Raw genomic sequence first — 115,343 nt, 5'->3', positions numbered from 1 at the left:
AGAAAAATGGCAACCATACAAATGAATAGAAGCAGATTGTTTAGGATGTTGCTCCCAAGTACAATCACAGGGAGTGTTATCCGAGGGAAACTCATCTTCTTCATCAAATTACCGTTTTCTATGAACAAATTAAGGCATTTACCAACAATTTCAGAAAAAAGAGTCCAAGACAAAAGACCTGCCATCAAATATATTGCATACGCATATTTGTTGTCGATGCCCGGCAATTTTGTCGCTAGTACATTTGACAAAATTAATGCGTAGATTGCTACTTGAGCAAGTGGATTTATTATAAGCCAAAACCCACCAAGTTTGCTGCTCACAAAACGGTTGACTAACTCATTGCGGACAGAATTGAAAATAAATCCACGATATTGCCATAAATTCTTTAGCATATATATTTTCCTAAATTAATCATGACACGGTTTTGACTTATTGACGACCGTAAATATCTTCCAAGCGCACAATATCATCTTCACCGAGGTAATCGCCGACTTGAACTTCAATTAGAACCATCTCCTCTTCACCCCAATTAGTAAGCCTATGCCTCGCACCGAGCGGAATATATTTATGTTCACCAGGACCAAGGTCAAATTCCACTCCATCAACTTCGACAGTCGCTTTCCCCTTCACAACGGTCCAATGTTCGGCTCTGTGGTGATGATACTGAAGACTGAGACGCTGACCAGGAGAGACAGTTATCCTCTTCACCTGATATCCGGGTTCCTCCTTCTTCAGCGACGTATATGTGCCCCAAGGGCGCTGCACAGTCTGTGGCAGTATGGCTGTCTGGCCTACCAAAGAATTCGGATCTTTTTGCGCGACTAAACCAACTATTTCTTTTATTTTCTGGCTCGATTTTTTTTCACATATGAGTATGGCATCTGGCGTATGCACAATCGCTAAATTCTCAATACCAATGGTCGCGACGACAGCTTTTGCACCCTGCGTTTCTACATGCAGATGCGTATTTTTCGTGTCGATGGATAGCCATTCAATCGGCTGATTTGAATTTGTCGTGTTACCATTGCTGTCAGGCGTGTGCGCTTCAGAAATAGAGTTCCAAGTACCCACATCGCTCCAGCCAAATCTCGCTGGCACAACCATCACAGCATCTGAACGCTCCATAACTGCGTAGTCTACGCTTATGTCGGGTACATTCAAAAAATTTGTCTGATTTATTCGCAACACATTCGCTCGGCCACGATTGCCGCCGTCTTGTGATGCCGATTTAAATGCGAGCTCAGCTGCATCATAGACTTCTGGACTGCATTTTTTAAGCTCGGAAAGAAAAGTGCCAGCAGAAAAACAAAACATGCCACTATTCCAGTAATATTGCCCAGAGGACAGATATTCCAACGCTTCGAACTCATTTGGTTTTTCAGTGAATTTCAAAACTTTTTGAGGGCGATTATCTTTGTTTTCAACTTTTATATACCCATAACCCGTTTCTGGGGATGTTGGCACGATCCCAAAAACTACGATCTCTCCCTTTTCTGCTTGGTGTTTAGCCTCAATCACGTCTGACGTGAATGCAGGCGTATTTGGTATCAAATGGTCGGCAGAGAGAACGAGCATTATTGTATCTCCGCCGTGCTGTTCCATTACACTAAATGCCGCCAGTGCAATCGCGGGTGCAGTATTACGACCCTCTGGCTCAAGAATGTATGATGGCTTACAGCACATTTTAGCTTTTTCACAGAGGAAGAAATGATCCTGATTACAGACAACGATGTGGTCACTGGCACCGCATGCGACACCTCTTGAGATTGCCTGTTCAAAAAGTGTACTTCCTCCAATTTTCATAAATGGCTTTGGCATAGACTTACGGGAAACTGGCCACAATCGCGAACCAGATCCACCGGCTAAAACTACCGAAACAAGCTTCATATTAATACCTCATTACTATTTTCTATCGCCTTCATGGTATCTTCGTTTAATGTCAAGGCAGGTCTTATTTTAAAACCTTAGCCCTTGATATATCTGATTGTATGTTTTGCACATCTGCGATGCAGTAAATAGTTTTTGATACCTGGCAACTGCGTTTTTGCCAAATCTTTCACAATCTTTATCACTGGCTGCGAGCAGCCGCATTGCGTTTACAAGATGTGGTACATTTTTAGGGGTTATGACATATCCTGTCTGATTTTGGAGATTAACAAAACTAGTTCCAGTTCCAATCTCGCATGAAATCATGGGGCGACCCGCGCGCGCAGCTTCTAATAGGGCAACGCCAAAGGCCTCTGATCGAAGGTGGGAAGGGAAAACGAATGCGCGACAAAGAGATAATAGACATTCCTTGTCGTCATCGGAAACTTCGCCAACATATTTAACATTTTTCGGTAAATTTATTTCAGGTAGCGAGCCACGCCCTGCTATAACAACTGGAAGCCCCGTTTCGCGCGCGGCATCAATAAGAAATGATAGTCCCTTGTAGTAACGCAGAGACCCCACGAAGAGAAAAAAACCCGTTCCGACGCGGGATTGCCACTTCTCAAAGTTTTCTGAATTAGGCATCGTACGATCTGGCAATCCGATTGGTATAACTGAAACTTTATCCTTGAATTTCATAAGGTTTTTACTCGACAGACTGTAGTTCGGAGAAGTCGATACTATTTTATTGACACTCCCCAAGAATAACGCCTCGATTGGAGAATAAAGTTTGCGTAAAAATTTTTGTTTAACAATATCTGAATGATATGTTATCAAGCTTGGTTTTTTTCGACCAAACACAAGATGGAGGACGTCACCCACAGGCCATGGGTAGTGATAGTGAATGATATCATATTTATCTATCAGTTTTCTAAATTTAAAAAATACATCCAAAGACAGACTAGCTGACGCCAACGTGACGTCTCGTCGTGCGTAATGAACCAAGTGATTTCCGAACCTGATAGAATTTCTTGGCGGGACATTAGTTAAACACAGAACCTCGCTTTCTACACCAAAGTCGCCCATGCCTTCACATAGATCCCAGATCACTCGCGGAATGCCTGTAAAGTCATCTGGCAGATAGACTTGATATACGTGCAGGATCCTCATTTTAAAGTTGATCACCCAAATTCATTCGTGATTAAGCATACTTGAAATTTTTGTAACTCGACTTTTTATGACGTCCGCACCGCCCCGGCTCTCGACGTTAAGGCGCACCAAAGGTTCGGTATTTGACTTCCTTAAGTTAAAGCGCCAATCTTTGAACGATAGACTTACTCCGTCCATGGCATCTACTGTCGCATCTGCCTTGTAACAATCCAAGACCCGCGCGATTGCCATATCCGCATCGGGAACGGTAAAATTAATTTCACCACTAGACGGAAATTTTTCAAACCGGTCAGTGACCCACTCACTAAGTGTTTTGTCCGAGCTCGAAATCAGTTCCGCGATAAGAACCCAAGGGATCATACCGCTATCGCAATAGGCGAAATCCCGAAAATAGTGATGGGCGGACATCTCGCCACCATAGATGGCACGTTCATTTCTCATTGCTTGCTTAATAAAGGCGTGCCCCGTCTTGGACTGAACCGGCTGGCCACCGAGTGATCCCACGATATCGATTGTATTCCATATGACGCGAGGGTCATGGACAATCTTGGCACCCGGCTCTTTCTTCAGGAACATAGCCGCCAACAAGCCCACAACATATTCACCCGGTACAAATTTACCTTCATCATCAAAAAAGAAACAGCGGTCGAAATCACCATCAAATGCAACGCCAAAATCCGCATAGTGCAACCGCACGACATCGCCGGTTGCGGCATGATTTTCAGGGAGAAGTGGGTTGGGGATGCCATTGGGAAAGGTTGCATCGGGGTCATGATGAACTCGGATAAATTCTAGAGGCGCCCCCAAGTGAGTAAGGCGATCGGCTATGGCGTCGAAGGTCGGACCGGCAGCGCCATTTCCCGAGTTTATAACGATGCGCAGCGGTTTGAGCTGCCCAACATCTACAAACTCAAGCACCCTTCCAACAAACTTTTCACGCGCATCACGGGAAATATCTCGGATCTCCCCACGCGAACCCACGTCACTCCAACTCTGTTCACTGGCAATTTTTCGAATAAGCTGAAAATCTGCGACGTCATCCAGCGGTCGGGAGCCGGATTTAACGATTTTCATACCATTATAGTTAATGGGGTTGTGCGAGGCAGTCACCTCAATGCCCGCACATGCTTCAAATTCCGTAACGGCCCAATACATCTCCTCGGTGCCACAGAGGCCTAGGCTCAAGACGTCACCCCCAGCTTCGCACACCCCACGCGCCACTGCTCCCGCAAAGTCTGGAGATGTCTCGCGCGCATCAAACCCAACAACGACACGCTTCGCCTTAAAATGCTGGGCAACGGCTCGACCAATCCGATATGCAATGTCCTGGTCAATATTTACGCCAATTTCGCCTCGAATATCATAGGCCTTGAAACAAGAGAGTAGATTAGTCGTCATTACGCACCGTCAAATTGATTAAATTTCCGCAAATGCCCGATAACACCGGCTAGCGATCCACAGGCAGAGAAGACCTGGCGCCATCCAGACCCGCCTCGCGCTCCAATGCCGCAATCTCGAGCCTCAGAGCCTCATATTCCGCAGCCTTCCGCTCCAGGAATCGCAGCGTCAGAACGGCCTTCTCGCGAATGCCTCGCGGCGTCAGGACGTAGGCATATTGCCCCTTACGCGGATTGTTCTTGAAATTCTCCAGCTTCACGAAACCCTTTTCAACCAGAGCCGTGACACAGTAGTAGGCCGCGCCCGTCGAGATCCCCACTTCCTTGGCGATTTCGCGGGTGGTCAGCTCAGGGTTTTGGGCCACGAGGCGCATCACCTGAAACTGCGCCTCCTCGCGGCGCGCCTCTCTCAGGCTTGCCACTTTATACCACCGCCACGGCTACCGCACTGGAGCCCGCGAGGGTCCAGGGGCGGAGATGGCTGACATGTGGCGCGGTGCGTTTCATGCGTTCACTTTTGAATAAACCACTCGCCCCCTTCGCAGCAAACAAAAAATGTCTCACAGAGAGACATTTACGAAAATTTTCACGCAACACAAATTGTTGATAAAAAATAATTTTTTGGAAATTTGGCAGACATTATGACTGTTTTGTAACAATACAAATCCCAAACCTATACAGATGCGCCATTGTACCACGTCTTCACGGCACGCCATTTTGCTCAAAGATGAACCCCCGGAGGGATGACATGGAAGACGCGAATTGGTATCTCCTCCAACTCAAACCAAATGCACACAAGACCGCCGTGAGAAACCTCAAGCGACAGAGCTTCGACACGTTTCTGCCACTCATGAAGGTGACACAACGGCGAGGCACACGCTTCATCGACAGCAGTCGTCCACTGTTTCCGGGTTATATGTTTGTCAAAGTTGCGGAGGGCCATACCCCCTGGCGATCCCTGAATGCGACACTTGGTGTCGCGCGCTTGGTCTACATTGGCGCAAAACCCCGTCCCCTGCCCGCCGCCCTGATGACAGAACTCCGAGGCGCATGTGACGAGGACGGCCTTTTAGCGCCACAAACCCTTAAACCCGGAGATTTGGTTCAAATAAAAACCGGACCCTTCTCAAATTTTATAGCAACGGTCGAGGAACTTACCTCCACAGACCGCATTAAACTGCTGCTGGAGATCATGGGGCAGGAGAGCAGGCTCGCCGTTGCCGCCCACCACGTGACACGGGTCTGAGGCTCAGTCCGACAGGCGATAGAGACCCGACCGCTCTGACCCGACACGAACCAGGCGCCTGAGTTCGACCAACCCCGAAAGCGCCCGAAAATAGGTCGCGCGAGGCACGCCCGCAGTCAATTCATGTGTCTGCAGCCTTGCGAGTGAGACCTCGCAACTCTCCTCAGCAATCAGGCGGCAGGCGTACAACATGTCGCGCTGGACCTCGGTGAGATCACTCAGGCGCAAGTCCTGCTCCATCGACTTAAGAAGCGATCGTAATTTAGCGGCAGAACTGAGAGACATGGCCTACCTTTTTGAATTGGGCTGGATTAAATTTTTAACAGACCTCACCCCTCCTCAGCAAGCGCCAAATTGAGCTTGGGTATGGACAGACAAGTCTCATTGCGATATCTAAAATTCTATTACAAGCACTGCCCTTTCGGGCAAATTTTTGAAGTCTCATCCCACCCAGGTCCGTGAGTGAATTGCCTGGGTGGGATTTTTATTTGTCACACGATTAGTCTGATGACATAGCGTGGCCCTAACACTGGCTTAGAGACCCCCTAATGTCGCAGCAGCACTCTTCCGATCGCCGTCTGTTAACCGCCCTTCAGGAGATGGGACTGGTCATGGGCGTCTACGTCGCTAGTTTTGCCGTGGTCGAATTCCTCTTCAAACCGGCACAGGACATGGCGCTTGAGCTGACACTTGTCGGAAGCCTCCTCTACCTTCCCCATGGCGTGCGCGTTTTGGCGACCTGGCTGTTTCACGCAAAGTCGATCCTCCCCCTGACCTTAGCGGAAATTTTCTGCACCCTCTACCTGTGGTCGCCAGATTTTGAGTTGGAGTACCTCATCCTAGCCTCCCTCATCGGAGGTGCGAGCTGCTTCATTGCCTATGAACTCTTCAAACTTTCTGGGATTGATCTCGACTTCTCGACCCTCTCGCGCCCGAACTGGAAGGCGCTCATACTCGTCGCTGCCCTCGGATCAGTCATCAGCTCCTACGGGCACGCCTTCGCCTATGCCGCCTCCTTCAATCCCCAACTCGTCTTGGTTGAAACTCTTACGTTTCTAGTGGGTGACGTGCTCGGAACACTGGCCCTGATTTTCCTAGCCCTTGCCGCGCACATCGGTCTGCGCAAGGTCGACTTGTAGTAAAGAGCCTAAAAGCATGGCAATTTCAGGGGTAGGGTATTCCTTACCAAGTGCTTCACGTACTGCCCTCCCATCGGCCGGAGTAGGCACTGCACTCAAAATCCCTACTTGAGACTTCCCATTACTATAATGGCTACCCACAGGTCTTGGCGCGCTCGGCCCCAAAACTCCCCAAGCGCAATTCAATGGACAACTCAGTCGTCGCATCGAGACCCGTCGTTGCATTCTGAACGCGCGTGACACCGGCCAGAAACTCTACACATTCATTGCTATATTCAAGCCCAACCCCAAGCCGGTTGGTCGTGTCGAAGTCATCTGAGTGGACGGCGTATAGGTCTCCACCCCAGTCCATACGCCTACGGATTTCCGCATCTACTTGGTCATATCGCTCGAGATCCCGATCATATCGCCCACTGATCGACGCGCGCCAGACCGATCCATCATCGTAATTCAACGACCCCATCGCAAATGAATCATCGGTTGCTAGCGCATTGAACGTCGTACCTATCGAAGCATTCAGATGCGAGGTCAGTGGCGCCGCAATATCAAGCGACCAACGCTCCACAGCCAGGGCATTTGCAAATGCCGGATCTACATCCTGCCTTAGATAGGCCCCCGACACCGTGAACCGCTCAATTGGCACAGAAAATGAGGCCGCGTCATAGATGCGATCGGCATCTTGATTAAACTTGGAGGTCAGCGCGTAGGTCAGACCGCTTCCCTCCCTCCCAAGGTCGAAGGAGTAGATGCGGCTGTCGTCAAGCGTCACATCACTCGACGACAGGACAAAGTCCTGGTTGATGCCGGCACCAAAATAAGCGCCACCGACGAAACGGTATCGATAGGTGAGATCGGCCTCCACTGTCGTGACATCATACGCCACGTTCTGGTCTCGATTAAGACGCCGAAAGCGATCGAGGTTCGAGTAATTATATGGATCGAGGAGATCAATGGTCGACCCGTCGACGGTCGGCAAGCTCAAACCGCCAGACTTAAAGGTCATAAATTGCAGGCTCGGCACCAAGGAGGCCACGCCCCAGTCAGACCCCTCAAATGCAATGGGCCGCGCCAATTTGGTGGCCGCAAGATAAGCCGCACCAGACTGTGTGGCATCCCAAGATACGTCATCATAAACGCGGTAGCCGTCGAGAAATACCCCAACATCCGAGTATAGCTTCAGATGATCACCGACATCCCGACTGTCGCGCCACGAGAGATTGACTGAGCCTCGCGCGATATCGACCTGACGCGCATTCGTGGACCCAAAGTCATTGGCATCAACTTGACCAACAACACTCAAACGCACTGTCCCCGGAAGCTCGCCAAAATTCAATTCCCGCATCCACTGCGAGTTCACCACTCGGTTAGGGCCGTCATAGAGATACGCCGGATCGCGGAGCGGCGTAAAACCAGCATAACTGAATTCGATGACTTCACCGTCACGGTGACGCGAAATCGTCACATTATCTCGGAGCCGGTCATCTTCGAAGATGATTTCGTCTCCCCGAAATGTCTTACGGTCACGCGCAAAGAAATCGTATGTGCCGATGTATGTCCGGTCGCTTGCGGTCTGCGACTGAAACTTGAGATCGATACCGCTCTCAAACAGAAAATGGCCATTTGTGAAAAGGAACGCCCTCAAGCCGTCGTCAGTCAGTTCATCTGAACTGACCGCGCCATTTAACTCAATGTAGCCATTGTGAAAAAACTGCCTATATCGACCCTCGACCGTCTGTGACGCGCTGCCGCCAATGGCAATGTTTGGGGCAACTGTCACATCGGCATAATCCCCAAGGGTTTTAAAATATGGCAGACCAATCCTGCTCCCGAGCCTCGAATTCACCGTCAATGTTGGGGGAAGGAAGCCATCGGCACGCGTGACCGAGGGGTCAGGCATTCTCAGCCACGGCGTATAGGCTACCGGAATATCCCGAATTCTGAGCTGAGCGTGCCGGTATGTGACAGTCTTGGTCTCCTCATCGTGTACCGCCGCCTCGGCCCTCACTTCCCATATGGGGATATCGGACCCGGAACAAATCCGGCACGAAGACGCGCGGACGCGGCTAAATTCGGTCAATCGGCCACCACTCCGGGTGACCTGCTGCGCCGCGACCTGGAGGTTCTCCTCAATAACCTGACGCACCGCGTAAATCACACCCTCGGCAAGATCTGGGGAGAGTTCGGCAAATTCACCGTAGGTGACGGAGGTGCCGCTCGCGTCGGACAAGACAAACGGACCATCGATGCTAAACCTATCCCCACCCTGGTCATAGGTCACACTCGGCGCCGTCAGTTTCGCGCCATCGAAATATACTTCCACGTTGCCGGTTGCTGTAAAAACCTGCCGCTCCGGATCCACCGTTAAGCTGTCGGAAATGAGGAGCGGTGCGGACTGAGGTGACGCCGCCTGAGACAAAAGGGACAGCCACAGCGCCGCAGAAAATATCCGAAGAAAAGATGTTCGCGATACCATGCGCCTTACCCGCTCCCATTCTATGGTTGGAGCGACACTACCTGTACTTGCCAAGCGGGGCCAGTGTGTCGCGAAGCAAAAATGAAACTCACAAAAAATGGGCAGGAACCGGCTTAGATTTTTAGTGCCCCAGGAGACGGCCCAAGCTGATGTCGTAGAGACCCCTCAATATGGCCCCTACATTGGCCCTCAATTTACGACGCCTGAGGACATATATTGCGCCAACGTACGAGCCCCAGAAAGCAAAGCCGGACGCAAAAAACACAGCTGCACCGACGGCCACGCTCTCAGCATACATGGCACCCAAGACGATAGTCGGCAAAGTCAGCGGCCAAATTGTAACAGTGGCGAGCGGATTAGAAACGGATCGATGCATCTTGCCCCGCGACACCAACTCCCACGCCCGCATGACCAACTGGTGGAAGTGAAGATGATCTGGCTTGTCCGCGGCACGACCAGCCCGCAGGCGCCTCACGATCGTGAAAACGGTATCGAAAATGGGCCAGGAAATAATACACAGGAGCGACCACGCCGAGATGTCGGCGTGCCGCTCATTCAGCAGGATCACCATCCAGGCCAATATAAAGCCAAGAGAATAGGCGCCCGCGTCGCCCATGAATATTTTCCCAAAGGGGAAATTTACGACAAAGACGCCAAACGTGGCCGCCGCAATGACAAGTGCCGCCTGAAAGAGGGCGACGTCGCCGTGTCTAAACGCCACAACAGAAAGAGCTGAAAATGAAAAAATCACCTTTGAGGATGCCAGTCCATTCACGCCATCGATGAGATTGACGCCATTCGTGAGCCCGACCACCGCGAACACCGTGAAGGTCACCGCAAAGCCACTAAGCTCGAAGAGATGATCGATCCCGATGACATCAATCGAGGTCAGCATCACACCCGTCTGACCCACAACGAGCAGGCAAGACAGGGACATGACGGCCAGTCGATAAAGTGGCCTCAAATTGAAACCCAAATCCTCGCAAAGACCGATGAGGAACACGGGGACAATCCCAACCATCAACCACGGACTGGTGTCCCGGTACCCCATCAAAATTGCGACGAGCACACCCACTAAGATGGCTACCCCGCCCAACCGGGAAGTTGGGACCAAATGCGACGACTGCAACGCTAAAATTGAATTATTCAGGCTGTTTCTAAAAGAAATGCGAAGGTTACTGAGCAACAAGGCACTTACCGCGCCGCCAAAGGCCGCAACACTCAACCAGCCAAACTGCGCCAACAAGGCTTCTAGGTATATCATATTCTCGGCAAACTCACGTGTAATCTCAAAAAAGTTATGTCGTACACTAATTTATGTCGTACACTTATGATACCAAACCACACATCGGCGGGAACCAGTCAACTCTAAACTACATTCAAACAGATTTTCCCAGCGACTACTCACCTCAAAAACATAATTTTGAAATTCCAGAGGCAGAGACTTTGAAGAAAAGTCGAAAAGATCGTGACCCTTACAGCTTTCGAATACATCTAATTAAGGTGTTGATTTTAATCACCATCTTCACAATCTTAGTCGCCTCATTTTTTATTGCAGGCACACATCTGAGCGTTAGGTTCACGACGCAATCCACGATAGCAGCACTATATAAAAGTGGCACTTTATCACAACCAAACTCCAGCGGCCTGATGGATAACGGCTCATCATACAACTTGACTGCATCCGTCGCGCGTGACGACATAGCCGTGGATAATTTTGACCGACTATTTGAGAACTTTCACCTTAATCTTGACACAAGAGATGGGCTAGTAACAGACGTGATTTCCGATATTGCCTACCAAAATTCTAATAATGACACTATACTGATCGTTGGGAACGCAAACATTCAAAATTCACGCAACGAAACATTTCACACCAGCGAGATGCTAATCAAATTCAATACGCGCCAGGCCAATAGTCTAGGATCAGTCCGAGTAACAACCAAAAACTTAACAATAGAGGCTGGACACTTCTCAATAGACAAATTCAATACCAGCGAAGAAATGATTAGGTTTTCAAATGGCGTGAAATTACTATATCACAATGTAGAATAAAATTCCTAAGATGAAAACACAACAAAAAATTACTTTTAATTATATTGATTAAAATTATTAATCTCACCGTCACTTTTAAATTCAATAAGCAGAGAAAAAACCAGACAGCACGCCCAAAACGTTGAATGCATATAATGTCCAAAAATTGCCGTTGTCATTCCATTTCCAAATAATGACGCAGCCACAATTAGTGAGACAAAAATTTCATCGCTGTTTTTTTGAGGTAATCTAATTTTTGTGTAAAGTGGAAATAGTACAAGAAAAATTAATATGACTACTCCCCAAACCCCAGCAGATAGAAGATGATTGAGAATGACATTATTTGAGTGGCCATTCTCATTTGAATACGTGTCGATATGAGGCTCAAGCGCATTCCATCGATTGGACATGCCATAACCTCGAAGAGGCGCCTCCCAGATAGCGTCCAGCGCCGCCTCGTAAGTGACAACTCGAGCGTACGCCGAACCATCAATTTCGATTGAAGTATCGAAATTAAGGACTTGGCGATAGGCACCCTGGAAGCGTTCTAGCTTTTCGACAGGCATAAGAGTAACAGTAAAGTATACAATCGCCACCAAAAAACTACAGAATGCTAGATATGCATTGCGGGCCCCTAAAGCCTCTCGTCGCCTTAGATATTCAAAGGCAATAGGCGACATCAGGATAAACGCCAACGCACCACCCCTACTATCTAGCTCAAAAACTAAAACAAAAAACCCTACAATATAACCCAGTATGCCTAATAATTTTCTCAGAAACGTTCCCGAATTAAGAAGGCTTAAATGGGAGATGACCAAAATCATCGATGCGACCATCAACGAATTTCGACTTAGAAAGCGCAGAGCTGGTGCCGCACAATTTTGCTTTTGAAAAATGGTACTGTGCAGAGAAAATGACGATAAAAATTCACAATTATATATGAGTATGAACCCAAATGAGGAAATAGTAGCGATTGCAATACCTGACCACGCGCCGATGTCACTGCTCTTGATAGGTCGGGATGGCAAAATTAGAAGAAGTGCCGAGGCCACCATCATTCCAGCATTCCAAGACAAGACAACTAGAGGATCCCTCTGATTGAAATTATATTCATAAAGCACAAAACCCAGAGAGTACGCCGCCATTATCACAAAGTATTTTTTGCGATATTTTTTCAGCTCTAGATACGTAAAAAGTCTGAAATATAGACTGAAAATAAAGATTAAAAAAAGTAATAAAATTGAGAGGTTGGCCCAAAGCGGAAATAATAATATAGTCAAAAACAGTAAAACAACTGAATTTTGTTTCCACCAATGTAACATCTTGCCTCGACGTGATTAAATTACCTAGGGGTGCGCCCACACACTCATGTTGCACGGAAAGTGTTTAAGTCATACACCAAATATGACAAAGCTACCAAATTGACACTTAATATACAACTGGACAGGCCTAAGGTGATGCACACCGTGAGAGAAAAATTTGTTTGCCTCGACCCAAAGAAAAAAAAGCACGCGGTGGTTGAGACTTCCCTCTCCCAAATTGGGTCGATTGACTGGCTAAAATTTGTCCCGATGGCTCTAAAAGATTTTCCCGAAACCGCCGAAAGGGCAGATGTTGCGCTGAGGTCGGCCACCAAGGTCCCAAGAAATTCCATAGCAATGTCGCTCAAAAAATTTCTGCTCAGCAAGCAATACAACTGGTCTCGACGTTATTTTGAAGAGAACAATACAACTGTTGCCGTAGTGTGGAACGGCCTGAATGGATCGAGACGGGTCTTCATGGATGGCGCACGTGACGCTGGCGCTCGGACTCTATTTTTTGAACTATCGCCACTCAAAAACCGGGTAACCATTGACCCAAATGGGGTAAATTTCATGAACTACCTCTCCCGAAACGCACAAGCATACGTGGATTGGGGGGCTAATAGAGGCTCCGACGCATGGCGGCAGATTAGGTCCACTATTACCGCTCGATCAGGATCCAAGACCTTCGGCGGTCCAAACACCGCAAAATCATTGAGTGAGCCATTCATATTCCTGCCCCTGCAAGTGCCAGGCGATAGCCAAATGCGGCTTTTTGGAGGCAGACACCGAACTCTTGATCAGGTAATCGATGCGGTCGTAGCCGCTTCCCATTTTCTCCCAGAAAATTGGTACATTCGGGTTAAGGAACATCCATCTGCTGAAATTTCCTATGCCGAGCAAATCAGAGCACTCAACAACCCTCGTATTATTCTTGATAATAGCACGGACACATTTTCCCAAGTGGAAGCGAGCATGGCCGTGTTAACAGTAAATTCATCTGTCGGGCTTGAGGCGATGTTTTTTGATAAGCCTGTTATTGCAATGGGGGACTGCTTCTGGGCACTTCCCGGCGTAGCTGAACACTGCCCAACACACGAAAAATTAGTAGCTTTGTTCTCGAGCGTGGAAACTCTTCAGTTTGATCAACGGGCACGTCATGGCTTCCTTGGCTATCTGGTTGATGAATATTATCCGAGGCTCGATCACTACAATGAGAGCGGATTGCTGCACCACGATGAGGTGGCCAAAATAAAGTCTCGCTTAGGAGCTGTCGAGAGGGTGCCGACCGCTAAAATCTTGGAGCCACTAAATTGAATTTTAGAAAATTCTTCCTTGGAAAGCGCAAACGCGCAACAAAAATGATACCTCAAGCACCAGCGCCCGACCCCAATCGTGGCGGCATTGCAATTGTGGCAATTATGAAAAATGAAGCCTCACATATCGAGGACTGGCTACGTTTTCACTCGTTAGCCGGTGTAAAGGCATTCTTCTTGTACGACGATGGCTCCACAGACAGAACCGTAGAACTCGCCAAAGCTTTTGGTGGGGCCAGGGTAAGTATTTTACCTTGGACATTACGAACAAGATTCAAAAGTCCAGACGTGAGTTTCGATAGGCAGGTCCTCGCATACTGTCACGCCATAGAAAATTTTGGGTCGGCATTTAAGTGGATGGCCTTTATCGATATCGACGAATACTTGGTGCCTCTTCGCGATAACTCGCTGATCGATGCCCTTAACGGACTAAATGATGGGAACATTTCACTCCCCTGGACGATGTTTGGACCTTCAGGTCACGAAAATCCTCCAGCCCTTTCCTCCCCATATGCTTACACCTTTAGGGCACGACATCGTCGGGGACCATTGCTAAATTTTAAATGCATCGTAGACCCCTGTGATGTAACGGAGGCTCATGTTCATCGCTTCAAGACAAGATCGATGGGCAATGTCTCGTCGAATGACGTTGGATTCCGGGCAGATAACAAGCTTCGATTTAGCCACACTTTCGTCTCGGCAGAGTGCATCCAACTCAATCACTATTACACACGCTCAAAACACGAACTTTACGAAAAAATCGAGAAGGGTGACCCACCAGATTCGGATAAATTAAGACGCCGTGATAAAATTCTGGAAAAGCTTTCACTTATAGAAGACGACCAAGTTGTGGACACATCGGCCGGCGATTTTTTGAGGCGCATCGGCGTATTCACAAATGCCGAGTTTTGCTCCACCGTACTTTAGAAAAGGATCTAAGTCGATGCAGCGGGGCAGTGCAGTATCAGGCGCGTTTAGGAATTGAACGTAGGCTCAGATTAGCTGAACTCACTGACGATGGATCGAACGCGTAACGATTTTCAAAAACGTTACTGGCTTGATCACTTATCCATTATGCAGCATCTAATACATCGATGAGCATACCCAGTTCGGCTATTTCTCTTATGGAGTTGCAAAGGTTACGCGGCAGTCGGTTCTCCCCATGGTCACCAAAGAACACAAAATCCATGCCCGAATTCAGCGCAAATTGAAAATCGAAGATCATGTCTCCAACATAGAGGACTTCCGCGGGCTTGACGTCGAAAGTCTTGAAAATGTCTCGTCCAGCGATTGGATCGGGTTTGCCACGGATGTAGTCATCTCCGCAGACGAGCAAATCATAATCGAACCCCATTTGTTCTACCACAAGCTCCGCATTCATGCGCGGCTTGGATGTGATGATCGAAAGGGAATATCCGCGGCTTTTAAGGGTCGAGAGCAGATCACTGGCCCCGTCAATCATAGATACTTCATGTCGAAGTGCTTTGGTCGTCGCAAAGTAAAGATCGGACAGATCACGCTCGTATGCCTCTAACCCAAGCTGCTCTATAATCTTTGGAAACGGTAAACCCACGTATTTCTTGTAATTTGAGAAGCCACATTTGATGGACAGCTCGGCCGTGGCGTGCTCCCACGCTTTCTTCATCACGGGGAACGAGTTGATGAGCGTGCCGTCGAGGTCGAATGAAACGTGCTTAATTTGGTGCATCACAGGACATTCGGCTTAATGAGTTCGAGAAACACCTTGTCACGCTCCATCATGCGGCAGGCTAGGGTGTAATCTTCTTGGGTATCAACCGACAGGCTGACGCCATCTTGCCTGAAGGTTCCGATTGCCACGCCCAGTTCAATGAGACGCATCAATTCGACGCGCTCGATGTTCTCAAGCGGTGTAGGCTCAGATGCCACGAACTTCTTGAGCCCCGACAGTCGGAAACCAATGATGCTGAGGTGTTTCTTCATCGGCTGCCTGATATCCCCGAAATAGCAGGGAATATCGCTGCGAGAGAAGTAGATCACCCGATCGCCGTGAGACACCATCTTAACGCGATTAAGATTTCCGTATTCGTCAATCATTTGGTGCGGAACGACACACTCATAGTCAGTGTTGCGGGTAAAATCGGCAACCTCCTGAATGTACTCAGGCAGCACAAAGGCCTCGTCGCCCTGGACGTCGATGATGATATCATCATCCTGCAGGCACATGACATCTGCAGCCTCTGCAATCCGTTCAGTCCCATTGCGATGGGTAGACTTTGTCATGCAGACATCTACGCCAAACTTTTCGCACACCATCAAAATTTCTGGCGAGTCCGTGCAGACCACAACGCGGTCCACACCCGTTGCCAGCTGTGAACGTTTTGCCACGTGCACAATCATTGGCAGGCCTGCAATTTTCTTAAGCGGCTTATCGGGAAGGCGGGTGCTCTCCATGCGAGCAGGAATGAGTACGACAGTCTGAGTAGACATTGATTGTGTGCCTTTTCCAAAATATGTTACCTGAGAGCGGTTATCTGAGCCAGTTCACTGACTGTTCTCGCAAATAGGTACCTCAATGAATGACATAATCGCAATCGATCAACGATCCAAGGATGACTATGTCAAAGCGACATTGCGACAGGTCCCTCTAGCGCAGCGCATCCTGCTTGGCGTCTATTTAACAATTACGCGCCTACTTCCGACAAGCTTGATTTTATACTTGGTTCGCCGCGCCTCAAAAAAGAACCCCGAAGAGAGCCTCGACCGCGCAAACGAGCGCGTCGCCATGAACTTACATGACCGCCCCGCTGGAAAACTCTATTGGATGAACTCCATCGGGCCGGGTGATTCAACGGCGAACCAGGCTCTACTTGCTAAACTCCTCGTCGAAGACCCAACTGCCATCCTCCTTGTCACGACCCGCACAGTCTCAGCACAAGGGATTTTCTCTCGATGGAAGGATAATCCTCGGGTTATTAGACAACTCGCACCGCATGATGGTCTCTACATCACTAGGCGGTTTCTCGATCACTGGAAGCCATCGGTCGCGATCTTTTGTGAACGGGATTTATGGCCAAACATGTTGACCGAATTGCGACAGCGCAGGATCCCAACTGCAGTCGTCAACGGTCAACTGGACGGCCGACTAATGAGAGATTTCGGAAAGCTGCAAAAACTAGGCAGGTGGTTCTTGGCTCACATCGACTACATTCATTATGTAACTGAAGCCTCCGCAAAGATCGCTGACGATATAATGAATCCCAATGCAGAGAAATTTTACGGAAAAAACCTAAAGCTAGATTGTGAACCCCTCCCCGCAAAGGACCAACTCTTCACTCAGCTGAAAACTGTATGGGAAAATTTCCAAATATTCACCGCAGCATCAGTAGCGACCAGTGAAGTCAATATTATTTTGGACGCCTTTTTACAGGCGCACATTCAAGATCCAAAATTGCGAATGGTGTTAGTGCCGCGATGGAAGGAACAGTCCGAAGATTTCCTAGCAGCCGCAAAAGAATTTGGACTGACAACACCGCGACGATCAATTGAGGGCATGCCAAAACGAGAGGATCCCATCTTTATCGCTGACAGCTACGGCGAACTGGGCACATGGTACGAGGCCTCATATGCGGCATTTATAGGTAATACCTTTTATCAGGGAGCCGGCCATAATGCTTATGAGGCGATCTTGAAGGGCATACCAATCGTCGCTGGCGGGATTGGGTGGCTATTCAAAGATGACTTTGAAGACTTGGTTTCGGCGGGTGTAGGAATGATAACACCCGACAAAGTCAAGTTAAGGGACGCCATCCTCCAGCTCACATCTGAGCCTCTAAGGCATGAAGTTGAGGCTTACCTATCAAACCAAGGCACGACAGATAAAGTCACACAAGCCTTAATCGGCTTGGCACGCAACGCTATCTAAATGCCCGATAACACCCACCCCCGGCCACCCAATACATCGCGTGACCCGTCGCAAAGCGATCAATCGATGGAGCCAAAATCAAAGCCTCACTATGAGAATGACGCAGCCAGCGCGACAACGCCCAGGTTACGTCTGATCAGCTCGCGTTAACCGCTTAACCTCGGACTTCGCGCCGAGGATCAGGCCAACCCGCTGGTGGTGATCTTCGGGCTGTAGGTCGAGGATATCGCTCACGCCATTCGTCGCGGCAGCACCCGCTTGCTCCATGATCATGGCCATCGGGTTTGCCTCATACATCAGGCGCAACCGACCTCCCTTGTCTCGTAGCTTTGAGTCAACGGGATACATGAACACGCCACCGCGCATCAGGATACGATGAACCTCGGCCACTAGGGACGCGATCCAGCGCATGTTGAAGTCCTTGCCACGAGGGCCTTCTTTACCAGCCAAGCACGCCTCGACATACTCCCGCACCGGCGCGTCCCAGAACCGCATCCGTGACATGTTCACCGCAAATTCAGCCGTTTCCTCGGCCACGCGGATATCACCATGGGTTAATCGGAAGTCTCCGGTCCCGTGCCGTGCAGAGAACCCGTGAACCCCCTGCCCCATCGTCAGCACCAACATGGTTGACGGGCCATAGATTGCATAACCCGCCACGATCTGATCGCGCCCTTTGCGTAGAACCGTTCGGTCCCCATCAGCCTGCACCTGCATGACCGAAAAGATCGACCCGACAGTCATGTTCACATCCAGATTGGACGATCCATCCAACGGATCGAAATAGAGGATGTAGTCCCCCGCCTGCGGCTCCTTCAACCACTGAACTTCATCCATCTCCTCGGACACGAGCGCAGCCACGCGGCCACCGTTGCAAGTCTCAAGGAAAATATCGTTCGCCACGATATCAAGCGGCTTTTGCGTCTCGCCTTGTACGTTTGTCTCGTCCGTCTGCCCAAGGTTCCCTTCGAACGCCATGTCGCGCACATGGCTGGCAATACGGGCACAACTAGCCGCAATGTCTTCGATCAGAAAAATGAGCGACGGATCCGTGTCCGAGGCTGTGAGGAAATGACGCAAACTCTGCATGACGGAACCTTTCAAATGCAGGGCAGATGTACCGCCCTGCAAAGATGGTCACAAGCGACGATCAGTCGTCGTCGCGGTCCGAACCGTGATCATCATCATGATCCGAACCATGATCGTCATCGTGATCGGAACCGTGATCATCATCGTGATCGGAACCGTGATCATCATCGCGATCCGACCCATGGTCGTCATCATGATCGTCAGTGCCGCTCGAATGATCGCTGTCATAGCTGCGGTCATCATAGCCATTGTCGTCAGAGCCGTAGTGATCATCCGATCCACCAACGTGGTCGTTATCATTGTCGGAGCTAAGATCATTTGCTTCGACATAAACTGTCTCACCGGTCGCTGTAGTTACAGCCGTATATACGTCATCGCTACCAGTGCGCGGCGCGCTGCGCAGTTCACCCGCTTCGACCGTGATGACTTCACCCGTTGCAGTCGTAACTTCAACCAGAACGTCGTCAGAGCCACGAACTTCACCGAGGTGCTTCTGTTCAATCTCTTGGATGGTGCCAGCAACGGTCGCTGCGTCATTGGTTTCAACACGCTGGCTCACGACTTCACCGGTCGAGTTATCTACAACGACTGTGGTCTCCAGACCGGTGGGCGAATAGGCCTCGACCGAAGAGTTCAGAACGCCACGACGAACCGAAAAGTGTGTATAGCCCTGTGCGAACAGGCTATCGATCTGAGCTTGCACAAAGTCCTGCGCAGAAGCGGCAGTGACCGAAAGTGCGAGCGCGATGGCGGCAATCGATAGTGTTTTCATATCTAGTCTCCAAATGTTCGACGCAACGTTGTCTCCTGCGCCTTCGATGAGACTGGTATGACCACCAACACCCTCATCCCAAATATGCCTAAGGTGTATTTTGCCTTGTTTTAGGCGCCTATACCTTCGGTTTATGGTGTTTACGCATCCCCTTAACTTATGGTCGGTCCATATAAAAAAGGGCGATCCGATGTACTCCACCACCAGACTTGAAAACGCAACGTTTGCCACAATCATTTTCTGGGGCATGGGGATATCGGGACTTTTCTTTGCCCAAGACGTCATTGTGGACCTTCGCGAACACATCAGCGAAGGCCGCGGCTACGTGCTTGGCGACCTCTCGCACCTCATTTTCGAGATCATCGCCGTCGTTGTCCTCGGATTCGGCATGGTACTTTTGTCCGTATACATCACCGAACTAAAGACAAAGAACGCCCGCCAGCGCGAAACTCTGCATTCCCTTCGGAACGACTTTGACAGCCATGTTCACGCTCAGTTTGAACAGTGGTCACTGACCCCATCGGAATCCGACATCGCACTTTTGCTGATGCGTGGATTAGCCTCCAAAGACATCGCCGAATTGCGAAATTGCACCGTCGGCACAGTGAAGGTTCATTCCCACAACGTCTTTCGCAAGGCGGGCGTTACGTCCCGTGTCGAACTCATGTCGCTCTTTCTGGACGAATTTATGGATGTGGGCATGCAATCCGCACCAAACCCAACCAGCTAATCAGCCCGCCAAAAACGCGATCAGCGCGTCGCTATCCAGCGGCTTTGCCATCACTAAATCGGCGCCAGCATCCCTGAAGCGCTCCATATCGTTACCGACCGCCGCCGCGGTCAGACCGATCATCACATAATCATGGTCCAATTTTTTCAGAGCGCGGATCAACTGATCGCCCTCCATCTTGGGCATGAACAGATCGGTGATAAGCAGATCAGGCTGATTTTCCTGCGCCATCGTCAACGCGTCCTCGCCGTTCCGCGCAAGTGTCACGTTTGCGAAAATCTTATTCAACCGTGACTGAGTGACCTCGGCGACCAACGGGTTATCTTCGACCAACAACACATGCAGCATCGACAGATCAATAGCCTCAACATCCGCTGGCTCTACCAGCTCATCACCAGTGGCGAGGTCCTCGGGCAGTCTGATTTGATAACAGGCGCCACGTGCCCGTTCGATATAGGTGATAGACCCACCCAACAGCTCTACCGCCGTTTTCGCGATATAGAGGCCGAGCCCGCTACCATCTGCCTGATTTCGGGGATCTTTTCCGCCGCGCTCGAATGGCTCAAACAAGCGATCGACCTCATCCGGCGGGATCCCTATCCCATCGTCGCGCACGGTCCAAACCGACCACATTTGCCAGTTATCATCCTTCTGCGCCTCATAGATGATCTCGACCGTTCGGCCTCGCGAATGCAACAACGCATTGCGGACGAGGTTTCCAACCAACTGTTTGGTCCGCAACTGATCGCCAATCCGCCGAACATCCGCGCCTGCCCCTAGCTTGAGCTTTATGTTCATATGGGTCTTTTTGGCCTGCGCTTGATACGTATTGCGCACCGTCTCTGCCAGTTCTGCAGGAACATAGGCTGACTTTACCACGGCGAGGTTTTCCTCGGGGTTCACCGCCTGCCGCATATCGCTCAACACGCCCAACAACTGATGCGACGCCTCAGCCAGCTTTGGCTTCATCGCTTCGGTCTGAGACGGCTCCAAATCTTCGATCAACATCGCCATAACGGACGCTGGCGTACGGATCTCATGCGAGATGATCGAGAACATCCGCCGCTGCTTTTCATCCCTCGCCTCAAGATCGGTCAACGCATGGCGCAACGCGGCCTCATTCGCCTGTTCGTCAGTAATATCGAGCACGAGGCCGTAGGCCAGTTTGGCGCCATTTTCGGCATATTGCGCCCAAATGAAAACGCGGATCACGCACTCATCGTCACGACCCCGAATAACCCGCAATACATGCTTGTACGTCTGCCCGGGTTCAACAATCCCCATCTCGAGCATCCGCTGACGCGACTCTGGCGCGAAACGGGCGAATATGTCCTTAACCGGTGTATATTCAGTATCAACACCCATCACCCGCATGCTCGTCGGGTCCAGCTGCACGATACCAAGCTTTTGATTGACCTGAAAAATACCAACGCCCGCAAAATCCCGCGCCGCATCAAGCCGCTCAATACTATCCCGCGCCAGCTGCAGCCGGCGATCGATGTATCCTCTTAAAGCGAGGATATAGGTCCCTAGGTTCAACAACGCGGTGCCATAGTAATCCATCGCATTGTCATGCGATGTTTCCGGCACCAAATCGTTCAGGAACGTGCCCGTCAGCACCGCATAAAACCCCACCCCGATCACAAGGCTCAGCGGCGCGATGGCTTGCGGCATCAAAAGCGCCATCACCATAATGAGGAGGCCCGCTTCCATCTGGTTGCTTTGACCAAAACCGGACGCATGGAAAACGCCGAGCGTAGAAAAAACGAAAACCGAAGGTAGCAGATAGAGCAGCTCTAATTTCTGCGGCCGATGCAGGAACACCATCAAAAAGACCAAAATCACTGCACAGCCGCGCAAAACCCGTTTCAGCGCGAGGTCGATATAGTTTTCATCGTAACCGACCAATCCCTGAATATCCGCAGGAAGGCTTTTCATCATGCTCACAAAAATCGCGATCATGATGAGGTTTACGATCAAAAACACGACCTGCGCCAAAAGCGCGAGCAACAGATCAGCCGTGTAGGGCCATAGCTTGTGTCGGAAAATCCCGATTGTCTCTTTCGCGACTTCACCAACGATCAAGGCCCCAATCAGGTTCACAACGATAAACGCAATGACCACATGCGGCGCACGTAACGACAGCTCATGCCAGATCGACATGTCGACAAAAGGCAGGAAAATCGGCGCGCAAAGTACGGACAAGAACACCAGCGCGGGAATCCACAGCAAACGGGTTGGATAAATCATCACACCCAGCGCGAGAACATAGAACGAAATCGAAGGCGAATATTGAACCGCAAAAGCGTTCTCGCCAAAGATCGCCGCCCCATATGACATCGGGTAGGTCCAGAGCAGGATAACGGGCAGGAAATACAGCAAAAACCCAAGCGGTTTTCGGCGCACGAACCGACGCATGCGGTAAAGCTGCGAAACCGCAAATCCATCGTGTAACGGTTCTGACCCAGCGGGACCGCCACCGAGATTGGTGCGCAAACTATTTAGAATCCCAAACAATCCTTGATCTGTAGCATTCCCCTAGGACAAGCCTATGCTGACAGGCGCAGAAATCAAGCCGATCTCGCGCCCGTGGGGGTCATAAGCCTTGATTGTTCAGTAAGCTAGGCCCTTTACCCTAGTTCGGCAGCGCCCCACAGAATCCACCTTCCGCCGACAACCCCGACCCAATGGCGAGAATGGGTGGCGCCGCATAGGGGTTCGGTGGGCTCGCCTTGAGATCCCACCCCACGAGCCCCGCAACCGCGATCACCGCGAGACTTGCTGTAAATCGTCTGGTCATGACCGTGCCTCCAATCCCAAAATGGGACGCAGTTTAATTCCGTAGATCGACCCGACAAAGGCGGCGGCGAACCAGACCCAGCCATGCAGGCTCCCCGTGGAAATTCCTGAAAAGAACGCACCCACATTACAGCCAAACGCCAAACGTGACGAATACCCCAACAGGAACCCCGCAACGATCGTCCCGACCCAAGCACGCGCAGGCAAGGACGGCAATTTGGCCGACAGGCCCCCTACCCTCCAACTCGCGACAAAGAACGCGCCAAAGATGATGCCAATATCGGTCAAGGACGTGTAATCGGTCAGCACAGAACTCGTGACCCGCTCAGCCGTGGCTGGCGCGGACCAAAACGCAGAACCGGACAGGTCCACACCCGCAGCGACCGCGCCCTTAGCGACCCAAAGGCCCAATCCGTAGACCACGCCCCAAGGCTGGCCAGAAATCAACAGGTTCGCCAACGCCAACCCAGCAATCACGACCGCAGCAATCACCAAACGACGCGGCAATACACGGGTCTGCGGGGTTGCAAACTTCCACGCAACCATTGCGACCGAAAACAGCAGGCCAACGGTGATAAAAACGCCGCTCCACCCTTCAAAATTCATGATCGGAAGCGCGCCCAATCCCGTCCACCAGAACAAATGGTACGCACCGGCAAAGCTCCCGATGGCAAAGAATGGCAGCGCGACCAGCGACACAGGGTTCCCTGATCCCGCGTTTACCAACGTGCCCGATCCACAGCCCAAAACGACCTGCATCGCGACGCCGAATACAAACGCACCCGCTACCATGGCAAAGCCAATCGGGGCCTGCGCACCGTTCAATTCTCCGCCATGACTTGCAATCAACGGCAGCGCAAAGACCGTCACAATCGCAATCGCCAGCAGTTGCGCCCACAGCCCCGACGGATCACGCCGTAGGATCATCGCGCGCCATGGCCCCGCAAATCCGAACCGCAATCCTTCGAGAGCGAGGCCAAAGCCCAAGCCAACCGCCAACATCAGCCCATATCGGGCACCAGCCAGTGCAGCCACGGCCAAAACAACAAACACGGCCGCCACAATCAGGCCGCCGCGTTTGACGAATGGACGGGGGGCCAAAGCCCCCTCAATCACATGTGTAGACATCTTAGAAACCAATCTGGTTCAACAGGTTACGGAACAGGCCCGGTGTGTTCTCCATCGGGAGGCCTGCGTTCGAATACTCCACCATCGAACCTGCGTAGAGTTTGACGTTCTCCAACTCAGCAAGTTCCGACAGGGCAAACCAGTTGGTCGCGGCCCAATGGCCAGTGTTGCAGAAGGACACGATGTCTTTGCCCTCTTCGACACCCAACGCGGCTTTCAGTTCTTCGACGTTAGACGCCCCACGGATCGCCGCGGCACCATCGTCAAAGAACGATGTGTAAACATAGTTGATCGCACCCGGCAGCGTGCCTGGACGGTCAGCCGCATCATGACCTTTGCGACCCATGTAGAAATCTTCGGGACGCGCATCGACGAGGATCGCCTGAGCCTCACCCTTGGTCACAGCTTCCACGTCAGACGTTTCCGCCAGCCAATCATGGCTAAAGGTCAGATCCAGTTCGGACGGAATGCTCGATTCAACACTTGCATTGATCGGCAAACCCGCCGCAGCCCATGCCGCCTGACCACCGTTCAGGATCGACAGATCGGTAAAGCCCGTCGATTTCAGAGTCCAATACACACGTGCAGCCGCACCGAAATCAGTGTCTGTCTTGCCCTCAGTGATGATTACGATCGGCAAGTCAAATTCAAGGCCCAGTTGCTCGAGGTTCCCCTCAAGAGCAGTCAGATCAACCAGACCACCCGGATTTTTCGCAGGCCCACGGAACATCCGGTACGGCGCCCAAAGCGCACCATCGACATGCGCCTCGGCATATCCATCGTTCCGAATATCAACGAGGATCGGTTGCACGTCTTCAATCGACGCAGCCAGTTCAGCAGGCGTCACCAGCGCTCCATAGGTCTTTGCCTCAACAGCAGAGCCAAAGCTAAGAGCAGCTACAAAAGCAGGAGCAAGGAATTTCATTTCGACACCTTCAAATCTTGTTCGAAGCCGCAGGTAGTAGGAATATTTTCCCCGATCAAGTCCAGCAAAGCCCACATATACAGAACATTATTCCGACAAAACACATGCAGATGTACTTAAATTCAGAAATTACCTCAAAAACAGAAAAAGCCGCCCAGCAGTGCCAGACGACTCACAACTCTGATCTTATTTCACGACAATCAAAGAAAAATGGCGGGTCAAAACCCGCCAATTCTTCAATTACTCTTTGTTGCCCATAGCACTTATCCGCGGAATGCTGCCCAACGTTGCTGCGAAACGAGGTGCATATAGACCACAGGCAGCGCGCCTGTCTTGCGCATCGCAAGGAAATCACCGTCAGAAAGGGCGGTCAGTTTCGACTCGTTCACGACGCGGAAACCACCAATACGAGACTTCACCCCATTGGCCAGAGTAACGTCGATCTGACGCTCCTCAAGAAGGTCGAGCGCCTCTAGCTGACGAATGATCGTCGCAGTGCGTTCCATGTCCAAGACAAAGGATTTGCTCAGTTCCAGCATCCGCTCGGTCGCTTTGGATGGCTGGTCGCCATCAAACAGCGGATCACCGATTTTCGCATGGATCATCTCGGATTCAGGATCAATCGCGAGGTTAAAGGTCGTGCCATCCTGCGACTTGATCAACATGAACGGATAGCGGCGCACATAGGCAGGAATATACGCGCCCTTTTTCCACACTCCGTCCTTAGACACGAACATGTTCTCGCCCGTCTTGCGACCTGTCACGGCAAAGGCGGTCGGTTCTGCACCCTTACCGCTGAACACGATGGGATAGTCATGGCTCGCCGCTGCAAATTCGGACCCAGCCAAAACAATCGAATTGGCCTTCGCGGCAAAGTTCATCGTTTTCGCAGGACGCAAACGCAGTTCGCCGTGGGCCGTTTTATTCAGCACCGCGAGAGATTTGTAGAAGATGGGCAGCTGCGGTGCTGCGGTCTCTGCTTTGGGGGTGTCGGTCGCCATGTTCGTCCTCAGTTCAAAATGCGTTACAGGCCCCAGCGGCCCGCGTTGCGCATAGTTTTAACCGAAACGACAGAAGCCTAAAGCCGAAAATCAGGTGGTCAGCTCCGCTTCGATCAAATCAATGATCTGACGACTGTTCGGTTTGGTCGTGCTGCCCCATGTGCCCTTCACCAAACCATCCGCACCAATCAGCACCTTGTTGAAATTCCACTGCGGGACAAAGCCGTGATCCGCAGCGAGCCATTGATAGAACGGGTGCGCTTCAGGCCCTTTCACGTGGGTGATGTCCGTCATCGGTAGTGTGAGGTTAAAGTTCAGCTCGCAGAACTCTTTGACCTCATCAATCGATGACAGCTCTTGGCGGAAGTCATCAGACGGAACGGCGAGGACGATCAGGCCCCGATCGGCATAGGCATCATAGACCGCCTGCATCGCGTCATATTGCGGCGTAAATCCACAACGACTGGCCGAGTTGATGACCAGCACAGGGTGCCCCGCCCAATCCGCGCTGTCATGCATCCCGCCATCCGCATTCACAAAGCTCACCCGCGGCAGAGGGCTATTCCCACCCGCAGAGGCCGTAAACGCGGCAGCAGCGCAAAGAGAGCCAAGAATGAAACGACGCGACAGGGTCATGGTGTCCTCCGATTGAGGTTTGCAACCTTAGATAACAATGGATGTAGCACGCTCTGCGGCGTCGGCAACTCTAGTCCGGTGGAACGGGTTGCGCTATGGATTGGTCATGTCTGTTGCCACCGCCCCCCTGCGCCTTGCGCCATCGCCAACCGCTCGATTGCTGTGCAACGGGGTTGAGGTGCCGCGTCCTTATGTGGCCCGCGCAACGGGCGGCCCTGTCGATGTGATCGCACCGTCACCATTGGCGACCACCCTACCCCGCCTCCTTATCGCGCTGCACAGCGGTCAGAGCTTCTGCATTTCGCCCCGCCCGTTCGAGGCCGATGACGAGCCAGAGTATATACACACGCTCACCTCAGGATCGACGGGCGCGCCTAAACGCATCCGACGCAGCTATGCCAGTTGGGTCAACAGTTTCGCGGTGAACCGTGACCTCTTTGGCATCACGCCTGATGACCGTTCTGCGATCCTCGGCAGCTTGGACCAGTCACTCGCGCTCTACGCGCTCTGCGAAGGTTTGTGGCAGGGCATCACGGTCGATGTGCTGAGTGACCTCCGCCCCGACCGTCAGACCGTCGCGATGGAGCAGACGACGATCCTCTACGCAACACCCACCCAACTGCGCAGCGCTCTGATCCGCCCCCTACCCGCGTTACGGCTCATCCTCGTCGGTGGTGGTCATCTCGATGCGGCGACCAAAGCCCGCGCGGCAGAGATGGCACCGAATGCACGGCTGCATGAATTCTACGGCGCTGCGGAAACAAGTTTTATCACCCTGTCGGACGCAACAACGCCAGAGGGGTCCGTCGGCGCGCCCTACCCCGATGTTGAGATCGACATCCGCGACGGCCTCGTTTGGGTGCGTTCGCCCTACCTCTTTGACCACTACGCCGAAGGGTCCAGCACCACGACGCAGCGCTCTCGTGGCTGGGTCACTGTCGGCGAGATGGGAGAGATGCGCGACGGCTATCTCTTTCTCACGGGGCGCGCGGATCGCATGTTCACTGTCGCGGATCGCAACTACCATCCCGAAGCCGTAGAGGGCGCCCTGTCCCAAATCGACGGCGTGCATGGGGTCGCTGTTCTGCCAATGCTCGACGCGATGCGGGGCGCCGTTCCTGTGGCGCTCTATCATGGGATGATCACGCCCGAAGACCTCCAGACCGCAGCCCGTTCCGCTGGCATCCAGATCCGCCGCGCCTATCGTTTGTCGGACTGGCCCGCCCTACCCGCTGGCAAACCTGACCTCACCGCACTCGCCGCACTGCTGAGGAACCTCACATGACCCCCCGCATCATCGCCGCCCGCCGCACCATCGTCGCACCGAAAGGTGGCGCATTGTCGGGATATGCGCTCCACGAACTTGCTGCGCCCGTGATGCTGGCCTGCCTTGCGGACGCAGGTTTACGCCCCGACGACGTGGATGAAGTCATCCTGTCCAACGCCATTGGCGGCGGCGGCAATCCCGCCCGTGTCGCCGCGCTCGCCGCTGGACTACCCGACCGTGTCGCAGGACTATCGATTGATCGGCAATGTGCCGGCGGCCTCGATGCGATTGGGATCGCGATGGCCTTAGTCCGTTCTGGTCAGGCCAAGGTTGTTTTGGCGGGCGGCGCAGAGTCCCACTCGAGACGCCCCATCCGCATGGCGCAAACGCCAGACGGTCCCGTTGCATATGACCGCCCCGCATTTACCCCCTGGCATGATCGCGACCCCGACCTCGCCGAAGCCGCAAATGCGCTGAACATACCGCGCGAACGGCAGGACGCTTGGGCGATGGACAGCCATGAAAAGGCCCTCTCTGCCCGCACCGCACTCCGGTTTGAAATCGTACCGTTGGGCGACGAACTGGACGATCCGTTCACCCGCCGCCTCGCCCCGCGTTTGGTTGCCCGCGCCCCCGTGGTCACCGGAGAGTTGACAGCTGTCAACACCGCCGTGGCTGCCGATGCTGCCGCGTTCTGCCTCGTCGTCGCAGAGGACGTTCTGCCCGACCGCAACGCGCTGATGCTCAACAACTACGCTTGCGTTGGCGGCGATCCGATGAACCCTGCGCTCGCTCCGATTTCTGCGATTAAGGCCGTCACTAATACCGTCGTCGATCAAGTCGAGATGATGGAGGCTTACGCGGCCCAAGCCATCGCTTGCGTTGAGGGCGCAGGGATTGACCCGCGCACCGTGAACCTCAAAGGTGGCGCGTTGGCTCGTGGTCATCCGATAGGGGCCTCTGGCACGATCCTCATGGTCCGTCTTTATCACGACCTTGCAGGGACAAATCGAACAGGATTGGCCGCAATCGCAGCAGCAGGCGGGATCGGATCGGCGATCAAAGTGCAGGGTTTTGGAAAAAGTTGACAGCTATCAACTTTCGGATCGGCTGGCAAAGTTGACAGCTGTCAACTTTCAAACCCACGGAAGGTCGCAAAGACATCCAACGGGTCACGTTCTGTCCTGAAATCGTTCACTGGGTGGTCCGCCGCATAGCCAATCGCAACCCCTGCGACGACCATTTCGTCGGCGTCTAGCCCCAGATGGTCATGGATCAGATCACCGTAATTCGCCATCGCACCAATCCCACAAGCCGCCAAACCCGCGTCATGCACGGCGAGCAACATCGTCTGGATCGCCATCCCGAGGTCCATAAAGCACCCCGCGCCCATATCGCGATGGATCGTAACGATCATACCGACGGGCGCTCCAAAGAAACGGTAATTGTGCTGAAACTGCGCCTTTCGCCCTTCGAGGTCGCGCTTTTCGATACCCAAAGCATCATACAGCGCGAACCCAGCCGCTCTCTGACGGGCTTTAAGATCGGCGGGCATGGGGCGGGGGAAGTAGCTGTATTCACTGACCTGAGGCCGACCTGCGGCAATCCCGTCGAGGAGGGCATCAGATAAGGACTTCAGCGCCGCACCCGTCAGGGCATGGAACCGACCAGGCTGAAGGTTCGCACCAGAAGGCGCACAGCGGGCCAAGGTCAAAATCGTCTCTAATATAGCGCGATCCACGGGTTTATCCGTGAACGCACGCACCGATCGACGATCCTCTATGGCCCGCCGCGTTTCCATTACTGACGCGACAAAAGGCTCTGCGGACGGGCCTTAACCAAGGCACCAATCACGATGGCCGTCAGGACAACTTTGACCAAATCACCGGGGATATAGGTCGCCATAATGGTGATAGACGCCATCAAACCCTTGTCCGTGAGCATCCAAAAGCCGCCGATGCCCATAGCATAGAGCACCACAATCCCGCCGATCAGCGATGCGATGCCAGATGAAACCATCGCATCAATGCGCAGCGACTGCATTACGAGGCCCGTTACAAAGGCAGCCACCGGAAAACCAACGACAAAACCTGCAGTCGGCGAAACAAACACACCCAAACCGCCGCGTCCACCAGCGAGCAATGGAAGCCCCAAAGCGACGAGGCCAATGAACAACAGCATCGACAAACCACCGCGTTTTGCGCCCAAAACGGCACCAGCGAGCATCACGCCGAGGCTCTGCGCTGTCACAGGAATGCCCCACGGCATCGGAATCGCAGGCAAAAGGCCTAAAACAGCAACGAGCGCAGCAAAAAGTGCGATCATCACGAGGTCGTTTTCTTTGGTTTGCATGATCTGTCCCCCTATTTGCGGGCTGACATATCAGGGTTTGAACGCCCCATCTAGTCCACCACGTGCCCGCAGAGCGAGTGCCACATGGTCCGCATCCTCCAGAACACTGATGATCAGCGGTAGAATGATGTAAAACGTCGGCCGTTTGGTCGAACGCGCACGGAAGGCATCCGACATATGATTGGCCCGTTCCAACAGGACAGGGACGAACCGCACGACCAACGCGATAGAGAGCGCCAGAGGCTTGGGTGACACGCCGACAAAGCGGGCAGGGGAGGCGAGCCAGATGACTAGGTCAATCAGATCGTCCAAACGGGTCGAAAGCGTCACTAAATTGGCCAAACTCACAGCAGTTGCCAACCGCAACACAATCGCAAATCCTGTCACGGGATCACCCAAAACGACCTGCCAGAGCAGGATAAACCCAAGGAAAAACCTTAGCGGCTTTAGCATCCTCAGCCCACGGGCAGCAAATTTGGTCCCAAATGCGAGGTAGAGTAGGGCAGTTAGACCCGCGGCGCCGGCTAATAAAATAGGCGAATTCAGCAGGAATAGGGTCACAATTGCGATAGATAGTAGGCTTAGTTTGTTGCCCGCGCGCCAGTCATGCAGCGGTGTACGAATTTCAGAGGTGAGCGTCAGCATCCTCAGCCTCCATCACACGCAAATAGTCAGGCAAAACCGTTTCTGGAGTACCATCAGCGATGACTTTACCCGCTTCGATCCAGATCACACGATCATAATCAGCAATAACTGAAGGATCATGAGTGATATGAATCAGTGTCTGATCTAGCTGATTTAGTCTCTTTTGGAGCGCCCTCGTGGTCGGAATATCCAACCCACTGAATGGTTCATCTAGAATGATCACAGCTGGGGCCATGGCGAGGACGGACATAAGGCACACAAGGTGGCGTTGCCCCTGACTTAGGGTCGAAACAGGCCGCTTTGCCCAATCCGATTTGCCAAAATTAGCCAGAAGATTGGACGTTTCTTCTGCCGCGTCCGATTTCGAACGGCCGAGCTGTCGCAGTCCGAAGGATATTTCTTCTTCAACGGTCGGGAAAATGATCTGATGATCTGGATTCTGGAACAAAATGCCCACAGCGGACAGCACTGCTTTTCGATCCTTCAGAACATCAACACCATTTATCAAAATTCGACCCTGTTCTGGACGAATTAGACCCGAAATTGCCTTTGCCAGAGTCGATTTTCCCGATCCATTGCGTCCTACAACAGCCACCCGCGCCTCGGATAGTTCGAGGGATACCGTGTCGAGCACAGCTTTGTCGCCGTAGTGGCATGAGAGGGATTGAATTTGGATCATATGGCTAAGGGGTCATAGCTGGTTAACGATGTAAAGAGGCGAGAGTTGACAGCTGTCAACTTTGTCGGCGAGCGAGGGCAATCATCATGGGCATTGGTGAAAATCCGCCTTCTTCGGCCTTTTGAGTTAATCGGCGAAGATAACCACCAGGGGATTTTATTTCCCCCATGCGCTGTAGAATACCCGCACAGACCACAGAGGTGTTTTTAGGTCCCATGATTTTCATGGCATGTTCCCACGTTTCTGCAGAGATACCCATCATGGCTTTGATGACTGACATTGCCGAAATGAAATCGTGCCAACTGCGGAGCGGTCTATTGGCAAAATAGGCCACGTCTGGACAAGCAGTTAGAACCATAGGCAATGGTACGCTGCTTTGTTCAGATTCAATGGAAGTGTTATTTGAATTAGATTGGTGGCGTTCATTTTGGCTGTCGGTGCCGCTCATTTCTGTTGTTTTACCAACAGCCATTCCCAGCAATTGATGCAGGTTTTCCACAAGAGCATGGAGTCGTGTTTTAAGCGAAGTTAGTGTCGAAATGTCCAATTTTCGGCGAAGCATTTTACCCAGTTCGATTAGGGCTTCACGAGGTTTCGTCCAGCGTTCGTCGGCGTGATCTTCCATGCCGAAGCTGATCAATTTGTCAGCGTCGCGTTTTAGGATGACGACGGTATCGCGCAGTTCTTTTTTTTGTGCGTCTTCTTCACGAATCTTGGTGGCTGTTTCGATGATTTCGTCTGCGCGCACCAAAAGAGGTCGGAGATCAAAGCCGTAGGCTCGTAGAACGCCCGTTCTGCTTTTTACGGCGTAGCGTTTACCATTCGGGCTGTCGTTGCGTAGAATGATACCGGCCTCGACCAGTGCTGCTATATGACGGCGCAATGTGCTCTCTGGCATTCCATGAGCACGGGAAGACAGCGTTTCGTTGGACGGAAACACAATCAATTGTTCAGATGCGGAAAGGTCATCACCGCGGTGAAAGGTTAACAGAGCGTTAAAGACCGTCAGATCGCGGTCAGAGAGCCCAAATGCCTTACGTGCGGTGCACAGTTCGCGGAAGAGTTCCCATTTATTGGCTGTCGGAAGGGCAGGGGCCTGTTGGCGAAGGGCGGCGCGTTCAATCAAACCAGCCGTCACGGGTCGCCGCCCAAAAGGCGTCGTTGCGTAAATGTCCATAGTTTATCACGGAGCAAAACTTTTTTGCCCGCCAGATTCGACGCCTGTTGACAGCTGTCAACTTTAGCCTGATATTCGGAAGTGCTAAAACACGAATAGGGCTCTCTGAGGTATCTGCTTTGGGGGGCCTTTTTCTTTGGGTTTTGCTGGGTCGTGCCTCCTAAGTTGTTGTTACTGCTCTATTATTCAGACGTTCGATTGTTTCCAATCGCGGTGAATTTCTTCCAGATGCTCTACCAACCAATCATCAAAGCCGTCTTTGGGGAGGGTGAGCACTGTTTTATTCGGTTTACGCGCAACCTGCGCGATCTCTGTACCGTTGGCGGTGATCCGGTTCGGTTTGGCTGCGGGCGTTTTGGGCAAGGTTAGAGACTTAAAGACGGCCTCGAACCGTTCATCTGATCCTTCGCCAACCGCGTTGACGGTGAGATCCCGACCGTTGAGCTGGTCGGCAAGTTTGCTCCACCGATCGCGGCCGATAGAGGGCGCTGCACCGATGGCTTCGATCAGGGACAGGGGGATCGAGTCGACGATCGACAGCATTCGCGAAATCACGGTTTTATCGACGTTGAGCGCGTCGCAGATCACCTTGCGTTCGTAACCAGCGTCCCGCATCTGACGGGCAAAGTTGGCGCGTTCAATGAACGACAGATCGCGACGGGCAGAGTTTTCCTGACCCTGAGCAATCACCAGTTCGCGGTCGTTTAAGACCCTAATCATGGCCGAAATGGGTTGTTTGAGCAGCTTCAGCGCCGCAACACGCCGCCGACCATAGACCACCTGATAGCGTTCTGGGTCATTCGGGTTCGGGCGCAGCAGTACTGGAACTTGTTGCCCGTAAAGTTTGATACTTTCCGCGAGGGCAGGGATATCATCTGTTTCCAGACGGTCCTGCATCCCCGCATCGTCGATCATCCGCGGGTCAACCTGAATGATTGATCGGGATTTGAGTTCGGCGATGGATTGGCTGACCGCGCCGATAGCGCCTTTGCCGTATCGGGGTTTGGACGGATCAACGCGGGTTTCAGTCGCGGGTGCGGCAGTGTTGTCCATTAAGCCGGTCAGAATACCTTTACGCGCCATTGGTCCGCCCCCATGCCTCTTGAACAAGTGTCTCTATTTCACCGCAAACGGCTGAAATACTCTCAATTGCACGGTCATAGGTCGACCGCGTGAACTGGGCCTTTTCGATCTCCCACAAGGTTTGTTTTGTCAGGCCAGCGTCCGAAATCGCGGTCGATTTCAGCATGGTGTGATTCAAAACATGTTCTCCGAACATGGAGCGCATGAACGACACCATTTGGTTTTGCGGACCATCGCCCGGTTCATAGCGGGTCACCACGTAACGCAACCAGTCGTAGGACATGTCACCGCCTGCTTCGGCGACAACGCCAAGGAGGTTTGATGTCATCAATAGGAACTGACACATCGACATAACGTCGAGCATCTGCGGGTGAACCGTCACTAATACGGCGGTAGCGGCCGATAGGGCCGACATTGTTAAGAACCCCAACTGGGGCGGGCAGTCTACGATAACCACGTCATAATCCTCTTCCACATCAGCGAGCGCGTCGCCCACTCTAGTGAAAAAAAGGTTACCATCCCGTTGGGCCAGCGCGCGGGGGGTATCGTGCTCGAACTCCATGAGGTCGAGGTTGCCCGGAATAATGTCCAGATTTCGGAAGTAAGTCTTTTGAATCACGTTACGAATTGGAACGGGGTTATCATAGCGGATCGCGTCATAGAGCGTTCCACCGTCCAGAAGGTCGAATTCTGGCTGGAACCCGTGCAACGCCGAGAATGACGCCTGAGGGTCGATGTCGATCGCCAAAACACGGTAACCGTCCAGCGCCATCTTCTGTGCGAGGTGGGCGGAGGTCGTTGTTTTGCCAGAGCCACCTTTGAAGTTGATGACCGAAATCACCTGCAGGTGATCGCCATCGCGGCGACCGGGCATATAGGTGCCGGGAGCCTTAGCGCCTTTTTCGAGGTATTCACGAAGAGCGACGATATCGTCTGGCGAATAATAGCGGCGTCCGTTGCCGCGGATCTCAGGCTCAGGTCCTTTGGAATCGAGACTAAGCTTGCGCAAATAGGCATCTTTGACGCCAAGAAGGTCGGCGACTTCACCACTGGTGAACTTGCGCAGCTCTTTGGTCGCGTTCGGCGGGAAAAGCTGGGCACGGTGTGCTTGCAACCGCTCTGACAGCATCGCGGCGTGTTGACCAACGATGGTATCAATACGTAGGTTTGTCTTGGGTTCTTGACCCATCTGACCCTCTCTTCTCGCCTCTGTGGCCACCGTTTGTTACGGTTTTTGCCGTTTTTTTCGTATTTTGCGTATATTACTGCGACAGGATTTGGATTCTGGCAAGAGTTTTCCACAGATTTTGTGCAAACTTCTTTTTAGGTTGAGTGGTTGCACTTCGCCCAAAGTTGAGACCAAAGTCGCGACGTTGCTCGATATGACTATATGTTAAGGCTTTTGCGACATGACTCGTAGTTCACATATCGACCGCGTGATGCAGTCCCTTTCGTCCGGTTCGGCGGCGGCACGGTCCCGTTTGGCAGCGTCATGGCTACGGTCGGCAAAGAACTACGGACTCGACCCTGCGATGCGCGAAATGCGCGACTCGCTCGATTCGACGTCGTTAAAGGATCGTTGCACCGCGATGGAGCGGGTGTTGCACGTGGCGGCACTGAAATTGGACAACCTTTTTGGTTTGATCGGGCATTCTGGTTGCGGCGTTCTACTGACGGACGCGGATGGCATCGTTTTGGAAAAACGCTGTTCCGATGGCGACTCTGAAGTGTTTAAGGAATGGGGCCTCTGGCCTGGTCACGATTGGAGCGAGGCGGCCGAAGGCACAAACGGCATCGGCACCTGTTTGGCAGAGCAACGTCAGATCACAATTCACCGCACAGATCATTTCATGGCGAAGAATATCGCGATGAGCTGCATGGATGCGCCGATTTTCGGACCTGACGGAGCGTTGATTGCCGCGCTTGATGTGTCGTCGGCGCGGGCGGATCAGACCGAAGGTTACAACCGTTTGATCGGTGCGATGGTGGTTCAGACCGCCCAGCAGATCGAGGCAGAGGTGTTTAGGTCGTCGTTTGCCGGAAAACGTATCCTCGTCGCCGAAGGTGACGCGACGGGTGCGGCGCTTTTGGCGGTGGATGGCGACGATATTGTCGTCGGTGCAACGCGTGCGGCACGTAAGGCCTTTGGTCTGAACGCGATGGGTCATCTTGCGCCACGTCCTGCGGTCGACCTTTTGGGGCGTGACGGGAAGGAAAGAGGCTTTGATCGCGGCGAAAAGGCTGCGGTGAAACGCGCGCTCGTCCGTGCGGACGGCAATATGTCCGCTGCCGCGCGTGCCTTGGGCATTGGGCGCGCCACGATGTATCGCCGTATGAAACGCCTCGGCCTCAGCGAAAGTGGCGCTGACCTGTCTCAGTAGTGAGACAGGTGGGGCAGGGCGGCTGAGACACCCCCCTGCACAAGGCCCAGTGATTCCATTCATCTCTTTTGCATACCGCGGCACACGCGGTTCTTAGGAGGAGAAATCACATGAACCATATGACCCAAGTCGTCGACTATTTCGTTAACCCATTTAAAGACCGCTACGACAACTTTATCGGCGGCAAATGGGTAGCCCCTGTTTCCGGCAAATACTTTGACAACATCACCCCGATCACTGGTGAGGTCGTGTGTCAGGTTGCCCGTTCTGACGCTGCAGACATTGAACTCGCATTGGACGCTGCACACGCTGCAAAAGACGCATGGGGCAAAACATCCCCTGCAGAGCGTTCGAACATCCTGCTGAAAATCGCGGATCGTCTCGAAGAAAACCTGCACCAGCTGGCATCCGCTGAAACCTGGGACAACGGTAAGCCGATCCGTGAAACCGTAAACGCTGACATTCCGCTGTCGGTTGACCACTTCCGTTACTTTGCCGGCGTTCTGCGCGCCCAAGAAGGCAACATGTCGGAAATCAACCACGACACCGTTGCGTATCACTTCCACGAGCCGCTCGGCGTTGTTGGTCAGATCATTCCGTGGAACTTCTCGGTTCTGATGGCGGCATGGAAACTGGCACCTGCGCTGGCTGCAGGTAACTGCATCGTCCTGAAACCAGCAGAGCAAACCCCTGCTGCGATCATGGTTCTGATCGACATCATCGCAGACCTTCTGCCCGCTGGCGTCTTGAACATTGTGAACGGCATGGGCGCAGAAGTTGGCGCACCGCTGGCACGTTCGCCGCGCATCGCAAAAATCGCCTTCACAGGTTCGACCGAAACTGGCCGCAAAATCATGCAGGCAGCGACCGAAAACCTGATCCCTGTGACTCTGGAACTTGGCGGTAAATCCCCGAACATCTTCTTCTCGGACGTTATGGCCGAAGACGATGCATTCCTCGACAAAGCCGTCGAAGGTTTCGTTCTGTTTGCCTTTAACCAAGGCGAAGTTTGCACCTGCCCATCGCGCGCACTGATCCAAGAAGACATCTATGATCGCTTCATCGAGAAGTGCATCGAGCGTGTAAAAGCGATCAAACAGGGCGACCCGCGCGACATGAACACAATGGTTGGTGCGCAGGCCTCCCAAGAGCAGCAGGACAAAATCATGTCCTACCTGCAAATCGGTCGTGACGAAGGTGCAGAAGTTCTGGTTGGCGGCGATGCGGCTCGTTTCAACGGCGACATCGCGAACGGTTTCTACGTTCAGCCGACCGTTCTGAAAGGCCACAACAAGATGCGCGTGTTCCAAGAAGAAATCTTTGGACCCGTTGTGTCTGTCACCACCTTCAAAGACGAAGCAGAAGCGCTGCAGATCGCAAACGATACCATGTACGGCCTTGGCGCTGGTGTATGGACCCGTGATGCGACCCGTTGCTATCGCTTTGGCCGCGCCATCGAGGCTGGCCGCGTCTGGGTGAACAACTACCACGCATACCCTGCACACGCTGCATTCGGTGGCTACAAACAGTCGGGTATTGGTCGTGAAACTCACAAGATGATGCTGGACCACTACCAGCAAACCAAAAACATCCTGATGAGCTACAACCCGAACAAGCTGGGCTTCTTCTAAGCCTTGCTTCCTCCAGCTGCGGACCCTTAGCCGGGGTCCGCAGTCCCTGTTATCTCAAGCGTTCGTTGGGAATGTTATTGAAATAGCGATTGATCACGTCCTCGGTGATCACCGACCGTTCCACCAGAATATCGAGCGCATAGAGCGTTACATCGAACAATCCCATGATCGCATCGCCGATGATGGCGAGCTTTTTGAGCTGTTCGTCGGTATATCTGTCCACGCGCCTCAGATCCCGAACAAAGAATGCGTCACCGTCCACCGCTTGCGCAAAGTCGTGGCGGCGGATGCGACCGCGATGACGACGGGCGAGGCTGACGTGTTTCATTGAAGCAAAGCGCAAGAATTCGAACCCTTGCGTGACGATTTCAGCCTCTAGCTCTCCGTATCGGGGCTCGTCGCGGTAGAGCGGGAACATGCGCACTTCGGTTTGGAGTGCGATGGCGGTAGAGAGCTTCTTTTTCCCATGTTCGAGGATTGTTTTCTCGCTGCCGTGGACATCGATTTTTAGAAAATCGACCGCGGGGATTTCTTTGAGGCTATCCATTTTCCGCGTTTTGATTTTGATAGCGTCTTTTTCGGTCATACCCTTTTCGAAGCCAAGGTAGCGGGCGCTGTCCTCATTGGCTGGAAAAATCGATGTAAAGCCGCCTTGTTGAAATAGGTGTAAAGTTTTTTCCTTTCCGTCGCCGAGCGCGTGCGGAAGGTAGGTTTCATTGTCTGATTTGCAGTCGTTCAACGCCGCGAGGGCGTCTTCTTGGGGTTCAAAACCAAACACCTTGGCATGTCCGTGATCGAGGAGCGGTTTGTAGGAAACATCCCCTTCGATCAGGGGGTTTGCGCCGATATCGAGGACACGCAGGCGTTCACTAGGTCCCAGATCCGCGATGAGCGTGTTCATGCGACGAATATCGGCAGGTTTCATGGAATTGTCCGTTTCCTCAGTCGTGAACAGGGTGACCCGTTCAGGCTGTGAGTTCAACAGTTACTTCCGGCCTAATCCTGCCTCAACCGCGCTGGCGTGTTTGCGGAAGTGACGGTCGATAAGGCGTGCGGCGTCATCGGCTTTGCGCGCTATGACGGCGTCAAAGATGTCTTGGTGTTCGGCGCGGCTGTCGATGGGCATTTTGCGCCACGGGGCCGCGATCTGGATGTAACGCATCCAGTGGGTCTGATGCAGATCGCGCATATCGGCCAGCCAACGGTTGCCATGTGCGGCGACAGTCGCATCGTGGAAATCACGGTTGGCTTGTTCCCAGTGTTTTGCGCGTTCGGCGGGGATCGACTCTTCAACACGGGCGAGGCGGTGGTGTGCGACCACCAGTCCGCTTTCCCAATCTTGGTCACCGCGTTCGATAGACAGGCGGACGCCCTGCACTTCGATCATGCAGCGCATATCAACCAATTCGCGGAAGTCGGACAGGGACACAGGCGCGGCCTTGAACCCCCGTTGACCTTCGGTCGTGACGAGGTTTTCAACGAGCAGCCGCGATAGCGCCTCGCGCACAGTGGAAGAGCCAACGCCATAGCGCGCGCGAAGCTCTTCAACTCGCATTTTGGCCGACGGCGCGATGGCCCCCGTGAGAAGGGAGTCGCGCAGGTCAGCGTAGACGCTTTCGATGGCGGTCTTGAAACCGTCTATGTCGCGTTGAAAAGCCACTGGCCCGTTTTTCCCGTTCTTTGGTCGTATGTGCGTATATCGGTTGTCCGGTCGCGTCTGTCAAAGGTCTGAAAGTGCCGTTGCGTCAAACTGCCGAAAAACAAAGGAAAAATCGCCGATTTGCAAAACGGTTTACTGATTTTCAAGTTTGTTGGTAAAAGATTTTACAAAAAAATACTGTTAGCGCTTATGTTTATGAGGCCGTTGACAGAAAAATGGTGTATGACCACAGTCAAGTAAGCTTGGGGAGAGGAGCCCCGAGCCGAGATTTACAAAATGCTCGGGAGGAATTTCATGACTGACAAGATGTATCCGCCGTCCGAAGAGGTGGTGAAGCGCGCTCATATTGATGCCGCTAAATACAAAGAGATGTATGCGGCTTCGGTGAACGATCCCGTCGCATTCTGGGGTGAGCACGGTAAGCGTCTGGACTGGATGCAGCCTTACTCTCAGGTAAAGAACACATCGTTCGAACACGGCAAGGTCGACATCAAGTGGTTCGAAGATGGCGTTATCAACGCAGCATATAACTGTGTAGATCGTCACCTCGCGACCCGTGGCGATCAGACCGCGATCATTTTCGAGCCTGACTCGCCAGATGAGCCTGCACAGCACATCACCTACAATGAGCTGTCCGAGAAGGTGAACCGTTTTGCGAACGTCCTGCTGAGCCAAGGCGTGATGCGCGGCGACCGCGTTGTGATCTATCTTCCGATGATCCCAGAAGCAGCTTACGCCATGCTCGCTTGTGCGCGTATCGGTGCTGTTCACTCGATCGTTTTTGCGGGCTTCTCGCCTGACGCGCTGGCAAACCGCATCAACGACTCTGGTGCGAAAGTGGTTATCACGGCTGACACAGCACCGCGTGGCGGTCGTCGTACAGCCCTGAAGTCCAACTGTGATGCCGCGCTGTTGCACTGCTCTGACAAGGTGCGTTGCCTCGTTGTGAAACACACGGGTGATCAGACCACTTGGATCGATGGTCGTGACGTTGACGTTAAATACCTCATGTCCCACGCATCGCCAGAGTGCCCTGCACGTCCGATGAACGCAGAAGACCCGCTGTTCATTCTCTACACCTCGGGTTCCACTGGTAAACCGAAGGGCGTCGTCCATTCGACCGGTGGTTATCTGGTCTACGCAGCGATGACCCACGAATACACCTTCGACTACCATGAAGGCGACATATACTGGTGTACCGCTGACGTGGGTTGGGTGACTGGTCACTCTTACATCGTCTACGGTCCGCTCGCTAATGGCGGCACCACCCTGATGTTCGAAGGCGTGCCGACCTATCCAGACGCTGGCCGTTTCTGGGCTGTTTGTGAAAAGCACAAAGTGACCCAGTTCTACACTGCGCCGACTGCGATCCGTTCGCTGATGGGCATGGGTAAAGAGTTCGTGGAAAAATACGACCTGTCGTCGATCCGCATCCTCGGCACCGTAGGTGAGCCGATCAACCCAGAAGCCTGGAACTGGTACAACGATGTTGTCGGTAAAGGGAATTGCCCGATCGTCGATACATGGTGGCAGACTGAAACGGGTGGTCACATGCTGACACCTCTTCCGGGTGCGACGCCGACCAAGCCGGGCTCGGCAACCACGCCGTTCTTTGGTGTGCAGCCGGTTCTGCTTGATGCGACGACTGGTAAAGAGATCGACGAAGTTGAAGCAGAAGGCGTTCTGTGTATCAAAGACTCTTGGCCGGGTCAGATGCGCACCGTTTACGGTGACCACGAACGCTTTATGCAGACCTACTTCTCTGACTTCAAAGGCTACTACTTCACTGGTGACGGCTGCCGCCGTGACGCTGACGGTTACTACTGGATCACTGGCCGCGTCGATGACGTGATCAACGTATCGGGTCACCGTATGGGCACCGCCGAAGTGGAATCCGCGCTGGTGGCACACGCTGCTGTCGCTGAAGCTGCCGTGGTAGGCTACCCACATGACATCAAAGGTCAGGGCATTTACTGCTACGTCACCTTGATGAACGGTGTTGAGCCGACCGCGGAACTTCAGAAAGAGCTCGAAGTTTGGGTTCGCACAGAGATCGGTCCGATTGCAAAGCCGGACGTGATCCAGTGGGCACCTGGTCTGCCTAAGACCCGTTCGGGTAAAATCATGCGCCGCATCCTGCGCAAGATCGCAGAAAACGACACCGGAAGCCTTGGCGATACTTCTACGCTTGCAGATCCGTCAGTTGTAGACGATCTTATTAAGAATTCGGTTCACAATAAGGGCTGAACCGTATGAACGCGGGAACTTCACCCGCGTTCTACTTAAACCCCGAAAGGGGGGAGGGAGCAGGGCGTACGCGCCCTGTTATATTACCCTTCGGTTGAGGGACCGAAGGTGGGGTAACTTGGAGGAAATTCAATGGCTAACAATGGCGACAACAACGCCTACTGGGCAGCCAACAAGCGGATCATCGGCATCAGCCTCGTGATCTGGTTTGTTGTTTCGTTCGGTTTTGGCATCCTGCTGCGTCCGGTGCTTTCTGGCATCGCAATCGGTGGCACCGATCTGGGCTTCTGGTTCGCACAACAAGGTTCGATCCTTGTCTTTCTTGTTCTTATCTTTGTCTACGCTGCAAAGATGAACAAGCTCGACAAAGAGCACGGCGTGGACGAGTAAGGAGCATTACCAATGGATCAGTTTACGCTTAACCTGCTTGTTGTAGGTGCGACTTTCGCGCTCTACATCGGCATCGCGATCTGGGCACGCGCCGGATCTACATCTGAATTCTATGCTGCAGGCCGTGGTGTTCACCCGGTTCTGAACGGTATGGCAACCGGCGCTGACTGGATGTCGGCAGCATCGTTCATCTCGATGGCTGGTATCATCGCATTCGGCGGCTACGACACCTCGGCTTACCTCATGGGTTGGACCGGTGGTTACGTTCTGCTCGCAATGCTTCTGGCACCTTACCTGCGCAAGTTCGGTAAGTTCACTGTGCCGGAATTCATCGGCGACCGTTTCTACAGCCAAACTGCACGTACCGTTGCAGTTATCTGTCTGATCATCGCGTCGGTCACCTACGTTATCGGTCAGATGACCGGCGTTGGCGTTGCGTTCTCGCGCTTCCTCGAAGTGTCGAACTCGACCGGCCTGTTTATCGGTGCGGCTATCGTATTCATGTACGCTGTTCTCGGCGGCATGAAAGGCATTACCTACACTCAGGTTGCTCAGTACGTTGTTCTGATCATCGCATACACCATTCCGGCTGTGTTCATCTCGCTCCAGCTGACTGGTAACCCGATCCCGGGTCTGGGTCTGTTCTCTGACTCTGTTGCGACTGGCCAGCCGATCCTTCAGGACCTCGAAGGTCTGCTGAGCGATCTCGGCTTCAAGTCCTACCTTGAGCAGTCTGACACCACCCTGAACATGTTCCTGTTCACCGTATCGCTCATGATCGGTACCGCAGGTCTGCCGCACGTTATCGTTCGCTTCTTCACCGTTCCGACCGTTAAGGACGCACGTTCGTCGGCTGGTTGGGCACTGGTGTTCATCGCGCTGCTGTACCTGACCGCTCCGGCTGTTGGTGCAATGGCTCGTCTGAACCTGATCAACACCTTCTACCCGAACGGCACTTCGGAAGCTGCGCTTTCGCTGGCTGAAATCGAAGCTGGTGTAGACGCACAGGGCAACGACGTGAACTGGGTGAACAACTGGGCTAAAACCGGTCTGTTGTCCTTCGACGACAAAAACGGCGACGGCGCTATCACCTACGCAAATGGCGACGCGAACGAGCTGACCGTTAACCGTGACATCATGGTTCTGGCTAACCCAGAAATCGCACAGCTTCCGGGCTGGGTGATCGCGCTGGTTGCTGCCGGTGGTCTTGCTGCTGCGCTTTCGACCGCTGCGGGCCTTCTGATGGCTATCGCATCGGCTGTTTCGCACGACCTGATCAAGTCTCAGATCAACCCGAACATCTCGGAAAAAGGCGAACTGATGGCAGCACGTATTGCAATGGCTGTTGCTATTGCAGTTGCAACCTGGCTGGGCCTTAACCCTCCGGGCTTCGCTGCACAAACCGTTGCTCTCGCATTCGGTCTGGCTGCTGCGTCGATCTTCCCTGCGATCCTGATGGGCATCTTCTCGAAGCGCATCAACAACAAGGGCGCAGTGGCTGGTATGCTCGCTGGTCTGATCACAACCATCATCTACATCTTCCTGCACAAAGGTTGGTTCTTCGTCGCATCGACTGCGTCCTTCTCGGATGCTGACCCGCTGCTTCTGTCGATCAAATCCACCTCGTTCGGTGCTGTAGGTGCTATGATCAACTTCATCGTAGCTTACATCGTGTCCAACGCGACCGACGAAGTTCCGGCTGACGTTCAAGAGCTGGTTGAAAGCATCCGCATTCCGCGCGGTGCAGGTTCGGCTGTTGACCACTAAGGTTGACGTAGGTCAGTGCAAAACCTGACGCGTGACAATATGATCGGGCGCGGGAGTATATCCCGCGCCCTTTTTTGATCACGAGGCTCCTTTGGAACACGCAGATATAATCCGGTTTCTCGCAACCACTCACCCTTATGACGGATTAGAGCGGCACGACCTCAAAACGGTCGGAGCCGGGCTGATCCGGCGTAATGTGGTGACGGGCGAAACGATCTACAGTCATGATGATCCACTCGACGGGGTCTATCTGATTGAGGACGGTACGGTTGAGATCACGGATGCCTCTGGAGCATTGGTGTCAATTTTGGGCGCACGGAACCATTTCGGTGAACGTGGGCTTTTGCGTGACGGGAAGGCCGCAACCAATGCCCGCGCAGCGAGCGACTGTGTGCTCCATCTCTTCCCTGCCGAAGCGTTCCTGAATGCAGTTAAACACTTCGCCACCTTTAACCGATATTTCACCCGCGGCGGTGCCCGTGGCATCACCCAAGGCGGGATTTTAACGCTGCATGTCGCCGACATGCTGGCTCATGAACCGATCACTTGCGCGCCCGATCTTTCGATCAAGGATGCTGCGCGACTGATGCGGGATGAACGTATCTCATCGCTCGGGATCGAGGAAAACGACCAGTTGATCGGTATCCTCACGGTGCGCGATATGAACAATAAAGTGCTGGCAGAGGGTCTAAATCCTGACCTGCCAGTGTACACCATCATGACCCGCAATCCTGTGACGCTGGACCCGTCCGCGTTGGGGTCGGACGTGATGCACATGATGATAGACCACCGCATCGGTCACTTGCCCATCGTTGAAAACGGCAAATTCCGTGGGATGATCACCCAAACTGACCTGACACGGTTCCTCGCGACGTCGCAGGCACATATGATCGCCGACTTGGGGCGGGTAACTAGTGTCGAGGAAATGGCAGAGGTGACCAAACGCCTACCTGATTTCCTGATGCAGTTGGTCGGTAGCCACCTCGCCCATGATGTTGTCACTCGCAAAGTGACGGATGTGGCCGATATCGTGACCCGTCGATTGCTCAAGATGGCTGAGGTGAAATTTGGTCCTGCGCCCGTTCCCTATTGCTGGGCGGCCTGTGGTAGCCAAGGTCGTCGGGAACAAACGGGTGTGTCGGATCAGGACAACTGTCTGATTATCCATGACAGCGCAACCGATGACGATATGCGTTATTTTGCGCAGCTTGCGACCTTTGTCTGCGATGGGTTGAACGCCTGCGGTTACGTCTATTGCCCCGGTGATATGATGGCGACGGCGGATCGTTGGCGGCAGCGTCTATCGGTCTGGCAGAGCTATTTCCGTATGTGGATCGCAAAGCCGAACGAAGAGGCGCAAATGCTTGCCTCTGTCATGTTTGATTTACGACCGATCGCGGGGGACGAAACGCTATTTACGGAACTTCAGGGTGATACTCTGGCGATGGCGGTCAAGGACTCGATCTTTGTCGCGCATATGGCCTCGAACTCGTTGAAACACGTTCCCCCGCTGTCGCTGTTCCGTGGGTTTGCGACGATCAAATCGGGTGAACACCGCAATACGCTCGACATGAAACATAACGGCGTGGTCCCGATTGTTGACCTTGGGCGGATCTATGCACTCAAGGGTCAGATCGGCGCGGTGAACACGCGGGCACGGATCGACAGCGCGATTGAGGCGGGTATCGTGTCCGAGGCAGGGGGCGCGGACCTTTTGGCTGCATACGATACCATCGCCAGCGTGCGCCTCAACCATCAAGCGGCACAGGTACGTGCAGGGCAAAAGCCCGACAACTACCTGACGCCATCATCGTTACCAGCATTCGAACGGTCGCACCTTCGCGATGCGTTCGTCATCGTAAGAACCATGCAAAGCGCTCTGTCGTCATCGGCAGCGCGTTAAGGGAGGACGCATGTTATATGAATTAGTCGCGGTCGTGATCGCGGGCGTGGGTATGGCAGGGATTGGTTTTGGTCTGCGAAAATTGACCGGCAATCGCGCGCCCCAGTGGATCGTGCCTGTGATGGCTGGCCTCGGTATGTTGGGGCTGAGCATCTACAATGAATACGCGTGGTATGATGTGACTTCGGGCGGTCTGCCTGAGGGTGCAGAAGTGATCGATACCGCCGAGGTAAAGGCGTTTTACAAACCTTGGACCTATGCATGGCCTCAAGTCGAAGGGTTCTTGGCCGTTGCTGACGTCACTGACATTGCGACGACAGGCGAACGCGAGGCGGACCTCTATCGTATGATGCGTTGGCAACCGGCGCAGATCATCTCTGTTCGGTTCAAGTGTGAAACTTCGGAAATTGCGCGGGTTTTGACGGATGGAAGTGCAGAGCCTTTTGCACCCCTTGATCCCCAAGACCCAATGATGCGGGCGGTTTGTTCCCGCTCTTAATAGTGTGTGGAGAGTACAATGGGTGAGAAGAAAGTCCTCTTGGTCGAAGATGAACGGCCAATAACCAAGGCAATCGCAACGATGTTGGGTGCGGATGGTTTGGTGGTCGACATTGCATCGACAGCGGAAACTGCGCTCACCTATATTGCCTCTCACAGGTATGACCTTCTGATCATTGATGCGAGCTTGCCCGACCAATCGGGCTTTGCCCTCTGTCAAACCATGCGCCTGCGCGACGATTTCGACGAATTGCCGATCATCCTGATGACCATTCGCGATACCGACATTGAGGCCCGCAAGGCCAAGGCGGTGGGTGCGACCGCGACCCTGACCAAACCCTTTGGGCCTGCAGAATTGCGCGCCACACTGGCGCCATTTGTGGAGTTGGAGAGCCTGTAATGAAGCTAGACCGCCTACATCTGCGTCTTAGGATTTTGCTGTTCTTCGTGCTTATGACCCTCGGGGGTCTTGGGGTTTTTGGCGTTGGGCTCTGGCTTGGCAGTCAGCGTGAACAGGACGGTTTCCTTTTTGCAGAGATCATCGGCGGTTTTGGTTTTCTGGGGCTGATGACGTGGATTTGGTATCTGTTCGATGAAAACCTCGCCAAGCCGATGCAATGGTTGGCTGGCGCATTGACCGCCCGGGCACATGCGGACATCGAAGAGGAATTAGACCCGAAAACGGCGCGATATCTGGGCGATCTTGCCCCTGCCGCACGTGAGGTCACACGGCACCTTGCGCAAACGCGCAACGCCTTGGCCGAGACGGTCGCGCAGGAAACCACGCGTTTGATCACCGAAAAACAGCAGCTTGTTGCGATGGCCGCCGACGTGCCGTTTGGTGTGGTGCTCTGTTCTGGCACGCATAAAATTGCGTTCTACAACAGTGTCGCGGCAGAGATGCTGGACGAAGACCATCATCATCCTGGCTTGGACCATTCTCTGTTCGATTTCCTTGAGCCTGAACCAATTTTGGATGCTTACAATCGTCTTTGTGCATACGGGCAGGGGCCCGATATGGTCATTCCGACCTTAGTCACCACGGTATTGGGTCATCGAACGTTGAGCGCACGCATGCGTTTGACCCACGCCGCCGACGAAAGCGATGTGACACCCAGTTATGTGATGTCGATTGATGATGTGACCCATGATTTGGCCGTGGTCGGACAATCGACGACCCTTCTCACGCGCGTTTTTGCTGATTTACGTCCGCATATGGCGTCACTTCGTACGGCAATTGAGTTCCGCAAACGGGACACCGCCCTTGCCGATGATCCTGACATGACCGACGGCCTGATCGACGGGCTTGAGATTATGTTGAACCGCATTGGCACACATTTCGCGGAGTATGACAGCAGTCGCGGATCGCTCTGGCCGATGGAGGATGTTTCTGCGCGTCAGATCGTGAATGCGGTGAAATCGCGGCTTGATGACACTGATCTAACGGTTGAGGGGCCAGATGCCACCCGCCTGCATGTCGCCGCATTGCCGATGATTGTTTTGCTGGCTCATTTGTGTGACCGGATCGTTAAACAACATGGCGGTCGGGTGCCGTCGTTGATAGTCGCGGACGAAGAAGATTGCCCGATGATCGCCTTGGGTTGGAGCGGTGAACCGCTGCCGTTTGATACCATGTCCCATTGGTTGTCAGAGCCGCTCGATTTTGGTGTGCCGGGAGTGTCTGGTCATTCTGTTCTGCGTCTACACGCGACCGATTGCTGGCCAGAGTTCGGGCGCTTTGGGCGGTCCGTGCTGAAAATTCCGTTGCCGCAACAGTCGGGTCGCATATTGCCGGCGCTGCAGCGGGGGGTCGAATATGACTTTGACCTCATGCAGAAAACACCGCCGGCGCAACTGACCAAGGCGCGGCTGTCCGATCTGACCTTTGTTGTGTTTGATACTGAAACTACGGGTCTTTTGCCGTCCCAAGGTGACGAGATTTGTCAGATTGCAGCGCTACGCGTTGTGAACGGTCGCATTGTCGAAGGTGAACAGATCAATCGGCTTGTGAACCCTGAACGTCCGATCTCTGCGCGGTCTACGGATGTGCATGGGATCACGGACGAAATGGTGGCGAACGCGCCCAATATTGATGTGGTCGGTTCGCAGTTTCACAGCTTTGCCCGTGGTTCCGTATTGGTCGCGCATAACGCACCCTTTGATCTGGAGTTCCTGCGCCGTCATGAGGCAGGCATCGGAAAGGCTTTTACGAACCCCGTATTAGACACTGTTTTGCTTTCTGCGATTGTCTTTGGTCAGGACGCTGAACACACGTTGGATGCGATATGTCAGCGGTTGGGGATCGTGATCCCGCCTGAACAACGTCACACCGCAATGGGCGACACAATCGCGACCGCCCATGCCTTTATCAAAATGACGGCAATTTGCGAGGCACGTGGAATTGAAACCTTTGGTGATGTGATCGCAGAGGGCCGCAAGCACAAACGGCTCATTCCGGATTTGAATACCGACCTAGAGGTCTAGCACTGATAGGCCCAGATGGCGTCGTTTACGTTGTCGAACCAAATCAGTTTCCCGTCCCGCAGCACCATCCCTGCGCTGCAGAGATTGCGCAGTTGGTCCATGTTGTGACTGACCATGATTGCGCCCGCGTTTTCCATCCGCGATTTGAAGGCAATCGCACTTTTTGCGCGGAATTTCGTATCGCCCACAGCGGTCACTTCGTCCACGAGGTAGAGGTCGAATGGCAGCCCCATCGACAGGGCAAAGGCCAAACGCGCGCGCATCCCTGATGAATACCCGCGCACTGGGTCATTGGCCGTAGGTCAGCGTGAGGCCCTCGTTCGTTTCGGTATAGCCGATTTGGGACAGGTTGCGGATGAGGCCCCAACTGCTGATGTCGATGCGGTCTTCTCCGATCGTGAAATCCGTGATTGTGTCGGGGCTGTTGTCGGGGACAAAGATGAACACATCTGCGCCCGCGCTACCCGTCAGGATGTCGATCCCGCCCCCGTCGAGGATCAGGTCATCGCCATCGGTGCCCAATAGCATTTGCGCTGAATTAGTGCCTGATATCGTCGCGCCGTTCGGGTCAAACGTCAGATGCGTGATGCCTGTTTCGCTCGCTGAACCAACGTAAATGTCGATCACTCCATCGGTGCTGCCCAGTTCCAGGGTCGATACATCCGCAAGCCCCGCGGTGACAGTGTCGGCCATATGAGCGACGGGTTCCAACATCCCGTTTGGCAAGAGAGCAAAAACGCTTACCCCATCATCCGATCCGCCCGCGGCGACCCAAGTTTCCCCGTCTATTTGGATCGTGGCCAATGCGGTGACGCCGGCAAAGCGTGTGTCGAGGTCGTCGATCACGTGGTCGATCACGGACATCGCACCAGTTGCGTCCAAGGTGACGACTGACAATGATCCGCTGCCTGCTGCGGCGACAATCATGTAGGTTTGTGCGTCGATCACGACGGTTTCGATTACTGTCGGCGCTGAGATCCAAAGTCCATCGGACGCATCGACTGTATCTTCGGCCCATAGATTGCCGTTGTCCGCGACCGACCACAGGGTGAGGCCGTTCATTTCTTGGGCCACGGTCACGATATACTGAGTTGCGTCAAATGTTGCCGTGGTCATCGCGGTGATCCCTGTTGCAAAGGACTGCGCCGTGTCAGGCGTATAACCCGTGCCGAGGAGTGTGCCGTTTCCAGAGAGTTGGAGCCTTGCGATGCCTGCCTCACCCCAGAAGCCACCGTAAAAACCGATACGCCCAGAGGCGAGGGTTACTGCCGCGCTGCTGGTAATGTCAGAGGGCCACGAAAATTCGCCATAGTCGATCACTGCCGAAAGGGTGCCATCTGTCACACTGATCAATTGCAGGCTGCCGTTCGCGCCACCCCCCGTCAGTAGGGCAGGGCCGTCGGAAAAGTTGACAACTGTCAACTCTGCCTCGCCTCCTGCGGTATCGCCACGGGTGTGGGCGAGGCTGTCGATTGGGGTGAGGTCGCTGGTCCAGCTTTCAATCGCGCCGCCATAGCGGGAGGTGCCAATCAGCTCGTCATCAATCATTACCAGATCGGTATAGAGCGCCGCCCCCGCGCGGCCTGCGTATTCGATGTTCATCATCATCCCCCGTGTTTCACCAATCAAAGGGTCTGACGATGGAGGGTCAGGGCTAGGGGCGAAAATGGGGCGGAATGGCGACCTTTGGTTCGGCTTTATTCCAAAGATTAATCGAGTTTTAAATTCTCTAACCGTGCAACAATCTTGCTGTCGGTGTCGTCGCTGTCAGCCGAGAGGGCCAGCCCGACCAATGCCGTCGCATTACCTCCAAAGGCTCTTTCATAGTCGGCGGCCAGATCGACTGTTTCCGTGTAGGTGCCTGTGCCCGCTGCCCTGCGTATGATCATGCGCCCTCGATCGCCGAGGTAGGGCGACGGGAGGACATCGCCGATCTGATGGTCGCCGCCAAAGACATACATCAGCACCCGCGCCTCTTCGACCGAGAGGAGCGTCCGGATCGAAGCGGATTGGTTTTGCTGGGCGATTTCTTCGGGCATGAACACGAAATAGAGCGATAGGTTGCGATCATCGCCGCCCTTTTGTGTCAGGTCGGTTGGTGGCACGCTCGTAGCGACGGACCAATCCCAACTTGCTCGACGGGTTGACCAGTCAGATGGGTCCAGCGCGGTCCACAACATCGACACTGTTCCTGCGCTTTGCACATCAACTGCGTTGGCAGTGGCCGTGTAGCCATTCGACGAAAACAGCGCAAATTTCTGCTCTGTCCAGTTCGGAAAGGGATTGGCCGCAGCGCTGGTGGCAGCGAGGGTCAGCAAGGTAGCGATTAGGTTGCGCATAGGTGTCCTCCGTCACGTTATAGGTAACGGGTGGGGGCAATCTGTAAACGCCCCTCTAGCGAACGTGATAGGCTGTCACAAAATCCGGTCGTGGTTTGCGCGGAGTAGGATCAATCCTAGCACCAGTGCGATCAGGCCAAAGCTGTAGCCATAACCGAGCGATGCGTAGGTGGCGTCATAGGTTGGATAGAAGCCCGCCCGAACAAGCCCGACGCCGTGGATCAAAGGGTTCCACCAGAGCCAACTTCGCAACGGCTCTGTCACATTATCGAGGAGGAAAAATACGCCCGACGCAAAGAAGATCGGGCGCGATGCCACGGCCCAGATCCGCCCCCAAAATTCGAACCGACCTGTCAGATAGCAGTTGAGCGTTCCAATGCCCGCGCCGATGAGGGCGACCATCCCGACCCCTTGAGCGATAGGGATCGGGTCAATGTCCGCTCTCGCCGTAGTCAAAACGATGATCCCACCGATCACGAGGATTAACACCACGATCCCCGTCAAAAGATGCAGTGCCACCCGCGCTAGGATTGCGTCGATCCAGAGGACTCTTGGATAGGCCAAGAGCATCCGCGAATAGCGCAGCGTGTTCATCACCTTGGTCGAGAGTTCACCGTAAATATGGATCGGCAAAAATCCTGTTGCATAAAACAGCATGAAATTGCTGCCCAAGGACGGTTTGTGGATCATCAGCGAAAAGCCGAACGCCATAATAGCGATGGCAGCGAGTGGTTCTAACACGGCCCAAAGATAGCCACCGGGCGACCGACCGTATGTCGATGCCATTTCGCGTAGGATCAAGGCCATGATCGAACGGAGCGTGATAAATCTGGGGCGCGATAGGGCTGCGGTCATCGGGCTGCTTTGGTTCGTTTGGGTCGACTATAGACAGCGATAGCGGCTTTGTCTTTCGGATCGGTAAAACAGTGGCGCGGGGTTGCTTGTGGAGGGTGTGATGCGGGGCTAAGAAGGATGTCCAGATCGCATTCGGAGGCCCCTTTGGACACTATAACCCGCATTGCAGCGACCATCGCGCAGGACATTAACGCCACCCCAAAACAGGTCACTTCTGCTGTTGCGTTGTTGGACGAAGGGGCAACAGTTCCCTTTATTGCGCGTTACCGCAAAGAGGTGACCGGTGGTTTGGACGATACGCAATTGCGGACCTTGGCCGAACGACTGACCTATCTGCGGGAATTGGAACAGCGCCGCGCGGCCATCGCGAAAGAGATCACATCTCAGGGTAAGATGACGGACGATTTGGCCCTGTCGATCCACAAGGCCGCGACCAAAGCCGAACTGGAAGACATTTATCTGCCCTACAAACCCAAGCGCCGTACCAAAGCGATGATCGCCCGTGAAAACGGGCTGGAGCCGCTGGTGGATTTGATCTTAGCCGATCGGGCGACCGATCCCGAGGTTCACGCGACTGGCTTTATCACTGAGGCTGTTCCCACGACAAAAGACGCGCTGAACGGTGCCCGTGACATTCTGGTCGAAGGGCTGGCGGAGAATGCAGGGCTGCTGCGGGAATTGCGCGAATTTATGAAGCGCGAGGCGGTGATCTCGGCGCGTGTCATTGAAGGCAAAGAAGCAGAAGGTGCGAAATTCGCCGACTATTTTGCCCATAGCGAAAAATGGGCGAACGTGCCGTCCCACCGCGCGTTGGCAATGCTGCGCGGTGCGAATGAGGGTTTCCTCACCATCGACATCGCCCCTGACGAAGAGGGCGCCGCGCGAGCTGTGTCGCTGATCGCCTCTGAATTGGGTGTTCGTGCAGGGACTGCGGGTGACAAATGGCTGGCAGGTGTTGCGGGTTGGACGTGGCGCGTAAAGCTGTCGATGACCATGATGCTCGATCTTTTGGGCGATATGCGGGGCACTGCACACGAGGAAGCGATCACCGTTTTTGCACGTAACCTCAAGGACTTGTTGCTAGCCGCACCCGCAGGGGCAAAGGCGACAATCGGGCTTGATCCGGGGATCCGCACAGGGGTGAAGGTCGCTGCGGTGGATGCGACGGGTAAAGTTCTGGACACCGCGACCATCTACCCGTTCCAGCCGCGACTAGATGTGCAGGGATCGCAGGCGGTGATCCTTGCTCTCATCGCTAAATACAACGTTGATCTGATCGCGATTGGTAATGGCACGGCGAGCCGCGAGACCGAACGATTGGTCGCGGACACCTTGAAACGCCTGCCATCGTCGGTGAAAGCTCCGACTAAGGTTGTTGTCTCTGAGGCGGGCGCGTCGGTCTATTCGGCCTCGGAATTGGCAGCGCGGGAATTTCCCGACCTCGACGTATCTTTGCGCGGTGCCGTGTCGATTGCTCGGCGTTTGCAAGACCCATTGGCCGAATTGGTCAAGATTGAGCCCAAGGCCATCGGCGTCGGTCAGTATCAGCACGACGTGGACCAGCACAAGTTGGCCAAATCGCTCGAAGCGGTGGTCGAGGATGCGGTGAACGCCGTAGGTGTGGATTTGAATACGGCGTCGGCTCCTCTCTTGGCGCATGTCTCCGGTTTAGGCCCTGTTTTGGCGGAAAGCATCGTGGCGCATCGCGATAGCAACGGTGCGTTCACATCTCGCAAAGACCTACTGAAAGTCGCGCGTCTGGGTCCGAAAGCCTATGAACAATGCGCGGGCTTCTTGCGGATTACGAATGGGAAAGAGCCTCTGGATGCGTCCTCTGTTCACCCCGAAGCCTATGGCGTTGCCCGCAAAATCGTTGCGGCCTGTGGGCGCAATGTCCGGTCGCTGATGGGCGATGCGCAGGCCCTTCGAGGGCTACGCGCTGAGGATTTTGTCGACGAAACATTCGGTCTGCCGACCGTTCGCGATATTTTAGCCGAATTGGAAAAGCCCGGACGCGATCCGCGCCCGACTTTTAAAACCGCGAGTTTTGCCGATGGCGTCGAGGAAATCACGGACCTGAAACCGGGTATGGTTCTTGAGGGAACAGTCACTAACGTGGCTGCATTCGGTGCATTTGTCGATATCGGTGTGCATCAGGATGGATTGGTTCACGTCAGCCAATTGGCCGATAAATTCGTCAAAGATCCGCATGAGATTGTCAAAGCAGGGGATGTGGTGCGCGTCACGGTGACCGAGGTGGACGTTCCCCGCAAACGCATCGGGTTAACTATGCGCAAAGACGGTGGGGCCAGTGCGAAAGAGACTCGCAACGAACGGGGTCAGGATCGACCGCGTGGTCATAATGGGTCGAAACCGCGGACCCAAGCCAGCCCGCCAAAACAGGCGGAAACGGGTGGTCTGGGGGCGGCTCTTCTTGAAGCGATGCGCAAAAAATGACGGATGTTCGAATTTAGGACTGCGGTTGCGCCGAACCCTTTGGGTGCGGCGCTCTGCTTTGAAAAAGCAGGTCGAAATTTCTGAAATTTCGCCGCTTAATTTAGCCAAAGGTGGATCAAGGCCGCCTCTGGTGTCTCCAATCCGCCGTTTTCTACGCCCGCCGCCCACAATGCCGATCCAGCGGCATAGGCGCCTGGCTCTAACCCGCCTGTGGTGCTTTGGCTGACGGCGCGAATGCGTTTTCCGTCCGCAATTGCGGCTCTGAGGACGTTGTAGAGTGCAGGATTGTTCATCGCCGTGCCTGCGCCAAACACCCGCAACACCGCACCATCTAATTCAGAGAGCATCGCGGCGAGTGCTGCGACCGGAAAATCGGGCGTGAGGGTGAGAACGGCTAGGCGTTTGGGGGAGAAGTGGCGGCGGGTTGGTGGTGTTAGCGGAGCCTGCAGAATATGGCGGAAAGCATCGTCCGCGTGGCTGTCGTATTTGGTGAGGCCATCAGCGGGTAACAGTTTGCCTGCAAAGGATAAATACACGCCCGCATCACTATGATTTAGTGCGGCATCGAGTGCGAGATCGAGGTTGCCTTCGGCATCTCCACCCGTATTCAGTGGCTGCATTGACCCACATAAAATGACGCGACGGTTCAGACTCGCGAGCGCTTGCGATAGCGCCGCGCCCGTAAAGGACATCGTGTCGGTGCCGTGCGTTACAATCGTCGGCATGTCAGGGTGGCTGGCGAGCACCGATAGAATTTCATTCCAGTGGACTGGGCCGACATCGGCGGAGTCCAACAGTGGGTCGAAGACATGCTGATGCAAGGTCACGCCCGCGGATAAACGCGCAGAGATCGCGCCTTCGACCACGCCGTTTTGGGGGGCGAGGCCATTGGGCGTTGGCACCATGCCGATGGTGCCGCCAGTGTGTATCAAAAGTAGGTCCATATGCATCACTAGCCTGATCCTGCGCGGCTCGGCAATCCGTCAAAAGAGGTCGTACCACTGGTTGCCATCATAACATCGGAGCGTCGTCGTCGTGCCGTCGAAGTACAGCATGCCCGCGGTGGGCGATGTTGGGGTGGGCGCGGGTGTTAAGGTTAATGCCTGTGCCAAGTTGACATTGCCGTTGGTTGCATCTACCGATAAAGCCGCCGTCCACGTGTTGCCATCTGCGCTGATTTTCACCGCGAAATCGTCAGTCCCAGACAGGCCCATCTCGGCTCGGCCTGACCAATTCGATTGGAAGAGGAGGCTGGCGGTGTCGGCTGTTGAGGCCTTGTTCACCTTCACCTGATGACCCGCACCTGCATGGTTCAATAGCACTGCGTCCGAGGAAATCGACAGACGATTGGTGCTATCTGCCGTCGCGTTGATTCCCAGTTCGGGTAGGTTTTGGAGAGCAGTTTGGTTGCGCGCATCGACCCACGTACCGCCGGAATAGAGTCTGATATCGCCTGTATCCGTGGTCGCAAGCCAACCGTTTTTCGGGCTGATATAGACCCAGCCGCCATTTTGAAAAACCGTAAGGAGTCCAGCGTTGCCGACCCATTCGCCCGTCGGAGTTTGACCAATCGCGTAGCACTCGCCTTCGGTTGGGCTGGTGGGGGGATTGGTTGCGTCGAACGCAGTGACGACGAGTTGCACAACCAGGTCTAAGCGGTCGAGCGCATCGTTATGTGTGACGTGTCTTTGCGCCTGTGCGGGCATCAAATAGGGGAGCGAAAGGGTGGCAGATGTATCGGACATTGGGACCTCAGACGATGAAATTTCCACCGACTTTACGGTTAAAATCCTTAGGTCTGGCTAAGGCTGCGGTCGCATTGGTAAGGGCATGTTAACCTTGATTGTCTTCCTATGGTGCCTGTGGTCGGGTAGGGATTAATCATGACGAAAGCGCCAGAAAAATTGCCCTATGACTACCTGCTGGCTGCTGGCTATCGGGTGGCGCCGTTTGTTGTGGAGCGTTTGCTCTATATGCGGGAACGCTTGTTCTCTCGTCAGATTCACGGCCATCAATGGAGCGTTCTGAACGGCGTTCTAATGGGTGATCGAACGAGGCCAAATCATGCAAAACAGCCTGCGATCCTCATTGGGATGCATTGGTTTGCCGTCGGCGGGGCCGAAGCGCTCGCACGGGATTGTATCAACTGGGCGCAGGAATTGGGGCTGCGTGTGTTTGTTGTTGCGGAACGTGCAGGTGGTGTTCCGCCCGAGGGTGTGACGGTTTTGGATTGGCATCATCGACCGCGGTGCGAATGGGGCACACTCATCCAAGAGCTTGTTTGCAAAGAAAATATCGTAGCGGTTCACATTCATCACTGCGTCCCGCTCTATGCTGCATTGCTTGTGATACGACAGAATTTTCCGTGGGTTTGGACCTATGACAGCACGCATATTGTGGAGCATATGGACGGGGGCTTTGTCCGGATTTCGGGGGTTTGGAGTAAGCACATTGATCGAACACATGTGATCAGTCGTGGTTTGGTCGAATTTTATCGCCAGCGTTTCAATCGCGCCGTTGATCTGGGTCGGATGATTGCCGACCGAGAGGTTTCGCCTGTTCGGTTGCGATCACAGCAGAGTACCCTACGTGTCGCGTTCGTCGGGCGAATGGCCTATCAAAAGCGACCGGTGACGGCACTTTGGACGATGGTTCGACTGGTGCGTTGGGGTCGAAAGACTGGCGTTGATCTGCGGTTTGATATCGTGGGCGAGGGGCCGTTTTTGCGGTTTGTTCAACAGATTGCGGCGGCTCAGGGCATCGCTGACCGGATCACATTTCATCCCAGCGGCGCAGATGTTCGGGCTGTGTTGCGTCGGGCTGATATTCTCATCCTTCCGTCATCGAACGAGGGTCTTGCGCTGGTCGCTATCGAAGCAATCGAAGAAGGGGTGATCCCGATCGGCACGGATGTAGGCGCGATGAAAGAGGTGTTACCGCAAGAGTTGTTGGTGCAGAGTTATCCAGCGCAAACTGTTCGAGGTATTGTGCGCATTATGGATCGGCTTTGGCGAGATAGTGCGTTTCTAGCAAAACAGGCTCTAACATTGCGGAAAAACCATGAAACACTGGTGTCAGAACCTTCGGCAAAGGACGTGATTACGAGGTATTACCGCGAGGCATTGGAGGTGAAATGACCAAGCTTGCCGCTGTGATTGTGACCCATAATCGAGCCGATAAACTGGCGAAGGTTTTGCAGGCTCTGCGCAGTCAGACGCGTGTTCCTGACCTGATTTATGTGATCGACAATGCGTCTACCGATCACACGGCTGAGGTTGTGGTCGGGGTGGAATATCTTCGTTTGCCTGAAAATATTGGTGGGGCAGGCGGGTTTAATCTGGGGATGAAACGCGCCTATGCCCATGGGGCCGACTTGGTTTGGGTCAGTGACGACGATGCCTATCCAGAGCCAATGGCTATCGGCCAACTAGAACAGGCTCTCGATCGCTTTGAAACGGATACGGGGCGGAGGGCGCCTTTTGCCTGTTCATGGGTGAAATGGACGGACGGAGGGCATTGCGAAATGAATACGCCCGCGCCTGTTTGGGATTGGCCGCGGTTTTATTCCTCTGATGCGCCTGTTTTCCTCGTGTCGTCCTGTTCTTTTGTGTCGTGCTTGATCCCGCGTTGGGCGATTGAGGCGCATGGGTTACCGATTGCGGACTATTTCATTTGGTATGATGACGCCGAGTATACTCAGCGGTTGGCCCAGTCACATCCCGGACTCTTCGTGCCCGACAGTGTGGTTGTGCATGACCTACCTGTTAACCAAGGGGTGAATTACGGGTTGATCACAGAGCAGTCGCTTTGGAAATTCAGGTGCGGGGCGCGGAACGAAACCTCTGCACGCCTGCGTATGATGGGTTGGGCTGGTGTGGCGGAGTTTTGGTTGCGTGCTCATCGACAGATGAGAGGCACACCTTGGCGGTTCCGTCGGGCAATTTACATGGCGTTTTGGAGGGGGCTATGGTTTCGGTCTGAGATCGAGAGGATCGAATGAGCCATCGTTTTGATACAGCCTATCCCAATCTGAAAGGTTGCATATTTATCGTTACCTACGGACGGAGTGGGTCGACGTTGTTGCAGAATTTGTTGATGACGATTGAGGGCGCGACCATCCGCGGCGAAAATCACAATGCGATGGAGTGTATATGGGCTGCGGCGCGTCGTGTTCGGATGACGCGTTTTTCGTGGGGTGAAGAACCCCGTGGTCCGGAACATCCATGGTATGGTGCGGATCAAATGCGGCCCGTTAAATTTGGGGCCGCGCTTGTTGATGCGTTTGTCGAAAACGTTCTTGCGCCACCCAATGATGCGCGGTGGTTTGGGTTTAAAGAAATTCGCTACAATGCGTTGGGTGATGATTTCCCAATGGTTATGGATTTCATGCATCATCATTTCAAAAATGCTCGGTTCATTTTCAACACGCGCAACGCTGATGATGTAACACGGTCTGGGTGGTGGAAGGATTGGGATCGAGACGATGTGGTTCGCCTCGTTGAATGGATGGATGCACGGTTTGCCGATTACGCAGCGCAGTATCCGGATCGTGCAACCCTCGTGAATTACGCGGATTTTTGTGATGATCCTTTTGGATTAGAGCCTGTTTTTGACTGGCTGGGCGAACCAATTGATCCGTTGAAAACGGTTGCGGTTTTGGCGCGTCGTCTGGAGCATTAGTGATAAGAAAAACTAATCACAGCAATCATAATATTAAATTTTTAATTATTCTAAACTCTCGTTAGGCTCACTCTAGATTGGTGCGGATCATCCTGCGCCCTTGCTTATGATGGAGAGTGTTATGGACGGAAATACTGGCGGTAAATGCCCTGTTATTCATGGCGCGATGCCGAATGTGCGGAATGACCGCCGCGGGAATCGTGATTGGTGGCCAAACCAGCTGAACCTGAAGGTGCTTCATCAGAACCAGCCTGCGGGCAATCCGATGGACCCCGATTTCAATTATGCTGAGGCGTTCAAATCGCTCGACCTGGATGCGGTCAAAGCAGACCTGACTGCGCTGATGACCGATAGCCAAGATTGGTGGCCTGCGGACTACGGACACTACGGTCCGTTCTTTATCCGTATGGCGTGGCACTCGGCCGGTACATACCGCACCGCGGACGGTCGCGGCGGGTCGCGTTCCGGTACACAGCGTTTTGCACCGCTGAACTCGTGGCCTGATAACGTCAACCTCGACAAGGCCCGCCGTCTGCTGTGGCCGATCAAACAGAAATACGGCAACGCGCTGAGCTGGGCGGATTTGATGATCCTCGCTGGCAACGTCGCGATTGAATCGATGGGCCTGAAGCCGTTTGGCTTTGGCGGCGGTCGTGAAGACATTTGGGAACCTGAGGAAGATATTTACTGGGGGCCTGAAGGCGAATGGCTGGCGACGTCGGACACCGACAACAGCCGCTATTCCGGTGAACGCGATCTAGAGAACCCGCTGGCCGCTGTGCAGATGGGCTTGATCTATGTGAACCCCGAAGGGCCTGATGGCACGCCTGATCCGGTCGCTTCCGGTCGCGACGTGCGCGAGACATTTGCGCGCATGGCGATGAACGACGAAGAGACCGTTGCGCTGGTCGCTGGTGGTCACACATTCGGTAAATCGCATGGTGCTGGTGATGCAGCCTTGGTCGGTCCAGAGCCCGAAGCTGCCCCGATCGAGATGATGGGTCTGGGCTGGGCATCTTCGCATGGCACCGGTATGGGTGGCGACACCATCGGTTCGGGTATCGAAGGCGCATGGAAACCAAAGCCGACGACTTGGGACATGGGTTACCTCAAGGTTCTGTTCAAATACGATTGGGAACTGTGCAAATCGCCAGCAGGTGCGCATCAGTGGCACCCGATTGATTGTGAAGACGAAGACATGGTCGTTGACGCGCATGATCCGTCGAAAAAGCATCGCCCGATGATGACCACTGCGGATATGTCGATGAAAATGGACCCGATCTATGGTCCGATTTCAAAGCGTTTCCTTGAAAACCCTGATGAGTTTGCAGACGCCTTTGCACGTGCTTGGTTCAAGCTGACCCACCGCGATATGGGGCCGAAAGCCTGCTATTATGGCGCGGATGTTCCAGCCGAAGACCTGATCTGGCAGGACCCGATCCCGGCCTGTGATCATGAGGTCGTCAACGCGGCTGAAATTGCTGATCTGAAGACAAAGATCTTGGGCTCTGGTCTGTCGACTCGTGAACTGGTTCTTGCGGCTTGGGCTTCGGCATCAACCTTCCGTGGGTCTGACCTGCGTGGTGGTGCAAACGGTGCTCGCGTTCGTCTGGCGCCGCAAGCGGGATGGGATGCAAACGAACCTGATCAACTTGCGAAGGTTCTTGGCGTTCTTGAAGGCATCAAGGCCGACTTTGAGGCTGGCGGTAAGAAAGTATCGCTGGCGGACCTCATCGTCTTGGCAGGTTCGGCTGCAGTTGAACAGGCTGCGAAAGCCGCTGGTCATGACATCGAGGTGCCTTTCACCCCAGGTCGGATGGATGCGAGCGAAGAGCAAACCGACGCAGAGTCGTTTGATCCGCTAGAGCCGCTGACCGATGGTTTCCGAAACTATCAACAGCGTCAGTTCAGTGCATCGGCTGAAGAGCTGCTTGTCGATAAGGCGCAGCTTCTGACACTTACGGCGCCGGAGATGACCGTTTTGGTCGGTGGTATGCGTGCATTGGGCGCGAACCATGGCGGCACAAAGCATGGTGTTTTGACAAATCGCGAAGGTCAGTTGACCAACGATTTCTTTGTCAACCTGCTCAGCATGGATACTGCTTGGGTTCCTGTTGATGGTGACCAGTTGTTCGAAGGCCGTGACCGTAAAACGGGCACAGCGAAGTGGACCGCGACCCGTGTTGATCTGGTCTTTGGTTCGAACTCGCAATTGCGGGCACTTTCCGAGGTCTACGCACAGGACGACAACGCTGGCAAATTCGTTGCCGACTTTGTCAAAGCGTGGACCAAGGTCATGGAACTAGATCGGTTCGATCTGAAGTAATCGTGAGAAGGCCGGTGGAAACACCGGCCTTTTTCAAAATAGGTAGATGTCGTCGATAATGTCGTTGGCATCTTCCCAGTCGTCGAGGGTCAGGGTGTTCCCTCCGCCAAAATCCCAGAAGAGAGCGGTGTCGAGTTGGGTCGCCATCGCGGCGATTTCTTGGGCCGTAAGACCGTCGAGCCCCAATGCAGCACTGTTTAACGAAAGGCGGTCGACGTCGTTCAGGAAATCCCCAATCCGGTCCTTACCTGCATCGTAAACAAATGTATCCGCGCCTTCGCCGCCGCGCATGAGATCATCGCCCGCCCCACCAGAAAGGGTATCGTTGCCCGTTGCCCCGTAGAGCTGGTCGTTGCCGTCCATGCCGTAAAGCGTGTCGTTTCCTTCGTTTCCAGCAAGGAAATCACTACCATCACCCCCACGCAGCAGGTCATTCCCGTCCCAGCCGTGCAGAGAGTCATCGCCTGTAAAGCCGTAGAGTTCGTCGTCGCCGGAAACGCCGATCAGGATATCGTTGCCTTCTTCACCTGCGATGAAATCGTTGTCGGCGCCGCCGTGGATGTAGTCGTCCCCTTGGCCGCCGTTAAGGATATCGCGGCCGCGGTCGCCAAAGATGCTGTCATTTCCAGCCTCACCGTAAATACGGTCGTGGCCGATGTAGCCGTACAGCTGGTCATCGCCATCGCCACCATAGACGGTATCGTTGCCCCATCCTGCACGCACATCGTCAGCCCCGTTCCCCGCGATGATCACGTCATGGTTCAGGTTGCCAAAGAGGAGATCGTTGCCATCTCCGCCATCAATCGTGTCATTTCCTGACAGCCCGCGGATGGTATTGGCGTATTCGTTGCCATTTATCGTGTCTGCTGCTGTTCAGCCGATCCCGTTTTCGATCACCGCGCCATAGGCAATCGAAACGTTGCCATCATATCCGCCGATGTTTGAAAATGCGCCGTCGTTGAGGTCAAGGAGTTGGCCCGTCGTGAACCCTGACAGGTCAATGGTGTCGGAACCGTCACCGTCCCAAATGCTAAGCAAAGGTTTGTCATTCGTCGAGAAATCAAACACCCCGCCGACGTTTGTATTAAAGCCGTAAACGGAGTCTCCAGAGTTTGCAGACGTGTTCACGCCGTAGAGCAATTGCAGCGCATAGATGTCATAGAGCATGTAGGTCTGAGGATAGAGACCCATGTTCTGCATGGTGTTCGCTTCGTCGAAATAGCTCATCACCGAATATTGGTGGCTGTCTGAAATTAACTGCGCGTTGGTCCCATAGGCGATGGTCGTGCCTGCTGCCGCGTCATAGTCCCCAGGGTGCGACAGGCCGATGGCATGGCCGAATTCGTGTAGAAACACAAAGTAAGAATAGCCACCCACGGGAAGCGCACTGGTCGATACCCACCGGTTATTCACCCATAGGTCACCTGCAGTGTTCGACGTTGCTGTGCTTCCTGGGAAATAGGCATAGGCGCCCGCGCCGTCGGTGGTCGATGTGTAACCGGCCATGAGGATCGTGGCAGAGTTGGTCGTTCCCCCCGTTGCAACTTGTGTCAGGGTGAGGTTGGACAGGCTCGACGCGTATGTTGCAACCTCTGTTGCGGCGTCCATCTGAGCGGTGGTCAGTTGCGCAAATGCGGTCGTTTTTCCGTCCGCGTCTAACGCGGTGCCGCTATCCCTAAATCCCCAAGTTATGGTTGCCCCAGTTGCCGGAGCGCTGGACCATGTGTAGCCCGATCGGATCAGCGCCGAGGATCCCATCGCGAGGTCATAGTCGGCTTTGGTTCCAACAGCCAAAGACACGGCATAATCCCCGCTGCTGCCGCCATTATAGCTGCCTGCTGAGACGTAATAGGTGTCGGTGGTTGTCGGGGTAAAGGTCAGATTGGAATAGAGCCCCGGACCGCTGTCGTCGTCGATTGAAATGCTGGTGCCAGACGACGAATATAGTGTCAGATAGGGATCTGATACAGCGCTGGACTGCGTCCCTAATCCTGCCATTGCAGCGGTATAAGTGGTCCCAGCGGTTAAGGTGACTTCAATCCAGTCTTGGTTATTTTTATCGAGGTAGCCGACAAAATAGTCACCCACAGAGATCGCGTAGGGCGTCTGTGTCGATGCGGGGGCATCGTTGGTTTCGGTGACATAGACCATTGGCAACCGCGACTGGATTTTACGTATGCTCCAGTATCTTATACGGCTCTTTGTTAACGACTGCCAAACTCAGAAGCGTAAACTGCGGGTTATTTGGCAAATTCTGGCGCAATGGGGCGTCTATTCCTGATTGGCATAATACTTGCGCTTTGACATCTTGCCCAAGCCCGGATTGAGGCTGTTCGTTGGGTCGATGGATTTGTAAAAATTGGCAAGGTCCGGTTTGGCCGCATAAAGGTGGCCGACATTATGCTCTGCGGGGTATTCGGCGCCGCGTTCATCGATCAGTTTGAGCATCTCAGTTTTGATTGCTTTGACGTTTGCACCTGCTTTGACCACGTAGTCCTGATGCATCACGTGGCACATGAAATGACCGTAATAGAGGCTGTATGTCAGGTGCTGCGTGATTTCGGGTGGGAGCCGTTCAAGGAAGTCATCATCATTTCGGCGCAACGCGATATCGAGGGCGATGATGTCCTCGACTTCTGCGGCGTGGATTGCCTTATAGCGTATGGCAGCTCCTGCAGCGGCAAAGCGCAGGAGGCCGGCCATTTTGGCTTCGCGCGGGTTGCATTCAAAGAATGATAGGCGGTCTTGGCCTGCCATTGTGTCGAGGAGCGCCCGCGCCTCTGCGATGCCATCATCGCGCATTTTTAGGATCAAGTGATGTTCATGTTTTGCCCGCATATTGCGGAGGGATTTGGGCAAAATGTCGGGCCAAAGGCGCGACAGGGTTTGCATGAACTGATCGGTAAAGCGGCCCATGAAGGGTACCTTTGCCAATCGAGCATCAACCCATCCTTTGATCGCAAAGAACATCGGCAAACGGTCGGTGCCCAACTTGTCGATCATCACCATGGTGTCTTTGCCGTAGCGGTCCGAGATGTCGAAAACATCGGCGTGCATGTATTCAGCGCTGACGGGGAGAGTGGTGAAATCCGACAGGATCGTACGGCGCAAATCAGTTAGCGCGGCGGTATGATCGGCGCCGATGTAAAAGGTCCGCTCTGACGCGTTCTTTTCAAAGGTATCTAGTCGCACTGCAAAAACGGCGAGCTTGCCCGCGCAGCCCGCGGCCTCGTAAAGGCGACGTTTATCGGCATTAAAGCGGGCAGGGGTGTCAGCGGTGACATCGCGGACGCGGGTGACGTAGTCAGTATCAGACCCTTTGCGGTTCGTGTCGTCAATGTCGGCCTCGGTAAAAGAACCGGATTCCAGACGGGTCAGGATGTCTTGGGCTGTGTTGCCCAAGTCGATCCCGAGGTGGTTCACGAGTTCGAGCGTCCCATCTGCTGTGATCTGCGCGTAGAGCGCCATTTCAGTATAGGACGGTCCGCGTTCGACCAGTGAGCCGCCAGAGTTATTGCAGACGCCTCCAACAACGGATGCGCCGATGCAGGACGAGCCAATCACCGAATGGGGCTGGCGGTTTAGCGGGTCGAGAAGTTTTTCGAGCGCAAAGAGTGTCGCACCCGGGAAGCTGATCACCTGTTTGCCGTCACGGATTAGACGCAGGCCATCCATGCGGCGGGTATTCACCAATACGACATCGCGATCATAGGTGCCGTTCGGGGTGGACCCTTCGGTCAGGCCTGTATTCGCTGCCTGCATGATAACGATTTTATCGGCAGCCACACAGGCTTTGAGAATGTTCCATTGTTCAAGGAGCGTAGCGGGCTGGACCACGGCTAGAACCTCGCCTTCACCAGACCGAAACCCTTTGCGGAACCGCTGGGTTGCGCGGGGAGAGGTGAAAATATACCGACGTCCAACGATCTGTCGTAGTTCAGCGAGAAGCGCGTGGTTGTCCATTTTCAACTCCGGTTAGCGGAACCGTAGGTTTTCGCGGGAAAGTTGGCCGACCGAGGTCACGCCCATCAGTTTCATCCCGCGTTCGATTTCGGCTTTCATAAGGCCAAGCGCGCGTTCGACACCTGCCTGTCCAGCTGCGGCCAGAGGGTACAGGTAGAACCGTCCGCCGCCAACAGCCTTGGCGCCAAGTGACAACGCCTTGAGCACATGGGTGCCGCGTTGGATGCCGCTGTCCATGATAACGTCGATTTCGTCACCGACCTCGTCCACGATTTCCTTGAGCTGGTCGAAGGGCGTGCGCGATCCATCAAGCTGGCGGCCACCGTGGTTCGACAGGACGATGCCAGTGCAACCGATGTCCACTGCACGGCGGGCATCCTTGGCGGTCATGATGCCCTTGAGGCAGAACTGACCGTCCCATTCCTGAACCATTTCCGCGACATCATCCCAGTCCATCGACGGGTCAAGCATATTCGAGAAGTAGTTGCCGATCGACGAGGCGCCGCCGCCCATGTTCACGAATTTATCCAGCTGCGGCATCGCGAATTTTTCGTGGGTAACATAGTTGATGCCCCACATAGGCTTCATTGCGAATTGCATCATCCCGCCAAGTGTCAGGCGGAAGGGGATGGAAAATCCAGTGCGCAAGTCGCGTTCTCGGTTGCCGCCGGTTATGCTGTCTACGGTCAGCATCATAACGTTCACGCCGCTTTCCTTGGCGCTTTGCATCATGGCGCGGTTCAGACCGCGGTCTTTGTGGAAATAGAACTGGTAGCACTGCGGGTTTTTGTGTTTGGCCCGCATTTCTTCGATGCTGACGGTGCCCAGAGAGGATACGCCGAACATCGTGCCGTATTTCTCTGCCGCCGCTGCAACCGCGCGTTCCCCGTCGTGGTGGAATAAACGCTGAAGCGCGGTGGGCGAACAGTAAATCGGCAGGTCGAGCTTCTGGCCCATCACCGTGACAGACATATCCACGTCCTGCACACCGGTTAGAACCGAAGGCAGCAGGTCACAGCGGTCAAAGGCGGCCGTGTTCTGGCGATAGGTCACCTCGTCATCGGCAGCCCCGTCGATATAGTTGAAGATCGGACCGGGCAAACGACGGCGTGCAAGTTCGCGGAAGTCGTGGAAATTGTGGCAATGGGCCAGACGCATTTTCAAGCTCCGTTAATAGGCGACAGAGGGCAGCCACGTTGCAAGCTGCGGCCAGAGGTAGACCAGCATCAGACCAGTGAGCTGTAGCAGTACAAAGGGAATGATGCCTTTGTAGATGTCGATCAGACGGATTTCTGGCGGGCAAACACCCTTGAGATAGAAGAGCGCAAAGCCAACGGGCGGGGTGAGGAAGCTGGTCTGCAAAGTCACAGCCACCATAATGACAAACCAGAGAAGCGCAGGTTCGTCGATTTCGCCAAAGCCCGGAATGTCGAGCCCGAGGCCATTCACGATCGGGCGCATCAGTGGCAGAACGATCAAGGTAATCTCGATCCAGTCGAGCACGAAGCCCAAGAGGAAGACGAGGAACAGGATCATAAAGATAGTGCCTTCGGGGCCAAAGCCTGCACCACGAATGATACCTTCGATCAGCTCGTCGCCACCCAGTTCACGAAGAACATAGGAGAATACTGTCGCACCGAGGAAGATCGCAAAAATGTAGGCGGTGGTGTTGAAGGTGGATTTCAGCACGTTGATCAGTTTGCGAAGTGTGAGCTTGCGATAGAGCACCGCCAAAAGGGTCGCACCCAATGCACCCACGCCTGAGGCTTCGGTCGGGGTTGTGAGGCCCGCAAAGATCGAACCGAGGACCGAGAGGATCAGAAGAAGCGTTGGAATAACGGCGATCATCACGTCTTTTACAGCGGCCCAATCAGGGCGAACGGCGCCTTCGGGAACAGGGGCAAGGTCGCGATTGATCAGAGCAACGACAAAAATGTACAGGAGGTAAAGACCACCGATAATCACGCCGGGAAAGACCGCCGCCATAAAGAGGTCACCCACCGAAAGTGCCATTTGGTCAGCCATGATCACCAGCATGATCGATGGCGGGATCAGAATACCCAGCGTGCCAGAGGCAGAGACAACACCAGCGGCCAATTGTGGGCTATATTTCTGTTCCATCATCGTGGGTAGGGACAGGACGCCCAAGAGGACGACCGACGCGCCGATGATGCCCGTTGATGCGGCAAGGATAATGCCGATTAGCGTCACAGTGATCGCCAAGCCACCGCGCACGGTGCCAAACAAACGCTGCATGGATCGCATGAGTTTCTCGGCAACGCCGCTTTCATCCAGCATGAGACCCATGAAGATGAACATCGGCAGTGCGACGAGGATCGGGTTCGACATCGTGGAATACACGCGGTTCACAGTCGCGCCCAAAGTCAGGTAGTCGAGCCCTGTTAGTGTGCGCTTTAGACCTGTCCACGCCATGAAATTGTTGTCGAACAGATAGGCGATGCCACAATACATCACGCCGACACCTGCCAGCGTCCACGCAACGGGGAAGCCCGTGAACAAAAGCATGATGAAGGTCAGGAACATCGCGATGACCAGCTTTTCCTCGGTATATTTAACGAGGAATGTCAGCGCGAGAGTAACTGCGATAAAGATAACAAGGGTGACGAGGATCGTGCGGAGGCTGCCGCCTTCGCGTTCTTCGGCATAGTTCATCCAGAGCGCGTGAACGTCGTGGATCAAACGAGCGACGGCAGCGAGGGCCAGAAGGCAGAAGCTGATAGGGATGATTGCTTTGAACGCCCAACGGTATGGCAAGCCCAAGGGACTAGAGGACCGTTCGTTGACGCGGAAGCTTTCGTAGAAATAGTCATACCCTTGGTCGATCATGAGATAGATGAAAGGGAACAGAAGGCACAGGATGCCGATAACTTCGATGACGCGCTGCCCACGACGGGATACTTGCATGTGGAGCACATCAACACGCACGTGGCTGTCGGTGACGAGGGCAAAAGAAATGCCGATCATCGTTACCAACCCATAGAAATGCCATTGGATTTCATCGAGTTGCGGAAAGTTCTGGTTCAGCGCGTAGCGGAACGCAACTTGCGTTACGATCGCAAGGACGAGCAAGACGTTGGCCCACATGACGACCAGACCAACGCTTTTGACAACGCTGTCTAGTGCGTTGGCAACAGGTTGAATGTCGCGGTCGGGGTGTTCTTGGAGCGCTTCATAGACTTCGACGGGATCATCGGACGAATGGATATTATTCGACATGGTTCCTCCTCCTTGGAAACGTGCGGAAAAGGGTCAGTGACCCCGTAAATTTTCGGAAATGTGGTTGCGGGAGGGCCTCCTCGACCCTCCCGCAGGGATAGCTTACCGCGGCAAGAACGCGTTCTCTTTCCAGATCTGGTAGCCTTCGCGGAACTCGTTCAGGTCAGCGAGGACAGTTGCAAAGAATTCGTCGTTTGCAGCTTGTTCCGCAGCGACTTCTTCCCAACCCGCTTTGAAGGTGTCGAGCATCTCTTGGTTCCACTGACGGATTTCGACGCCGTTGTTTTCGACGTTATCCATCATGACCGAGAACTGCATTGCTTCGCCTTCAGCGAAAGAGTCAGCCATCGATGCCTTACATGCGCTTTCGATGATTGCGCGCTGGCTGTCGGAAGCTTCGTTCCATGTGTCACCGTTGATCAGCAATTCAAAGATGGTCGCCTGCTGGTGCCAGCCCGGGAAGTAGTTGAACTTGACCAGTTTGTAGAAGCCAAGACGGGTGTCCACTGCAGGCAGCGAGAATTCGGTTGCGTCGATCGCACCGTTTTCGAGTGCGGAGAAGATTTCACCACCCGGCAGGAGCGATGTCGCAACGCCGAGTTTCTGCATGACTTCACCGCCGAGGCCAAAGAAGCGCATTTTCAGACCCTGTAGGTCCTCAGGCGAATTCACTTCGTTTGCGAACCAGCCCGACGTTTCTGGAGCGGTGATCGCACAAGGCAGAACGTGAACGTTGTAGCCAGCATCATCGTACATCTGCTGATACAGGGTCATCCCGTTGCCGTAGTAGAGCCACGCCATGTATTCGCCAGCCTCAGGGCCGAACGGAACGGCCGAGAACAGCGGAGCAGCAGGGATCGAACCGGCCCAGTAACCAGCGGTGGTGTAGCCAGAGTTGATTTTACCTGTCGAGACAGCTTCGAGGATTTCGAACGGCGGAACCAGCTCACCCGGCTCATAGACGCGCATGCGCAGGCTACCGCCCGACATGAGTTCGAGTTGCTCAGCAACGCGTGGGATCGGCGAACCGAGACCCGGTAGGGCAGTGTTAAACGCAACTGGTGTTTTGAGCAGGATTGGATCGTCTTCTGCCATGGCGGCGGGTGCTGCCAGTACCAATGCGGATACTGCAAGAGCGGTAAATTTATTCATTGTCTCTCCTCCATTTTAACTTTCGACATTCGGGGTTAGGGCCCGAATGGGATGGAGTGGTAAAAACAATGTACCTCTACATTCAGTCAACAATAAAATTTACCACTGTTATTATTTGGGGCGATGTTTGTGCCGCAAAATCGTGCAATGGGTGTGTATCACTGGGGTGCGTTGTGGCTATGAAGCCGCTTTTTTCTCGCGAAATTTCAATGCCAAAGCGTAGATCTTGGCATGTAATTAGGCGGTAGCTTGAATTTAGGTCTGGAAAAATTAACTTACCTCTCTACTCTAGACATCCAGCCGAGGAGGGGCCGTCCAATGGTGAAGCAAAGCGCATTATTCGAACCGATTTCTCACGATTCGGTTGCGGACGCGGTGGTTCATCAGATCGAAACGATGATCGTGAACGGCATCCTAAAAGAGGGAGCGCGTTTACCGTCCGAACGTGAAATGGCCGAACGGCTCGAGGTGTCGCGTCCCAAATTACGTGAGGCTCTCAAGCAGCTCGAAGACGAAGGGTTGTTGATCGTTCGTCATGGCGAAGGGTCGTTTATCGCGCAGTTAACCGGGACGGCGATGACGCCTGCGTTCCTTGATCTCTATGCGCGGCATCCTGCAGCTTTTTATGATTATTTAGAGTATCGCCGCGAACAAGAGGCCTTTGCCGCACGGCTTGCTGCACAGCGCGCAACCAAGACCGATAAGGACATCATTGCGTCGATCTTGGATCGGATGGTTAAGGCGCATGAGGATCAAGACCTAGAAGCATCAAAAGTCGCTGACATCAGTTTTCACGCGGCGGTAGCGGATGCGAGCAACAACTCCACGCTCATTCACATGATGGCGTCGATCTATGATCTCACCCGTAGAGGGGTGTTCTACAACCGCAATTTCCTGCGCACGATTGATACGGCGGGAGATCAATTGCTGGAGCAACACAAAGCCATCGCCGAGGCGATTTTTGCGAGCGACCCCGTTGCCGCTGAAACCGCAGCACGCGCCCATATCGACTTTGTCGAGGCATCGTTTCGGATGGGGCATGATCGGGAACAGCGTGAACGTATGGCAGAGAAGCGTAAGTTGCTTTGGGAAAAGCGTTGATGGTGTTTCGAATAATTAACGGGACAAATTCTAAATTTGCCTTAGGTTGACGCCTGTGCGGTCACCCCGCCGTCATGGGGCCAGAATAGAACCAGTTGGAAGGGAGGCTAACTGTCGTTCGTATGGAGTTCGTAGAGTTTTCTCATAACCTTTGGCTGATAGTGGCATCCTTTGCGGTGGCGCTCATGGCGGGCTTTACAGGCCTCAGCCTTACAAATGGGTTGTCTACCTATTCATATACACGGCGCAAAATCGCGATTTCGTTCGCGGCGATTGCACTGGGTGGCGGCATTTGGTCGATGCATTTTGTGGCTATGCTAGGGCTGCAGTTGCCGTTTGTGTTCTACTACGATGCGGCTGTAACACTGACCTCAGCGCTCGTTGCGATCCTTGTCGTTGGTACGGCGCTTTTGATTTTGCACTTTGGCAAACGTACGCGGGCCAAACTGTTGCTCGCCGGTGTGATCGTCGGGGTTGGGATCGGCGCGATGCATTATATTGGCATGGCCGCTCTCGAATTGTGTCGCGCGGTTTATACGCCGCTCGGTATTGTGATCTCGATCATCGCATCCTGTGTGCTCAGCGTGGTTGCGTTTGGTATCGCATACGGTCGGCGCAATCGGCGGAACATTTTGCTGGGAACCATTGTGTTTGGCGTGGCGGTCTGTGGTGTGCATTTCGTTGCCATTGCGGGGACTAACTTTGTCCAGATGATGGTGCCGTCGCAGGTCGGTCCGATGATTGGGAACGAGACTTTGGCGATTGGAGTCGTATTGTCGAGCTTTGCGCTGTGCGGGGCGTTTTTGCTTTCGACGACCACCTTTTTGCCGACTGAGACTGCCATTGCGACTAAGGCGACCGAAGCGCCACTTGTCGAAGAGGTCCCAGTAGCGCCACCGGTAGCGACGCGTCAGATTCCCTATGAAAGAGATGGACGCACGCAGTTTGTCGATGCCTCTGATGTGGCAGCGATCCGTGCAGAAGGCCACTACACCTATATCTACACCAAATCCGGTCAGTTCTTCTGTGCGTGGTCGATTGCCGATGCCACGAAGCGTCTTGCGACTTCGAATTTTATAAAGACCCACCGCAGCTATCTGGTGAACCCGTCGATGGTCACTGGCTTTGAACGGTTGAAGGATACGGGCGTCTGTTACTTTAATCTTAGCGAACTTCCGAAGGTTCCGGTGAGCCGTTCGCAACTCAAACCCGTGCGTGACGTTTTGGGCGTTTAACGCATTCGCATTTCGTGTGGGCCTATTCGCATTTCGTGAAATTTCCCTCGTTTTTCGCTGACGAAACGCTGACGGCGGTGTGCTTCGGTATGCAGTCTCCTCCCATCCGATCATTACCGGCAGGGAGGGCCACTAATGATTCCAGCCTCATTCGATTACCATCGACCATCCGACATGGACGGGGTCATCGCGCTCTTGAAAGAGCATGGTGACGACGCACGTGTGTTGGCCGGTGGGCACAGCCTCATCCCGATGATGAAGCTCCGCATGGCCGAGGTTCCGCACCTCATCGACCTTCAAGCTGTCGACAGCCTACGCGGGATTTCCATCAACGGATCGCGTGTCACCATCGGCGCGATGGTCACACAGCACGACATCATCAATCACGCTGAACTTGCGAAAGTTGCGCCGATAATGCGCGAGACTTCGCTGCAGATTGCGGACCCTCAGGTGCGTTACATGGGCACCGTCGGTGGCAATGTCGCGAACGGCGATCCGGGGAATGACATGCCCGGCCTCATGCAGTGTCTCGATGCGACGCTGCATCTTGTCGGTCCGGATGGAACCCGCGAGGTTGCTGCGCGTGACTACTACGAAGCGGCCTATGTCACTGCACGCGAAGAGGACGAAGTGCTCACCGCGATCAGCTTTGACGCACCGTCGGGTGGGTATTCCTATGAAAAGCAAAAGCGCAAGATTGGTGACTACGCCACTGCTGCTGCTGCCGTAACCATCCAAACATCGGGCGGCAAGGTGTCTAGCGCATCCATCGCGATGACAAACCTTAGCGACGTCCCTGTGTGGTCCGAAGCTGCCGCCAACGCGATCATCGGAACGGCATGTGATGCAGATGCGGTGAAGGCCGCTGTCAACGCCATGCTCGATGACATTGATCCAACCGAAGACAACCGCGGGCCAGTTGCGTTCAAACGCCATGTGGCCGGCATCATCCTCACTCGCGCGATCACCCGCGCTTGGGACCGCGCGTAAGGAGAGACCCATGTCAAACAAGATGCACATCAAACTCAACGTGAACGGCGAGGGCCATGAATTTTTGGCCGAACCGCGCGAATTGCTGATCTACACGCTGCGCGAACGTCTCAATATCACGGGCCCACACATTGGCTGCGAAACATCCCACTGTGGCGCTTGCACTGTGACCATCAACGGTAAGTCGGTCAAAGCTTGCACCATGTTCGTGGCCCAAGCCGACGGCGCAGACATTACGACCATCGAAGGTCTGGGCGGCCCCGACAACATGCACGTCCTGCAAGAAGCGTTTCGTGAACATCACGGGCTTCAGTGCGGGTATTGCACGCCGGGCATGATCACTCGGGCGTCGAAGTTGCTCGAAGAGAACCCGAACCCGACCGAAGAAGAGGTTCGCTTTGGCATGGCAGGGAATATCTGCCGCTGCACGGGCTATCAGAACATTGTGAAATCCATCCTTGCCGCTGCAAGCGAGCTGAACGCCGCGAAGGAGGCCGCAGAATGAAAGACCTTACCGAAGATCAAGTAGAGCGTTCCGCCAATCTCAAGGGGATGGGCTGCTCGCGCAAGCGGGTTGAGGACGCGCGTTTCACCCAAGGCAAAGGCAACTACGTCGATGACGTGAAGCTGCCCGGTATGTTGCACGGTGATTTCGTCCGTTCGCCCTATGCCCACGCACGGATCAAGTCCATTGATACGTCCAAAGCGATGGCACTGGACGGCGTTATTGCGGTTCTCACCGCCGCTGACCTCGCGCCACTCAATCTGCATTGGATGCCGACCCTTGCGGGCGATAAACAGATGGTTCTGGCTGACGGTAAAGTTCTGTTCCAAGGCCAAGAAGTTGCTTTCGTCGTTGCGAAAGACCGCTTTATCGCTGCGGATGCGGTTGAGCTGGTTGAGGTTGATTACGAAGAACTGCCCGTGATCGTGAACCCGTTCGAGGCGTTGGAATCCGATGTGGTTCTGCGCGAGGACATCGCCGACCAAAAGGAAGGCGCACACGGTCCGCGTAAGCATCACAACCACATCTTTACTTGGGAAGCAGGTGAAGAGGCCGCAACAAACGACGTGATCGACAACGCCGAAGTCGTGGCAACGGAAACCATGTACTACCACCGCACGCACCCGTGCCCGCTGGAAACTTGTGGTTCGGTTGCGTCGATGGACAAGGTGAATGGCAAGCTGACCGTTTGGGGCACATTCCAAGCACCACACGTTGTGCGCACCGTCGCCTCCCTTCTGTCTGGGATCGAAGAGCACAATATCCGTGTCATTTCCCCTGACATTGGTGGCGGCTTTGGTAACAAAGTGGGCGTTTACCCAGGTTACGTTTGCTCTATCGTGGCGTCTATCGTCACTGGTAAGCCGGTGAAGTGGATTGAGGACCGTATGGAAAACCTCATGTCCACTGCCTTTGCTCGCGACTACTGGATGACCGGTAAGATCGCTGCGACCAAAGACGGCAAAATCACCGGCCTGCATTGCCATGTAACCGCTGACCACGGCGCGTTCGACGCTTGTGCGGACCCGACCAAGTTCCCTGCGGGTTTCATGAACATCTGCACAGGGTCTTATGATATCCCAACCGCTTACCTCGCGGTTGATGGTGTCTACACAAACAAAGCACCGGGTGGCGTGTCCTACCGTTGTTCGTTCCGTGTGACGGAAGCTGTCTATTTCATCGAACGGATGATTGAGGTTCTCGCGATCGAGTTGAACATGGACGCTGCAGAGCTGCGTCGGATCAACTTTATCAAGAAAGACCAGTTCCCGTATCAATCGGCTCTTGGCTGGGAATATGACTCGGGTGACTATCACACGGCATGGGACAAGGCGCTCAAAGCGGTCGACTACGAAGGACTCCGCAAAGAGCAGGCCGAGCGTGTCGAAGCGTTCAAGCGTGGCGAGACCCGTTCGATCATGGGCATTGGTTTGACGTTCTTTACCGAGATCGTCGGTGCTGGCCCTGTGAAGAACTGCGATATCCTCGGTATGGGGATGTTCGATAGCTGTGAAATCCGCATTCACCCGACAGGGTCGGCGATTGCGCGTCTTGGCACGATTTCACAGGGGCAGGGTCATGCGACAACCTTTGCGCAGATCCTCGCCTCCGAGATTGGTCTGCCAGCGGATAGCATCACCATCGAAGAAGGTGACACCGATACCGCCCCCTATGGTCTAGGGACCTACGGGTCACGTTCGACCCCAGTGGCTGGTGCGGCGACGGCTCTTGCGGGTCGTAAAATCCGTGCGAAAGCGCAGATGATCGCGGCTTACCTTCTCGAAGTGCATGACGACGACCTTGAATGGGACATCGACCGCTTTGTCGTGAAAGGCGCGCCTGAACGGTTCAAGACCATGAAGGAAATCGCCTATGCGGCTTACAATCAGGCCATTCCGGGTGTTGAACCGGGTCTAGAGGCGGTCAGCTATTACGATCCGCCAAACATGACTTACCCGTTCGGGGCTTACGTCTGTGTCATGGATATTGACGTAGATACCGGTGTTCAAACCATCCGTCGTTTCTACGCTCTGGATGACTGTGGTACCCGTATCAACCCGATGATCATTGAGGGTCAGATACATGGTGGTTTGACCGAAGCTCTCGCAGTCGCACTGGGTCAAGAAATTGCCTACGACGACATGGGCAACGTAAAAACGGGGACGTTGATGGACTTCTTCCTGCCGACCGCATGGGAAGTGCCAAACTACGAAACCGATCACACCGTTACCCCGTCTCCGCACCACCCAATCGGTGCAAAGGGCGTGGGCGAAAGCCCGCACGTCGGTGGTGTCCCGTGCTTCTCTAACGCTGTGAATGACGCGTTCCGCGCATTCGGCAACCGTCACACCCACATGCCGCACGATCATTGGCGGATTTGGCAGACGGCGAACAAGCTCGGCCTGCACAGCTAAATCGGAACGGGCTGCCCTGTCACGGGGCGGCCCACCTTTGATGGGTTGAAGTCATGGATTGCACTGCACTCAAAACCGCTATGGCGGAACAGGGATACGTTGCCTCTGATGATCTGGCTATGGCTGTTCATCTGGCGCTTGCCCTTGGCCGTCCGCTGCTGCTCGAAGGGGCGGCAGGTGTTGGGAAGACAGAGATTGCGCGTGTTTTGGCATCAGTTCAGGACACAAAGCTGATCCGCCTTCAGTGCTATGAGGGTTTGGACGCGTCGCAATCCATCTATGAATGGAACTACCAAAAGCAGCTCCTTTCGATCCGCGCCGCCGCAGAAGGTGGCACCGCGAAAGAGGTTGAGGCGCGGATTTTTTCCGAAGATTTTCTTCTAGAGCGTCCGCTGTTGGCCGCGATCCGTCAGGACAAGGCGCCTGTTTTGCTGGTCGATGAGATTGACCGTGCGGATGAAGAATTCGAAGCCTATCTCCTCGAAATTCTATCAGATTTCCAAATTACGATCCCTGAACTAGGCACTATTCCAGCCAAATCGCGCCCTATTGTGATCCTGACCGCCAATGGGACCCGTGACTTGTCCGATGCGTTGCGGCGGCGCTGCCTTTATGCGCATGTGGGCTATCCTGACCGACATACAGAGCTATCGATCCTCAAGGCACGTTGTCCTGATGTAGAGGCGCATCTTGCCAATCAGATCATCGGTTTTGTGCAAAGCTTGCGCAAAGAACAGTTGGAAAAGACGCCGGGCATTGCCGAGATGCTCGATTTCGCAGCGGCGTTGATGGGCCTTGGCGTCAATGATCTGACCCACGATCCTGTGATCTTGCAGGCGACGATGGCGACGCTTTTGAAAACGGAGAGTGACCGTTTCAATATCACGACTGAGATCACCCAACGGATCGCGGGGAAAGCGGCATGACGCGGGTCACGAAATTCTCGGGCCGTGATGCTGGTCCTTCTGCGCGTATGGCAGGATTTATGGCGCATTTGCGGGACAACGGATTGCGCGTTGGGGTAAGCGAGGCTGACGCTGCACTTTCTGCCCTTACTAAGGTCGATGCATACGACCCAACCCAATCGCGCTGTGCGCTCAAGGCGGTCCTGACGGGGTGTGCCGAAGAAAACGCGCGTTTTGACGACCTTTTTGACAGTTTCTGGATGAACGGAGGCAAGGTGAAAGAGCGGGTCATGCCATCGCTCAACAGCTTGTCGGACAGCGTTCATTCTTCGCGCTCCGCAGAGGGCGAACAGGCGGGCGGTGGAGCGGGAGAAGCCACCGCCCCCGACGGATCAGACGGCGAGGCGGATGCCGACGGTGAAGGCAAACTCGTCGCCACGACCCTACGCCAAAAGATGAAGCGGGACCTGCGGGATGTGGTCCAAACGGATGACATCCGCGAAGCCGAAGAGATTGCGCGTCGGCTGGGGATTGCCTTGCGGCACCGTCGGTCACGGCGTCGCAAAGCGGCGCAAAAGGGTGATCGTATCCATTTTAGAAAACTCATCCGGCAGAGTCTCCAGACGGGGGGCGAACCCATTCGGTTGCCCAAGAAATCGCGCCCTGATCGGCCGCAAAAAATTGTGGCAATCTGCGACGTGTCGGGGTCGATGACGCTCTATGCGCAGGTCTTTCTGGCTTTTATCGCAGGGTTGATGCGGTCGGATGATACGGCGGATGCCTATCTGTTTCACACCCGACTTGTTCGTATTGCAGAAGCGTTGCGTGATCGCGATCCGCTGCGGGCTTTGGGTCGTTTGTCAGTTCTAGCTGATGGATTTGGCGGGGGATCAAAGATCGGCGAGTCCCTTATGCAGTTTTCACGAACCTATGCCCGTAAATTTGTAGATGGTCGGACAGTCGTGATGATCCTTTCAGACGGGTATGACACTGGATCGGCCAGTGAATTGGGCGAGGCGATGCGCCTTTTGAAAAAACGTGGCTGCAAAGTGATTTGGCTTAACCCTCTGAAAGGGTGGGACGACTACGATCCCGTTGCCGCCGGAATGGCTGCCGCACTCCCTTACATTGATCTCTTCCGTCCTGCCAATCGGCTGGCTGATCTTGCCGCCCTCGAACCGGAGTTAATGCGCCTATGATGACCGCTAAATTCTCTGACACGACGTTACAAGACCTCGCTCAAACGCTGTCCGAGCGGGGGGAACCCTATGCGATTGCGACTGTCATTCGAACGGTTGGCCTGACGGCGGCCAAACCAGGGGCAAAGGCGATCCTCAACCATGAAGGCCAGATCATCGAAGGTTGGATCGGCGGTGGGTGTGTTCGCTCCGCGCTGACCAAGGCGGCGTTAAAAGCTCTGGAGGCGGGAGAACCTCAACTGATCTCTTTGGCTCCGGCAGAGGTGTTGGCCGATTTGGCGGTTGAGGCGGGAACAGAGGTGAATGGCGTCCGTTACGCCCGCAATGGCTGCCCGTCGAAGGGATCGCTGGACATTTTTGTGGAGCCCGTTTTGCCGATGCCTGAATTGTTCATCTACGGTGTCTCTCCTGTGGCCCGTGCCCTTGCCAGTCTCGCGCCACGTTTTCAGTGGTCGGTTGAAACCGTGTCTACAGAGGATGGCGCAAAGCCGCTGCCTCAGGGTGCCCGCCGAATGATTATCGTTGCGACCCAAGGCAAGGATGACATTTCCGCATTGAATGCGGCATTGGCAACAGACGCAGAGCACATCGGATTTGTGGCGAGTCGCAAAAAATGGGCCGCACTATCCGAAAAACTGCAGGGTTCAGGTTTAACAGAGACTGATTTGGCGCGGGTTCAGGCGCCTGCAGGGCTCGCCATTGATGCGGTGACACCTGATGAGATCGCGCTGTCGATCCTTGCTCAACTCACGCAGTTGCGCCGCGCAAAACATCGGACGGAGGATGACAATGTCTGATCTAAATCCAACTGAAAAAACCGCGCTCCAGCGGTTGGTAGAAGCTGTGAAACCCCGCCCACTGACGCCCGAACAAGCGGCAGTTTTGGCGACCGTGAAATTCCCCTGTTGTTGAAAAGGACAAACTGATGGAACTGAAAGACGAAATTCTGATCGATGCCCCGAAAGAGCGCGTATATGCGGCTTTGAACGATCCAGAGATCCTCAAGCAATGTATCCCTGGTTGTGAGGAATTGATCCAGCATTCCGATACCGAATTGGAGGCCAAGGTTGTTCTTAAAATTGGTCCGGTGAAAGCCAAGTTCAGCGGGAATGTGACGCTTGATAAGTCAGGGGCACCAGATGCGTTTTCGCTCACAGGGCAGGGCAACGGTGGTGCGGCAGGTCACGCTAAGGGTGGCGCTGATGTTACCCTGACCGAAGTCGATGGTAAAACCATGCTGACCTATGAAGCGAGGGCTGAAATCGGTGGGAAGCTTGCTCAGCTCGGTAGCCGTTTGATTCAAGGTACTGCGAAAAAGCTCGCTGGGGCGTTCTTTACCAAATTTGCCGAAGTAATCACTGAAACGGCGGAAGTCTAAAATGACAAAGGGCGGTCCAGTTGGTGCCGCCCTTTTTAGTCCAGCGGTGGATTGGTGACGTGTTTTGGCATGATCAAAAGGGTCACCGCGGCCACTATTTTTAGTGCACAAGGCAACACGGCATAGAGCAGGGTGAGCTGGTCTAGGGCGCTGTCAGAGTTGTCGCCTGCCGGAACAAACCCGACAACGTCCAAGGCAGGTAGAACCATCAGCGCCGCCAGAGGCAACGACAGTTTCGTTGCAAAAGACCACAGTCCGAACGATTGACCAGTTGCGGTCCCCGCGCGGCCCAAGAGGGATGCAAATACGGCGGGTAAAATCACAAGTTCAGCACCGACCGCTGCGCCTGATGCAACGCAAATGATGGCAAAGGGGATCGCGTCACCAGCATCCAATAACGCCGATCCGATAAAGGCTGCCACGGACATGAGCATTGCGATTAGCAAGATAGGTCGAACGCCAAAGTGACGGGCGAGGCGGCTCCAGATAGGGATGGCCAGTCCTGATGCGGCAAAGAAAAGGATGAGCAATCCGCCCGACCAATTGGGGAGCATTAATCGGTCTTCGACAAAGAACAGGAACAGCGTCGATGTGATGGCAACGGGCAGGCTGTTTACAACTGCGAGGAGAAGGAGCCAGCCACCACCCGCTGCTAATAGTTTACGAATGTCAAACGGGGCAGGGGGTGTAGCTGGTCGATCCCATAGGTTTCTCGTTGCGAGGTATGACAGGATGATCAGCGCTCCGAGGGCCCAGCCGAAAAGTCTAAAACCATCGCTCAGCACAACTGGTCCAACGGCTGCAAAGATGACGCCGGCGATCAATCCGACTTCGCGGTAGGTGGCGAGGCTTAGTTGGTCCTTTGGATTTGTCGACCCCGCAAGTGCTGCACTATCGCCGTATAAGAGGATGGCACCAAAGCTGTAGCCAGAAAATACAAGCACTAAGGTCGCGATCAACCAGAGCCGCGCATCAATGACTGGCCTCACAGAAAATAAGAGCACAAAACCGACCGCCATCATTCCCAGCGCGATGGCCGCAAGCCTGCGACGTGGGCCGCGCCAATGGTCGATGATACGGCCTAAGATTGGGTCTTGGGCAAAGTCAAAGACACGGATGCCCATCACAATCGCCCCGACCGTCGCTAGATTAAGGCCAAGGTCTACGGCGGCAAAGCGGGGCAGGTGGATGTAAATTGGCAACCCCGCCGAGGCGAGCATCATTGCGAACAGGCTGACCCGCCAATAGCCATTCATAGTCCGCGTAGCTTTCTCGACAGAGAGGTGAACCGACTGTCATCTGACAGCCAAATAGAGAGGAACCGTTTGCGAATATCGGGATATGTCACGGTGCAGGTTTGGGTGCCGTTGCGCCAGAGATCAATCTGATCACTGGAATTGCCAACGGCAATATAGCTGTCGCCGTCCTCCACAGCGTAAAAGCAGGTCGACAAAAGCGAAATGACGGTTGGAATATCGTTCGTGTCGCCTTCGATCCGACGAATTTCTGTTTCGGTTCCTCGGAGCAAATCTTGGGCGGAAAACCCTCTTTTGTAATCCAATTCTAGGGCCATTGGTGACGCCCAATCAAACGGGGCGCCATTTGGTGTGTAAAGCCGTGCATCATAGGCCGTTATACCAATCACACCGAGACTTGCTTCGCCAATCACCACTGGATCGGCTAGGCCGGCGATCTGAACCCGTTCACGGGCAAAGGCGGGTCCTGCTATTAGGATGAGGGCTATGAAAATGCGGAACATGCGCGTTTATAACTCTGTGATCAACCAATGCGGGTCACAGATAGGGCGTTGGCTCTGCCAGAAAAGGTCTGATCAGTACGTTTTGACAGGCGCCGCTATCTGGCCAGTAGCCTCTGTCAAATTTCTACGCGCACTTTCCACGAGCATGGCCACGTCGAATATGCCTGCAACCATGCGGTATCCAAGCTGATCAAGCTCTCTCCAATCGCGTCCCGCGCTACGCACCGTTGCCAGCGGCATGTCGTGACGTTTTGCTGCCGCTTCGACCTTAGCGATTAGGTCGAGAACTTCAGGATGATCTAGGTGTTCAAGGTGCCCTGCGGACGCAGCAAGATCGTTTGGGCCAATGAAAATCATATCGACACCCTCTACAGCCATAATGTCGTCAATTTGATCTACGGCCTCAACATGTTCGCACTGGATGATGATTGTGATCTCATTGAAAGAGTCCACGAGGCCATAGTCTGGGCGTGCGCCCCAGTTTGATCCGCGCACAATTGACGCCGCATATCCTCTATGACCTCTGAGCGGGTAGTAAAACGCGGACACGATCTGTTCGGCTTCTGCACGTGTGTTGACCATTGGGACGATAAAATTGCGAAACCCGCGGTCCAAAGCCCGTTTGATCAAGGTATCGTTGCCGTCGGGAAGCCGTAGGATCGCAGTGCCGCCGCAAGCCTCAATAGCGCGAGCAACATTGACCCAATCTTCGAGTTCGCCGCGACCATGTTCGCCGTCGATAATGATGGTGTCCCAGCCGTGGGTCACGAGGATTTCGGCAATGTCGGGGCTGCCCAATTCGACCCAAGCGGCCGGGATCATTGCGGGTGTTTTTAGCCGCTGTTTGAAAGACGAGGTCATGGGGCATCTCCGGTCTAGGAATCTGGTGAACGGTATGACGCCGTTTGTGCTTTGTCCATTTGACCCTGCGTAAAATGGCTGATCACAATCGTCGGGCGCGACGGCCTGTCACAGATTTGGCGAGGGGCCTAGACTTGGCCGACTAGGGACACCAACATGGCGCAAATTTTGACAGATGAGAAAAGGACACCTCATGGACCCGATCGTGATCGTTAGTATGGCCCGTACACCTATGGGTGGCTTTATGGGCAGCTTGTCCAAAATCGCGGCACCTGACCTAGGTGCGAGTGCCATTGCTGCCGCTGTTGCCCGCGCAGGCATTGATGCTGATAAGGTCGATCAGGTCATCATGGGGAACGTTTTGCCTGCAGGATTGGGTCAAGCGCCGGCGCGTCAGGCATCGATGGGTGCTGGCCTTCCGTTGGATGTGCGCTGTCAAACCGTGGGCAAGGTTTGTGGTTCTGGTATGCAGGCGATCATGAATGCCCATGACATGATCAAGGCTGGGTCGTCCGATATCGTCGTCGCTGGCGGGATGGAGAGCATGTCAGGTGCGCCTTATCTGCTCGAAAAAGCGCGGACTGGATACCGCGCGGGCCATGGCAAAGTTATGGATCACATGTTCTTAGACGGGCTGGAAGATGCCTATGACAAAGGTCGCGCGATGGGTACCTTTGCAGAAGAATGTGCCGACACCTATGGATTCACGCGTGAAGAGCAGGACGCTTATGCGCTTCGGTCTTTGGATCGCGCAAAGACTGCGATTGAAACGGGTGCATTTGACGGTGAGATCGTAGCGGTCGGTGATGTAACGACAGATGAACAACCTGGTCGTGCCCGTCCTGAAAAAATCCCGACGTTGAAACCTGCGTTCCGTGACGGCGGCACTGTGACTGCGGCGAACTCTTCGTCAATTTCGGACGGTGCTGCTGCGTTGGTTCTGACGCGCAAATCGCAAGCTGAGGCGATGGGCCTTACGCCGATCGCTGTCATCCATGGACACGCGGGCCATGCCCAAGCACCGTCACTGTTCACCACTGCGCCAATCCCTGCGATGCAGAAGGTTCTAGCCAAGGTTGGCTGGACCGTGGACGACGTGGACCTTTTCGAAATCAACGAAGCCTTTGCCGTTGTTGCGATGGCTGCCATTCGTGATCTCGGCCTTGATGATTCAAAGGTGAACGTGAATGGTGGGGCCTGTGCCTTGGGACACCCGATCGGCTGTTCTGGCGCACGTATCGTCGTGACGCTTATTGCGGCACTTCAAGCGCGTGGTTTGAAAAAAGGCGTTGCGTCTCTGTGTATCGGTGGTGGTGAGGCTACCGCGCTGGCTGTTGAGCTACTCTAAGGCCTGATGCCGTATAAAAGGGGCCGCAGATCATTGTGGCCCCAATGTCTTAAACGACAAAGCCTTTAATCCGCCTGTGGCGGGAAGAGAGTTGGTGATGTCCAAAGGCTAACCTTTTGGACATCTCTCAAGATGACTCAAATCAAATTAGTTTTTTGAAATGTATTGTATCCTCTTGCTCGAACCCTTGCTCGTCGAGGTCAAGTTCGGTCGGGAGGCATACATTGAAACGTGTTTTAATTCTTGGCGCAGGCGTGTCGGGTCATACGGCTGCGAGTTACATCAAGAAATGGGCGGGCCGTAAGGCTGAGGTCATCGTGATGACTCCCAATAGCAAGTGGAATTGGATTCCGTCGAACATTTGGGTCGGTGTCGATATGATGACCACCGATGATGTGACCTTTGATCTTGCTCCAGTCTATGAAAAGGCGGGCATCACCTTTGTTCAGGCGCTTGCCCAAGAAGTTTTCCCAGAAGGTAGCGCTGACCATGAAAAGCCATTTGTTCGCGGTATGCGTACGGGTGATCGGACAGGCGAAATGGTCGAGGTTGAATATGATTACCTGATCAACGCCACTGGACCGAGATTGAACTTTGGTGCGACGGAAGGGCTTGGGAATGGATCGGAACTCGGTTCGCACACGGTATCTGTTTGTACTGCTGCTCATGCAGAACATGCTGCAAAAGAGTTAAAGACCCAAATCGAGAAGGCCAAACAGATGAATGCGGGGGACGAAAAGCTGCGCGTCCTCATCGGAACCGGAAATGCGACATGCACCTGTCAGGGTGCAGCGTGGGAATACATCAACAACGTCGATTTTGTCCTAAGAGAAGCTGGCGTTCGGGACCGTTTCGACCTCACGTGGATTTCTAATGAACAGGTTTTGGGTGACTTCGGTATGGGCACCGTGGCCCTGAAATCGAGCGGTCACTACGTATCGTCTAAGACCTTTGCAGAGAGCCTTTTTGTCGAAAAGGACATCAATTGGATCACCCAAGCTGGCGTCAATAAAATCGAAGAGGGTGTCGCGCATTACGAGACGTTAGCTGGTGAATTCGGTCAGGAAAAGTTTGATTTTGCGATGCTCATTCCACCGTTTAGCGGTGTGCCGTTGAAAGCCTACGACAAATCGGGCGCTGATATCTCGGACGATATTTTTGCCAAAAACGGCTTCATGAAAGTGGATGCGGATTACACGCAAAAACCCTATGAAGAGTGGAGTTCCGACGATTGGCCGAAAACCTATCAGTCACCAAAATACGATAATATGTGGGCGATTGGTATCGCGTTCGCGCCGCCTCACTTTATCAGTAAACCGATGCATTCACCGAACGGGACGTTGATCGCTCCAGCTCCGCCGCGGACAGGTCAACCGTCGGGAACGATGGCTCATGCTGTTGCCAAAACGGTCGTTGATCGGATCAAGGGACGCAAATCCCCAGCGCACGAGGCGCCAATGAGTAGAATGGGTGCAGCCTGTGTGGCCAGTACGGGCAAGAGCTTGCTGAAGGGTTCTGCTGCGACGATCTGCGTTTATCCGGTTGTGCCGGATTTCAAAGAGTATCCGCAAACAGGACGAGACGAAAACCTGACCTTTGGCGAGATTGGCCTTGCTGGTCACTGGCTCAAGCATCTCTTGCACTATCTGTTCATTTATAAAGCCAAAATGAAGGCATTTTGGTCGTTCATCCCAGATTGAGGAATTGGCATGTCACAACAGAAACCTACTGGCTTTGATGAACGGAACTTTGTGCCTCGTCCAACGCGGTTCACAGTGTTCTTGCGGAATTTTCTGCCCTTCCAAATTGTTCGGTTCCTCATCTTGAATATCAAGATTTTGCGGACGGTTGGTGTCGGTAAAAAGTGAGAGAAATATCGTCCAAATAAACTGCCTTGAGCCGTGGTAGCGGACTGGCTAGGGTTTTGACAAAACCCTCAGGAGGCACCGTGGATCATAAATATAATCAGCCCCTTGGTGGGAATGAGGTTCCTCGTTTCGGCGGCCCAGTCACAATGATGCGGTTGCCTGCGTGCGACGATGCAAGCGGGCTAGACGCATGTTTTGTAGGCATTCCGATGGATATTGGCGCGTCCAATCGGTCCGGTACGCGGTTTGGCCCCCGTCAGATCCGTGCAGAGTCTAGCATGTTGCGCCCCTACAATATGGCAACGGGTGCGGCACCGTTCGATCACATGCAGGTGGGCGACATTGGTGATGTGCCGATCAATACATTTGACCTCAAAGATACCATCGCGCGTATCGCTACGTTTTATCGGGATTTGCTGCAACATGATGTGGTCCCGCTGACCATGGGTGGCGACCACACGCTGACATATCCTGTCCTTCAGGCTATCGCTGAAAAACATGGTCCTGTCGCTCTGATCCACATTGATGCGCATGCCGACATTAATGATGAGATGTTCGGCGAAAAAATTGCCCATGGGACGCCCTTCCGCCGCGCGTTTGAAGAAGGGTTGTTGAACAACGAAAAGGTCTATCAGATCGGTTTGAGGGGTACGGGCTATGCTGCTGACGATTTTGATTGGTCGCGTCGGCAGGGCTGGACCGTTGTTCAGGCCGAAGAATGCTGGGGACAGTCTCTTAAACCGTTGATCAACCGTATTCGCAAAGAGATTGGCGATACGCCGACCTATATAACCTATGATATCGATAGCCTCGACCCAGCCTTTGCGCCGGGCACGGGTACAGTTGAAATCGGGGGCCTAACGACATGGCAAGCACTGGAACTGATCCGCGGCTGTGCGGGGCTGAATGTTGTTGGTGGTGACCTCGTTGAGGTGTCTCCGCCCTACGATCCTAGCGGAAACACTGCGCTGATTGGGGCAAACCTTCTGTATGAAATGCTTTGTATTCTGCCAAAGTGCCAACGCGCCAAAATTTGATGGGGCCTTCTGAAAATCCGAGTGTTGGTTTTGGGGATCAAACGGACTCTGGCAAATATAGCAAAGGGTCCAATATCTGTGGACCCGTCGGAAGGTTTGGTTCTCCAAGCACAGCTTTGATCATGTGATCGACCAAGTTGCGGCACAGCGTTTCAAGGGGCGTCGAGATTACCATCGTCATGTATCCGTCGCTTAGTGCAGCGCGTCGATCATCGGTGAGTTCGTTCCCGACAAGCGCTATTTTCCCTGCAGGACGGCTTTCGCGTAGTGCCGCAATCGCGCCCTCAATGCCTCCTCCTGCGACATAGATGCCGCGCAGGTCGGCATGGCGCGACAAAAGATCGAGCGTTGCCTCATAGGTAATCTGTCGCGTGTCGAGGTTTACAAAGGGGTCCAAGACATGGAGGTCAGGTGCATTGTCGCGGAAGTAGCTGACAAACCCAGTTTCACGAAGAATGTGCCCATGCCATCGACTGCCGCCAACAAAAACTGCGACCTTGCCTGATTGGCGAATTTTGGTGGCAAGCATCCAAGCGGCGAGGCGACCCACCCTCATGTTATCCATTCCATAGTAGGCGCTGCGTGAGGGTTCGGCAAAGTCATTCAGGATGGAAAAGAACGGGACACCTTTGGCGGCAGCTTCCGCCACGGTGCGGGTAACCTGGGGGTGGTTTAAGGCTGCTCCGGCGACGGCGTAGCATTGTTCGGAAAGGCCTTTGATCGCAGAACAAAAATCCTCGGGCGTGGTGGCGCGCACAAAGGTGATTTTTGCCTTGCCGCGAATGTCTCTACGGGCCGTGACAGCGGCTTCGATCTCGCGGGCGAGGTTTTGGTAGAAAGGTTGTTTTTCTTTCGAAAGAACAAAGCCAAACGTCATGGCAGGAAGGCTTCGCTTATCCCGCGCGGAGATGAAGCCAAGGGCATGATAACCGAGCTTCTCTGCAGCTTCGGCAACCCGTCGTGCGGTATCGTCCCGCACTGGTGCGCGGTTGTTCAGAACACGGTCGACGGTTGCGATGCCAACGCCTGCGGCGGTTGCGATGTCGGCTAAGGTTGGGCGTTTCGACATGATAAAAACCTATCAAATTGGCGGTCATATTTGATAGGTTTTGATAGATAATCAATGTTGAAAACTTAGAATATCGAAATTCATCGCGTAGTGTCCCTGAAATGAGCCCAAGGGAGGTCTGAATGGGTAAGCGCGATTATTCAATGTTGGGAGAAGATGCCCGCCGTGCGGTCGAGTCCGGTCTGGCCGCAGCGGAATGGTATCATACCGACATTCCCCGCAAAGAAATGAAGGATTTAATGCAGCGGTCCGATGGCCCTGCGATCCGAGATACGATTATTCTGTTTGGCAGCATGGCCTTGTTTGCGGGCATCGGTATCTATTTCTGGCCCACAGCTTGGTCGATTCCGTTCTGGCTGGCTTACGGCGTTCTGTATGGCTCTGCGATGGACAGCCGCTGGCACGAGTGCTCGCACGGGACAGCGTTCAAGACGCGCTGGATGAATGACGTCATTTATCAGATCGCAAGCTTTTGTATGGTCCGCAATCCGCATACGTGGCGCTGGAGTCATGCGCGTCACCACACCGATACGGTAATTGTGGGCCGTGATCCCGAGATTGCTATCATGCGCCCGACCGAGTTCGCAAAGCTGGTTTTGAACGTCTTTGGGGTTCTGGACAGCATTAATGGTTGGCTTCGGATGCTGAAGAACGCGGCGGGCCAAATCGATGCCGAAGAGGCAACTTGGATCCCCGAAACGGAATATCACAAGGTTATACGTGTCGCGCGTATTTGGGTGCTGATCTATGCAGCTACCATAGGCTTGGCCGTCTGGATGCAATCTATCTTGCCGTTGATGGTGATAGGTTTGCCGCGTCTTTATGGGGCATGGCACCATGTGATGACGGGTCTGCTACAACACGGTGGACTTGCGGACAACGTGATTGATCACCGGCTTAATTCCCGCACCGTCTATATGAACCCTGTGTCGCGGTTCATCTATTGGAACATGAATTATCACGTTGAACATCACATGTTCCCGATGGTGCCCTATCATCGTCTGCCAGAGCTGCACGCGAAGATCAAACATGACCTACCGACTCCGAACCCTTCTATTCCTGCCGCATTGGCAGAGATGGTTCCGGCCCTGTGGCGTCAGATGAAAAACGAAGACTATTTCCTTCTGCGTGCGCTGCCAGCGTCGGCCAAGCCATACCGCGAGGAATTCCATACTGCCGCTTTGGGCGCGGCTGAATAACACGACTTTTCTGGGGAGAACACACATGCCTTGGGTAGATGCCTGCGCAATCGACGACATCGACGAAGAAGACCTGATCCGTTTTGATCACGGCGACAAAACCTATGCGATCTATCGGTCACCTGATGATGAATATTTTTGTACCGATGGAAAATGCACCCACGAGGATGTCCATCTCGAAAACGGGTTGGTCATGGAATACGAGATCGAATGTCCCAAACATAACGCGACTTTCAACTATCGCACAGGCGAGGCAATGCGGGCTCCGGCTTGCGTGAACCTGAATACCTATGCGGTGAAGATCGAAGGCGACCGCGTTTGGATTGAGGTCTGATCGAATGGGTCTTTATCACAAACGTCTAACAGTCGCCGATATTCGGGCGCTCAAGGGCAAACGCAAACTGTCGATGCTTTTCGTCGATACACCCGAAGAGGCGGCTGCGGCTGCGGCCGCTGGCATCGATATGTTGTCAATTATCGACCCAGTTTGGACGCCTGAAATGCGTGAAGCTGCGGGTGATTGCTTTGTCCAAGTCGGACTATTGTATGGTCAGTTGGTGACCCAAGAGGATTACCTGCGCGCTGCTCATCGGGTCATGCAAATCGGCGGCGACTGTGTCTATTGCGCGTCGTCCTTTGGCACGATCAAGGCGATTGCCGATGATGGGATTCCTGTCGTCAGTCACGTGGGCCTGATACCGTCCAAGGCAACATGGACAGGTGGGTTCAAGGCCGTTGGCAAGACAGCACAGAGCGCGATGCAAGTGTATGAGCATGTAAAAGCGCTAGAAGAGATCGGCGTTTTTGGTGTCGAACTTGAAGTTGTCCCTGATCGTGTCGCGCTAGAGATTTCGAAGCGTACGAACCTCGTGCTGTTGGGAATGGGCGCGGGGCCGTATGCTGATGCGCAGTATCTCTTTGCTGAGGACGTGCTGGGCTACACACGAGGTCACAAACCGCGCCATGCAAAAACGTACCGCGATTTTCGGTCGGAGATGGATCGACTTCAGGTCGAGCGGATCGCTGCATTTGCCGAGTTTAAAGCGGATGTTGATACGGGTGCCTATCCTGCGGCGGACCATTCTGTGACGATGAAGGATGACGAATATCAAACGTTCCTGAGTGGGTTAAATTGAGTCTACAAAGAAATGACGTTTTTGCGTCATTTCAGCAATTCATATTGACGTCTTAAGAGCAATCCTTCACCCTTTATCGTCAAAGTGATGAGGGAACACAAAAATGAGCAATCGTCCGACTGTCAAAGATGTTGCGCGTGAAGCTGGGGTTAGCGTCACCACTGTGGATCGTGCATTGAATGGTCGGGCGGTTGTCCGCGAAGATACATTGCGCCGTATTGCAGATGCTGCGCATCGCATCGGTTATCACGCGCGTGGGCTTTTCGATCATCGGTTAAATACCGTCGCGCCCGAGAAAAAGTTCGGCTTTGTCTTGGTGAAAGAGAAGCACGAATTTTATCAGAACTTTGCACGTGAGATTGAACACGCAGTTGCCGCTAGGACGGATGTACGCGGCCATGCTGTGATCCGGTTCGCGCAGTCACAATCACCCGAAGAATTTGCAGAGTTGATCCAGTCGGTTGGGGAACGCGTTGATGCTTTGGCCTGTGCTGCGGTCAATCATCAAAAACTGAATCAAGTCGTTGAAGGATTGCGGCAAAAGGGTGTTCCAACCTTTTCGTTGTTGAATGATTTTGCTCAGGGTGTTCGACGTAACTATCTGGGAATAAACAATATGAAGGTGGGTAGAAGCGCAGCTTGGATGTTGACGCGCTCTGCAAAACTTCCTGGGCGGTTGGCTATTTTCGTAGGTGGGAATAGGTGGCACGGTCATGATCTTCGGGAGGTTGGGTTCCGTGGATACGTCCGTGAAAATGCGTCTGAGTTCACTGTGGTAGATACGTTGGTGAACTTAGAGGCGCGTCAGGTGACCTATGAGGCGACGCTCGATTTGATCGAACGTTATCCAGATCTACGCGGTATCTATGTTGCGGGCGGTGGTATGGAAGGCGCAATTGCTGCCATGCGCGAGGCGACAGAGCCGGGGCAAGTGCAATTGGTTGTGAATGAATTGACCGCAGAAAGCCGTGCGGGGCTGCTGGATGGGTATGTCACAATGGTGATAGGAACGCCCCTTCCGCAGCTGTGTAGTGACTTGATTGGGCTGATGATTTCAGAGAGTGCGGGGCATCTCGATGATACGGCAAGTCAGCACTTTTTAGAGCCAAGGATCGTGCTGCCAGAGATGCTTTAATGGCGTAAATACGTCATTTAGCGTGTGCAGAAAAACGTCATTTGTGACCTGAAAATGGCGTGAACCATTGACGGAATCGTCTCTGAAAGTCACCGTCTCCTCAGTTCCGGTTGCCCATGGGGTCGTGCCGGTTTGGAGGAAAAATGAAGTTCGCGCTTAACCACATGACCGTGCCCAATGTCGGGTATGCTGATTTTCTGGACTTGGCTAAATCGCTTGGCTGTGTCGGCGTAGAGGTCAGAAACGATATTGCTCGTCCGCTGTTCGATGGCATGGATGCTGCTGACGCTGGCGCGCTTGCCCGTGACAAAGGTGTCCGTCTCGTCGGTCTTAGCCAAGTCTACCCGTTCAATAGCTGGTCCGATGATATCGCTGCCGAAGTGAAGGCGTTGATTGCTACTGCGCAGGCTGCTGGTGCGGAAACGATCAGCCTGATCCCGCGCAATGATGGCACGCAAAACGCCAATGGCGAGCGGCAGGCGAACCTTCGGATTGCGCTGAAAGAGATCAAGTCAATGCTTGAGGATTCTGGCATGGTCGCGCTGGTCGAACCCCTTGGCTTTTTGCGGTCTTCGCTTCGTTCAAAGCAGGAATTGATCGACACCATCGTATCTCTCAACGCAACGAACCAGTTTAAAATCGTGCATGACACGTTCCACCATACTCTCGCTGAGGGTGGACAGATCTTCCCGGAACACACGGGAATTGTTCATATCTCGGCTGTGGTTGATCCATCGCTGGCGATTGCAGAAATGGAAGACGAACACCGTGTTCTGGTCGATGAGAACGATCGTCTCGGCAATGTAGATCAAATCGCAGCACTTTTGGCGGCTGGCTACGATGGCCCCATTTCTTATGAGTGCTTCTCACCCGTAACGCAGTCCATGGCGGACCCGTTTGGTGAGCTAAAGAAATCTTTCGAATTCATCTCTTCACAGGTCACTGCATCTGTCTGAGTGAACGACCTCTGGAGGGAGGTCAAATCCGGCATGTATCAGGGTGCGCCGGACACCTAATGGGAGGAAATAATGAAAAAGACCCTTATCGCTGCTGGCGTAACCGCTCTTATGTCCACCACCGCAATGGCAGAGAACATCGGCGTATCGATGGCTCTGTTCGACGACAACTTTCTGACCGTTCTGCGTAACGGTATGATCGAAATGGCTGACGGCATGGAAGGCGTTGATCTTCAGGTAGAAGACGCGCAGAACGACGTTGCAAAGCAGCTCGATCAAGTGAACAACTTTATCGCATCCGGTGTTGATGCGATCATCGTGAACCCTGTTGATACCTCGGCAACTCAGGCACTGACTGACGCTGCTGCCTCCGCTGGCGTTCCGCTGGTGTTCGTAAACCGTCAGCCGATCAACGTCGACACCCTGCCGGACAATCAAGCGTTTGTTGCTTCGAACGAAGTTGACTCTGGCACTCTTGAAACCATCGAAGTGTGCCGTCTGTTCGCAGAAGCTGGCAAGACCGAAGCCAGCGTTTATGTCATGATGGGCGAACTGTCGAACCAAGCTGCCGTTCAGCGTACCGCAGACATTCATGATGTGATTGCTGCAGGCAAATGCGCTGTGACTTTGAACATTCTGGACGAACAGACCGCAAACTGGTCGCGTGATCAGGCACAAACCCTGATGACCAACTGGCTGTCGACCGGCGCTGAATTCGACGGCGTCATCGCGAACAACGACGAAATGGCGATCGGTGCGATCCAAGCTCTCAAAGCGGCGGGCGTTTCGATGGATGATGTAGTTGTAGCGGGTATCGACGCAACTCAGGACGCTCTGCTTGCAATGGCAGCGGGTGATCTGGACGCGACCGTGTTCCAAGACGCAGCAGGTCAGGGCGCTGGTTCGCTCGACGCAGCATTGAAACTGGCACGTGGTGAGAGCGTCGATCAGAAGGTTTACATCCCGTTCCAGCTGGTGACCCCGGCAAACATCGGTGACTACACTTCGAAAAACTAAGGTCGGTCTTTTCGATCTTATCGACGGAACGGGAGCCTCCTGTTCCGTCTTTCGCTCTGACGGGCGATCCATAAAGACTGGGAGCAATTACAAATGGCGAATTCTGCACACGGCATTGGCGGGCTTGTGTTTGATGACAAGAAGAAGGCGCGTGCACCTGAATGGAACGTATTTTTTGCGCTCATTCTGATTGTTGTGGTGTTCGAAGTGCTTGGCATGATCCTGCAAGGTCAGAGCCTTTTGTTCGACACCGACGGACGGTTTGACAGCATTTTCAACGAACAGCGTGTGAAGATCATCATTCTTCAGGTGTCGATTATTGGGATTATCGCGCTGGGGTCGACCCAAGTGATTATCCTTGGCGGGATCGACCTTAGCCCTGGATCCATCGTGGGTCTGACGGCGATGATCTCTATGTCTTTTGCTCAGGTCGCTGAAGTCAACGGCATGGTGAACCCCAAACTGATGTTCGACGGTGTCGCGGACTTGCCGGTGATTGTCCCTGTGTTGATCGGCTTGGTCGTCGGGATCGCGGCTGGGATCGTGAACGGTGCCTTGATTGCCTACACGAAAATACCGCCATTTATTGCGACCTTGGGCATGATGGTTGCGGCACGTGGCGCGGCCAAGTGGTGGTCAAAGGGTCAGCCGATTTCCTTCCCGACCGAAAGCTATGCGACCATTGGATCGGGCATGATGCCTGTGGTGATCTTTTTCTCGCTGGCCGTCCTGTTTCACCTGATCCTGAAATACACCGTTTACGGTAAACACACCTACGCCATCGGTTCGAACGAACAAGCCTCGCGGATGTCGGGGATCAAGGTCGATCGCCATAAGGTGCTGGTCTACACAATCGCGGCCTCGCTTGCGGCCCTCGCTGCCATCGTGCTGTCGTCGAAAAACCTGACTGCACAAGCGGGCATGGGCGTGATGTACGAGCTCGATGCGATTGCGATGACGGTTATCGGTGGCGTGTCCCTTTCGGGTGGCCGTGGGTCGATCATCGGTACTGTGCTGGGGTCGCTGATCTTTGGGGTGATCATCTCTGGTTTCACCTTCTTGCGTCTCGATGCCTATTACCAAGAAATGGTCAAAGGCGTGATCATCGTCGGGGCTGTTGTTCTCGACCAATGGCGTCAGCAACGCGCCGCAGCGCGCCTGTAAGGAGGACGAAACATGAGCGATATCATCCTCGAAACCCGTGGTTTGACGAAACACTATGGCGGCGTTCATGCGCTGGAGGGCGCGGACTTTACCATCCGCAAGGGCGAACACGTGGCCATCATGGGCGACAACGGGGCCGGTAAATCCACCTTTGTGCGCCAGATCACGGCTGTAGAACAACGTACCCGCGGTGACGTGATCTTTGACGGGAAACCTGTGCATTTTGCGGGGCCGATTGAGGCGCGTGAAGCCGGGATTGAGACTGTGTTCCAGAACCTTGCTCTGGCTGATGATCTGGACGTTCCGTCGAATATGTTCCTTGGCCGTGAAAAAGTCCGATTCAAGCTCGGGCCGTTCTCGATCCTCGATAACAAAGCGATGCGCGAAGCGACGATGGGGGGCTTGGTCAAGACGGGTGTGAAGATCCCGAACATCCTGAACCCGATCCGCAATATGTCTGGCGGTCAGCGCCAATGTGTTGCCATCGCGCGCACGGCGGCGTTCCATTCGAAGCTGACGATCATGGACGAACCGACCGCCGCTTTGGGGGTTCAAGAAACGGCGCAGGTCGAGAACATCATCCGCACGCTCAAAGAACAGGGTGAGCCGTTGATTTTGATCAGCCACAACATGCGTCAGGTCTTTGACCTGATGGACCGTATCGTTGTGTTCCGCCGCGGCCGCATCTGCGCGAACCTGAACGTCAAAGACACCGACCCACAAGACGTCGTCGCCTATATCACCGGCGCAAAAACAGGCGCTGAGTTCGAAGACGTCTAGTAAGTATCTCAGGCGGTGGATAGACCATCGCCTGTCCTAAGACTCATATCATTGTTGACCTTTCCTGAAACGATTTAGGTAAGCTATGATGTGGAACAGAATAAAATAATCCAGACCCCTTCCGCAGGTTGTTCAACGCGGTAGAGGCCCGACACGACCCACATTAGTTTTCGGCACATGTCCGGAACCGGAGGAAAGAATGAGCCTACGTTTTGCTGTCCTTGGCGCTGGCCGTATTGGTCAAGTCCATGCCCGCGCAATTGCGTCTGTAGACGGCGCCGAATTGATCGCAATCGCCGAACCTTTTGAGGCTGCCGCCAAAGCTGCCCAAGAGAAATTCGGGTGCGAATTGCGCACTATCGACGAGGTTGCTGCCTCTGATGATATCGATGCGGTTGTGATTTGTACCCCGACCGATACCCATGCGGACCTGATCGAGAAGTTCGCGAAGGTTGGTAAGGCTGTGTTCTGCGAAAAACCGATTGATCTGGATGTAGAACGCGTGAAGCAAGCCATCGCAACCGTTAAGGCCGAGGGCACCACTCTGATGGTGGGCTTCAACCGTCGGTTTGACCCTGACTTCATGGCTGTGAAAGCTGCGATTGATAACGGCACCGTGGGCGACGTTGAAATGGTAACGATCACCTCGCGGGATCCTGGCGCACCACCAGCCGAATACATCAAAGTGTCCGGTGGCATTTTCCGCGACATGACCATTCATGACTTCGACATGGCACGTTGGCTGCTAGGCGAGGAAGTCGAAACCGTGATGGCGCAGGCATCGAACCTCGTTGATCCTGCGATTGGCGCATTGGGCGATTATGACAGCGTAAACGTTATTCTGCGTACCGCGTCGGGCAAACAAGCTGTCATCACCAACTCACGCCGCGCGACATATGGTTATGATCAGCGGATCGAAGTTCATGGTTCCAAAGGTATGGCCGCGGCCAAAAATACAGCCGAAGCTAATATCGAAATCGCAACCGGTGAGGGCTTTAAACAGCCGCCGCTGCTGAACTTCTTCATGTCCCGCTATACGGCGGCCTATGCCAATGAAATCGCGGCTTTTGTTGACGCTGTTGCGAAGGGTGGAGAGACTCCGACGACGGGCCATGATGGCTTGAAGGCTCTCGAGCTTGCTGAGGCTGCGTTGAAGTCGGCACAGACGGGCCAAGCTGTAAAACTGTAATCCTCCCTGTGGCTCTGGGCGAAGGCCTGGGGCCACGGCAATTTGGGTCTGTGAGTGAATTTTGCTCATCAGTTTAGACAACAGCGTTCGTCGTGTGAGCGATGTTCTGAAAGGCAGAGATAAATGACGAAGACACTTGATGTAATTACGATCGGGCGCGCTGGCGTTGACCTTTACGGCACTCAGATTGGTGGCCGTCTTGAGGACATGGGATCGTTTGAGAAGTACATCGGTGGCAGTCCGACGAATATTGCGTGCGGGACGGCGCGTTTGGGTCTGAAGTCTGCGTTGATCACCCGTGTTGGGGATGAGCACATGGGTCGGTTTATCCGTGAGCAGCTTGTGCGCGAGGGTGTGAATGTGGACGGGGTGATCACTGACCCTGACCGTTTAACCGCGCTGGTTATTCTGGGCATTCGCGACGAAGAGCAATTCCCGCTGATTTTCTATCGGGAAAACTGTGCGGATATGGCGCTGTGTGAGGACGATATTGACGAGGGGTTTATTGCCTCTGCGCGGTCTGTTCTGGCGACGGGGACGCATTTGTCGAATGTTCAGACCGAAGCCGCGGTGCTCAAGGCGCTGGAATTGGCGCGTAAGCATGGGGCGCGGACGGCGCTGGATATTGATTACCGCCCGAACCTCTGGGGTGTGGCGGGGCACGGCGACGGTGAGAGCCGCTTTGTCGAGAGTGCGGCGGTGACGGCGAAGCTGCAAACCTCGCTGCACTTCTTTGATTTGATTGTCGGAACTGAAGAAGAGTTCCACATTGCGGGCGGTTCGACCAATACGATCGAGGCGCTGCGTGCGGTGCGTCAGGTGTCGAACGCGACGCTGGTGTGTAAACGTGGCGCTGCGGGGGCTGTGGCCTTTGAGGGCGATATTCCTGACAGCCTTGATGACGGCCAAACGGGTCCGGGCTTCCCGATTGAAGTGTTCAACGTGTTGGGCGCAGGCGATGGGTTCTTCTCTGGTTTGATGAAGGGCTGGCTTGATGGTGAAGATTGGCCGACGGCGCTGAAATACGCGAATGCCTGCGGTGCCTTTGCGGTGTCGCGACATGGCTGCACGCCGGCTTATCCGTCGCTTGAGGAACTGGAGTTCTTTTTTGAGCGGGGTATCAAACAGCCTGACCTTCGCAATGATGCAGAGTTGGAGCAGATCCACTGGTCGACCAACCGCCACGGCGATTGGTCAACGATGCGGGTATTCGCTTTTGACCACCGTATGCAACTCGAAGAGATGGAGGGGTATAGCCTCGCTAAGGGCGGTGAGTTCAAGGAACTGTGCCTCAAGGCTGCGCAGCAGGTTCAGGACGGTCAGGCGGGCTACGGTATTCTTTGCGACAACCGCATTGGTCGTAACGCACTGCACGCGGCGTCAGGGTCGGGGCTTTGGATTGGTCGCCCTGTCGAATGGCCGGGATCGCGTCCGCTGACACTCGAGCCTGAATTGGGATCGGACTTTGGCGGTCTGAACCAATGGGCCAAAGAAAACGTGGTGAAGGTGCTGTGTTTCTGTCACCCTGATGACGATGCAGAGATGCAAGCCCAGCAAGAAGCGACGGTGAAACGTCTGTTTGAAGCGTCGCGTCGGAACCGTCTTGAGTTCCTGCTGGAGGTGATCCCGTCCAAAGTGGCCGCCGTTACTGATGACACCACAGCGACCCTGATCCGTCGGTTCTATGAAATCGGTGTCTATCCGGACTGGTGGAAGCTGGAGCCGATGAAAACCCATGCGGGTTGGCAGAATGCGATCAACGCGATTGAAGAGAACGACCCCTATACCCGTGGTATTGTGGTGCTGGGGCTTGATGCGCCTGAGGCGGAGCTGAGTGCGTCGTTTGAGGTCGCGGCCAGTTATCCTCTGGTCCGTGGGTTTGCGGTTGGTCGGACGATCTTTGGCGATGCGGCGCGGGCTTGGATGAAGGGCGCGATGACGGATGCAGAGGCGGTTGCACAAATGGCTGAGCGCTATACCAATTTGTGCAGGATTTGGGACGCGGCACGCGTCAAAGCGGGAGGACAGGCATGACACAAACGATCCGACTGACAGCCGCACAGGCCATGGTGAAATGGCTTTCGGTGCAGTTCAATGAAGATGGCGACCGTTATATCGACGGAGTGTGGGGCATCTTTGGCCACGGCAACGTCGCGGGTTTGGGAGAGGCCCTCTATAACGCCGCCGACACGATGCCGACATGGCGTGGACAAAACGAACAGACGATGGCGCATACGGCCATCGCCTATGCGAAAACGCTCAAACGCAAGCGTGCTCAGGCTGTGACCTCATCGATTGGACCGGGTGCGACCAACATGGTGACGGCGGCAGCGCTGGCGCATGTGAACCGTATTCCTGTGCTGTTTATTCCGGGTGATGTGTTTGCAAACCGTCGTCCCGATCCGGTGCTCCAGCAGATTGAGAGCTTTGAGGATGGCACCGTCTCGGCCAACGATTGCTTCCGCCCTGTGGTGCGCTACTACGACCGCATCTCGCGTCCCGAGCATATCATGACCGCTCTGCCACGGGCTTTGGCGACGATGACCGATCCGGCAAACTGTGGACCGGTGTGTTTGTCGTTCTGTCAGGACACGCAGGCCGAAGCCTATGACTACCCAGAGGCCTTCTTTGAGCCCAAGGTCTGGCGCGTGCGTCGACCCGAGCCTGATGCGGCCGAATTGGCGCAAATCGCTGACCTGATCAAAGCGGCAAAGTCGCCTGTGATTGTTGCGGGCGGTGGTGTGATTTATTCCGAGGCTGAGGAGGCGTTGGGTGCCTTTGCGACCGAGTTCGGTATTCCTGTTGTTGAAACGCAGGCGGGCAAATCGGCTTTGGCTCAGTCGCATCCGATGAACTACGGCGCCTCGGGTGTGGATGGCTCTGAGGCAGCGAACATTATGTCAAACGAGGCCGATCTGGTGATTGGTGTTGGCACGCGGTTCCAAGACTTCACCACGGGGTCGTGGTCTTTGTTTGAAAACCCGAACCGCAAATTGGTCTCGATCAACGTGGCGGCCTATGATGCGGTCAAACATGGGGCTTATCCGCTGGTGTCGGATGCGAAGGTCGCGCTGGAAAAACTGACGGGTCTATTGGCGGGCTACAAGGCAACAAATGCGAAACCTGCGGTGCGGTCGGACTGGTTGGCAAAGGTGGACGCGCATTGTGCGGACCGTCAGGGCGGCGAAGGCTACCTTCCGATGGATTGCGAAGTGATCGGCGCGGTTCAGCGTACATCGACCGAGGCCACCGTTGCGATGTGTGCGGCGGGGACGATGCCCGGTGCGCTCAAACTTCTGTGGCAGTCACCGCAGGGCGGGTATCACATGGAATACGGCTTTAGTTGTATGGGCTATGAGGTTGCGGGGGCGATGGGTGTCAAACTCGCCGCGCCAGAGCGTGATGTTGTCTGCTTTGTCGGTGATGGCTCGTACATGATGGCGAACTCTGAACTGGCGACAGCTGTGATGCGCCGTGTTCCATTTACTGTGGTGCTGACCGATAACCGTGGGTTTGGCTGTATCAACCGTCTGCAGATGGGCACTGGCGGCGAGCAGTTTAACAACCTTTACAAAGACTGCCGCGTTGAAACCCAGCCTGCGATCGACTTTGTGGCACATGCCGGTTCGATGGGTGCGCATGCGGTCAAGGCAGGGTCGATTGCCGACCTTGAGGCCCAGTTGGCGGCGGCAAAAACACGCGACATTCCAACGGTGATCGTGATTGATACCGACCCGATGCATGGCCCCGGTGAAGCGGGTGGCGGCAGCTGGTGGGACGTTGCAATCCCTGAGGTGCCGAGCAACGACAGAATGTCGGACGCGCGTGATCGCTATGTCCAAAATATGAAACGTCAGAACCTTGTGAACTGATCAAAGACCAAACGTTGGGGCAGGGCGGATCCTGCCCCACAACTATGCGGGCAAAGTGCCCTTTCGGAGTGATTGATAATGATCCAGTTCGGTACAAATCCGATTGCTTGGGCAAATGATGACGACCAGACCATCGGTGCGACTATCTCGACCGACCGTATTCTAGAAGAGGCGGGGCGTTTGATCGGGTTTGACGGTATTGAGAACGGCCACCGTTGGCCGAATGATCCCGCAGAGCTGAAGGCGCGCTTGGGGGCATATGGCTTGAAGTTCATCTCTGGCTGGTATTCGACGAACCTTTTGGTGCACTCTGTTGCCGATGAGATTGAGGCGGTGCAAGATCACCTCGCGAAGCTCAAACACAACGATTGCAAGGTCTGCATCGTTTGTGAGACCTCAAATGCCATTCACGGTTCGGACAAGCCTGTAAATGACCGGCCGACGCTGACCTCCGATGAAATGACCGCTTTTGGTGCCAAACTCGAAGAGTTCGCGCAGTATCTGGCGGATCAGGGTGTGACCTTGGTCTATCACCACCACATGGGCACGATTGTTGAGTCTCCAGAGGAAATCGACGCCTTCATGGCCGCGACTGGCCCCGCAACGCATCTTCTGTTCGATGCGGGTCACTGCGCATTCGGCGGTGGTGATCCTGTGGCTGTTTTGACCAAACACGTTGGTCGCGTCCGTCACTTCCACGCGAAAAACATCCGTCCTGCGATCACGGAAAAGGTCCGCGCAGAGGGTCTGTCCTTCCTTCAGGGTGTTGTTCAGGGTGCCTTTACTGTGCCGGGCGATCAGGAAGGTGGCGTTGATTTTAAGCCGCTCCTGCAGATCCTTGCGGACAACAATTACGACGGTTGGATCGTGATTGAGGCAGAGCAGGATCCCGAGGTGCGGAACCCGCTGTTGTATCAAACCCTCGGCCTGCATACGCTCAAGCGGATTGCAACAGAAACTGGCCTGATCTGATGTTTAAAATGAATGACCCCTTCTTCCGTCCTTTGTGGCTGCGCGTTCTTTTGGTCGCGATCTGTGTCTTTTGGATGGTGGTAGAGCTTTGGACAGGATCGCCGGGTTGGGCGGTCCTCTTTGGGGCTTTGGGGGCCTATGCGGCTTATTCTTTCTTTATCGTATTTGACCCCACTGACCCTGAAAAGGACACTGATGATGCCTGATCTTTTGTGCAAACCCTTTGGAACGCATGGCAAGGTGCATCAGATCACGCCGCAGTCTGCGGGTTGGCGCTATGTTGGGTTCTCGCTCTACCGTCTGCGTGCTGGCGAAGCCGTGGGCGAGGCTTTGGGGGGTAACGAAGCCATTTTGGTGATGGTCGAAGGCAAGGCGACCTTTGACGCTGCGGGGCAGTCGTGGGGGGAACTGGGCGAGCGGATGAACGTCTTTGAAAAGACGCCGCCGCATTGCCTCTATGTGCCGAACGGTGAGAGCTGGGAGGCGACCGCGACGACCGACTGCGTGATCGCGGTGTGTTTGGCGCCAGGCAAAGGCGGTCATGAGGCACGCCGTATTGGGCCGGACGGGATCACGCTGACGCAGCGTGGGACGGGCACCAACACGCGCTTTATCAATAATATCGCGATGGAAAACGAAGACTATTGTGACAGTCTTTTGGTCACCGAAGTCTTTACCCCCGCAGGGCATTGGTCATCCTATCCCAGCCACCGTCATGACGAAGATGACTTCCCGCGGATCACCTATCTTGAAGAAACTTACTATCACCGCATCAATCCCGCCCAAGGGTTCGGTATCCAGCGTGTTTACACCGAGGATGGCACCTTGGACGAGACCATCGCCGTCTCTGATGGCGATGTTGTTTTGGTGCCGCGTGGGCATCACCCCTGCGGTGCGCCTTACGGGTTCGAGATGTATTATCTGAACGTTATGGCCGGCCCCCGTCGCAACTGGCGGTTTGTGCCCGATCCAGCCGTCGAACATCTCTTTTAAGGCAGCATTGTTCACAATTTAGCTGAGGGTGATCTCATGCAACATTTTGTCGTGGTTGGCGCAGGTCAAGCCGGTGCAACGCTTGCGGCTCGTTTGCGGGCTGATGGGTTTGACGGAAAGATCACTTTGATCGGGGCGGAGCCGGTGCATCCCTATCAGCGTCCACCGCTGTCCAAGGCCTATATGTTGGGTGAAATGGAGCTGTCGCGTCTCTTGCTGCGGGCGCCCGAGTGGTATGCGGAAAACAACATCGATCTGATGCTCGACACCCGCGTTGTGGGTGTGAACGCCGAGGCCAAGACCATCACCCTGCAGGGTGAGGTTGAGATGGGATATGACGAATTGGCGATTTGCACAGGCTCGCATCCGCGCACCCTGCCTGCGGCGATCGGTGGAACTTTGGACGGTGTGTACACGGTTCGCGACCTCAAAGACGCGGACACCATGACGCGGGAGTTCACGGCGGGCCGCAAGCTTTTGGTCATCGGGGGTGGGTATATCGGCCTCGAAGCCGCCGCCGTTGCCGCAAAGAAGGGCTGCGAGGTCACGCTCGTTGAAATGGCGCCGCGCATTTTGCGGCGTGTGGCCTGCCCCGAAACCTCCGACTACTTCCGCGACATCCACACCAAACACGGTGTTAAGATCATCGAAGGTGTTGGCCTCGATCATCTGATGGGCACCGACCGCGTGACGGGTGCGGTTCTCTCGGATGGCACCGCGTTGGAGGTTGATTTTGCGATTGTCGGCGTCGGGATCATGCCCGCAACCATCCTCGCCGAAGCGGCAGGTGCTGTCTGTTCGAACGGCATCGACACCGACGCCCAAGGCCGCACGACCGTCCCGCATATATGGGCCGCCGGCGACTGCGCGAACCTGACCTTCAAAGGCCAGCGCCTCCGTATCGAAAGTGTCGGGAATGCCATCGACCAAGCAGAGGTTGTCGCCAAAAACATGATGGGCGGATCGGTCGAGTATAGCCCCAAACCGTGGTTCTGGTCGGACCAATACGACGTGAAACTGCAGATCGCGGGCCTCAACATCGGCTACGACGCCGTCCACGTCAAAACCTACGCCGACACCCCCGACGCCCGCGTCCACTGGTACTACCAAGGCGACACCCTCATCGCCGTCGACGCCATCAACGCAAGCCGAGACTACATGGTCGGCAAACGCCTCATCGAAGCCGAAAAATCACCCGCCCCCGAAATTATGGTCGATGAAACAACCGACCTGAAGGCACTGTTGAAGTAACAAAGGGCACCCCCGAATTTTTATGGTGCTAGAACGTTCTGCGTTTAGTCTGGCATTAACTCACGTAAGATATCGCGCGTTACCATGGTCATCGGGTTTATCGTCGCTTTGAGTATTTCGAGCCTGTCAAACTGATCAGGATGATCGTTCAAAGTTTGACGAAGTGCGGTGCCAAAGGTCATTCGCAGCTCGGTTCCAATGTTGAATTTACACACGTTCGAACTGTGAGCCAAAGCGCGGCGTTGCGCCTTTGGCACGCCTGAGCCGCCGTGGATCACAAGGGGTATATTCGTTGCGGCTTCGATGGCGCGTATACGGTCGATATCTAAACCCGTCCCTTCTGATTGTTGAAGATGAACGTTCCCGACAGAAACGGCCATTGCATCCACACCCGTTTGAAGTGCGAATGTAGCTGCCTCTGTTGGGTCCGTTCCCGCCGACTGTTCCCCGTTGGCATAGCCGACAAAACCAACTTCGCCCTCGCACGACACATTTGCATCATGGGCGAGTGCAGCGATGGCCGCGGTTTCATCAATATTCTGCTGCAACGGTTTGCGAGATCCGTCGAACATGACCGAGGTAAATCCCGCGTCAATCGCCATCCGACAGTCGTCGAGCGAATACCCATGGTCTAGGTGTGCGACCACTGGAACTGTTGCTTGCTCTGCGAGATGGCGGAACATTTTGCCCAGAATTGGTAGCGGCGTATGTGCACGGCAGGACGGGCCAGCTTGCAAAATCACAGGGCATCCCTCGGCTTCGGCGGCCTCAACATAGGCGCACATATCCTCCCACCCCAAGGTGACCAGTCCAGCCACCGCATAACCTTTATCTAAGGCTGGTTGCAGAACCTCAGCGAGCGTTGCGATGGTCATTTGAATTTGGCCACCATGTCTTTGATCCCGGGAATGGTTTCGACCTGATAGGCATGTGTAGGCTGGAAAAATTGAACGAGACTGCGCTGACTTAGACCACCGAGAATGGTGAAATAATACATCTCATAACCCGGCAGAACGGCGCAGGGGTGATACCCTTTGTCGATGCAAATGGTTGAGCGGTCCATCAGTTGATAGGCATCGCCAACCTTGCCTTCTTCGCGTTGAAGGATCTGAACGCCGCCGCCGTGGTTCGGACGAAACCGAAAGTTATAGGTTTCGTCGTGACGCGTCTCGATAAGGGTGCCATTTTCGTCCCAACGGTCCGTGTCGTGTTTGTGCGATGGGAACCCAGACCAGCCACCTTGGCCTACCGTAAAGAGTTCGGACACCAGTAGTCGTCCAACCTTGTCGTGTTGTTTTTGGCCAAGGATGTGTTTGATTTTGCGATGGGTTTTAGTGTTGTCCGAACCGTATTGAACTTTATCAATCTCAGCCACACGTACATCGAACGGGTCTAGGACTTTTTCATATCGGGCACCTGCGACAAAGGTTTCCGTGTCACGCTTCGCGACCAAAGTAACTGTGGCGCCAGAGGGGGCATAGACGCCTTCCGGCTCTCCGTCCCACACATCAACGCCCCGATTTCCGATGTCCGCAAAGCTCATCCCCTCGACATCCACATCAACCGTTCCTGTCGCGGGAACAATGCAGGTTTCATAATTTGGGACCTGATAGGTAAAGGCCTCGCCCGCCTTTAGTTTAACGATATTGAAATAGTTCAACGGAACCGTTGGATCATCAACATCAACGATAGGCTTGTTTTGGTTGTCATGCGGCGGAATATGCATCGAACTCTCCTTAAGCCACCAGAGTGGGGCCGGGGTGATTGGTCAAAAATGTGTCTAGTTCATCAGGGTAGGGCATGGCGGGCGCACATCCCGGTTTGCCGACTACGATAGCTGCGCATGCAGATCCGCGCAGAAGTGCCGTATGCAGGTCGTGCCCATCCGCGATTGAGGTCAAAAACCCAGCCATAAAGCTGTCGCCGGCACCCGTAGGTTTGACGGCGTCTACAGTATATACGCCTGTGCGAAGTTCATCGCCCTTATGGCACGTCACCGCTCCGTGTTCGCCCATTTTATAGACGACGATCTGGGCCGAAGTTGAAGCGAGCCGTCGCGCCATATCGAGGCCTGCATCTTTGCTGCCAGCCATAAACCCGAATTCATCGTCGTTACCGATGATCACATCAGACATAGTCCCTGCGCGCGACAGGACGTCTTCGGCGACCTTTGCACTGGGCCAACTGTAGGGGCGATAATCGACGTCAAAGATGATTGGCAAGCCAGCGGCTCGCGCCAACTCAAATGCTCGAAACGCAGCCGAGCGTGACGGTTCAGCGGCAAAAACGGTGCCTGCGGCGATCAACGCTCCAAATTGGGAAAAGTCCACGGCCTCAACGTCTGCGACCGTCATTTCAAAGTCCGCAGCACCGTTCCGGTAGATCACCGATTGATGACCCTCAAGGCGAGTTTCATACACGGCCAATGAGTTGCGGGCTTCACCACCTTGGGGGATCACGTACTCGCAGCCGACCCCGTAGTGTTTGAGTTTGCCAACACAGAAGCGACCAACAGCATCATCAGAAACCCGTGTGACAAGTGATGCCTTGCCGCCCAGTTTTGCAATGCCAGCCGCAATGTTGGCTGATGATCCGCCCATATCAGCGTTAAAGGTCGTCGCGTCCTCAATCGCGATGCCTGTGTCGGCAAAGAGGTCCATGCCGACACGGCCCAAGACGATAAAGCTATTGCGCTTTATGGCGTCGAAAATCTCCATCAATCAGCCAACCTCTTTTTATGCTCATTCATGCGGCAAAGCGTGTTTGCTGCTTGCACGACTCTGAACGGGAGGATACGAATATTGCAAGCGGTTGCAAACTGATTTTACGGGAGGGGCTGATGACCCAAATCGGGATAGGCATCATCGGTGGCGGATACATGGGCAAGGCACATGCGGTTGCCATGTCTGCCGTTGGTGCGGTGTTCAACACGACCCTTCGTCCGCGGCTTGAGATGGTCTGCGCCAGTTCCAAATCATCTGCAGAGGCATATCGTACGGCCTATGGATTTGCGCGTGGCACCGATGACTGGCGCGAGTTGGTTAATGATCCAAAGGTCGAAGCCATCGTCATCGCATCTCCGCAGGCGACACACCGCGCTATTGCGGAGGCAGCCTTTGCGCTCAACAAACCCGTGTTTTGCGAAAAGCCGCTGGGTGCCTCTCTCGATGATAGCCGCGCCATGGTTGCCGCTGCCAAGGGGCAGGTGAGTATGGTCGGTTTTAACTACATTCGGACGCCTGCCAGTCAATTCGCGCGCCAGCTCATCGCAGAAGGCGCGATTGGCGATGTCGTTTGGTTTCGCGGTGAACACACAGAAGATTTTTTGGCGGATCCTGATGCGCCCGCAAATTGGCGGACCCAAGGAGATGCTAATGGAACGATGGGAGATCTCGCCCCTCATATGATCAATGGCGCCTTAGCTCTTATCGGCCCTATCAAGTCAGTAATTGCAGAGGTCGAAACGGTGCACAACAATCGTCCCGGTGGGATTGTGACCAATGATGATCACGGGCAACTGATGTGCCGTTTTGCCAATGGGGCGATGGGGCAGATGTATTTCAGCCGCGTCGCACATGGTCGAAAGATGGGTTACGCCTATGAGGTTACAGGGACGAAGGGTGCTATTCGCTTTGACCAAGAAGATCAGAACGCGATCTGGCTCTATTCGATGGACGAACCCGAAGCGACGCGCGGTTTCCGCAAAATCCTAACGGGTCCAGCGCATCCCGATTATCTGCCGTTCTGTCAGGGTCCGGGCCATGGCACTGGCTATCAGGATCAAATCATCATCGAAGCCCGTGACTTTTTACGGGCCATTGAAACCCGTGCCCCCGTATGGCCGACCTTTGAGGATGGCATGGAGGTGAATCAAGTGATTGAAGCGTCGATGGTATCATCGCGCAGTAAGGCTTGGGTTGAAGTATCGTCTGTCTGATTGCGTTTGAAAGGCGCCAGTAAATGACTATCAAAATCGCAAACGCCCCGTGTTCATGGGGTATCGAATTCGCTAGTGATCCGTCCTATCCATCGTGGCAATCCGTTTTGGATCAGTGTGCAGGTGCGGGATATAAAGGGATCGAACTTGGCCCGATTGGCTACATGCCAGAAGACCCTGCAGTCCTCGCCCCAGCCTTGGCCGAGCGCGACCTTGAGATCGTTGGGGGCGTTGTGTTCCGTCCCTTCCATGATCCGGCGAAATGGGACGAGGTTATGGATGCGAGTGTCCGAACCTGTAAGGCTCTCGTCGCACATGGTGCCAAGCACCTCGTTCTGATCGACAGTATTTCGCCGCGTCGTGCGGCGACTGCAGGTCGTGCGAGCGAAGCCGAGCAAATGGACGCGGACGAATGGCGGGCTTTTCGGGATCGGATCGCGACAATCGCGAAAATGGGGACCGAAGAATATGGTCTCACCGCGAGCATTCATGCCCATGCGGCGGGCTTTATCGACTTTGAACCAGAGCTCGAGCGGCTATTGGATGAAGTGGACGAAAGCGTGCTTAAAATCTGCTTTGATACGGGCCATCATTCCTATGCCGGCTTTGATCCGGTCGCATTTATGAAGCGTCATATCGGCCGTATCTCGTACATGCATTTTAAGGATATCAATCCAGTCGTTAAGGCCGACGTTGTTGCCAATCGTACAGACTTTTACAAAGCTTGCGGTCAGGGCATTTTCTGTAACCTCGGTCAGGGTGATGTGGATTTTCCTGCGGTTCGTCAGGTTCTTCTCGACGCTGGGTTTGAGGGCTGGTGCACCGTAGAGCAGGACTGTGATCCGTCGATGCCAGGCACGCCGCTAGAGGATGCCCGCGCAAATCGTAACTACCTTCAATCCATCGGCTTTTGAGGAGACCGAACATGGCAAAGTTAAAATGGGGCATGATCGGCGGCGGTGAGGGCAGCCAGATTGGACCAGCGCACCGTCTGGGTGCTCAGGCTGATGCACGCTTTGAATTTGTCGCGGGGGCATTGGATCACCGTGCTGATGTAGGTCGCGAATATGCGCAACGGCTCGGTATTTCGGCAGATCGTGCTTATGGCGATTGGCAAGAGATGCTGGCTGGTGAGAAAGACCGCGACGATCGTGTCGATCTTGTGACTGTTGCAACCCCGAATGCCACGCACTTTGAAATTACTAAGGCGTTTCTCGAGGCAGGGTTCAATGTGCTTTGTGAAAAGCCGATGACGATGTCCGTTGAAGAAGGCGAAGACATCGTTCGCATCGCAGAAAAGACGGGCAAAATCTGTGCGGTGAACTATTGCTACTCAGCCTATCCCATGGTGCGTCAGGCCCGTGCGATGGTGCGCGCAGGTGAGATTGGAAAAGTGCGTTTGGTTGTCACTAACTTTAGTCACGGGCACCATGGCGATGCGACTGATGCCGATAACCCGCGTGTGCGCTGGCGGTACGATCCGGCTATGGCGGGTGTTTCAGGCCAGTTCGCGGACTGCGGTATTCATGCGCTTCACATGGCGACGTTTATTGCTGATGACACCGTCGAAAAATTATCGGCGGACTTTGCCTCTACGATACCGAGCCGCGTTCTAGAAGATGATGCGATGGTCAATTTCCGCATGGCAGGGGGCACTGTCGGACGACTTTGGACATCGTCGGTGGCGATTGGGCGGCAGCACGGGTTTGATATCCAAGTCTTTGGCGAAACAGGAGGTTTGCGGTGGGCGTCTGAGCAACCAAACCAGTTGATTTACACTCCTGTAGGTGGACGCACCCAGATCATTGAAAAAGGTGAAGCCGGTCTGCATGAGGACGCGCAGCGCCTGTCTCGTGTGGCGATTGCACACCCCGAGGGTTTCCCATTGGCCGTTGCTAACATCTATTGTGATCTCGCGGACGCAATCGGAGGCGAAACCCGTGACGGTTTGCCAAATGCGGCAGATGGTGTGCGGTCGATGGCAGCGGTTCACACCGCTGTGGCATCTGCCAAGAAAGACGGCGCGTGGATGGATGCCCGCCCGCCTATGTTCCGTTAACGGCTCTGGATCGGACGCAATGTTTTGCGTTCGACCACGTGGCAAGGGAACAGCCGTGCCTCTGGGTAGCGGTCAGGGTTTTCGAGCATGGCCACCATCAATTCGACCGATGATGCAATAATCTGCGCGATCGGTTGGTGGATGGTGGTCAGCGCGATGTTCTCCCAACCTGCCATTTCTATGTTGTTAAAGCCGATGAGCCCAACATCGTTTGGCACGTTTTTCCTAAGGTCCTGAAGACCACTTAGGATTCCAACAGATAAGACGTCATCGCCCCCGAAATATGCTTCTGCTAACCCAAATTCAGCAAGCCTTAGAATTTCAGCACGTCCTGCGTGAAATGAATAGGCCGAGGCGAAGCTATAGCTGAATGTGACGTCTGGATGGAGCGCCAATTCAGCTTGAAACCCTTCCAGTCGATCTAAGGTAGAGGTAGCCCGCTTCGGCCCCCCGAGAAAGGCAATAGACTTATAGCCACGCGATATTAATTCGCGCGCCGCCATACGCCCCGCAGCCACGTTGTTGATGCCCACCACATGCACGTCGGGGCTTGTCGCGTGACGTCCGAAGGTGTTGACGACCGGGATATTCTTATCTCGAAACGCTTTCGAAAATTCTGGGGGCAGGGTCGAAGAGGCCACCATCACACCATCGACCGAATACTGTTGCAGCATCCGCACCGAGTTTTCGGGATCTGTTTCATTGCTCAGGTTAACGAGAAGCGGTCGCAGGCCGCAGTCTTGTAAGGCGCGGGTGAAGCGATCAAAAACTTCGAGAAAAACAGGATTATAAAAGTTGTCAGAAACCAATCCGATCAACTTTGTTCGACGGGTTGTTAGGCTTCGTGCGATAAAGTTGGGACTATAGCCCAACTCGGCCGCCGCTTTTTCAACTTTCTTACGCATTTTATCCGAGACAGAGGCGCCATCGGTAAAAGTGCGTGATACCGCAGAGGTCGATACGCCAGCTCGTAGTGCAACGTCCTTTAACGTGGGAGTCATGCGTCGCAGTCCTCAGTAGTTTCTCGTGCCTCCAACCTACACAACTCGGATGAAAGGCTCAGTATAAAAGTGAAATCTTGCAAACGATTGCAGCATGTTTCTATGCTGAAATGTGCTCGTTGCTGTTATGAGGGGAGAGCTGAATGAGAAGGTTGGTTCGTTGTCAGGCTACCGTGATCAGATCAAGAGAGCTTTGGACATTTTGATCGACGGGGCTTGAACCAGAAATTGATTTCATAATCAATGTTATGTTAATAAATAGATAGTTGAGCACAGTGCCGACCCAGTAATCTGTCTCCGTATATTTGATTCAATCCATCTAGAGACGACTTCGAAGATCCGCGCTTTCCTCTCCAAGATACCGACTTTTTATTTCGGTGCCGATAAAAAACCGGTCGTAAAAATAAATCCGCCCGTTGCGATGACTTTCTTCGATACTCCCCACGGCCTCTGACTCGGCCTCGTCGAGGTGCATGCGCAATAAATCCTGATAGACAACTTGTGCAGTACGAGAGTATGAAACTGGCTTCACAACCATCCTTTGTGTATCAAAAACAACATTGATACATATAAACTGAGAATAAACTGCAGAAAGAGCCACCTCAGTAAGTGCTTAACAATCATGTAAGGTGCCGCTACCCGTGGGATATCTTGGATTACCGTTATGGTTTTTCTCTGAGAACTTCGTATTGCGGGACCCGATGTCGCCATCCGGACAACCTTCAATGATTTCATTGACGATGATATCGGATTATTTGCCCAATTTGATGGCACGCTTGCTCCGCGCATTTTCATGTTCGAAAACACCCTCGACAAGCAAGTCCTCGAAGTATTTCAAACAGGTGAATCGCCCAAATCCTATTCGCCCTGCGAAATCCTGTGGTCGGAGTAAAGAGTGTCGAATGAATTCCTGTTCTCGTAATTAAAACCGATACCGTTGTTGATGACTGTGAAACTCTCAACAGGCGGCTGGCAGCATTAAAGTTCCTGTTGGTTCGACCGTCTTCGGAGGATATCGACGCGGCCTTTCTCGATGGATGCGGCTTCTATGGCCTGGATCGTGTTCACGATGGTTTCGACAGGCGGAGTGTAGACGTTTGTTCCGGATCAAATGTTCTCGACGGCTCGTTTGACGTTGACGTTGCTCATAGCCTGTCTCACTCCGAAACGCCCTGAACGGCTTCGGACAGAAAGTCAGATGTTAATAGGCTGCCCTCGCTCACAATCTGATTGCTCAAATCGAAACTTCCTTAATGCTTTTGCAAGATTTAGTGGGTGACCAGACCCATGCACTTGGAAAACCCCCACTCAGTCGGCCCAACGAGAGTAGGGTTTCGTTTGGTCGGACGCTCTTGTGTCATCCGGTCCGCCCCCTCTCAGTCAGGTTCAACCAATATCTCGTATGGCGTCGCTCACCGGTTCGGCTGAGCGCACCTTTCTCGACCAGATCCTGCAGATCGCGGGTTGCGGTTGCGCGTGAGGTTCCGGTGATCTTGAGATAGTTCTCGGCGCTGAGACCACCTTTGAAACCGCCAGGGCCTTCCCGAAACATTCGAGTGATGGCCTTGACCTGGCGTTCGTTCAACTGGTCCCTGTGACGATCAAAGAAATGTGCCTTGCTGATGAAGAAGCCGACGCGGTCGAGTGTGACCTGTTGGGCTCTCAAGACAACTTCCGCGAACCAGACGAGCCAATCGGTCACTTGAAGCGTTTGTTGATGCTGCTCGAGCTGGTCGTAGTATGCCTTGCGCTCCTTCTCTATGGTGAAGGCGAGCGAGATGAGGCTCGGCTGGCCTATGTTTTGCGCAAGCGACTTTTCAGCAAGGGCGCGACCCAAGCGGCCGTTGCCGTCTTCGAATGGGTGGATGCTCTCGAAATAGAGATGGCCTAGCCCTGCGCGCGTCAGCGCAGGAAGCGGCTCTGATCCCCCCGGACCGGTCTTGCTGAACCAATCCGCATATCGATCCATCTCAAGCATGAGCCGCCCTGAAGGCGGCGCTTCGAAATGGATCGTGGGCCGGTCAAGGCGGCCGGAAACGATTTGCATCGCCTCGGCGTGTTGTCGGTATGCCCCGACGGTTTCCAACCGGCGGTCATGGGACAGTAGCATCCGATGCCAGCGGAAAAGCGTCTCATGGGTCAGCGGCTCTGCAAAACTGGAATAGAGGTCGACCATCATTTCCGCGACGCCCTGTTCGCGAGGTTTGGCAGGGTAGCTGTCCGGATCGAGGCCCAGATGGCGGCGCAGCGAAGACTGGACACTGAGCCGGTCAAGGATTTCACCCTCGATGGCGCTCGTCTGCATCGCTTCCTCGCTCAGCAGTTCGATGCGGAGTTGCTCGCGCTCCGGCTGGCTGACATGATGGAATGCGCCGAGGATTTCTCCGGATGACAGGAGAAACGTCTGCTCAAACGGCTCCAGAGCGGAGGCGTCATACCGGAAATCCGGCCAATCGGGCAGCGTCCAGTTCCAAGCCATGAGTTATAGATATCCTTTCTATAACTCATATATAAATCATTTGTGAGGCATACAAGTCATTCTATCGCTCAAAGGACCAGCAGGGATCGTCAAGTTGTTGCCCGGGATCGAAAGTTGGGGCGCGCTACCTTCTGTTACGCGGCCATGTTTTAGCACAGTCGTTCCAGCGCTCGAACGCAGCGGCGAGGCTCTGACGGAATCGGGAGGCGGTCATCTTTTGGCAATGAGGGCGGAGCAGGTTGGCGCTTTCCGCGTGGGCGCAGAGGAACCTTTGCGCCTGCCTTGGCGATTTGACTCGGCCCCAGATTTTCTTGCGCTTTCACGTGGGTCTGTGCGATCCTCAATACGATTGTTCAGTCCCCTGTGCGCCCGGTGATCCATGTTCAGCCGGAGCTGCCGCAGGGCCGCGCCATAGCTGCGCAGTCTGTCCGTCACGATGACGCGGGGCTCACCCCAGCGGGCAATCAGCCGTGAAAAAGAACGCTTCGCCGCCCGCGCATTTCGGCGTGTTTGCACGACGATGCCGCGTTAAGCCAGCAGATCCTAAACATCACGCAGGCTAAACGATAAGCGATAATACGCTCAGACCGCGTAGGACATGATGGAACGCGGAAAGCGGTGGCCTTTCAGGCGTGGTGCGGAAATTTGGACTGATCATCGCTCGGAGCTACATAACTGCCCTGCGGAGGACAATAACTTTTACGATTCCTCCACGGGTAGCCGCACCTTACAGTCCGAGCTGAATCTCCTCGCCGCAATCGTCATCTAATGGAAAACCAAGCATCTCGGTGTCGCCGTCGCCAATCGCCACCGCGAAGGCCTGGACTGCTCTCTCCACCTCATGGCGCATATCTTGCCCCTCGGCTGGGTAATATCCTGCTCACGGGTGAATACAGTTGCCCGAAAAGAGCTTAGTGTAGGATCCTGCCCCTCCGGAATCAGACCTCAGACTGGTCAAAGCATTCACCCATTTTACCGGAGAGCTAGGATCCCTACTCTCTTCGGCCTCAGCCCTCAAACGGTTTAAAACCTCTTAATAACCGTCAAAAAATTTCATATTGAGACCTAAGAACTTGTATTAAAGGAATTTCACTTTTCGAACCTCTTAGAGCTTACGAAAACCTTATTAGATTTACTTTAAGTTAAAATAGTTTGTGCAAAAGTGTTACATAACTATCTAAATCGTGAATTTTTCTGACTTTGGCCATTCGCGTGCTGCGGTCAACGCGCACAGGGGTGCGTGGCTATCAATACCCCTGCCCTCACGTCGAACGCGTCTTAATGGAGAGCTTCAGAGGGGCTTGGCCAATGGATCAAAGTGTTCTCCTTGGCCTCATCGTGATGCATTACAGGCAAACTTCTTGTAAGGCCTTCTTGCGAAGTAAAGCAGCAAAGGTCTGTTGCATTTTCGGATGCTCCCGTCTTTTGACTTAAGGACTTGTTTGATTTGTGTCGCTCTAATTGCGTGATAGCGGGGCATCCCTGAGCGCCAATTGAAGACAGATGATCCGCCACGATACTATCTAAAATCGGTCACTAAACTCAGCCCCAGGGCTCGCATCTGTACTACGATGAAACGGTCGATAAGCGGTCTCGGCATCTCAGAATGGTGTTTGCTGTGGCCCAAAAATTCACAAACCGCAGATCAACATTTGCCATAAGGCAACCGTCATAAAACTGACCATCAGCATTTAACATCGACAATAAGGTGGTCCAAATATGACGTTGCTTGCTCCATCTTTGGCCTTATCAATCTCATCGATCAAAATGACAGGGTTTGCACACTTATGACGGTGCATCGCCAAAAAGGGACCACATGGTAGTGTCGAAGACCAACCGCGCGACACGGCCTGCAAGCCACCTGAATCAGCGACACCTCCCGATAAATGTCCATGGAACCCCAGGATTTGACTCAGTTCAGTTGCAAACTTTGTTTTGCCACTGCCCGGCTGACCAACCAGCAAGAAAGGCTTCAGGACGGATGACAATCGAGGATCACCGTAAACTTGCTTCAGTGCAATTTCGCCGAGAACTAATTCGACAGCGTCTGTCGCCCATGGGAACTTGCTCTTTAAAATGTCTGCGATCACCCTAAAATCAACGTTAGGTTGGCGTACAAGAGTGGGATTCCCGATCAAATCCCCGTAGGCGCGATGCAATTTTTGAGCGTCATGGGTCTTTGGGTCACCGAGTGCTTCACAGACAGTGACTTCTAAAGCGGATTGAACACCTTCAAGGCGGCGGGAAGTGGAAGAGAGGCTCATTTTAACGTCCTTATGATTTAAGTCATGGATAAATGCGTTGGGAATTGAGCCTCATATGCCCAAACGCATCGCAAGGCTTGCTGAAAGCTTTGACTGCGAACATGACCTCTGCGGACGAAAGGATTTTAAAACTCTGCAAATACAGAATGGATCAAATATAGCGGA

At 54.1% G+C, this 115,343-nt stretch carries 105 protein-coding genes and 2 pseudogenes (1 of these 107 running past the window's edge); 56 read left to right on the top strand and 51 right to left on the bottom strand.

Annotation, left to right across the window (positions count from 1 at the left end):
* The 5 genes from BSK21_RS15470 to BSK21_RS15450 all read right to left on the bottom strand — a co-directional run.
* On the bottom strand, positions 1 to 395 hold the 5' portion of the coding sequence (locus tag BSK21_RS15470) for an ABC transporter permease (RefSeq protein ID WP_067546795.1). The gene continues 391 nt to the left of window position 1, outside the view; the window shows 395 of its 786 coding nt (coding positions 1–395); its start codon is at positions 393 to 395; the stop codon falls past the left edge of the window.
* A 37-nt stretch (positions 396 to 432) separates the two neighbouring features.
* The gene (locus BSK21_RS15465) at positions 433 to 1,890 is read right to left on the bottom strand and encodes a mannose-1-phosphate guanylyltransferase/mannose-6-phosphate isomerase (RefSeq protein ID WP_067546798.1); all 1,458 of its coding nucleotides are present in this window, start codon (positions 1,888 to 1,890) and stop codon (positions 433 to 435) included.
* 69 nt (positions 1,891 to 1,959) lie between these two features.
* A complete protein-coding gene (locus tag BSK21_RS15460; RefSeq protein WP_197498088.1) occupies positions 1,960 to 3,057 on the bottom strand; it encodes a glycosyltransferase in 1,098 nt (365 codons plus the stop codon).
* A gap of 6 nt (positions 3,058 to 3,063) precedes the next feature.
* A complete protein-coding gene (locus tag BSK21_RS15455) occupies positions 3,064 to 4,440 on the bottom strand; it encodes a phosphomannomutase/phosphoglucomutase (RefSeq protein ID WP_067546801.1) in 1,377 nt (458 codons plus the stop codon).
* Positions 4,441 to 4,489: 49 nt separating this feature from the next.
* Complete coding sequence (locus BSK21_RS15450) at positions 4,490 to 4,861, bottom strand: MarR family EPS-associated transcriptional regulator (protein WP_074039083.1); 372 nt, start codon at positions 4,859 to 4,861, stop codon at positions 4,490 to 4,492.
* A gap of 326 nt (positions 4,862 to 5,187) precedes the next feature.
* Here BSK21_RS15450 and BSK21_RS15445 point away from each other — a divergent pair, with 326 nt between their 5' ends.
* Positions 5,188 to 5,685, top strand: a complete 498-nt coding sequence (locus BSK21_RS15445) for a transcription termination/antitermination protein NusG (protein WP_156529519.1) — start codon at positions 5,188 to 5,190, stop codon at positions 5,683 to 5,685.
* 3 nt (positions 5,686 to 5,688) lie between these two features.
* On the opposite strand, the gene BSK21_RS15440 is transcribed toward BSK21_RS15445, so the two are convergent.
* Entirely contained in the window at positions 5,689 to 5,970 is a 282-nt protein-coding gene (locus BSK21_RS15440; protein WP_067546810.1) for a hypothetical protein, read from the bottom strand.
* A 263-nt stretch (positions 5,971 to 6,233) separates the two neighbouring features.
* Between BSK21_RS15440 and BSK21_RS15435 the strand changes: the two genes are divergently transcribed.
* Entirely contained in the window at positions 6,234 to 6,824 is a 591-nt protein-coding gene (locus BSK21_RS15435) for a hypothetical protein (RefSeq protein ID WP_067546812.1), read from the top strand.
* A gap of 133 nt (positions 6,825 to 6,957) precedes the next feature.
* Here the strand turns inward: BSK21_RS15435 and BSK21_RS15430 are convergent, their stop codons facing one another.
* Both BSK21_RS15430 and BSK21_RS15425 read right to left on the bottom strand, forming a co-directional pair.
* Positions 6,958 to 9,297 (bottom strand): LPS-assembly protein LptD, encoded by a 2,340-nt coding sequence (locus tag BSK21_RS15430; RefSeq protein WP_074039082.1) that lies wholly within the window; start codon positions 9,295 to 9,297, stop codon positions 6,958 to 6,960.
* Positions 9,298 to 9,418: 121 nt separating this feature from the next.
* The gene (locus BSK21_RS15425; protein ID WP_067546821.1) at positions 9,419 to 10,561 is read right to left on the bottom strand and encodes an MraY family glycosyltransferase; all 1,143 of its coding nucleotides are present in this window, start codon (positions 10,559 to 10,561) and stop codon (positions 9,419 to 9,421) included.
* Between the two features lie 53 nt (positions 10,562 to 10,614).
* Between BSK21_RS15425 and lptC the strand changes: the two genes are divergently transcribed.
* Positions 10,615 to 11,352 (top strand): LPS export ABC transporter periplasmic protein LptC, encoded by a 738-nt coding sequence (lptC, locus tag BSK21_RS15420; RefSeq protein WP_082959371.1) that lies wholly within the window; start codon positions 10,615 to 10,617, stop codon positions 11,350 to 11,352.
* A 35-nt stretch (positions 11,353 to 11,387) separates the two neighbouring features.
* Here the strand turns inward: lptC and BSK21_RS15415 are convergent, their stop codons facing one another.
* A complete protein-coding gene (locus BSK21_RS15415; protein ID WP_067546828.1) occupies positions 11,388 to 12,653 on the bottom strand; it encodes an O-antigen ligase in 1,266 nt (421 codons plus the stop codon).
* A gap of 135 nt (positions 12,654 to 12,788) precedes the next feature.
* On the opposite strand from BSK21_RS15415, the gene BSK21_RS15410 reads away from it, so the two are divergent.
* Positions 12,789 to 13,949, top strand: coding sequence for a hypothetical protein (locus BSK21_RS15410; protein ID WP_067546830.1), 1,161 nt, complete (start codon positions 12,789 to 12,791; stop codon positions 13,947 to 13,949).
* The gene (locus tag BSK21_RS15405) at positions 13,946 to 14,875 is read left to right on the top strand and encodes a glycosyltransferase family 92 protein (RefSeq protein WP_156529522.1); all 930 of its coding nucleotides are present in this window, start codon (positions 13,946 to 13,948) and stop codon (positions 14,873 to 14,875) included. The genes BSK21_RS15410 and BSK21_RS15405 overlap by 4 nt, the downstream gene beginning before the upstream one ends.
* A 145-nt stretch (positions 14,876 to 15,020) precedes the next feature.
* Here the strand turns inward: BSK21_RS15405 and BSK21_RS15400 are convergent, their stop codons facing one another.
* Both BSK21_RS15400 and kdsB read right to left on the bottom strand, forming a co-directional pair.
* A complete protein-coding gene (locus tag BSK21_RS15400; RefSeq protein WP_067546837.1) occupies positions 15,021 to 15,656 on the bottom strand; it encodes an HAD family hydrolase in 636 nt (211 codons plus the stop codon).
* Positions 15,656 to 16,417 carry a 3-deoxy-manno-octulosonate cytidylyltransferase gene (gene kdsB / locus BSK21_RS15395; protein WP_067546840.1) on the bottom strand — a complete coding sequence of 254 codons (762 nt, stop codon included), beginning with the start codon at positions 16,415 to 16,417 and terminating at the stop codon, positions 15,656 to 15,658. The genes BSK21_RS15400 and kdsB overlap by 1 nt, the downstream gene beginning before the upstream one ends.
* An 85-nt stretch (positions 16,418 to 16,502) precedes the next feature.
* Here kdsB and BSK21_RS15390 point away from each other — a divergent pair, with 85 nt between their 5' ends.
* Entirely contained in the window at positions 16,503 to 17,852 is a 1,350-nt protein-coding gene (locus BSK21_RS15390; protein ID WP_067546843.1) for a 3-deoxy-D-manno-octulosonic acid transferase, read from the top strand.
* 126 nt (positions 17,853 to 17,978) lie between these two features.
* Here BSK21_RS15390 and BSK21_RS15385 read toward each other — a convergent pair whose 3' ends face one another.
* Complete coding sequence (locus BSK21_RS15385) at positions 17,979 to 18,941, bottom strand: class 1 fructose-bisphosphatase (protein ID WP_067546846.1); 963 nt, start codon at positions 18,939 to 18,941, stop codon at positions 17,979 to 17,981.
* Positions 18,942 to 19,002: 61 nt separating this feature from the next.
* A complete protein-coding gene (locus tag BSK21_RS15380; RefSeq protein WP_067546849.1) occupies positions 19,003 to 19,713 on the bottom strand; it encodes a hypothetical protein in 711 nt (236 codons plus the stop codon).
* 190 nt (positions 19,714 to 19,903) lie between these two features.
* On the opposite strand from BSK21_RS15380, the gene BSK21_RS15375 reads away from it, so the two are divergent.
* Positions 19,904 to 20,443, top strand: a complete 540-nt coding sequence (locus BSK21_RS15375; protein WP_067546852.1) for a helix-turn-helix transcriptional regulator — start codon at positions 19,904 to 19,906, stop codon at positions 20,441 to 20,443.
* On the opposite strand, the gene BSK21_RS15370 is transcribed toward BSK21_RS15375, so the two are convergent.
* The 6 genes from BSK21_RS15370 to BSK21_RS15350 all read right to left on the bottom strand — a co-directional run bounded on the left by BSK21_RS15370 (position 20,444) and on the right by BSK21_RS15350 (position 26,932).
* Entirely contained in the window at positions 20,444 to 22,861 is a 2,418-nt protein-coding gene (locus tag BSK21_RS15370; RefSeq protein ID WP_198039385.1) for an ATP-binding protein, read from the bottom strand. It abuts the gene before it with no gap.
* A 217-nt stretch (positions 22,862 to 23,078) separates the two neighbouring features.
* On the bottom strand, positions 23,079 to 23,243 hold the full coding sequence (locus BSK21_RS16075) for a hypothetical protein (protein WP_197498092.1): 165 nt from the start codon (positions 23,241 to 23,243) through the stop codon (positions 23,079 to 23,081).
* Positions 23,240 to 24,370, bottom strand: a complete 1,131-nt coding sequence (locus tag BSK21_RS15365) for a YeeE/YedE family protein (RefSeq protein ID WP_067546858.1) — start codon at positions 24,368 to 24,370, stop codon at positions 23,240 to 23,242. Before BSK21_RS15365 ends, BSK21_RS16075 begins: the two co-directional genes overlap by 4 nt.
* A gap of 1 nt (position 24,371) precedes the next feature.
* Entirely contained in the window at positions 24,372 to 25,295 is a 924-nt protein-coding gene (locus BSK21_RS15360; RefSeq protein WP_067546861.1) for a sulfurtransferase, read from the bottom strand.
* 263 nt (positions 25,296 to 25,558) lie between these two features.
* Positions 25,559 to 26,296, bottom strand: coding sequence for a SapC family protein (locus BSK21_RS15355; RefSeq protein WP_067546864.1), 738 nt, complete (start codon positions 26,294 to 26,296; stop codon positions 25,559 to 25,561).
* A gap of 90 nt (positions 26,297 to 26,386) precedes the next feature.
* On the bottom strand, positions 26,387 to 26,932 hold the full coding sequence (locus BSK21_RS15350; protein ID WP_067546867.1) for a glutathione peroxidase: 546 nt from the start codon (positions 26,930 to 26,932) through the stop codon (positions 26,387 to 26,389).
* Between the two features lie 37 nt (positions 26,933 to 26,969).
* Between BSK21_RS15350 and BSK21_RS15345 the strand changes: the two genes are divergently transcribed.
* Both BSK21_RS15345 and BSK21_RS15340 read left to right on the top strand, forming a co-directional pair.
* Complete coding sequence (locus BSK21_RS15345) at positions 26,970 to 28,217, top strand: AMP-binding protein (RefSeq protein WP_067546870.1); 1,248 nt, start codon at positions 26,970 to 26,972, stop codon at positions 28,215 to 28,217.
* Positions 28,214 to 29,287 carry an acetyl-CoA acetyltransferase gene (locus BSK21_RS15340; protein ID WP_067546874.1) on the top strand — a complete coding sequence of 358 codons (1,074 nt, stop codon included), beginning with the start codon at positions 28,214 to 28,216 and terminating at the stop codon, positions 29,285 to 29,287. Before BSK21_RS15345 ends, BSK21_RS15340 begins: the two co-directional genes overlap by 4 nt.
* A 41-nt stretch (positions 29,288 to 29,328) precedes the next feature.
* Here the strand turns inward: BSK21_RS15340 and BSK21_RS15335 are convergent, their stop codons facing one another.
* The 7 genes from BSK21_RS15335 to repA all read right to left on the bottom strand — a co-directional run bounded on the left by BSK21_RS15335 (position 29,329) and on the right by repA (position 35,324).
* Positions 29,329 to 30,000, bottom strand: coding sequence for a nitroreductase (locus BSK21_RS15335; RefSeq protein WP_067546877.1), 672 nt, complete (start codon positions 29,998 to 30,000; stop codon positions 29,329 to 29,331).
* Complete coding sequence (locus tag BSK21_RS15330; RefSeq protein ID WP_067546880.1) at positions 30,000 to 30,551, bottom strand: biotin transporter BioY; 552 nt, start codon at positions 30,549 to 30,551, stop codon at positions 30,000 to 30,002. The genes BSK21_RS15335 and BSK21_RS15330 overlap by 1 nt, the downstream gene beginning before the upstream one ends.
* A gap of 30 nt (positions 30,552 to 30,581) precedes the next feature.
* Positions 30,582 to 31,196 (bottom strand): energy-coupling factor transporter transmembrane protein EcfT, encoded by a 615-nt coding sequence (locus BSK21_RS15325; RefSeq protein ID WP_067546883.1) that lies wholly within the window; start codon positions 31,194 to 31,196, stop codon positions 30,582 to 30,584.
* On the bottom strand, positions 31,177 to 31,875 hold the full coding sequence (locus BSK21_RS15320) for an energy-coupling factor ABC transporter ATP-binding protein (protein ID WP_067546886.1): 699 nt from the start codon (positions 31,873 to 31,875) through the stop codon (positions 31,177 to 31,179). The genes BSK21_RS15325 and BSK21_RS15320 overlap by 20 nt, the downstream gene beginning before the upstream one ends.
* Positions 31,876 to 31,930: 55 nt before the next feature.
* A complete protein-coding gene (gene repC, locus BSK21_RS15315) occupies positions 31,931 to 33,052 on the bottom strand; it encodes a plasmid replication protein RepC (RefSeq protein ID WP_067546889.1) in 1,122 nt (373 codons plus the stop codon).
* Between the two features lie 186 nt (positions 33,053 to 33,238).
* Positions 33,239 to 34,105 carry a plasmid partitioning protein RepB gene (repB, locus tag BSK21_RS15310; RefSeq protein ID WP_367639776.1) on the bottom strand — a complete coding sequence of 289 codons (867 nt, stop codon included), beginning with the start codon at positions 34,103 to 34,105 and terminating at the stop codon, positions 33,239 to 33,241.
* Between the two features lie 19 nt (positions 34,106 to 34,124).
* Positions 34,125 to 35,324 (bottom strand): plasmid partitioning protein RepA, encoded by a 1,200-nt coding sequence (gene repA, locus BSK21_RS15305; protein WP_067546894.1) that lies wholly within the window; start codon positions 35,322 to 35,324, stop codon positions 34,125 to 34,127.
* Positions 35,325 to 35,544: 220 nt separating this feature from the next.
* Here repA and BSK21_RS15300 point away from each other — a divergent pair, with 220 nt between their 5' ends.
* Entirely contained in the window at positions 35,545 to 36,516 is a 972-nt protein-coding gene (locus BSK21_RS15300) for a helix-turn-helix domain-containing protein (protein WP_082959373.1), read from the top strand.
* 110 nt (positions 36,517 to 36,626) lie between these two features.
* Positions 36,627 to 38,147, top strand: a complete 1,521-nt coding sequence (gene adh, locus BSK21_RS15295) for an aldehyde dehydrogenase (protein ID WP_067546897.1) — start codon at positions 36,627 to 36,629, stop codon at positions 38,145 to 38,147.
* Positions 38,148 to 38,196: 49 nt separating this feature from the next.
* On the opposite strand, the gene BSK21_RS15290 is transcribed toward adh, so the two are convergent.
* Entirely contained in the window at positions 38,197 to 39,129 is a 933-nt protein-coding gene (locus BSK21_RS15290) for an FkbM family methyltransferase (RefSeq protein WP_156894221.1), read from the bottom strand.
* Between the two features lie 3 nt (positions 39,130 to 39,132).
* Positions 39,133 to 39,807 carry a GntR family transcriptional regulator gene (locus tag BSK21_RS15285; RefSeq protein WP_067546904.1) on the bottom strand — a complete coding sequence of 225 codons (675 nt, stop codon included), beginning with the start codon at positions 39,805 to 39,807 and terminating at the stop codon, positions 39,133 to 39,135.
* Between the two features lie 294 nt (positions 39,808 to 40,101).
* On the opposite strand from BSK21_RS15285, the gene acs reads away from it, so the two are divergent.
* From acs to BSK21_RS15250, 7 genes are all read left to right on the top strand, one after another.
* Positions 40,102 to 42,054, top strand: coding sequence for an acetate--CoA ligase (gene acs / locus BSK21_RS15280; RefSeq protein WP_074039081.1), 1,953 nt, complete (start codon positions 40,102 to 40,104; stop codon positions 42,052 to 42,054).
* Between the two features lie 132 nt (positions 42,055 to 42,186).
* Positions 42,187 to 42,444: a DUF4212 domain-containing protein gene (locus BSK21_RS15275; RefSeq protein ID WP_067546907.1), complete on the top strand. Its 258-nt coding sequence runs from the start codon at positions 42,187 to 42,189 to the stop codon at positions 42,442 to 42,444.
* A 12-nt stretch (positions 42,445 to 42,456) separates the two neighbouring features.
* Complete coding sequence (locus BSK21_RS15270; RefSeq protein WP_067546910.1) at positions 42,457 to 44,211, top strand: sodium:solute symporter family protein; 1,755 nt, start codon at positions 42,457 to 42,459, stop codon at positions 44,209 to 44,211.
* A gap of 91 nt (positions 44,212 to 44,302) precedes the next feature.
* A complete protein-coding gene (locus BSK21_RS15265) occupies positions 44,303 to 46,114 on the top strand; it encodes a DUF294 nucleotidyltransferase-like domain-containing protein (RefSeq protein ID WP_067546913.1) in 1,812 nt (603 codons plus the stop codon).
* A 10-nt stretch (positions 46,115 to 46,124) separates the two neighbouring features.
* The gene (locus BSK21_RS15260; protein WP_067546916.1) at positions 46,125 to 46,613 is read left to right on the top strand and encodes a hypothetical protein; all 489 of its coding nucleotides are present in this window, start codon (positions 46,125 to 46,127) and stop codon (positions 46,611 to 46,613) included.
* Positions 46,614 to 46,631: 18 nt separating this feature from the next.
* Complete coding sequence (locus BSK21_RS15255; protein ID WP_067546919.1) at positions 46,632 to 47,012, top strand: response regulator transcription factor; 381 nt, start codon at positions 46,632 to 46,634, stop codon at positions 47,010 to 47,012.
* Positions 47,012 to 49,096, top strand: a complete 2,085-nt coding sequence (locus tag BSK21_RS15250; RefSeq protein ID WP_067546921.1) for a 3'-5' exonuclease — start codon at positions 47,012 to 47,014, stop codon at positions 49,094 to 49,096. The genes BSK21_RS15255 and BSK21_RS15250 overlap by 1 nt, the downstream gene beginning before the upstream one ends.
* Here BSK21_RS15250 and BSK21_RS15245 read toward each other — a convergent pair.
* The 4 genes from BSK21_RS15245 to BSK21_RS15230 all read right to left on the bottom strand — a co-directional run bounded on the left by BSK21_RS15245 (position 49,093) and on the right by BSK21_RS15230 (position 52,290).
* Positions 49,093 to 49,359, bottom strand: coding sequence for a hypothetical protein (locus tag BSK21_RS15245; protein ID WP_067546924.1), 267 nt, complete (start codon positions 49,357 to 49,359; stop codon positions 49,093 to 49,095). The genes BSK21_RS15250 and BSK21_RS15245 overlap by 4 nt on opposite strands.
* A gap of 25 nt (positions 49,360 to 49,384) precedes the next feature.
* Positions 49,385 to 50,704, bottom strand: coding sequence for a hypothetical protein (locus tag BSK21_RS15240; RefSeq protein ID WP_156894220.1), 1,320 nt, complete (start codon positions 50,702 to 50,704; stop codon positions 49,385 to 49,387).
* A 101-nt stretch (positions 50,705 to 50,805) separates the two neighbouring features.
* A complete protein-coding gene (locus BSK21_RS15235; protein ID WP_067546930.1) occupies positions 50,806 to 51,435 on the bottom strand; it encodes a DUF3047 domain-containing protein in 630 nt (209 codons plus the stop codon).
* A 75-nt stretch (positions 51,436 to 51,510) separates the two neighbouring features.
* Positions 51,511 to 52,290 (bottom strand): ABC transporter permease, encoded by a 780-nt coding sequence (locus tag BSK21_RS15230; protein WP_067546933.1) that lies wholly within the window; start codon positions 52,288 to 52,290, stop codon positions 51,511 to 51,513.
* 144 nt (positions 52,291 to 52,434) lie between these two features.
* Between BSK21_RS15230 and BSK21_RS15225 the strand changes: the two genes are divergently transcribed.
* Positions 52,435 to 54,747, top strand: a complete 2,313-nt coding sequence (locus BSK21_RS15225; protein ID WP_067546936.1) for a Tex family protein — start codon at positions 52,435 to 52,437, stop codon at positions 54,745 to 54,747.
* Positions 54,748 to 54,842: 95 nt separating this feature from the next.
* Here the strand turns inward: BSK21_RS15225 and BSK21_RS15220 are convergent, their stop codons facing one another.
* Together BSK21_RS15220 and BSK21_RS15215 are read right to left on the bottom strand one after the other, a co-directional pair.
* Complete coding sequence (locus tag BSK21_RS15220; RefSeq protein ID WP_067547094.1) at positions 54,843 to 55,691, bottom strand: asparaginase domain-containing protein; 849 nt, start codon at positions 55,689 to 55,691, stop codon at positions 54,843 to 54,845.
* Positions 55,692 to 55,730: 39 nt separating this feature from the next.
* On the bottom strand, positions 55,731 to 56,492 hold the full coding sequence (locus BSK21_RS15215; RefSeq protein WP_067546939.1) for a DUF2793 domain-containing protein: 762 nt from the start codon (positions 56,490 to 56,492) through the stop codon (positions 55,731 to 55,733).
* 138 nt (positions 56,493 to 56,630) lie between these two features.
* Between BSK21_RS15215 and BSK21_RS15210 the strand changes: the two genes are divergently transcribed.
* From BSK21_RS15210 to katG, 4 genes are all read left to right on the top strand, one after another.
* Positions 56,631 to 57,884, top strand: a complete 1,254-nt coding sequence (locus BSK21_RS15210; protein ID WP_067546942.1) for a glycosyltransferase family 4 protein — start codon at positions 56,631 to 56,633, stop codon at positions 57,882 to 57,884.
* The gene (locus tag BSK21_RS15205; RefSeq protein WP_067546945.1) at positions 57,881 to 58,747 is read left to right on the top strand and encodes a glycosyltransferase family 2 protein; all 867 of its coding nucleotides are present in this window, start codon (positions 57,881 to 57,883) and stop codon (positions 58,745 to 58,747) included. Before BSK21_RS15210 ends, BSK21_RS15205 begins: the two co-directional genes overlap by 4 nt.
* Positions 58,744 to 59,427 carry a sulfotransferase gene (locus tag BSK21_RS15200; protein ID WP_067546948.1) on the top strand — a complete coding sequence of 228 codons (684 nt, stop codon included), beginning with the start codon at positions 58,744 to 58,746 and terminating at the stop codon, positions 59,425 to 59,427. Before BSK21_RS15205 ends, BSK21_RS15200 begins: the two co-directional genes overlap by 4 nt.
* A 121-nt stretch (positions 59,428 to 59,548) precedes the next feature.
* Positions 59,549 to 61,753 carry a catalase/peroxidase HPI gene (gene katG / locus BSK21_RS15195; protein WP_067546951.1) on the top strand — a complete coding sequence of 735 codons (2,205 nt, stop codon included), beginning with the start codon at positions 59,549 to 59,551 and terminating at the stop codon, positions 61,751 to 61,753.
* Positions 61,754 to 61,786: 33 nt separating this feature from the next.
* Here the strand turns inward: katG and BSK21_RS15190 are convergent, their stop codons facing one another.
* The 6 genes from BSK21_RS15190 to BSK21_RS15160 form a co-directional block, all read right to left on the bottom strand.
* Positions 61,787 to 62,611, bottom strand: a complete 825-nt coding sequence (locus BSK21_RS15190) for a calcium-binding protein (protein ID WP_301547027.1) — start codon at positions 62,609 to 62,611, stop codon at positions 61,787 to 61,789.
* Positions 62,612 to 62,626: 15 nt separating this feature from the next.
* Positions 62,627 to 63,904: a M10 family metallopeptidase gene (locus tag BSK21_RS15180; protein ID WP_067546956.1), complete on the bottom strand. Its 1,278-nt coding sequence runs from the start codon at positions 63,902 to 63,904 to the stop codon at positions 62,627 to 62,629.
* 120 nt (positions 63,905 to 64,024) lie between these two features.
* Positions 64,025 to 65,716, bottom strand: a complete 1,692-nt coding sequence (gene dld / locus BSK21_RS15175; RefSeq protein WP_067546958.1) for a D-lactate dehydrogenase — start codon at positions 65,714 to 65,716, stop codon at positions 64,025 to 64,027.
* Between the two features lie 12 nt (positions 65,717 to 65,728).
* Positions 65,729 to 66,874 carry an alpha-hydroxy acid oxidase gene (locus tag BSK21_RS15170; RefSeq protein ID WP_067546961.1) on the bottom strand — a complete coding sequence of 382 codons (1,146 nt, stop codon included), beginning with the start codon at positions 66,872 to 66,874 and terminating at the stop codon, positions 65,729 to 65,731.
* A 12-nt stretch (positions 66,875 to 66,886) separates the two neighbouring features.
* Positions 66,887 to 68,953 (bottom strand): TRAP transporter large permease subunit, encoded by a 2,067-nt coding sequence (locus tag BSK21_RS15165; RefSeq protein ID WP_067546965.1) that lies wholly within the window; start codon positions 68,951 to 68,953, stop codon positions 66,887 to 66,889.
* A gap of 102 nt (positions 68,954 to 69,055) precedes the next feature.
* A complete protein-coding gene (locus tag BSK21_RS15160) occupies positions 69,056 to 70,105 on the bottom strand; it encodes a TRAP transporter substrate-binding protein (RefSeq protein WP_067546968.1) in 1,050 nt (349 codons plus the stop codon).
* Positions 70,106 to 70,423: 318 nt separating this feature from the next.
* On the opposite strand from BSK21_RS15160, the gene BSK21_RS15155 reads away from it, so the two are divergent.
* From BSK21_RS15155 to BSK21_RS15115, 10 genes are all read left to right on the top strand, one after another.
* Positions 70,424 to 71,206 (top strand): FadR/GntR family transcriptional regulator, encoded by a 783-nt coding sequence (locus BSK21_RS15155; RefSeq protein WP_067546971.1) that lies wholly within the window; start codon positions 70,424 to 70,426, stop codon positions 71,204 to 71,206.
* Positions 71,207 to 71,367: 161 nt separating this feature from the next.
* Positions 71,368 to 72,441, top strand: a complete 1,074-nt coding sequence (locus BSK21_RS15150) for an MHYT domain-containing protein (protein ID WP_367639764.1) — start codon at positions 71,368 to 71,370, stop codon at positions 72,439 to 72,441.
* A gap of 135 nt (positions 72,442 to 72,576) precedes the next feature.
* Entirely contained in the window at positions 72,577 to 73,431 is an 855-nt protein-coding gene (locus BSK21_RS15145; RefSeq protein ID WP_067546976.1) for a xanthine dehydrogenase family protein subunit M, read from the top strand.
* A gap of 10 nt (positions 73,432 to 73,441) precedes the next feature.
* The gene (locus tag BSK21_RS15140; RefSeq protein WP_074039080.1) at positions 73,442 to 73,936 is read left to right on the top strand and encodes a (2Fe-2S)-binding protein; all 495 of its coding nucleotides are present in this window, start codon (positions 73,442 to 73,444) and stop codon (positions 73,934 to 73,936) included.
* Positions 73,933 to 76,350, top strand: coding sequence for an aerobic carbon-monoxide dehydrogenase large subunit (locus BSK21_RS15135; protein WP_067546979.1), 2,418 nt, complete (start codon positions 73,933 to 73,935; stop codon positions 76,348 to 76,350). Before BSK21_RS15140 ends, BSK21_RS15135 begins: the two co-directional genes overlap by 4 nt.
* A gap of 53 nt (positions 76,351 to 76,403) precedes the next feature.
* Positions 76,404 to 77,276, top strand: coding sequence for a MoxR family ATPase (locus BSK21_RS15130; protein ID WP_067546982.1), 873 nt, complete (start codon positions 76,404 to 76,406; stop codon positions 77,274 to 77,276).
* Complete coding sequence (locus BSK21_RS15125) at positions 77,273 to 78,454, top strand: VWA domain-containing protein (protein WP_067546986.1); 1,182 nt, start codon at positions 77,273 to 77,275, stop codon at positions 78,452 to 78,454. The genes BSK21_RS15130 and BSK21_RS15125 overlap by 4 nt, the downstream gene beginning before the upstream one ends.
* Complete coding sequence (locus BSK21_RS15120; RefSeq protein WP_067546988.1) at positions 78,451 to 79,251, top strand: XdhC family protein; 801 nt, start codon at positions 78,451 to 78,453, stop codon at positions 79,249 to 79,251. Before BSK21_RS15125 ends, BSK21_RS15120 begins: the two co-directional genes overlap by 4 nt.
* Positions 79,244 to 79,366, top strand: coding sequence for a hypothetical protein (locus tag BSK21_RS16245; protein ID WP_301547026.1), 123 nt, complete (start codon positions 79,244 to 79,246; stop codon positions 79,364 to 79,366). Before BSK21_RS15120 ends, BSK21_RS16245 begins: the two co-directional genes overlap by 8 nt.
* 13 nt (positions 79,367 to 79,379) lie before the next feature.
* The gene (locus BSK21_RS15115; protein ID WP_067546993.1) at positions 79,380 to 79,832 is read left to right on the top strand and encodes a CoxG family protein; all 453 of its coding nucleotides are present in this window, start codon (positions 79,380 to 79,382) and stop codon (positions 79,830 to 79,832) included.
* Positions 79,833 to 79,867: 35 nt separating this feature from the next.
* Here the strand turns inward: BSK21_RS15115 and BSK21_RS15110 are convergent, their stop codons facing one another.
* The 3 genes from BSK21_RS15110 to BSK21_RS15100 form a co-directional block, all read right to left on the bottom strand.
* On the bottom strand, positions 79,868 to 81,088 hold the full coding sequence (locus tag BSK21_RS15110; RefSeq protein WP_067546996.1) for an MFS transporter: 1,221 nt from the start codon (positions 81,086 to 81,088) through the stop codon (positions 79,868 to 79,870).
* Positions 81,085 to 81,591, bottom strand: a complete 507-nt coding sequence (locus BSK21_RS15105) for a hypothetical protein (RefSeq protein WP_067546999.1) — start codon at positions 81,589 to 81,591, stop codon at positions 81,085 to 81,087. Before BSK21_RS15105 ends, BSK21_RS15110 begins: the two co-directional genes overlap by 4 nt.
* A 72-nt stretch (positions 81,592 to 81,663) precedes the next feature.
* Positions 81,664 to 82,452: an HpcH/HpaI aldolase/citrate lyase family protein gene (locus tag BSK21_RS15100; protein ID WP_067547002.1), complete on the bottom strand. Its 789-nt coding sequence runs from the start codon at positions 82,450 to 82,452 to the stop codon at positions 81,664 to 81,666.
* Between the two features lie 193 nt (positions 82,453 to 82,645).
* Here BSK21_RS15100 and BSK21_RS15095 point away from each other — a divergent pair, with 193 nt between their 5' ends.
* From BSK21_RS15095 to speB, 4 genes are all read left to right on the top strand, one after another.
* On the top strand, positions 82,646 to 83,800 hold the full coding sequence (locus BSK21_RS15095) for an acetyl-CoA C-acyltransferase (protein ID WP_067547005.1): 1,155 nt from the start codon (positions 82,646 to 82,648) through the stop codon (positions 83,798 to 83,800).
* Positions 83,801 to 84,024: 224 nt separating this feature from the next.
* Positions 84,025 to 85,500 (top strand): NAD(P)/FAD-dependent oxidoreductase, encoded by a 1,476-nt coding sequence (locus BSK21_RS15090; protein WP_067547008.1) that lies wholly within the window; start codon positions 84,025 to 84,027, stop codon positions 85,498 to 85,500.
* A 9-nt stretch (positions 85,501 to 85,509) separates the two neighbouring features.
* On the top strand, positions 85,510 to 85,668 hold the full coding sequence (locus tag BSK21_RS16070) for a hypothetical protein (RefSeq protein WP_197498098.1): 159 nt from the start codon (positions 85,510 to 85,512) through the stop codon (positions 85,666 to 85,668).
* 146 nt (positions 85,669 to 85,814) lie between these two features.
* Positions 85,815 to 86,705, top strand: a complete 891-nt coding sequence (gene speB / locus BSK21_RS15085) for an agmatinase (RefSeq protein WP_082959375.1) — start codon at positions 85,815 to 85,817, stop codon at positions 86,703 to 86,705.
* Between the two features lie 37 nt (positions 86,706 to 86,742).
* Here speB and BSK21_RS15080 read toward each other — a convergent pair whose 3' ends face one another.
* Entirely contained in the window at positions 86,743 to 87,774 is a 1,032-nt protein-coding gene (locus BSK21_RS15080; RefSeq protein WP_067547013.1) for a LacI family DNA-binding transcriptional regulator, read from the bottom strand.
* 122 nt (positions 87,775 to 87,896) lie between these two features.
* Between BSK21_RS15080 and BSK21_RS15075 the strand changes: the two genes are divergently transcribed.
* From BSK21_RS15075 to BSK21_RS15005, 15 genes are all read left to right on the top strand, one after another.
* Positions 87,897 to 88,973 (top strand): fatty acid desaturase family protein, encoded by a 1,077-nt coding sequence (locus BSK21_RS15075; RefSeq protein WP_067547016.1) that lies wholly within the window; start codon positions 87,897 to 87,899, stop codon positions 88,971 to 88,973.
* A gap of 25 nt (positions 88,974 to 88,998) precedes the next feature.
* Positions 88,999 to 89,307 carry a MocE family 2Fe-2S type ferredoxin gene (locus BSK21_RS15070; protein WP_067547019.1) on the top strand — a complete coding sequence of 103 codons (309 nt, stop codon included), beginning with the start codon at positions 88,999 to 89,001 and terminating at the stop codon, positions 89,305 to 89,307.
* Between the two features lie 4 nt (positions 89,308 to 89,311).
* Positions 89,312 to 90,109, top strand: a complete 798-nt coding sequence (locus BSK21_RS15065; protein WP_067547023.1) for a 3-methyl-2-oxobutanoate hydroxymethyltransferase — start codon at positions 89,312 to 89,314, stop codon at positions 90,107 to 90,109.
* A gap of 103 nt (positions 90,110 to 90,212) precedes the next feature.
* Positions 90,213 to 91,244 (top strand): LacI family DNA-binding transcriptional regulator, encoded by a 1,032-nt coding sequence (locus tag BSK21_RS15060; RefSeq protein WP_067547026.1) that lies wholly within the window; start codon positions 90,213 to 90,215, stop codon positions 91,242 to 91,244.
* 143 nt (positions 91,245 to 91,387) lie between these two features.
* Positions 91,388 to 92,200, top strand: coding sequence for a TIM barrel protein (locus tag BSK21_RS15055; protein ID WP_067547029.1), 813 nt, complete (start codon positions 91,388 to 91,390; stop codon positions 92,198 to 92,200).
* A 72-nt stretch (positions 92,201 to 92,272) separates the two neighbouring features.
* Positions 92,273 to 93,217: a sugar ABC transporter substrate-binding protein gene (locus BSK21_RS15050; RefSeq protein ID WP_067547032.1), complete on the top strand. Its 945-nt coding sequence runs from the start codon at positions 92,273 to 92,275 to the stop codon at positions 93,215 to 93,217.
* A 93-nt stretch (positions 93,218 to 93,310) separates the two neighbouring features.
* Positions 93,311 to 94,381, top strand: a complete 1,071-nt coding sequence (locus BSK21_RS15045; RefSeq protein WP_067547035.1) for an ABC transporter permease — start codon at positions 93,311 to 93,313, stop codon at positions 94,379 to 94,381.
* A 12-nt stretch (positions 94,382 to 94,393) separates the two neighbouring features.
* Positions 94,394 to 95,161, top strand: coding sequence for an ATP-binding cassette domain-containing protein (locus tag BSK21_RS15040; RefSeq protein WP_067547038.1), 768 nt, complete (start codon positions 94,394 to 94,396; stop codon positions 95,159 to 95,161).
* Positions 95,162 to 95,360: 199 nt separating this feature from the next.
* Complete coding sequence (iolG, locus tag BSK21_RS15035) at positions 95,361 to 96,350, top strand: inositol 2-dehydrogenase (protein ID WP_067547041.1); 990 nt, start codon at positions 95,361 to 95,363, stop codon at positions 96,348 to 96,350.
* Positions 96,351 to 96,473: 123 nt separating this feature from the next.
* The gene (gene iolC, locus BSK21_RS15030) at positions 96,474 to 98,384 is read left to right on the top strand and encodes a 5-dehydro-2-deoxygluconokinase (protein WP_067547045.1); all 1,911 of its coding nucleotides are present in this window, start codon (positions 96,474 to 96,476) and stop codon (positions 98,382 to 98,384) included.
* Positions 98,381 to 100,222 (top strand): 3D-(3,5/4)-trihydroxycyclohexane-1,2-dione acylhydrolase (decyclizing), encoded by a 1,842-nt coding sequence (gene iolD, locus BSK21_RS15025; RefSeq protein ID WP_067547048.1) that lies wholly within the window; start codon positions 98,381 to 98,383, stop codon positions 100,220 to 100,222. Before iolC (BSK21_RS15030) ends, iolD begins: the two co-directional genes overlap by 4 nt.
* A 78-nt stretch (positions 100,223 to 100,300) precedes the next feature.
* The gene (gene iolE / locus BSK21_RS15020; protein ID WP_067547051.1) at positions 100,301 to 101,194 is read left to right on the top strand and encodes a myo-inosose-2 dehydratase; all 894 of its coding nucleotides are present in this window, start codon (positions 100,301 to 100,303) and stop codon (positions 101,192 to 101,194) included.
* An 8-nt stretch (positions 101,195 to 101,202) separates the two neighbouring features.
* Positions 101,203 to 101,400 (top strand): hypothetical protein, encoded by a 198-nt coding sequence (locus BSK21_RS15015; protein ID WP_232230461.1) that lies wholly within the window; start codon positions 101,203 to 101,205, stop codon positions 101,398 to 101,400.
* Complete coding sequence (gene iolB / locus BSK21_RS15010; protein ID WP_067547058.1) at positions 101,393 to 102,187, top strand: 5-deoxy-glucuronate isomerase; 795 nt, start codon at positions 101,393 to 101,395, stop codon at positions 102,185 to 102,187. The genes BSK21_RS15015 and iolB overlap by 8 nt, the downstream gene beginning before the upstream one ends.
* A gap of 36 nt (positions 102,188 to 102,223) precedes the next feature.
* The gene (locus BSK21_RS15005; RefSeq protein WP_067547061.1) at positions 102,224 to 103,438 is read left to right on the top strand and encodes an NAD(P)/FAD-dependent oxidoreductase; all 1,215 of its coding nucleotides are present in this window, start codon (positions 102,224 to 102,226) and stop codon (positions 103,436 to 103,438) included.
* 44 nt (positions 103,439 to 103,482) lie between these two features.
* Here BSK21_RS15005 and BSK21_RS15000 read toward each other — a convergent pair whose 3' ends face one another.
* Genes BSK21_RS15000 through iolC (BSK21_RS14990) form a run of 3 tightly spaced genes read right to left on the bottom strand, consistent with a single transcriptional unit; the run spans position 103,483 to position 106,155 of the window.
* On the bottom strand, positions 103,483 to 104,313 hold the full coding sequence (locus BSK21_RS15000; RefSeq protein ID WP_067547064.1) for a class II fructose-bisphosphate aldolase: 831 nt from the start codon (positions 104,311 to 104,313) through the stop codon (positions 103,483 to 103,485).
* On the bottom strand, positions 104,310 to 105,164 hold the full coding sequence (locus BSK21_RS14995) for a 5-deoxy-glucuronate isomerase (protein WP_067547067.1): 855 nt from the start codon (positions 105,162 to 105,164) through the stop codon (positions 104,310 to 104,312). Before BSK21_RS14995 ends, BSK21_RS15000 begins: the two co-directional genes overlap by 4 nt.
* 10 nt (positions 105,165 to 105,174) lie before the next feature.
* Positions 105,175 to 106,155: a 5-dehydro-2-deoxygluconokinase gene (iolC, locus tag BSK21_RS14990; protein WP_067547070.1), complete on the bottom strand. Its 981-nt coding sequence runs from the start codon at positions 106,153 to 106,155 to the stop codon at positions 105,175 to 105,177.
* A gap of 122 nt (positions 106,156 to 106,277) precedes the next feature.
* On the opposite strand from iolC (BSK21_RS14990), the gene BSK21_RS14985 reads away from it, so the two are divergent.
* From BSK21_RS14985 to BSK21_RS14975, 3 genes are read left to right on the top strand one after another with little or no spacing between them, the layout of a single operon-like run.
* Positions 106,278 to 107,375, top strand: a complete 1,098-nt coding sequence (locus BSK21_RS14985) for a Gfo/Idh/MocA family protein (protein WP_198039389.1) — start codon at positions 106,278 to 106,280, stop codon at positions 107,373 to 107,375.
* A 23-nt stretch (positions 107,376 to 107,398) separates the two neighbouring features.
* On the top strand, positions 107,399 to 108,289 hold the full coding sequence (locus BSK21_RS14980) for a sugar phosphate isomerase/epimerase (protein ID WP_067547073.1): 891 nt from the start codon (positions 107,399 to 107,401) through the stop codon (positions 108,287 to 108,289).
* An 11-nt stretch (positions 108,290 to 108,300) separates the two neighbouring features.
* Positions 108,301 to 109,434: a Gfo/Idh/MocA family protein gene (locus tag BSK21_RS14975; RefSeq protein WP_067547076.1), complete on the top strand. Its 1,134-nt coding sequence runs from the start codon at positions 108,301 to 108,303 to the stop codon at positions 109,432 to 109,434.
* Here BSK21_RS14975 and BSK21_RS14970 read toward each other — a convergent pair.
* From BSK21_RS14970 to BSK21_RS14955, 3 genes and pseudogenes are all read right to left on the bottom strand, one after another.
* Positions 109,431 to 110,435, bottom strand: a complete 1,005-nt coding sequence (locus BSK21_RS14970) for a LacI family DNA-binding transcriptional regulator (protein WP_067547079.1) — start codon at positions 110,433 to 110,435, stop codon at positions 109,431 to 109,433. The genes BSK21_RS14975 and BSK21_RS14970 overlap by 4 nt on opposite strands.
* Before the next feature lie 1,357 nt (positions 110,436 to 111,792).
* Positions 111,793 to 112,914 carry a Fic family protein gene (locus BSK21_RS14960; RefSeq protein ID WP_074039078.1) on the bottom strand — a complete coding sequence of 374 codons (1,122 nt, stop codon included), beginning with the start codon at positions 112,912 to 112,914 and terminating at the stop codon, positions 111,793 to 111,795.
* A 124-nt stretch (positions 112,915 to 113,038) separates the two neighbouring features.
* Positions 113,039 to 113,514: pseudogene (locus BSK21_RS14955) on the bottom strand (DDE-type integrase/transposase/recombinase).
* 133 nt (positions 113,515 to 113,647) lie between these two features.
* Here BSK21_RS14955 and BSK21_RS15795 point away from each other — a divergent pair.
* Positions 113,648 to 113,829 (top strand): annotated as a pseudogene (locus tag BSK21_RS15795) (Tn3 family transposase); the annotation flags it as partial.
* Positions 113,830 to 114,605: 776 nt separating this feature from the next.
* Here the strand turns inward: BSK21_RS15795 and BSK21_RS14950 are convergent.
* Positions 114,606 to 115,178, bottom strand: coding sequence for a hypothetical protein (locus BSK21_RS14950; RefSeq protein WP_074039077.1), 573 nt, complete (start codon positions 115,176 to 115,178; stop codon positions 114,606 to 114,608).
* Positions 115,179 to 115,343 lie beyond the last annotated feature (165 nt).

The sequence above is a fragment of the Marivivens sp. JLT3646 genome (assembly GCF_001908835.1).
GTDB lineage: Bacteria > Pseudomonadota > Alphaproteobacteria > Rhodobacterales > Rhodobacteraceae > Marivivens > Marivivens geojensis.
The sequence above is the reverse complement of the archived record's forward strand: the minus strand, read 5'-3'. Positions and strand labels throughout refer to the sequence as shown.

Coding starts and splice junctions, on each gene's coding strand:
- BSK21_RS15465 (WP_067546798.1), bottom strand. CDS start 1,890: ATGAAGCTTGTTTCGGTAGTTTTAGCCGGTGGATCTGGTTCGCGATTG.
- BSK21_RS15455 (WP_067546801.1), bottom strand. CDS start 4,440: ATGACGACTAATCTACTCTCTTGTTTCAAGGCCTATGATATTCGAGGC.
- BSK21_RS15445 (WP_156529519.1), top strand. CDS start 5,188: ATGGAAGACGCGAATTGGTATCTCCTCCAACTCAAACCAAATGCACAC.
- BSK21_RS15440 (WP_067546810.1), bottom strand. CDS start 5,970: ATGTCTCTCAGTTCTGCCGCTAAATTACGATCGCTTCTTAAGTCGATG.
- BSK21_RS15435 (WP_067546812.1), top strand. CDS start 6,234: ATGTCGCAGCAGCACTCTTCCGATCGCCGTCTGTTAACCGCCCTTCAG.
- BSK21_RS15430 (WP_074039082.1), bottom strand. CDS start 9,297: ATGGTATCGCGAACATCTTTTCTTCGGATATTTTCTGCGGCGCTGTGG.
- BSK21_RS15425 (WP_067546821.1), bottom strand. CDS start 10,561: ATGATATACCTAGAAGCCTTGTTGGCGCAGTTTGGCTGGTTGAGTGTT.
- lptC (WP_082959371.1), top strand. CDS start 10,615: ATGTCGTACACTTATGATACCAAACCACACATCGGCGGGAACCAGTCA.
- BSK21_RS15415 (WP_067546828.1), bottom strand. CDS start 12,653: ATGTTACATTGGTGGAAACAAAATTCAGTTGTTTTACTGTTTTTGACT.
- BSK21_RS15410 (WP_067546830.1), top strand. CDS start 12,789: ATGCACACCGTGAGAGAAAAATTTGTTTGCCTCGACCCAAAGAAAAAA.
- BSK21_RS15400 (WP_067546837.1), bottom strand. CDS start 15,656: ATGCACCAAATTAAGCACGTTTCATTCGACCTCGACGGCACGCTCATC.
- kdsB (WP_067546840.1), bottom strand. CDS start 16,417: ATGTCTACTCAGACTGTCGTACTCATTCCTGCTCGCATGGAGAGCACC.
- BSK21_RS15390 (WP_067546843.1), top strand. CDS start 16,503: ATGAATGACATAATCGCAATCGATCAACGATCCAAGGATGACTATGTC.
- BSK21_RS15385 (WP_067546846.1), bottom strand. CDS start 18,941: ATGCAGAGTTTGCGTCATTTCCTCACAGCCTCGGACACGGATCCGTCG.
- BSK21_RS15380 (WP_067546849.1), bottom strand. CDS start 19,713: ATGAAAACACTATCGATTGCCGCCATCGCGCTCGCACTTTCGGTCACT.
- BSK21_RS15375 (WP_067546852.1), top strand. CDS start 19,904: ATGTACTCCACCACCAGACTTGAAAACGCAACGTTTGCCACAATCATT.
- BSK21_RS15370 (WP_198039385.1), bottom strand. CDS start 22,861: ATGCGTCGGTTCGTGCGCCGAAAACCGCTTGGGTTTTTGCTGTATTTC.
- BSK21_RS16075 (WP_197498092.1), bottom strand. CDS start 23,243: ATGACCAGACGATTTACAGCAAGTCTCGCGGTGATCGCGGTTGCGGGG.
- BSK21_RS15365 (WP_067546858.1), bottom strand. CDS start 24,370: ATGTCTACACATGTGATTGAGGGGGCTTTGGCCCCCCGTCCATTCGTC.
- BSK21_RS15360 (WP_067546861.1), bottom strand. CDS start 25,295: ATGAAATTCCTTGCTCCTGCTTTTGTAGCTGCTCTTAGCTTTGGCTCT.
- BSK21_RS15355 (WP_067546864.1), bottom strand. CDS start 26,296: ATGGCGACCGACACCCCCAAAGCAGAGACCGCAGCACCGCAGCTGCCC.
- BSK21_RS15350 (WP_067546867.1), bottom strand. CDS start 26,932: ATGACCCTGTCGCGTCGTTTCATTCTTGGCTCTCTTTGCGCTGCTGCC.
- BSK21_RS15345 (WP_067546870.1), top strand. CDS start 26,970: ATGGATGTAGCACGCTCTGCGGCGTCGGCAACTCTAGTCCGGTGGAAC.
- BSK21_RS15340 (WP_067546874.1), top strand. CDS start 28,214: ATGACCCCCCGCATCATCGCCGCCCGCCGCACCATCGTCGCACCGAAA.
- BSK21_RS15335 (WP_067546877.1), bottom strand. CDS start 30,000: ATGGAAACGCGGCGGGCCATAGAGGATCGTCGATCGGTGCGTGCGTTC.
- BSK21_RS15330 (WP_067546880.1), bottom strand. CDS start 30,551: ATGCAAACCAAAGAAAACGACCTCGTGATGATCGCACTTTTTGCTGCG.
- BSK21_RS15325 (WP_067546883.1), bottom strand. CDS start 31,196: ATGCTGACGCTCACCTCTGAAATTCGTACACCGCTGCATGACTGGCGC.
- BSK21_RS15320 (WP_067546886.1), bottom strand. CDS start 31,875: ATGATCCAAATTCAATCCCTCTCATGCCACTACGGCGACAAAGCTGTG.
- repC (WP_067546889.1), bottom strand. CDS start 33,052: ATGGACATTTACGCAACGACGCCTTTTGGGCGGCGACCCGTGACGGCT.
- repB (WP_367639776.1), bottom strand. CDS start 34,105: ATGGACAACACTGCCGCACCCGCGACTGAAACCCGCGTTGATCCGTCC.
- repA (WP_067546894.1), bottom strand. CDS start 35,324: ATGGGTCAAGAACCCAAGACAAACCTACGTATTGATACCATCGTTGGT.
- BSK21_RS15300 (WP_082959373.1), top strand. CDS start 35,545: ATGACTCGTAGTTCACATATCGACCGCGTGATGCAGTCCCTTTCGTCC.
- adh (WP_067546897.1), top strand. CDS start 36,627: ATGAACCATATGACCCAAGTCGTCGACTATTTCGTTAACCCATTTAAA.
- acs (WP_074039081.1), top strand. CDS start 40,102: ATGACTGACAAGATGTATCCGCCGTCCGAAGAGGTGGTGAAGCGCGCT.
- BSK21_RS15275 (WP_067546907.1), top strand. CDS start 42,187: ATGGCTAACAATGGCGACAACAACGCCTACTGGGCAGCCAACAAGCGG.
- BSK21_RS15270 (WP_067546910.1), top strand. CDS start 42,457: ATGGATCAGTTTACGCTTAACCTGCTTGTTGTAGGTGCGACTTTCGCG.
- BSK21_RS15260 (WP_067546916.1), top strand. CDS start 46,125: ATGTTATATGAATTAGTCGCGGTCGTGATCGCGGGCGTGGGTATGGCA.
- BSK21_RS15255 (WP_067546919.1), top strand. CDS start 46,632: ATGGGTGAGAAGAAAGTCCTCTTGGTCGAAGATGAACGGCCAATAACC.
- BSK21_RS15250 (WP_067546921.1), top strand. CDS start 47,012: ATGAAGCTAGACCGCCTACATCTGCGTCTTAGGATTTTGCTGTTCTTC.
- BSK21_RS15245 (WP_067546924.1), bottom strand. CDS start 49,359: ATGCGCGCGCGTTTGGCCTTTGCCCTGTCGATGGGGCTGCCATTCGAC.
- BSK21_RS15240 (WP_156894220.1), bottom strand. CDS start 50,704: ATGATGATGAACATCGAATACGCAGGCCGCGCGGGGGCGGCGCTCTAT.
- BSK21_RS15235 (WP_067546930.1), bottom strand. CDS start 51,435: ATGCGCAACCTAATCGCTACCTTGCTGACCCTCGCTGCCACCAGCGCT.
- BSK21_RS15230 (WP_067546933.1), bottom strand. CDS start 52,290: ATGACCGCAGCCCTATCGCGCCCCAGATTTATCACGCTCCGTTCGATC.
- BSK21_RS15220 (WP_067547094.1), bottom strand. CDS start 55,691: ATGGACCTACTTTTGATACACACTGGCGGCACCATCGGCATGGTGCCA.
- BSK21_RS15215 (WP_067546939.1), bottom strand. CDS start 56,492: ATGTCCGATACATCTGCCACCCTTTCGCTCCCCTATTTGATGCCCGCA.
- BSK21_RS15210 (WP_067546942.1), top strand. CDS start 56,631: ATGACGAAAGCGCCAGAAAAATTGCCCTATGACTACCTGCTGGCTGCT.
- BSK21_RS15205 (WP_067546945.1), top strand. CDS start 57,881: ATGACCAAGCTTGCCGCTGTGATTGTGACCCATAATCGAGCCGATAAA.
- BSK21_RS15200 (WP_067546948.1), top strand. CDS start 58,744: ATGAGCCATCGTTTTGATACAGCCTATCCCAATCTGAAAGGTTGCATA.
- katG (WP_067546951.1), top strand. CDS start 59,549: ATGGACGGAAATACTGGCGGTAAATGCCCTGTTATTCATGGCGCGATG.
- BSK21_RS15180 (WP_067546956.1), bottom strand. CDS start 63,904: ATGGTCTATGTCACCGAAACCAACGATGCCCCCGCATCGACACAGACG.
- dld (WP_067546958.1), bottom strand. CDS start 65,716: ATGGACAACCACGCGCTTCTCGCTGAACTACGACAGATCGTTGGACGT.
- BSK21_RS15170 (WP_067546961.1), bottom strand. CDS start 66,874: ATGCGTCTGGCCCATTGCCACAATTTCCACGACTTCCGCGAACTTGCA.
- BSK21_RS15165 (WP_067546965.1), bottom strand. CDS start 68,953: ATGTCGAATAATATCCATTCGTCCGATGATCCCGTCGAAGTCTATGAA.
- BSK21_RS15160 (WP_067546968.1), bottom strand. CDS start 70,105: ATGAATAAATTTACCGCTCTTGCAGTATCCGCATTGGTACTGGCAGCA.
- BSK21_RS15155 (WP_067546971.1), top strand. CDS start 70,424: ATGGTGAAGCAAAGCGCATTATTCGAACCGATTTCTCACGATTCGGTT.
- BSK21_RS15145 (WP_067546976.1), top strand. CDS start 72,577: ATGATTCCAGCCTCATTCGATTACCATCGACCATCCGACATGGACGGG.
- BSK21_RS15140 (WP_074039080.1), top strand. CDS start 73,442: ATGTCAAACAAGATGCACATCAAACTCAACGTGAACGGCGAGGGCCAT.
- BSK21_RS15135 (WP_067546979.1), top strand. CDS start 73,933: ATGAAAGACCTTACCGAAGATCAAGTAGAGCGTTCCGCCAATCTCAAG.
- BSK21_RS15130 (WP_067546982.1), top strand. CDS start 76,404: ATGGATTGCACTGCACTCAAAACCGCTATGGCGGAACAGGGATACGTT.
- BSK21_RS15125 (WP_067546986.1), top strand. CDS start 77,273: ATGACGCGGGTCACGAAATTCTCGGGCCGTGATGCTGGTCCTTCTGCG.
- BSK21_RS15120 (WP_067546988.1), top strand. CDS start 78,451: ATGATGACCGCTAAATTCTCTGACACGACGTTACAAGACCTCGCTCAA.
- BSK21_RS16245 (WP_301547026.1), top strand. CDS start 79,244: ATGTCTGATCTAAATCCAACTGAAAAAACCGCGCTCCAGCGGTTGGTA.
- BSK21_RS15115 (WP_067546993.1), top strand. CDS start 79,380: ATGGAACTGAAAGACGAAATTCTGATCGATGCCCCGAAAGAGCGCGTA.
- BSK21_RS15110 (WP_067546996.1), bottom strand. CDS start 81,088: ATGAATGGCTATTGGCGGGTCAGCCTGTTCGCAATGATGCTCGCCTCG.
- BSK21_RS15105 (WP_067546999.1), bottom strand. CDS start 81,591: ATGTTCCGCATTTTCATAGCCCTCATCCTAATAGCAGGACCCGCCTTT.
- BSK21_RS15100 (WP_067547002.1), bottom strand. CDS start 82,452: ATGACCTCGTCTTTCAAACAGCGGCTAAAAACACCCGCAATGATCCCG.
- BSK21_RS15095 (WP_067547005.1), top strand. CDS start 82,646: ATGGACCCGATCGTGATCGTTAGTATGGCCCGTACACCTATGGGTGGC.
- BSK21_RS16070 (WP_197498098.1), top strand. CDS start 85,510: ATGTCACAACAGAAACCTACTGGCTTTGATGAACGGAACTTTGTGCCT.
- speB (WP_082959375.1), top strand. CDS start 85,815: ATGATGCGGTTGCCTGCGTGCGACGATGCAAGCGGGCTAGACGCATGT.
- BSK21_RS15080 (WP_067547013.1), bottom strand. CDS start 87,774: ATGTCGAAACGCCCAACCTTAGCCGACATCGCAACCGCCGCAGGCGTT.
- BSK21_RS15075 (WP_067547016.1), top strand. CDS start 87,897: ATGGGTAAGCGCGATTATTCAATGTTGGGAGAAGATGCCCGCCGTGCG.
- BSK21_RS15070 (WP_067547019.1), top strand. CDS start 88,999: ATGCCTTGGGTAGATGCCTGCGCAATCGACGACATCGACGAAGAAGAC.
- BSK21_RS15065 (WP_067547023.1), top strand. CDS start 89,312: ATGGGTCTTTATCACAAACGTCTAACAGTCGCCGATATTCGGGCGCTC.
- BSK21_RS15060 (WP_067547026.1), top strand. CDS start 90,213: ATGAGCAATCGTCCGACTGTCAAAGATGTTGCGCGTGAAGCTGGGGTT.
- BSK21_RS15055 (WP_067547029.1), top strand. CDS start 91,388: ATGAAGTTCGCGCTTAACCACATGACCGTGCCCAATGTCGGGTATGCT.
- BSK21_RS15050 (WP_067547032.1), top strand. CDS start 92,273: ATGAAAAAGACCCTTATCGCTGCTGGCGTAACCGCTCTTATGTCCACC.
- BSK21_RS15045 (WP_067547035.1), top strand. CDS start 93,311: ATGGCGAATTCTGCACACGGCATTGGCGGGCTTGTGTTTGATGACAAG.
- BSK21_RS15040 (WP_067547038.1), top strand. CDS start 94,394: ATGAGCGATATCATCCTCGAAACCCGTGGTTTGACGAAACACTATGGC.
- iolG (WP_067547041.1), top strand. CDS start 95,361: ATGAGCCTACGTTTTGCTGTCCTTGGCGCTGGCCGTATTGGTCAAGTC.
- iolC (WP_067547045.1), top strand. CDS start 96,474: ATGACGAAGACACTTGATGTAATTACGATCGGGCGCGCTGGCGTTGAC.
- iolD (WP_067547048.1), top strand. CDS start 98,381: ATGACACAAACGATCCGACTGACAGCCGCACAGGCCATGGTGAAATGG.
- iolE (WP_067547051.1), top strand. CDS start 100,301: ATGATCCAGTTCGGTACAAATCCGATTGCTTGGGCAAATGATGACGAC.
- BSK21_RS15015 (WP_232230461.1), top strand. CDS start 101,203: ATGAATGACCCCTTCTTCCGTCCTTTGTGGCTGCGCGTTCTTTTGGTC.
- iolB (WP_067547058.1), top strand. CDS start 101,393: ATGCCTGATCTTTTGTGCAAACCCTTTGGAACGCATGGCAAGGTGCAT.
- BSK21_RS15005 (WP_067547061.1), top strand. CDS start 102,224: ATGCAACATTTTGTCGTGGTTGGCGCAGGTCAAGCCGGTGCAACGCTT.
- BSK21_RS15000 (WP_067547064.1), bottom strand. CDS start 104,313: ATGACCATCGCAACGCTCGCTGAGGTTCTGCAACCAGCCTTAGATAAA.
- BSK21_RS14995 (WP_067547067.1), bottom strand. CDS start 105,164: ATGCATATTCCGCCGCATGACAACCAAAACAAGCCTATCGTTGATGTT.
- iolC (WP_067547070.1), bottom strand. CDS start 106,155: ATGGAGATTTTCGACGCCATAAAGCGCAATAGCTTTATCGTCTTGGGC.
- BSK21_RS14985 (WP_198039389.1), top strand. CDS start 106,278: ATGACCCAAATCGGGATAGGCATCATCGGTGGCGGATACATGGGCAAG.
- BSK21_RS14980 (WP_067547073.1), top strand. CDS start 107,399: ATGACTATCAAAATCGCAAACGCCCCGTGTTCATGGGGTATCGAATTC.
- BSK21_RS14975 (WP_067547076.1), top strand. CDS start 108,301: ATGGCAAAGTTAAAATGGGGCATGATCGGCGGCGGTGAGGGCAGCCAG.
- BSK21_RS14970 (WP_067547079.1), bottom strand. CDS start 110,435: ATGACTCCCACGTTAAAGGACGTTGCACTACGAGCTGGCGTATCGACC.
- BSK21_RS14960 (WP_074039078.1), bottom strand. CDS start 112,914: ATGGCTTGGAACTGGACGCTGCCCGATTGGCCGGATTTCCGGTATGAC.
- BSK21_RS14950 (WP_074039077.1), bottom strand. CDS start 115,178: ATGAGCCTCTCTTCCACTTCCCGCCGCCTTGAAGGTGTTCAATCCGCT.